Consider the following 111,344-nt stretch of genomic DNA (forward strand, 5'->3'; position numbering starts at 1 on the left):
GTTCCCAAGCCGGGGTCGGTGAGGTTACCCTTCACTCAGTCAGGCAAGCCTAACCAATGCCCGAGGAGTCGGCGTGATCGTCTGCCAGTGCCGGGTCGTCACCGACCGCGAGGTCGACGCCGCGCTGTCCGACGGCGCCCGCACCGTCGGCGCCGTCTGCCGGGCGACCGGGGCCGCGCAGGACTGCGGTTCGTGCATCTTCACGGTGAAGGCACTCGTGTGCCAGCATCAGGACCACGAACGCGCACTCCTGGAGGTAGACGGTGCAGCCAGCTAGCCCACGGATCGTCGAGCTGTTCAACGACGCGCTCACTTTCGAGCTGACCGTCACCAACACCTACTTCCTGCACGCCCGGATGCTCGACAACTGGGGCCTCTCCAAGCTCGGCAAGGTGTTCTACGAGCTCTCGATCGACGAGATGAAGGACGCCGACGACCTCATCAACCGGATCCTCATGTTCGACGGCCACCCGAACGTGCAGAAGCTCAACGCGATCACGGTGGGGGAGAGCGCCGAGGAGATGCTCCGGCTGGCGCTCGAGAGCGAGAAGGCCGCCGTCGAGCAGTTCAACGCCTCGGCCAAGGAGTGCCACGACCTCGGTGACCACGGCTCGGCCGCGGTCTTCGAGGAGATGGTGCGCGACGAGGAGAAGCACGCCGACTGGTTCGAGAGCCAGCTCGACGCGATCGAGCGGGTCGGCGTCCAGCAGTACCTCGCCCAGCAGATCGAGGCCGGCGAAGCGCCGTAAACGAATGGCCCGGTGTCGGTGCGCCCTGGGATGATCCCCTGGTGCCGTCGTCCAGCCAGTGGCTCGCCTTCCTCATCGCCTCGATCCTCTTCATCCAGGTGCCGGGCCCGAGCCTGCTCTTCACCATCGGCCGCGCGTTGACCGTGGGCCGCCGCGACGCCCTGCTCTCCGTGCTCGGCAACGGGCTCGGGCTGATGGTGCAGGTGCTGCTGGTGGCGGTCGGTCTGGGCGCGGTCGTCGCCGCGTCGGCGACCGCCTACACCGCGATCAAGCTGGCCGGAGCGGCCTACGTCATCTACCTCGGCGTGCAGGCGATCCGGCACCGCGGGGACGCCCGGCGCGCGCTGCAGGGGGTCGGTGACGGCCGTCCCGCGCGCACCGGTGCCCTTCGCTCGGTGCGCACCGGCCTCATCGTCGGCGCGACCAACCCGAAGACCATCGTCTTCTTCGTGGCGTTCCTCCCGCAGTTCACCAACGAGGCCGCCGGCAGCCCGGGCCTCGCGATCGCGGTCCTCGGTCTCGTCTTCGGGGCGATGGCGATCGCCTCCGACACGGTGTGGGCCCTGGCCGCGAGCAAGGCGCGTGAGTGGTTCGCCCGGCGTCCGCACCGGCTCGACCGGCTCGGCGCCACCGGCGGAGTGATGATGGTCGGCCTCGGCACGACCATGGCGGTCGCCGAGTGACCCACCCGGTGATGTTCGACGACGCCGACCCGATCCTGGGCCGGCTCCGCGACATCTGCCTGGGTCTGCCCGGCGCGGAGGAGCGGGTCTCGCACGGCCGGCCGACGTTCCGGGCGGGCAAGATCTTCGCCGTCTACGGCGCCTCCGAGAAGCTGCGGCCCGGCGACCACCGCCAGGTCCCCTCGGGGCTGATCTTCCAGCCCGACCCGGTCGACCTGCCGGCGATCGACGAGGACGACCGGTTCTTCGTGCCCGCCTACTACGGGCCCTACGGCGGCCGCGCGATCGACCTGGCCGACCCCGCGACCGACTGGGCCGAGGTCGCAGAGCTGGTCGACGCGTCGTACCGACAGGTCGCGCCGAAGCGGCTGGTCGCCGAGCTCGACGCCCGCGACCCCTGACCGAGGGACGGGAACACACCAGCGCGTGCGGGTTGTTGGTATCGTGGCCCGCGCCGCAGGACACCCGGCCCTCTGTTCCCGGATCCGCGTCCGCGCCATCACTCGCCGATCGGCACTAGCCGGTCATCGACCGTAGGGACATCAGTGGCTCGAGGAAGCCAGCAGCGCAGACCCGCGCAGCAGCGTCGGGGCGGCACGAAGACCGCCCGCCGTGACGAGACGGGGATCATCCCGGTGCTCGCCCGCGTGGTCCGGGAGGTGGAGTCCGCCGTCGCGCGCCGCTCCGCGATGCCGGACGTCCGCACCAAGTTCCAGGTGGTCGCCCTGCTCGCCCGCGAGGAGCGCACCCGGGTGAGGGCCGACGAGACCCTCTCGGAGTCCCGCCGCGGCGAGGAGCTCAAGCGGCTCGACGGGATCGCCACGATCCTGGCGCAGACCGCGGCCCGCGACCCGCGCCTCTTCGAGCTGCTCGCCGAGGACGCCGAGGTGTCGGACTCCGCGGAGGAGCTGAGGCGCGAGCTCCAGCGCAGGGCGGGGTACGACGTCCCCGACCCGGAGCCCCAGCCGGTGATGGACCCGGCGGAGGTGCTGGCGGAGCGCCGCGCGATCCCGCAGTCGGTGATCGCCCGCCAGCTGGCCAACCCGTTCCTGGTGCCGGACTTCGAGGCCGCGATGCCGCCGCGTCGTACCAGCGGACGCCTCGCGACCTGGGAGCTCCTCGGCCCGCTCTTCCGCTCCTTCGAGGACACGACTCCCGGTGCGCCGGTCTGCATGGACCTGCCCGAGCCCGAGGAGGCCGGCCTGATCATGCTGCCGCCGGGCCGGGAGCTGATGCTCCACCAGGCGCAGCTGGTCGAGGCCGCTGCCGAGGGCCACCGCACCTTCCTCCTCGCCGACGAGCCCGGCTTGGGCAAGACCGCGCAGGCGCTGCTCGCCGCGCAGGTCGCCGAGGCCTACCCGCTGCTGGTGGCGGTGCCCAACGTCGTCAAGACCAACTGGGCGCGCGAGGTCGACCTGTGGACGCCGAGCCGTCGCGCGACGGTGCTCCACGGCGACGCCATGGACGTCGACGGCTTCGCCGACGTGTTCGTCGTCAACTACGAGATCCTCGACCGGCACCTCGGCTGGCTCGGCCAGCACGGCTTCCGCGGGATGATCGTCGACGAGGCGCACTACATCAAGAACAAGTCCTCCCAGCGCTCGCAGAACGTGCTCGAGCTCGCCGAGCGGATCCGCAAGAGGGTCCCGCGGCCGCTGCTGATGGCGCTGACCGGCACCCCGCTGATCAACGACATCGAGGACTTCCGGGCGATCTGGCAGTTCCTCGGCTGGATCGACGACAAGAAGCCGCTCGGCGAGCTGATGGTCGAGCTCGACGACACCGGCCTCACGCCGGCCGACCGCCAGTTCTACCCCGTGGCGCGACAGATCGTGGTCGACATGGGCATCGTGCGGCGCCGCAAGGTCGACGTCGCGTCCGACATCCCGGCCCGCCGTATCGCCGACGTGCCCGTCGAGCTCGAGGGCGAGGCCGGCCGCTCGATCCGCAAGGCCGAGGAGGATCTCGCCCGGCGGCTCGTGGAGCGCTACGACCGGGCCCTCGAGACCCGCCGCAACCAGGCGTTCGTCGACGGCATCGACCACGCCCTGGTGCGCCAGGTCGCCACCTGGGAGCGCGAGGACATCTCCACGGAGTCGGGGGAGAACGTCTTCGGCATGCTCCGCCGGATCGGGCAGGCGAAGGCCGGGCTCGCGGCCGACTACGCCACACAGCTCGCACGCAACGCCGGCAAGGTGGTCTTCTTCGCCAAGCACATCGACGTCATGGACACCGCGGAGGAGACCTTCGCCGCGCGGGGGATCCCGTCGGTGTCGATCCGCGGCGACCAGACCAAGACGGCGCGCGAGAAGGCGATCGACGCGTTCACCAACGACCCCGAGGTGCAGATCATCGTCTGCTCGCTCACCGCCGCCGGCGTGGGCATCAACCTCCAGGTCGCCTCCAACCTCGTGCTCGCCGAGCTGTCGTGGACCGACGCGGAGCAGACGCAGGCGATCGACCGCGTGCACCGGATCGGCCAGACCGAGCCGGTCACGGCATGGCGGGTGATCGCGACCCAGACGATCGACACCCGGGTCGCCGAGCTGATCGGCAGCAAGGCGGGCCTGGCGGCGCGGGCGCTCGACGCGGAGGTCGAGGAGGGCGACGGCGGGTTCGACCTGCAGCTCGAGGCGCTGGTGGGCCTGCTCACCGCCGCGCTGGAGAAGCGCGAGGCGACGACTCTCTTCTGAGCGTGACGCGGCACGAGGTGCGGCTGTTGACTGGTCGTGGGTCACCCGCGGAGCGGCAGCCGCCGCATCTCGTCACAGCCGTCGCCGGCGTCGTTCGCCGACAGTGTGTCCGCGGGCGTCCGCGAGCTGCTGCACGACGCTGAGATCGCGGGTCTGCGCGGTGACACCGACCGAGCGCAGTCGCTGCTGGTCGAGGGTGCCGCCGGGCTGCCGGTCGGCCCGGCCCACGACGGTGACCGGGTCGCGATCGGCGAGCTGTCGATGGCGATCCGCAACTGGTCGTCGGAGGTCGCCGAGGGCAGCGCGTTCTTCGACCGGCTGATCACCGAGGTGACCACCCCGCGCGCTCGCGGGGCGCTGCTGTTCCACCGGGGCCGTGGGTCGATGCCCGGGGAGCGCGGGCAGTTCCTCACCCAGGCGCTCGACGAGTTCACGATCGCCGGAGACGACCGCGGCCGTGCCGTCGCGCTCGGTCAGATGAGCTGGCCGACGGAGTCCATGCTCGGTGCCGAGCACCGGCTCCGGGTCGGACAGGAGGGACTGGCGCTGGCCAGGGCGCTCGACGACCCGTGGGCGATCGCGTTCTGTGCCGGCCGGCTCGCCGGCGCCGAGGCCTACCTCGGCATGGTGGAGGCGCTGGACCACTGGCGGATGGCGACGATGGCGCTCCCGGCGAGCACGGACCCGTTCACCGCCGAGATCGGCGCGATCAACCAGTACAACTGGGGGCTGACCCTGTTCGCGCACGGCGAGTACGCCGACGCCGTACGCGTGCTCGGGGAGGGCCGCTCGCTGGCACACGGCGCCGGGTGGGGCGCCAGGTACGACGAGGCGCTCGCCCTGGTCGCCTGGCGCAGCGGCGATGCCGTGGTCGCCCGTCGCCGGGCCGAGTCCGCCCTCTCCCGTCCCGGCCGCGGGGCGTCGGCGGTCGCTGCGGTGGTCCTGTCCGCGCTCGACCTCGAGACCCAGCGGCAGCCGACCACCACCCGGGTGGACGGGGCGGTCCCGCGGCTGCAGTTCGACCACCAGATGCGCTGGCTGGCCCAGTCCGTGCAAGGCATGATCCGGCAGGCGCGTCGCGAGCCCACGCCGTTCCGCGACCTGACCGCCGCGCTCCAGCAGGCGGGTCGGCTCAACATCCGGATGGGATGGGAGGATCTGCTGCTCACGATCGCCCTCCACGACCCGCGGCTGGCCGAGGACTGGCTCGACCGGGTCGCCGAGCTGTGGCCGGACTATCCCCGGGGCGTCGCGATGCGGCAGGCGGTGGAGGGACTCGTCGCCGGGCCGCCGGGCGCTCCCGGGCTGGTCAGCGCAGCCGAGACCTTCGCCGCATTTCCCGAACCGCACACCGCCGGCCAGCTCCTGCACGCCGCCGCTCGGCTGGCATCGACCGTCGCCGAGGGCAACGCGCTGCGGCGTCGCGCGCTCGAGCTCTTCACCGCGGCCGGCTCCGAGCGGGCTCTCGCCCGCGTGCTCCGCGACCGGACCCTGCACCGCGGCTCGGCGACGCCGCGGATCCCGGCCAGCCAGCACGGCGCGCCGTCAGCGGGGCTCACACCGCGCGAGCGCGAGGTCGCACAGCTCGCGGCGTGGGGGCTGACGGCCCAGGAGATCGCCGACGAGCTCCACATCTCCGTCCAGACCGCGCGGCACCACGTGCTGCGGGTCCGGGAGAAGTTCGGGGGAGTGCCCAAGCGCAAGCTCGCGCTGCTGCTCGCCGCCCAGGGCCAGCCGGGGCCACTCGACGACTGACGTCGACCGACCCCGGCTGTTCTCCTGCTGTCCTCCCGGCCTCAGCCCCGGTCCTGGGGGCTGGCGTACACCTGCAGCTCGGACACGTGGACGATCTCGTCGCGATCGGACCCGGCCTTGCAGTCGGTCGTGGTCACCGGGTCGTTGTCCAGCTCGCCTGCGAACCCGGCGAACCCGGAGCACTGGTTCTCCAGCACCACCAGCCGGACCGCGGCGGCCGGGCTGTCCGGCACGTCGAAGAACCGCATCGTGAGGTCGGGCGCGACCGGGCGCGGGCGCGCGGCCGGGAAGGCCGCACGGGGTGAGGTGTAGAACCTCTTCCAGACGGCACCCGAGGTCCGGCATGCCGACGTGCACCTCTCGAGCCGGAACTGCCGGAGGGCGGTGAACCGCGACACCGCGTTCGGGTCCTCCTCGCTCTCGGGCCGCAGGAGCGCGCTGACGCCCACGGTCCGCACGGTCTGCACGCCGCCGACGAGGTCGACGGCGATCGAGGGGTGGCTCGCGTCCACCGGGCCGTCGGTGACCGCGCCCCAGTTGGTCCTCTCGGTGCCGTCGATGAGGTCCTCGGTGTTCACCGACCCGTCCGTCGCGGAGATGACCGACGCGCCGAGATCGCTGGAAGCGAGGTTCCTGCCGAGCTTGATCGTGACCGTCTTCCTCGTCGTCGTGCGCGCGAGGTTCAGCGGAATCCGGCGGAACCCGCGCGTCGGCGACACGAAGAGCACCTCGTAGCGGCCCGGCACCATCCTCACGACGTTGGCCCGCGCGGTGCGAGCGATGGTGTCGGCGATGGGGGTGACCCGCGCCTCGAACCGCCCGATGTAGACCTTGCCGCCCGCCGGCGCGTCGAAGGTGACCGTGACCTCCGGCTCCTTCGGCGACGCGAAGCCCGGTACCGGGTCGACGTCGTCGCCGTCGGTGGCGGACGCGTTGGCGCCCATGCCCCGCTGGGCGAACGCGCGCCACATCACGGCCTGGTTGGCGCCGTTGAACCGCAGGAGGTCGGCCGCCAGCATCGCGTCCCGCATCCCGAGCATGCTGGTCGCCCCGTCGGCCTGGAGCAGGAACGAGTCGAACACCAGCTGGATCCAGCGCCGGTTGCCGGGGCAGAACCGAGGCGCCCGCGGGCTGGCGCCCGCCGTGGCGTCAGCACACCGGCGCTGCAGAGCCGCATTGCTCGCCGGGAACCGCTCGTTGTACTTGTTGACCAGCGCCTTCCGGACCGACCACTGGGTCCCGTTCCAGATCTCGCCGTCGGAGTGCACCTCCGCGCCGAAGTGGTCGAATCCGTAGTCGGAGTAGTTCAGCGGGTTCCTGTTGATGGCGAAGTTCCGGATGGCAACATCGGTGTTGCCGGTGGCGTAGGCACCGACAGCCCAGGGGTTGCCGCCGTTGTTGTAGTTGTGTGCGAACAGGTACTCGCCGGCGTCGAGGTCGCTCCACGACTCGCCCATCGCGCCGGCCTGCTCGGAGGTGAGGTCCTGGTCCGGTCCGGCGACCATCCGGTTGCTGATCGCGTGGGTGTACTCGTGGCCGACGATGCCCATGTCCAGCGAGCCGTCGGTGCACGGCGCGTAGAACGCGCCGGCCAGGGGCTGGAAGAGGTACTGGTTGGTGATGCCGGGCACCCCGTCCTGGAGCGTGACCTGGTTGGCGTTGTTGCGGCCCGTCACCTCACCGGAGGGGTCGATGACGTGGCTGTCGATCGCGGCCGCCTGCACGTTGCCGATCTCAGGGTCGCCTGGGGCGCCGCCGCGACCCATGTTCTCGGTCTGCAGGTTGTAGTTCTCCTCGGTGAAGCCGAGGTAGTAGGACCAGTCGTGCATCCGGTTGTGGGAGGCGAAGAGGTTGCCGACCACGAAGTTGATGTCGTTGCCACCCGGCACCAGCTGGGTCGGGTCGCACGCCGAGTTGTTCCAGGCGTCGGTGAAGTCGACGCCCGGGTAGTCACGCGTCGCGGAGTACGGCGCCTGCGCCAGGCCGCCCGGCGTCAGCGGGCTCAGCCACGCCTCGTGGGTGATCGCGTTGTTGCCGAGCGTCGTGTGCGACGCTCCGCCGGAGGCGACGAGCTGGTCCCAGGGGCCCACTGCGGCGATGTTCTTGAGGGTGTCGTCGCAGCCGGCGTCGTCGGTCCAGCACAGGGTCGAGACGTTGGTGGGCACCGACTCGTCGAGCGTCGACGAGAACTTCGGGATGCCGGTGAAGAACGTCCACCGCGGGTTCACGTCGGTGCCGGGCGGGGTGACCGCGGTGTCGCTGGTGAACACCTGCGCGTTGTAGGACCCGACGACGACACTGTCTGGGGTGAAGGGACATACCTGGGTGGTGTAGGTGCCGGAGGGGATGCGCTCGGCTGTGTAGGTCAGGACCTCGGGGTTGGTCGCCAGGTCCTCGCTCGCGATCAGGGAGCCACCGGGGTTGAACAGCTTGACGACGAAGTCGTCGCTCGGCGCTCCGGAGACGAGCACGTTGATCGTCCTCGTGAGACCGTCGGGCAGCTCGAACGGGTGCTTGGGTCCGCACTTCGTGGGGGTGATCGCGCCGCTGAACGTGAACACGCCCTGGTGGTGCTTGACCTTGTTGTGCCGGGCCAGGACGTTGCCGTCCGCATCGACCAGTGAGGTGAACGCGGTGACCGCGCCACCGTGGACGTTGACGACGTTGGCCTCGAAGACCGGCACGACGCCGTCCGCCGTGGGCAGCGCACGCAGCCGGACCTGCTGCTGCTGGGCGAAGCCGGGGACGCTCAGCCGGGTCCAGCCGCCGCCGGTGTTGCTGACGATGCCCGCGAGGTCGGCTCCGGTGGGCGCGATGCCGAGATCCGCCGCGGCCGCGAGCCAGGCGTCGACGCCGTTCTCCTCGGTGTCCTCCGGTGCGACGCTGTCCAGCGAGGTGTCCCTGCTCAGCGACGAGGAGACGTAGCGCACCTTCCCGTCGTTGACTCCGACGGTGACCAGGCCGCGGAGAGCGGGAGCGAGGCCGTCGTACCTCTGCTGGAAGAGCACGGCGCGGGCGCTGCTCTGGGCGAGCTTCTGCACGCTCACCAGCTCCAGGTCGGTCACCTGGGCGGCGGAGAGGCCCAGCACCGCGGTGTTGTCGGCGAGCCAGGTGCGCGCGGCCGCCTCGGGGTCGCTCACGCCCGTGTCGGCGAGCAAGCCGTCGTCCGGGAGGAGCGAGGACGGTGTGCCGAGCGCGTTCCAGGAGATCGAGGAGACCCCGATCGCGGCGGCCGCGTCGCGCTGGGCCTGCGTCGGCGCGAGCGTGCCGTCGGGAACGAAGTCGGACGGCCCGTCCACCGGGTCACCGAGGAAGGGGAGGACGGGTGTGGGCTGAGCGGGAGCAGCCCCCGGGGTGGCGGCGCTCGGCCCGAGACTGGCGAACGCGGTGATGCTCATCAGGCCGGCGAGAGCGACCGCGACCGCGGCGCGGCGCGAACGGAGAGGCGTCATGCCCGTTGAACGTGCTACCTGCGCGGGGGATATCGACAGAAACTGGCTATTCATCGGGCACGCACTGCGGTCCCTCGACCCAGTTCCGCACGACCGTGGTGCACACTGTCCGCCATGCCGTGGACCCTCGCGGCGGCGCTCACCGACGAGCACCGCGTCCGACTGACCGGCGTGGGGGTCGACGCGGACGTCCTCGCGTCCACCTCGCTGCGCCTGGTGACCGACCCGCTTCCCGACTGGTGGCACGAGCAGGGCAACGCGCTCTACCTCGCCGACGACGTCGACCCCGCCGACCTGCCGCCCGAGCTCATCGACACCCTGGCCTACTACCCGTTCTCCGACGTGGTGGTGGTCGCGGCGAGCCCGTGCAACAACGTCGTGTCGCTCCTCGTCGGCGGTGACGGCGCGACGGTCTTCCTCGGCCCGCGCAGTGCGTTCACCGCGACCGAGATCTTCTGCGGCGCGTACTCCACCGTCGTGCTCAACGCCGACGTCGTGGCCACCCGGTGCGCCATCGTGGACGCCCGCAACGGCGGGTCGATCGTGGCCGAGCCGGACCAGCTGTGGGCGGCCAACGTCTACCTCGCCACCGACGACATGCACCGGCTGGAGGACGCCGAGACCGGCGCCCGCATCAACCCGTACGGCGCGCACATCCGTCTCGGGCGCCACGTCTGGCTCGGCCGCGAGGCGGTCGTCACCGGGCACTGCGACATCGGCGACGGCGCCGTCGTGGGGTCACGGGCGATGGTGCGGGGACAGAAGGTGCCGCCGCAGACCGCGGTCGGCGGCTGCCCGGCCCGGGTCATCCGTGAGGGCGTCACCTGGCGGGGCGACGACGTGCCCTAGGTCCTCCGTGCCAGCGTCACGGCGAAGCTCGCCGTCGGGTCGGTCCAGATCCGCTGGATCTCGAGCCCGACGGCCTCGAGCTCCTCGCGGAGCCTCTCCTCGGTGAACTTGGTGGAGATCTCGACGCGGATCTCCTCGCCGGAGAACAGGTCGAGGTCGAGGTCCGCGCCGGGGATGGTGACGTGCTGGGGCATCTCGGCCCGCAGCCGCAGGTCCATGCGCTGCATGCGGCGATCCCAGAACGGGACGTAGGAGAAGGCGTCGACGTCGAAGTCGGCGTCGAGCTCGCGGTTGAGGACGTGGAGGCTGTTCTTCACGAACGCCTCGGTGACGCCGCCGGGGTCGTCGTAGGCAGTGATGAGGCGGTCGGCGTCCTTGACCAGGTCGGTGCCGAGGAGCAGCTCGTCGCCGGCTTCCATGGAGTCGGCGAGCGCGCCGAGGAACGCGCCACGCTCCTCGACGTAGAGGTTGCCGATGGTGCCGCCGAGGAACGCGACCAGCTTGGGGGAGTAGCGGGCGAGGTGGCCGAGGTGGAGGGTGAAGTCGCCGACCACGGCCTCGACCGAGGTCGCGGGATAGCGCGCCGCGAGCATGTCGGCGGCCTCGCGCAGTGTCTCCTCGGAGACGTCGACGGGGACGAACCGGTCGAGGCGACCGGCGTCGGCGAAGGCGTCGAGGAGGAGCCGGGTCTTGTCACTGGTCCCGGAGCCGAGCTCGACCACCGTGGTGGCGCGGGACGTGGCGGCGATGTCGCCGGCGGCCTCGCGCAGGATCGTGCGCTCGCACTCGGTGGGGTAGTACTCCGGAAGCCGAGTGATCTCGTCGAAGAGACGGGAGCCGGCGTCGTCGTAGAGCCACTTGGGCGGCAGCGTGCGGGGCTGGGAGCCGAGCCCGCGGCGTACGTCCTCCACGAGCCCTGCGGCCGCCCAGTTGCTCTGGAGCAGGACGTCGATCCTGGGGGCGTTCACGCGGTGGCTCCGTCGTCGGCGAGGCGGACGCCCGAGAGCGCCCAGCGGGACTGGTGGGGGAAGAAGTTGCGGTACGACGCCCGCGCGTGGCCGGCCGGGGTCAGCGCGCACCCACCGCGCAGGACCATCTGGTTGCTCATGAACTTCCCGTTGTACTCACCGATGGCGCCTGCGGGTGGGCGGAAGCCGGGGTAGGGGTGGTAGGCCGAGGACGTCCACTCCCAGCAGTCGCCGAACATCTGCCGCAGGCCGCCGGTCGACTGCCCGGCGGCCTCGGGGTGCCAGCTGGTGGTGTTGGCGAGGTTGCCGGTGACCCTGTCGGTGGTCGAGCCGGTGACCCGCGCGGCGTGCTCCCACTCCGCCTCGCTGGGCAGTCGCTTGCCGGCCCACGTGGCGTAGGCCTCGGCTTCGTAGAAGGACACGTGGCTCACCGGCAGGCCCGGGTTGACCGGGAAGGTGCCGTGCAGGGTGTGCTCGAACCAGACGCCGTCGACCTCGGTCCAGTAGAACGGCGCCTGCCAGTGCTCGGTCTGGATCTTCGCCCAGCCGTCCGACAGCCACAGCTCGTGGCGCCGGTAGCCGCCGTCGGCGATGAACTCCAGCCACTCGCCGTTGGTCACCAGCCGGTCGGCGATCCGGAACGGCCGCAGCCACTGCTCGTGGCGGGGGAGCTCGTTGTCGAAGCAGAACCCGTCACCCTCGTGCCCCACCTCGACCAGGCCGCCGTCGACCTCGACCCAGCCGAGCTGGTCGGTCTCCGCTGTGGGCGAGGGGGTGCCGGCGTAGGCCGGCTGCAGCGGGTTGCGGGAGAGGACGTGCTTGATGTCCATCAGCAGCAGCTCCTGGTGCTGCTGCTCGTGGTGGAAGCCCAGCTCGATCGTGGCCGCGAGCTTGGTCAGCGTCCCCTCGTCGAGCGTGGTGAGCAGGTCGCGCATGCGGTCGTCGACGTTGCTGCGGTAGACGCCGACGTCGTGCGCGCCCGGCCGGCTGATCAGGCCCCGGTCGGGACGGCTGTAGCGCGGGCCGATGCCTTCGTAGTAGCTGTTGAAGAGGAACCAGTACTTGTCCTGGAACGGCGCGAACCCCGGCTCGTTGTCGGCCAGCACGAACGTCTCGAAGAACCAGGTCACGTGGGCCCGGTGCCACTTGGTGGGAGAGACGTCCGGCATCGACTGGACGGTCTGGTCCTCAGGAGACAGTGGCGCGGCCAGCGTCTCGGTGTAGGTCCGCACCACGTCGTACCTGCTCTGCAGGGTGGACGGGTCCCAGCCCGCTCTCCCCTCGGTCGTGCTGGTCATCTGCGCACCTCGCTCGTCGTCGGACTACGGGCCTCGCCGAGTTCTACCCAAGCAGGTCGGGCAATGAACGGTCGAGCCTCGAAGAACGGTAGGGAAAGCCACCGACAACCTCGCCGCTTAACCTGGACCGGTGACCACCATCGCCGTCGCCGGCGGAACCGGCGCCCTCGGAAGGCAGGTCGTCGACGCCGTACGACGCCGCGACCTCACGCCGCGCGTCATCGCCCGATCGCAGGGTGTCGACCTCACCACCGGCGAGGGTCTCGACGAGGCCCTCGCCGGTGTCGACGCCGTCATCGACGCCAGCAACGTGGTCGCGCTGCGCGCCAAGCCGGCGATCGCGTTCTTCGACGCCGCCACCGGCCACCTACTCGCCGCGGGGGAGCGGGCCGGCGTCCGCCACCACGTCGCGGTCTCGATCGTCGGCTGCGACCGTGTCGACCTGCCGTACTACCTCGGCAAGCGCCGCCAGGAGGAGCTCGTCCGCTCCGGCCCGGTGCCGTGGACGATCGTCCGCGCCACCCAGTTCCACGAGTTCGCCGGGCAGATGCTCGAGCGCTCCCGCGGCCCGGTCGCCCTCGTCCCGGACATGCTCAGCCAGCCGGTCGCCGCCCGCCAGATGGCGGACCACCTCGTCGCTGTGGCGGTCGGTGAGCCGCTCGGCCTGGCCCCCGACGTGGCCGGCCCCGAGCAGCACCAGATCCCCGACCTCGCCCGCCGCCTGCTGGGCCATCGCGGCAAGCGCACCAAGGTCGTCGCCGTACCCCTCCCCGGCAAGGCCGGCCGACAGGTGGCCGACGGCGGGCTGCTGCCCGGTGACGGTGCCACGATCCTCGCCCAGACGTACGACGAGTGGCTGGCGGCGCACTCGGTGGGATAATCGCATCGGCACAAGGGGTCGGTGTGACGCGAGAGCAGGCAGCGCGGGCGGCGGGACGCCGCGACTGGCAGGCTGCCTACGACCTGTACGCCGCTCTCGGCCGTCGGACTGCCGACGACACCGAGCGGCTCGCCGAGTCGGCGTGGTGGCTGGGCCGCATGGACGAAGCGATCCGGCTGTACGCCGACGCCTATCGGCAGCACCTCGCCGCCGGCAACGACCGAGGCGCAGCGCGTTCCTCGTTGCTGTTGGCCATCTCCAACCGGCTGGTAGGAGAGGCGGCGCAGAGCGAAGGGTGGCTGGGCCGTTGCTCCCGGCTGCTCGAGGCCGTCCCGGAGGGGGTCGAGCACGGCTACGCGCTGTACCTGCGGATCGCGGCGCTGATGGGCAGCGACCTCGACGCGGCAGTGGAGTCCGCGCGCCGGATGCAGGATCTCGGTCGGCGGTTCGCCGACCCCACGCTCGCCTGTCTCGGCGTCTACTACGAGGGGCGCGCGCGCATCAAGCAAGCCCGGGTCCGCGAGGGGCTCGCACTGCTCGACGAGGCGATGGTTGCCGCCCTGTCCGACCAGCTCGCGCCGCTGTGGGCCGGCGCGATCTACTGCGGGCTGATGGACGCTTGTCATGAGCTGCGCGACCTGCGCCGGGCGTTCGAGTGGACCGAGGCGACCCGCCGCTGGTGCGAGCCGTTGCCGCTGACCTCGCTCTACCCGGGCATCTGCCGGGTCCACCGCGCGCAGGTCCTGCAGACGCGCGGCGAGTGGAGGCAGGCGGAGGAGGAGGCACAGGGCGCGTGCCGGGACATGGTTGGTGTCGACGTCTGGGCAGTGGCGGACGCCCACTACGAGATCGGGGAGCTACGTCGGCTGCGGGGTGACCTCGCCGGCGCCGAGACGGCCTACAACGAGGCCCACGAGTTCGGGCGGGATCCGCAACCGGGACTCGCGCTGCTCCGGCTCGCGCAGGGCCGGATCGAGGCGGCGACCGCATCCATCGCGGCTGCCCTTGCCCCTGCGGGAGGCAGCCGGCTCGAGCGGGCGCCCCTGCACGCAGCGCAGACCGAGATCGCGCTGGCGGCCGGGGACGTCGCGCTCGCGGAGGCCTCGGCGCAGGAGGTAGCCGACGCGGCGGTCGCCTTCGACAGTGCCGGACTCGGTGCCGAGGGCAACCGCTGCCGTGGCGCGGTGCTTCTCGCCCAGGGGCGGGCGGTCGAGGCGATGGGGCCGCTGCGGATGGCGTTCAACACCTGGCAGGAGCTCGATGCGCCGTACGACGCGGCGCGCACGCGCCTGCTGCTGGCCGACGCCTACCGGGCACTCGGCGACGCGGACGCAGCGACGCGCGAGAGATCGGCAGCGAAGGCGTGCTTCGCGCGGCTCGGCGTCGTCGCGGCCCGCGGGGGACTGCCGAAGGGGCTGACCGCTCGCGAGGTCGAGGTCGTCCGGCTGATCGCAGCCGGGGACAGCAACCGCGCGATCGCCGAGAAGCTGGTGCTGAGCCAGAAGACCGTGGCCCGCCACGTGTCGAACATCTTCGGCAAGGTGGGCGTCACCTCGCGCTCCGGGGTGACCGCCTTCGCCTACGACAGCGGCCTGATGGGCACAAATGCCCACGGCTGACCCGCCAGGCAGATGGGCACAGCGCCCGATGCCGGGCACGCTGTGCCGTCCTTACGTTGGTGCTCCACCACCCACCGATGAAGGAGCCAGCAATGCCCAAGTACGTGATCGAACGAGAGCTCCCCGGAGCCGGTCAGCTGTCGGCCGACGAGCTGCACGCGATCTCCGGAAAGTCAAACGCCGTCCTCGCCCAGATGGGCCCCCGGGTCCAGTGGCTGCACAGCTACGTCACCACCGACAAGATCTACTGCGTCTACGTGGCGGACAACGAGGCGACCGTCCTGGAGCACGCCCAGAACGGCGGCTTCCCGGCCAACGTGATCAGCAAGGTGTCGACCGTCATCGACCCGGTCACCGCGGAGTGAGCGGGGTCGGAGTCATAGGGGCGGGGCGCGGGCGCGTGCTCCGCCTCTTCCACCGCCCGACCTCCTAGCATTGACTCCGGTCGGAACGCTTCGCCATGTTCGTCGGGCGGTGCACGGAAGGGCGGGGTCATGGTCATCGAGCAGGACCAGCCGTCCGTCGCCGAGACGAAGCAGAAGGTCATCCGGGCGACCGTCGACCTGATCGACCGGTCGTCGTACTCCTCGGTGACGATCGACGCGGTGGCTCGTGCGTCCGGGGTGAGCAGGTCGACGATCTACCGCCACTGGCCGTCGCGCCAGGCGCTCGTCCTCGAGGCCTTCACCGACAAGACCGACCGGCTGACCGCGGTCTCCGACTCCGGCGACGCCCTCGCCGATCTTCGTACCTATCTGTTGAAGCTGGCGTTCTGCCTCGACTTCGGCGGCGCTGCGTCGACGGTCGCGGGCTTGATCGCGGATGCGATCCACGACGAGGAGCTGGCGCACACCTTCCGGGCAACCTTGATCCGCGGGCGTCGGCGCGAGTTCTTCGCCATCCTGCTCCGCGGGCAGAAGCGGGGCCAGGTGCGGCAGGACATCGACATCGCCACCGTGGTCGACGCCCTGTACGGCGCGGTCCACCACCGCCTGCTCGTCACCAGGCAACCGATCGACGAGCCCTTCGTCTCGGCCTTGGTCCGGTTCGCCGCGGAAGGCCTGCTCGAGCCCTCGACGCGACGCTGATCGCCGTAGGACGATCGTCGCCATTTCGTCCCATCCGCTTGGGTGGCGGGGCGTGGCTCAGTCAGCGTTGCCGATGTCAGTCAGTCACCGCGCCTCATGCAGGCCGCATCGGAAGGAACCGAGAATGCCGTCATTCCGCACGAACATCACCACCCATGAGCCCGATCTGTACAAGGCCGCCATCGCGATGGCCGAGCAGGCCGAGGCCGCCGCTCTCGATGCAGGTCTCTCGGGGCGGCTCGTGGAGCTCGTCAGGATCCGCGTCTCGCAGCTGAACGGTTGCGCCTTCTGCCTGCGGGCTCACACCAACGACGCGCTGGCGAAGAACGAGACGCCGGAGCGCCTCGCGGTACTACCCGCCTGGCGGGAGACGTCGTACTTCTCCGAGATCGAGCGCGACGCGCTTGCCCTGGCCGAGCAGGTGACCCGCATCGCTGATGCGCCGGCCCCCGATGCGGTGGGCACCGCTTCGTCGCCGCTCACCGCCGCGCAGGCCGCTGCCGTGGCATGGGTCGCGATCACCATCAACACGTTCAACCGCATCGCGATCACGAGCCACTACGCCGTGAGGCCTGCTGCGTGACCGCGGGTGGTCTCTATTGATTCGGGTAATCGCCAGATGCGCGAGCAACTCACGCAGATGCCGCTCCACCCCCGCGCTCAGCAATTCGCGCGGGGGTTGGCATGCCCACGGTCCCCGGCGGCCGGTCCGCGACGCGCTGGCACGCGCGGGCGATCACAGGTTCTGGACCACGCGGGGATGGGCTCCCGGCCGTAGCCAGCCCAACAGCCAGCGCATGTCCCTCGGATCCTCCAGCCGGGTGCACCCCTCGCTCGGTTCCCACCGGTGGCCCGGCCGTGAGGTGTGGTAGAAGATCCCGCTGCCCGCGTCCGGCACCGGGGCCGGTCCCACACCGGGGCGCAGCCGGACGTGGTTGTAGTCGACGACGAACCCCCACCGCATGGACGGGCGGTCCCCGTCGGTGCGTCCGGGCTCCTCGATCCAGGTGTTGTAGAGCGGGCCGTCCTCGTCCGTGACGGTCGAGGTGGGAAGCCGGCGGCGCCACGGCATCCTGCCGGGGTTTCCGGGCGTGGTCGAGAAGGTGACCTTGATCCGGTACACCCCGACGGGGGTTCTGCCGTCGTCCTGGCGGCGCTTGCCCCAGCCGTTCGGACCGATCGTGGAGCCGAACTCCCGCACCATCACCCAGGTCCCGTGACGTCGTTCCCATGCCTGGGTGGTCGTGCAGTAGACCCGTGCGCACCAGCGGTCACTGGACACCGTCCGGATGACCTGGCGGGTCCGCGCGGTGACCTTCGACGCCCACGCGGGCGACCCCGGCTCATACGGCGGAGTGGACGCGCTCGAGACATCGCCGCTCGGCGCGGCGTCGCGTGTCGGTGGGGAGGACGGCGGGCTGCATGCCGTGGACAGGAGGGCAAGGCACACCACGAGCGCCGTCACCAGCGACCAGCAGGACCCCATGCTTCGATGATCGCACTCAGCTCAGTGCCGACACGAAGGCGTCGGTGACACGTCGAGGCGATGACAGGTGGCGGAGCACTCCCCGCCGGAGGCCGGGATCGTCGTCCTCGACTACGTCCTCCGTCGCGACGCCTGACCGGAACGACGGTGAAGTCCGCTCGGGCGGACGCGCCGTGCCGCAGCTCGTTGCCCGCCCTCAGATCCACCCGTTGGCGCGGGCGACCTCGAGTGCTTCTCGTCGGGAGTCAGCGCCCAGCTTCTGCGTGGCGCTCGACAGGGCATTGCGAACCGTTCCCACGCTCAGGAACAGCTCGCGCGCCACCGCACGGGCGGGACGGTCGACGTCGGCCCGGGCCAGGATCTCGGCTTCCCGGGGGGTCAGTGGTGACGGTGGAGCTGTCAGTGCGTCTGCCGCGAGTACCGGGTCCACGTAGCGGCTGCCCGCGTGGACTCGACGTACGACGTCGGCCAGCGCGGTGCCCGGTGCGCCCTTGGCCAGGAACCCGCGAGCACCGGAAGCCAACGCGCGGCGCAGGGTCACCGGACTGCCGTGCCCCGTGAGGATCACGGCCGCACAATCCGGGAGCACACGATCGAGCTCGGTGACGACGCCGATCCCGTCCAGACGTCCAGGCATCTGTAGGTCGATGACTGCGACGTCGGGGCGGTGGCGCATCGCCGCCTCGACCGCAGCTGCTCCGTCGGCGACGCTGGCGACGATGGTGACGTCCGGTTCCTGCGCGAGGAGGGATTCGAGGGCGGTGCGGATGAGCTCCTCGTCTTCGGCCAACAGGACGCGAATCACGCTCGCGACTCTAGTCACCAAGCGCGGGCGGGTGTGGCAGGTGGACGGTGAGACTGAACGTTCCGGGATCCGGGCTCACTTCGAGCCGTGCTCCCATCGCGACGCACCTGGCCGCCAGACCCTGCAGTCCAGTACCACCGCTGCGATCGTCGCCGCGTCCTGTGGCCCGGACATCGTTGCTGATGACCATGGCACGCCTGTCGCCCGACTGGGGGAATGCGATCTCGACCCGCCTGGCATCGGCATGCCGCAGGATGTTGGTGACCGCCTCGCGCACCACGGCCGCGAGAAGTTGCGACTCCGAGCCGGTGATCGCGTACGCCGGCATCGCGACGTCGACATCGATCCCGGCCGAGGTGAGCACCGCGGATGCCGTCTGCAGCTGGGTCTCGATGTCGGCGACCGTGTCACCGTGCACGGCGCGGCGCACCTCGAGGAGGGTGGTGCGGGTGAGCTCTCGGATCGCCTCGGTCTCGGCGCGGGTCCGGGCGACGTCGCTGTCTGCGAACCGGCCGGCGAGCTCGGCCTTCAACGCGATCACGGCCATCTGGTGACCGACCGCGTCATGGATCTCGCGCGCGACCCGCAATCGCTCCTCCAGGAGGACCGCCCTCGATTCCGTACGACGTGCGTGCTCCGCGGCAACGAGCAACCGCAGCAGCCACACCATCGCCAGCATGAAGATCAACACCAGAGCGGCCGCGGCGACGAGGGGAAACAGATGAGTCAGCAGGGGCTCGTCCGTCACCTCTGCGGCCAGCGCGGCGGCGCCGGCCAGCGACACCGCGAGCGCGGCACCGACGCGCCAGGGAACCGCCAAGGCGACCGAGCCGGCGACGATGCCCGCCAGCCAGGACCACGGGGCCTCTCCGGGCTCGGCCCGGGTGGTCAGCGGCCACCACAGCAGCACGACCGCAGCCATGCTCACGAGCACCAGCACACTGATCGTGCGCTGGGTCGTCCACGGCGTGACAGCGGCCCACATGACCGCGGCGAGTGCTAAGGCCGCCAGCAGCAGAGCCACTGCGAGCGCTGCGTCAACCGGGGGAGCCTGCCGGTCCGTTAGCTCCCACGGCAACCAGATCGCCCAGGGCAGGTTCGCCCAGAACACGGCCAGCACGACCTTGCGGGCAACGTCGGCACTCGCCCCCATCGACGGCTCTTCCGCTCTGCCGGCGGTCAGCAAGTTGTCGCGGCGAGGCTCGTCATCCATCCCGGCACCTGGACTCGATCGATCGGCACAATGTCGCCCCAGTATTCACACCGTCGGATCGCGCCGGACGTCGAGAGACCGCCCGCCCGTCGATGACCCCAAAGCTCAGCCGACGATCGCGAGCACGATCGCGGCGACCCCGAACGGGACGTCGAGGAGGATGCAGAACTCCGCCATGGACCGCGGGACCACGTCGTTGCGGCGCCAGTGGACGTAGTCCCACGCAGCGTGACCGGCCAGCGCGATCCCGGCGAGGGCCATGCCGAGGTTGGGTGAGATGAAGAGCGCGAGCACCGCGCAACCACCGAACCCGACCATCTGGATCCCCTGGGCGGTGATGGCCGGCGCTGGAGCGCGGCGCACCAGACCGATGACCACCAAGATGACCCCCAAGGCGGCAAGGCCTTGCCACCAGGTGAAGCCGGCCACCTCACTGGCGGTGACCACCAGTGACGCACCCAGGATGCTCGCCCAGGCGATCCACGGCTGCCCCAGGGCAGCTGCCGCCAGGTAGCAGCTGGCGGCAACTGTCACGGTGATGGCGACCGACTCGGTGGAGACGCCGGTCAAGAGCTGGAACGTCGCCGCTGCCAGGCCCAGCAGACCCGGCCAATGCCCCACCAGCGGCCTGTGTCCGGGTGCGACGTCGTCGGCCGCCAGGGTCAGGGACTCACTCATTCCCGCCACTCCTTCGCTGTCTCGGGTCCGGCACGTGGCCGGGTGATGGCTGTCTGCCTTGGAACGAGATTGACCCAGCCTGTCGGCATGAGCGAGGTGACGGGCGTCATGACTCGGACATGACAGGGCCGTGCAACGATCGGCGCTGAGTCCGACATGGGAGGGGCATGGGCCACCTGGATGCACAGGAGGAGAAGTTCCGACACCTGTACCGCGCACTTCGACGCGGTGCTGGGGTTCGCGCGAGCGGCTCCGGGTCCAGCTGGCGCGCGCCGTCGAGGACCTCGCCGACGAGGTCGTGCACCGCGCCGACGTGACCGCGGCGATGGCCCGGCTGAGCGCCCGCGACGAGGAGAACCTGCAGTTGCACCTGTGGGAAAGGCTGGAGCCACGGGAGATCGCGGAGGTGCTCGGCCTGCCCGGCACGGTCGTACGACCTCGGCTGTCGCGCGCCAAATGGCCACGCACTTCCGCTACCGCGATCACCGCAGCCGGGCTTCAAGCAGGCGCTTGGTCACGGTCGAGAGGAGTGCACCGACAGCTGCTTCATCCAGCGACGCGTCCTCACCGCGACGAAGTGCGACTGCCGCGTCGATCACGTCCGACTCGGACCAACGGTCACGTGCCCAGGAGGCGCCTTCCAGCTTCGACCCGAGGACGTCCTCCTCCACGAACCTCCATGCCCTGCAGGCGTTCAGCACCGAGTACAGAGTCGCGTTCTCGTGAGCGCGGTGCCACACCATCGACTCGTACATGGCTTCCAGCAGGCGCGCGCGGGGGACGTCGACGAAGATGGTCCTCGCCGGAGGCCCACTGATGGCGACGCCCGAGCGGTGCGCGATGGCACGGTCCAGCACGTACCAGAACCCCGGCTCCGCGCCGGCGTCCAGGTGGATATCTGTGGGCATGCGCGGGCCGCCGCTGACGTTCAGCTCGAAGTCGGCACCCGTGGGCGGTGAGGCAGCGGCATCGCGGCGATAGAGGGTGAACTCCACGCCGCGTGCCGGACAGGCTCCGCTGACGTCGACGATGGCTGACGCGACGCTCTGCTTCTGCGCGTCCCCCAGCGCTGAGCTCGATACAGCGGCTATGTCGACGTCGCTCTCGCCAGGGACGTACCCGCCGAGGGCAACGGACCCGACGAAGTACACGCCGACCAGGTCGGCCCCGAGGATGCGCGTCAGAACGCCGGCTACCTGCTCACCGAACACGTCGATCTCGGGCGTGGACACCCCGCCATCATGAGCCACGGAGCGAACCTGGCTGCCAGCGGATCGGCGGCAGCGAGCGCACGCCGGGCGGAACTAGCGTGCGCATGCAGGGCGGCGTTCGCGGGCGTTGAAGTGCCGAGCGAGTCGCCGGCCTCTGACGCCACGGGTAGTGGCCACAACCGCCGGACAGTGGCCCGACCGTGCAACTGCCACGGCGTTGTTGTCACTGCCAGGGTGGTCGACCACCCGGACAGCGACCACCACACCCGGCCAGCATTCCGGCCGCCCGCTTCACGGCAGTACCACGCAGTCCGTGCGGTAGTAGCCGGTCGGCGTCAGCGCGGGTTTCGTACGTGCTCCGGGCTAATCCACCCCGACTGCGACCAGGTAGTCGCGGCAGTCAACGACGGCATCCAGCGCATCGGGATGGCCGTTTGTCCAGCTTTCGATGGTCACCCTCAGCGATCCATTCGGTTCGGTCGACGCCAAGATCTGATCCTCGGTTGCCGGGCCACTACTTCCCTCATGCCGAGGCAGATGCTCCGCGACCTGTCTGATGATCTCGCAGCAGCCCGTGTCGTAATCGGCGTCAGGCCTCCACCCCTTGCTAGCGGCTACGTCGAAGATCATGTCCACTACCTCGTCGGGACACGGCGGTCCCGGGTCGGCCTCCGCATCGTTGCCTCCGCTTCCTGTCATTCCAGACATCGACATGCCGATGGCGATCGCGCTACCTGCCATTCCGATGAGGACAAGCGCGGCAGCCCCAATCACCATCACCCTGCTCTGGGTCCACCACGACTGGTCGAGGAACGGCCGCGAGTCCGATGCCCTTGGCTGCGCCGACTTCGATGGCCCTGACGGCGATCCGGGAACCTCTGGGGGACCGTACTCGTGGGTCCAGGAGGTGCCATCCCAGTATCGCGTGCCAGGACCGGACGGATTGGGGTACCAGCCAGGTGGCATCGGGCCCTGGGTCATCTTTGAAGGCTACTTTTCGACCGCCGCGGCGTCGACAAATCGGACGAGGCAGTTACGACGCCGGATGGTTGCAATCAGTCCATCCTCATCGTGAGGTTCGGCGTGGAACTCGAGGCCCAAGTCCTGCTGCGCGTCGATGATCAGGGCCTGATCGACGACCCCAAGATCTTCATCCGCCCACTACCCGCCCTCGGGACCCTGTTTGCGGCGCTCCCGCCGCGGGTCTCGGCCAGGCGTCGTGGGCGACTGACGGGCGGCGTCGCGGCGGTCCTCACCTGGCCCATCGGATTCGTCCTGCGTTCGGCCGACCGCCTCGCACCCCGGTTCCTTGTAGACCTGTTCAATCCTGCGACCTCGGCGCTCGCATGTCATGGCGCGCTTCTTCTTGGGCGCTGCGAGGCGCGATGCGGGCCCGGTATCCCCATGCGCGACCCAACGCTCCGGTGACCAGCCCCTGGTCGCCCGCCAAGGGGCGTCCGTCGAGCTCGAGAGCCGAGATGCGCAGGGGCCCTCCCTGCAGTAGCAGCTCGAGGTCCACCGGACTGTAACAGCGGACGGATTGTGTGGTCGGCTCACCATTCGGGCCGTCGAACCACCAGGAGTCCAGTAGACGATTGAGGATCCCGTCGAAGTCGACCCGCTGCCGCAGCCCGGTCTCCTCATCGACGACTTCCTGCCCGGCGTCGAGGATCCATCCTGCGGGGTTGAAGACGTCGAGCACGACCACGCCATCCGCCGCGAGCCACTCACCGGCAATCCGGTCCAACAAGGCGCGCTGATCCTCGTCCGAACCGACCCCGAAACCGTTCCAGATCACCACTGCCTCAAACCGATCCTGCAGCTCCACGGTCATGAAGTCGCCCTGAACAATCTCGAGGCGAGCTGCCGGATGCTCGGAAGCGAGTTGTCGGGCGTACCCAGTGCGGACTTCGCTGAGCTCCACACAGGTCACCTGGTATCCGGCGAGCGCGGTGGCCACGGCCGACCCGCCTGCCCCCGATCCGAGTTCGAGCACGCGGCCAGAGGTGACCCCGCCGAACCGCGCGATTGCCTGCGCCCGCTCGTGGTGATGAGCCAGGATCCCGGACGGCCCGGCAGCCGCAGATTTCCGGTCATAGAACTCAGCAACCCATGGCGGCGCGGCTCGCATGGGGCCATCCTGAGCGACTCGAGCCAGGGTTGCCACTGTTGGGAGAGACCTCGATGGGACTTCTGCGTCGCGGGAGGATCCTGGAGATGCCCGTGGCCACGTCCTAGGGAGAGATGCCCCGGCGTCCGTCCTCGTGGACCGACGACCTGCCGGCGACACTGCGGTCCCGCACCCCACGAGCCGCCGCGGCCGCCCGCTCCAGCGCACGCAGGACCCCGACGGCGTGCGCGTGGAAGATCTGACCGGACGGCGTCAGCGTCACTGGCCGGTGTGAGCGGTCCACCAGCTGGCATTCAAGTGCTCTCTCCAGACGAGCGATCCGCGCGGACAGTCCCGGTTGCGAGATGTGGGACGCCTGCGCTGCGGCTGTGAAGGATCCGCTCGCAATGAGTTGCACGAACGCTCGAATCTCTTCAGCGGTGCAGTCCACCCGCGTGGACGGCGAACAGATGGTGCCTGCCTGATCGGCGTCGTCGCCACCGGAACTGATTGCCATCGGGGACAAATGACCTGCGTCGACAGTTGGGCTGTGTCTCGAGCGCTGGTCTTCTCGGTGCATTCGCCCATTCTCACGACGGCGTCGTGAGGTGAGTGTGAGGTCGGAAGGACGTCTGTCGGGCCGCGGGAGGGCACGCGTAGAACTGGGCCCGGTCAGTGACTCGGACCCAGTTCTCGACATGCCGGCTCTGGTGGGCTCAGCCCGACGTCACCCATCTGGTCATGTGTCGAATGGTTCGCAGCCAGTCCGACTCCAGTTCTCCGTTGCGCCGGGTGCCTTGAGCCACGACAGCGAGTCGCACTTCGTCGGGGTCGCCGATCGATGACCGCGCGATCCGCACCCTGACCCGCTCGTTCTCGTAATCGATCGAGAGGGAGGTGTCGGCGTGCCGGACCGCGTCGCCGAGCCTCCATCCGTCTGTCTCCACCAGCCCGAAGTCGCTGCCCCGCGTCGTGCCGGCGACGAATGCGTACTCCGGGCCTCGCCGGTGCGGATCGACGTCAACGAATACGGCGATGGATCCTCCGGACCGGAGGGTGGGGCGCACGTCGTCGTGTGCCGTCTTCACGATCAAGGCGCGGTCGGTATGGGCGAGCCGGACGTCGTGGATGTCCATACCTGTCCGCGCCTCCCCGCGGACGTCCTTGAACTCTGCGGTGTCTGCCATGGCGGCAGGTGACGCCGCGGCCAGGAGAGCGCCGACACAAGCCGCCGTTCCCATTGATTTTCGCAACATTTCAATCTCCTCATTTCAGGTTTCGGTTGCGGTTCCTAGACGGGGTTGCCTGCGTCCGGGTTGCGCCGCTGGGGCTGGCATAGGAATGCGTTATGGCTGTACGGCGCCACGCGCGTCGGGCCTGGTCGACGCCTCCAGCTCTCTCCACCGAGTCAGGGCGAGCTGAGGGCGGCGGTGGGGCTGAGCCGGGCTGCGCGCGCCGAGGGATAGAGCCCTGCGACCGCGCCGATCACGACAGTTGCGACGATGCTGCCGGCCAGCACCCAAAGGGGTATGACGGTGGGCCAGCCGCGTGATTGCGCGTAGACCGTGGTGACCATTGCACCCAGCAGGGCTCCGGCTACGCCTCCGAGGACCGAAAGGAGGATCGACTCCGCGAGGAACTGGGTCCTGATCTGGCCCTTGGTCGCGCCTAGAGCGCGACGAAGCCCGATCTCACCGCGGCGCTCGAGCACCGAGATGACCATGGTGTTGGCGACGCCGATGCCGCCCACCAGCAGGGCGACTGCACCGAGCCCGACCAGCAGACCGGTGAAGGCCTGGTCGGCGGCCTCCCGCGCGGCCAAGGCGTCGGAGGGTCTGCTGACCTTGACCTCCTCGGGGTTCTCCGGGTTGGCCGTGGCGGCGAGGGCGTCACGAACCGCGTCGACGGTCTCGTCGGAAGATCGTTCGTAGATCTTGGTGGGATGGCCGTCGAAGCCCAGGTGCTGTTGGGCCACCGGAGAACCGACGAGGGCCGAGGAGTTGATCTCGGGAGCCAACGGCACGGGGTCCAGGATCCCGACGACGGTGAACCAGCGGTTCCCGAGCCAGACCTGTACGTCCGGGCCGGCGCGCGGGATGCCGAGCCGCTCGGCCGCCAGCGAGCCCAGCACGACGGCGGGGTAGCGGGCGGTCGCGTCGTTGAGCCAGGTGCCGCTTGCCAGGTCTGCTTCCAGCGTCTCCAGCAGATCGAGCTCGGCTGCCTGCACCGAGATTCCGCCTGTCTCGATGGCAGGAATCAGGTCGGTGCGGCGCACGGTGGTGTCGCTGACGGTGCCGGTCGCGCTGACGGTCTCGACGGAGTCGATGCGCGCGATCATTCCGACCGATTGCTTGGGAAGGGAGGCGTCCTCGCCGAACAGGGTCTGACCCGGGGTCACGGTCAGCATGTTGGTCCCTAGCCGGTCGAGCAGTGCGCTGAGCTGAGCCTGGCTCGAGCTAGAGATTCCTACCACCGAGGTCATGGCGGCGATCCCGATGGCAATTCCAAGGGCTGACAGGACTGCCCGGAGCGGTCGGGTACGGAGTCCGGTGCCGCCGACGCGGATCACGTCGGCTGGATGCAGCCGAGCCGGTCGCAGCTCGTGGGTCTTGACCTGCCTCATGCCGCCTCCGTGGCGTCGTCGCGGACTTGTCCGTCGTGCATGATGATCTGGCGGGGAAGGGTGGCGGCCAGCTCGCGGTCGTGCGTGATCACGACCACCGTCGTTCCGGTCTCGTTCAGCTCCTTCAGCAGCGACTCGATGCCCGCGCCGGCAATGCTGTCCAGGTTGCCGGTTGGTTCGTCGGCCAGCAGCAGGGGCGGGTTGCCGACTACCGCGCGGGCGATGGCGACGCGTTGCCGCTCTCCTCCGGAGAGCTCGTGCGGACGGTGGTCGAGGCGGTGGCCCAGTCCCACTCGGCCGAGGGCTGCCGTGGCCTGCGAGCGTCGCTCGGCCAGGGTCGCACCTGTGTAGAGCAGCCCGTCTGCGACGTTGTCCACGGCGGTCGTCCCGACTGCGAGGTGAAACTGTTGGAAGACGAACCCGATGCGGCGGGCCCTCAGCGCTGACAATGCTCGGTCGCTCAGCCGGGACACATCGTGCCCGTCGACCTTCACAGTCCCGGAGGTGGGACGGTCCAGGGTGCCGACCACGTGAAGCAGTGTCGACTTCCCGGACCCGGAGGGGCCGACGATGGCCAGCATCTCGCCGTACTCGACGGACAGGGAGACCGACTGCAGGGCTCTGACCGGTGGTTCGCCGGGGTAGTGGCGCGATACCTCGTGGAGCTCGAGAACGGCACTCATGACGCGGGCACCTCGACGTCCATACCCGCCTGCAACCCAGGGCCCGTGACCTCGACCCGCCCAGCGGCGAAGACCCCCAGCTCGACCTTCACCGTACGGGAGGCGCCGTTCTCGACGACCACCACGGCGTATCCGCCCTCCGGTAGCGCCATCAGTCCGTTGACGGGCACCGAGAGCACGTCCTTGCGTCGCTCACTCTGGAAGGTGACGTCCACTGGCGCGGCGTCGAGATTCCCGGCAGCACCGGGTTCGACCAGGTCGATGTTCACCTCGATGGTGGTCTCCTCCTCTTCCCCCTGTTCCCCTCCGCTGGTCTTCGCGACGTTGCCCACCGAGGTCACCCGTCCGGCGGCCGTCTGCCCGTCCGGCAGGGTGACCTGCACCTCGGCCGACTTCCGGGCGAGGGATCGCTGCTCCACCGGGAGGTCCACGTTGACCACCCGCCCCAGTCCGCTAGCGGTGATGACCGGCTGCCCGGGCCCGGTTCCTGAGCCCACGGTGGTCTCGTGATCGGCGACGCGCACCGGACCGGGCTCGAACACGACCGAGCCCCAGGTGATCTCGCCGGTTTCGCTCAGGCCCTCGTCCTCCTGCCAGTCGCGCACCGCGGAAGCTGTGTAGCTGGTGTACGTCTGGTCGACTTCGAGATCCTCGCCGTATCCCATGGCCCGCAGGTTGCGCTCCAGCTGCAGGACGTCGTCCCCTTCGCTGCCCACGGTGATGGTGCGATAGGCCGGCACCTTGCCGTACATCAGGAAGATCGACTGGCCGTCGACGGCGTACAAACCCTGACCGCGGCGCACCACGGCACCCTTGGCGGGGAGTCCGGTGATCGTCCCGGCCACCTTGCCGGTGATCGGCCGCTGATCGGCGTATCCCAAGGTGCCGTCGAGGGTCTCGGTCATCACCAGGTCGCCCCGCTCGACCGGAGCGGTTGCCGTGCCACCGGTGGGCGAAGCCTTCGCCTGACCGGAGCTGTCCTGTCCGACTGCATAGGCAATCCCGACGCCCGAGATGGCCGCCACAGAAAATGCGGTGCCCAGCCAGCGAGTGTGCCTCTTCACTGGGTTTCCTCGAACGAGAACTCCCGGCACGCCTCCTGCGCGGCCTCGAAGTCAGAGTCGTTCGGGTCGATCTCGACGCCCATCTCGCCGTCACCGCCGTCGAAGTCCGGATCAGGCATGTCAACCCCGTGTTCGCGCATGCAGCGGGCGAAGTCGACCATCCGCTGCTTGTCCTCCTCGGTGAATCCGCCACCATCCACGCCGCCCATGCCCTCCGCGTGCTCAGCGCACGCCTCCTTCGCCGCAGCGAACGCTTCCGCGTCGACACCGGGCATCGGGCCACCCAGTCCGGGAGCGAGGCCCACGTCGCCGCCCTTGCCGTCGTCGGCCGGCTTCGGATCGGGGATGTCCACCCCGTTCTCCCTCATGCACTTGGCCCAGGCCAGCGCCGCGGCGTCCGGGTCCTGCGCTGGGTCGCCGGCGCCGGGCTCTCCCTTGCCGCCATCACTCGCGCCACAGGCGCTGAACGACAGTGCAGTCACCACCACAAACAGGCTGCCCAAGAGCCTCAATCGCGTCACCATCAGTTGTTCCTCCTTCTCGGGGGAGCGCTGCTTGGCTCCCGGACGGCTCATCTCAACCGAGAGCGCGTAAAGCGGCTGTGAGGACTCCGAGCGGGCTGACTGACGTGGCGTGTGAGGTCGGCCTCGGAGGAGAATCGGCATTCGGGCCGCTGACCGACGCCCGGGGCCTCACGCGGATCACACATTTCCGGATCGACAATGTGCGCGTGGCCCTGTCGCCCCCAACTCCGAGGAGGTCTGATGCGAGTGCTGGTGGTCGAAGACGAGCGGGTGCTGGCCGAGGCCATCGCCAGAGGCCTTCGCCGTGAGGCCATGGCTGTCGACGTGGCCTTCGATGGACTGGAAGCGGTGGAACGCGTTGGGATCAACGACTACGACGTCGTGGTGCTCGATCGAGACCTGCCCGGACTCCATGGTGACGACGTCTGTTCCCGACTGGTCGAGGGTGAGGCCTCCGCTCGCGTGCTGATGCTCACCGCCGCCGGCGAGGTTCGGCACCGGGTCGCAGGACTCGCCCTCGGGGCCGACGACTATCTGCCAAAGCCCTTCGCCTTCGCGGAGCTCGTGGCGCGAGTTCGGGCGCTGGCCCGACGAAGCTCTCCTCCGGTCCCGCCGGTGCTCGAGCGGCGCGACGTCCGATGCGACCCGAACCGCCGAGAGGTCACTCGCGCTGGCTCACCGGTGGAGCTGTCGCGCAAGGAGTTCGGTGTGTTGGAGGAGCTCCTCAGGGCGGACGGCAACGTGGTCTCGGCCGAGCAACTTCTGGAGAAGGTCTGGGACGAGCACACGGATCCGTTCACGACCGTGGTTCGAGTCACGGTCATGACGCTGCGGCGCAAGCTCGGTAACCCGCCCTTGATCGAAACCGTCCACGGGGTTGGGTACCGGTTGCCATGAAGGTCCTCGGTCGTCTCGGCCGCATGCCCCTGCGTGCCCGTCTCACGGCGCTCTACGGCCTTGCGTTCTTCCTCGGCGGCGGGATCCTCGTCGCGGTCATGTACGGCATCGTGGCCCTGGAGCTGGATCGCCAGCCGAGCGTGGCTTTCGAGGCGACCGGGATGAGCCCGGGAACGGTGCTGCAGGATCCGCCGCAGGATCCGCAACGGGAATCCACAGAGTTGGAACCTCTGGACGAGGAGGTCATCCAACGAATCGAGGCGGCCGAGCAGCGTCGACGAGACGCCACCTTGGACTCTTTCCTCGTGCAGTCCCTGATCGCCCTCGGCGTGGTCGGACTGTCGGCAGGGGTACTGGGCTACGTGGTCGCCGGGCGGGCTTTGCGACCGCTCAGCCACATCACCGCAACAGCACGTCGCGTCGCTGAACGCAGCCTTCACGAGCGTATCGACCTCGACGGCCCGGCTGACGAGATCAAGGAGCTCGCCGACACTTTCGACGACATGCTGGCCCGGCTGGATCGTTCGTTCAGCGGTCAACACCACTTCGTCGGGAACGCCTCGCACGAGCTGCGCACTCCCTTGGCGGTGACCCGGACTCTGCTCGAGGTCGCGCTGTCGGACCCCGAAGCATCCGACGACCTCAAGCAGGTCGGCAAGACTCTGCTCGAGACGAACGCACGCAGCGAGATGCTTGTCGGCAAGCTGCTCACCCTGGCCCGTAGCGAGAACGCCGTGACGGAATGGCATTCCGCCGATCTCTCCGTTCTGATCGAGAACTCGATTTCGGCCTGCACGGACGAGATTCGTGAGCGGGACCTGAACGTTCACCAGGACCTCCACTCCGTCGAGGTCGTGGGCGACGTCGACCTCCTTGAGCAGATGGTCCTCAACCTGGTCCAGAACGCCGTGCGGCACAACCACCCGCTGGGCGGCCACCTGTGGGTCTCGACCTTCGATGATCGCGAGCACGTGGGGTTCGAGATCAGGAACACCGGCCAGACGGTGCGGGAGCACGACCTGGCTCGCATGTTCGAGCCCTTCGTGCGTCTGGCACGCGAACGGACGGGCTCCAGCCAGGGACTGGGCCTCTCCATCGTGAAGTCCGTCGTCCAATCCCACGGCGGGTCGGTGACCGCCTCCCCGCGCGAGGAGGGCGGCCTGCTCATCAGAGTCCAACTTCCGCACGGGGACGTCCATAGCGCCCGCCCTGAGGTGGCCGGCTGAGGTCTCGACTCGCTCGGGCTCAGGTGCGTGCGGTGGGAACTCGGTGCGATTGGTCAGCGTGCTGGGTCATGCGTGGGCAGGGGGTGGGTACGAGCCTGGTATGACTCAAGCCTTGCTGTTCGGTGTGGTCGCGTCGAGTGCGCTGGTGATGGGCGCCTTCGCGGGCGGACGAGTGAAGTTGCCCAAGAGATTGCTGGCAGCGATGCTCGCGTTCGCGTCGGGCGCTCTCATCACAGCATTGGCTTTCGAGCTCTTCGAGGATTCCTATGAGCAGGGCGGCCTGTGGCGAGCCGCTCTGGGACTCATCGGCGGCGCGACTGTGTTCACGTTCATCAGCCATCTACTCGACCGAGCGGCCGAAGGAGACGACGGGGAGGAGGATGACGGCAGCGAGAAGCTCGATCCTGATGCCGCCGCTGATGACCGTGCTCCGTCGGCCGCGTCGATCAGTGGGGGCGCAGGACTGGCCCTGCTGGCCGCAGTGACGCTCGACGGTGTCCCGGAGAACGTAGCTCTCGGGGTGTCACTCGGGGAAGGCACCGGGGGACTTGCGTTGCTCGCCGCGATCGTCGTCTCCAACTTCCCCGAGGCGCTCGTCGGTAGTGCATCCATGCGCACCCAAGGGCGCAGTCAGAGGTTCATCCTCGGCACATGGACCGTGTGCGCCGTCCTCCTCACGTTCGCGGTCCTTGTCGGCGCAGGTCCCCTATCGAGTGCCCAAGCGGAGACGTTGTCCCTCCCGCTTGCGTTCGCGGCCGGAGCAGTCCTCGCGTCCTTGGCCGACACGCTCATGCCTGAAGCCTACGAACAGGGGGGACCGACGGTCGCACTCAGCACGACGGCCGGGTTCGTCCTTTCGTTCTACCTAGCGACCCTCTGAGCCGCTCAAGGTCATCCGGGCACACGCGGCTGTGGGCCACGGTTTGGGATTGGAACACCGCTTCTCGCCGCGTGCTGGCCAAGGTCGGGTTCACCGAGACGGACCGCAAGGAAGCGCACGTGGTGCAAGGGACCAACCTGTTCACCATGCGAGGGCTTTGACCGCCGTCCGATCAGCGGCTCGGACGCGCGGGAGACTCGTGGGTCCGCGGACTACCGGACGACGATCCGCAAAGGATCGCTGTTGTCGGCCTCGAGTGTGGCGCGGCCAGGGTTGAGGTCATCGGGGATCGTGACTGTCCACGAGACGTGACCTAGCTGATTGTTGTCGGCAGTGCCGGCATCTTCACGTCCCAGTTCCCATCGCCGGGCGCCCTGCGTCACCCTCAGCCCGATGTCTTCGTGGGGAGTCTCGACTTCGTCATCCGGCGTCGAGCACCCCAGGGTGCTCGAGGAGCCGTCCGTGTCATCGCAACCGTCCACGAAGGCTCTGCCCACCACAGTGACGGTCGCACCTCGAGACACGATGGGCTGCGGCTCACTTGTTCCGTCGACCTGGAGATACGGTGCGACGCAGCCGGCGGAGGCATTCCATGCCGGCCAGGGTGCGGTGGCCGCGGCGAGCAACGAACCGGAGATGGCAACCCTGGTTCGGCACGAAGCCACGCGGCACCAGCTCCTCGTCTGCTTGCTCCGACGCTACGACATCCGCGACCCAGGCCACGTCGGTCACCTCAGCCCCGCATTCTTGCAAGAACGGTGTACTGGTCGTTGGCGTACACCGGTCGGTAGTGGCGATCGAGGACGCGGTCCGCTCGATCGGCGTCGACGCCCCAGGTCGCCAGGCTGTCGCCCACCCGAATGACCCACTGCGGGCGGTCCGGGCTACGCAGCACTCGGATCAGTCCGCGGAGCTCGGGATCGCGCACGCGCACCGGGAGACTCCACAGGTGCTCATAGGGACTGCGCATGTCCGCCGCCCAGAGCACGGCCGGATTGCCGAAGGCAACGACCGCGGTCCGCCCCTGCTCCCGATTCTCCTGGAGATAGTCGATGACGGCGCGGTCCTCGGCCGGCCGCTCTGACGGTTCGGCCAGCACGACGACCAGTCCGACCATCGTCGACGCCACGATCGGTGCGAAGACCCAACGAGGGAAGGTGCGGTCCTCAGCGGCGCCAGAGCGACGTGGCCGGTGCTGCCGCATGCTCACCGCCACGAGGAGAGTCAGCCCGGGAACGGGAAGAAGGAGGTAGTGCAACCAATAGCTGCCACCGGAGGCGACGGCGAAAGCCTCCCAACCGAGCAGCACCACGCTTGCCCACGCCAGCGCGGAGTCGATCGGACCCCCCGGCCCTTCGTTGTCAGGCGGCCGGCGCCACTGCAGTCGGGTGAGGAGGATCAGTAGTACAGGCATCCCCGTCGCCACCCAGGCCAACGCGAGCCTGCGCGCGCGTTCCAGGTTCGCCTCGGTCGCCTCCTCTGCGATGACGGCACCGGCGTCGATCCGGAAGATCACGTTCGCATCCCACAGGTCGGCGAGCGATGTCCCCCGCGCCCAGGCCAACGTGAGCAGGGCGGCTGCCACCACGAGGCCGCCGCACATGAACCACACCAGATACAGGGCCGCCCGCCGTACCTCGCCCTTCACCACAAGCGCAGCAGCCACGACGGCCACGGCCAGCCACACCTCGATCAGGTTCTGCTTGATGAAGACCGCAGCCGTTCCTGCGGCGCCCGCAGCGACGACAGGCCAAGTCGGGTTTCCTGATCCCGTCGCTGCGACCACCACGAGAGCCAGACCGGCGAGAAGCAGCGGCAATGCCAGGATCTCGGCGCCGATCTCGTCCACGTCGAGCAAGGGACTCGACACCAACGCCGCCACGACGAGTGCGCACGCGAAGGGCGCTTCACCGCGGCGCGGCGCGGTGCGGGCGCCCAGCCAGGCGCCGGCCACGACCGCGGTCGCTGCCGCGAGCGCCCCGATCACGCGCAACGCCACCGTCCCACCGAGCGCGTCGGCAACGACGAAGATGGCGATCAGTCCCGGTGGCCGGTCCACCCAGTAGTCGCCGTACAGGCTGGATCCCGGCTGCCATTGCGAAGCGACCATGAGCAAACCGGCCTCGTCGGCCATCACCGGGAATCCTAGAAAGAGCAGCCGAACGGTGAAGGTCGCGAGGGCGGCGACCGCCACGCACTTCCACATTCCATGATGGTTCCCGACAGATGTGCCGTCAGCCCCGCTGATGCTGATCGAGCGGCCATGGTGGGCATCTGGAGCTCACGCCCGGGACCTCCCGCGCAGGGGCGGCACGAAGGAACGACGTGGGGACGCTTCTGGACTTCGGGTCGACGGACGTTGGGGGCACGCGGTCGACCCTCTGTACGGCGATGACAGCGGGTAGTGCGCCAGACGGGTGGAGCGTCCGCTGCGGGAGGAGCGGACTCCGGACCGCCGCCGGCCCCGTGTCGTTGTGCCTGGCCCAGGTTGGAGCCAAACGCAAGCCGGCGCGGCTGCCCGTGCCCCCTCTACATCGGGGAAATACGAGTCGGCCCCAGCCCGACGGGCTGGGGCCGGCTGTGGAGGGGTCAGTTGCGGGCGTTGGTGAAGCTCACCACGGTGAATCCCTTTCCTACTCTCACAGTGGCGGTGCGCTTCGCCTTGTTGGTCGAGAGCTTGCGATCCACGGGACGGACCGTGAGTTGCGAGACGTGCGTACCGGCACGCGCCCTCTCCGTCACCTTGACCGTGCTGCCCCGGGCGAACCCGCGGACGATCTTGCAGTACCCACCCTGGTTAGCCGGGCCGGCCGGAACCGTTCGGTCCTTGTTCCCCACGGAGAAGCGGAACCTCGTGCCGACCTGGACACCGTTGCCGGCGACCTTGCACACCTTGATAGCGCCGGTGTTGTCGCCGAGGACGACCTGCCTGTTGGTGACGGTCAGCACCGTCTCCTTCCGGACGCCACCTTCAACGATCCGCACGACGGCTTCCCGCTGCGCCGGAGTGCAGCGCAGCAGTCGAGGGGTGGGCATGGTGGCGCAACCGCTCATCCGCACGCCGTCCTTCCGCACCTCCTTGACCAACAGGCGGCCGGCCGGGACCCTGATCGGCCCGGAGCACTGACCCACAGGGACCGTGACTCCACGCCCGGCGAAGCGGAACCGGAACTTGCCGGTCACCCTGCCGGCGCTGTTGTCGGCCTTCTTGCAGATCTCCAGGTAGCCGTTCCCGGTCGGAGGCGGCGCGTCGGCGGCGTGGATGGAGCACTGGGACTGCGAGATGATGATCTCCTGCTCCAGCTCGGTCCCCGGGAGGGCCACGATTCGGATCGCGTTGACAACGATCTGGTCGTCACCCTCGGCGAACGGATCGCCCGCGGCATTGACCTGCTCGTTGAGAATGATGAACAGGAGCGGGTTGTCGACCACGACGAAGTTGGGGTCAGGATCCGTCAGCTCGTTCTCCGTCGGTTCGACGCCGAGGATGTCGATGTCCGCGATGACGGTGTCACCGACTATTCCCTCCTCGGTGGCAGTGCACGAGCTCGTGACCAGGTTCGCCGTGAGCGCCGCCGGGTCCGCGCCGGCGCCCGGCAGCGCGACGACCTCAGCCACTGAGGCCGTGCTGTCCGCCTTCAGGGGCTGGTGGGTCCCCTCTGTGCGGAGCTTGAGGACCCCGGTCGACACGACGCCCGGAACCGCGACCGCAGCCACTTCTCTCTCGCACATCCCGAACGTCAGGGTCTCCTGGCACTCCGGCGTCGGCTCCAGTGTCACAAGACCATTCGCCGTCACCCCGGAAGCTGCCCGGTCGACGGTGCCATGCGCCGCGGTGGCTGGGGCCACCCCGACGCTGCTCAATCCAAAAGTCATTACGGCCGCTGTCATAACAGCGCCGCCGCGCCTTGCCGTTCCTCGTAGCTGGAGCACCGTCGTGCCTTCCGTTCAGTGATGAACGCCCGAGCGACTTTGCTTGGATCGCACCACGACAGCAATCACAACCGCATCGCACGCTTGGTCTAGACAATTAACTCGAAGTGACTATGGACAAGTCGCCGCGGAAAGCGACCATGTCCTGCCGCCAGGTGGCACGAGCTCCCGCGTCGTCTGCCTCTTCCTGAACCAGGGAGAGACCTACCTGCTTGCTCGAGGGAACATCCCTCGGGGCGCAGACGAGACGCTGATGAACAAGGCCGGAGCGGACGGTTCAGGTCGGCCCGGTTCATGAACCCTGACGAAGGGCATCAGCGCTCAGCCGCAGGTCTCGAAAGTCGGTGACGGCGAGGCGTGCCGCGGAGACGAACCTCGCAAGGTTGGCGTCGGCAACGACCCACACATCCTCGACGACCTGCTGAGGCGGTGTCGACTCCCCGTAGCAGTCGTGCCATGCGAGGTCGAGGAGTTCGAGTGCATCCAACGCAGCATCCGCCTCCTCGCCGAAGACCTGGGCGGCCTGCTCCGCACGCTCGTTGCGACGGCTCGCCGCGCTGCTCACCATGCCGTGAGTCTGCCAGCCGACGCATACAGGCGTCGGATCCTGCGCCGATGAGTGGGTCGGAAGCCCGGATGGTCACGGACTGGCCCGGACATGGCCGACATTCCCAGCGCGTCGATGGCGCAGCAGGCATGGACTGCCGGACCCTGGCTGGGCTGGACCAGGATCGCCGTGGGCCGTGCAGAGAACGGGTACGCCGCCCGTATCTCCCCGTGATCGTCCACCGCCACCAGATCGCGATCCACGAGCTCGGCGAACGCGGTCGAGAGGGCCTTCCTGTTCTCGACGGGGAAACGCTCGAGCTGGGCACGCGAAGGTGGCGCCCCTGAAGCGGCAAACGACTTCAGCACGGCGAGGTGGAGCTCCCGAGCGACGGGCGTCAGCGCCGCAGCAGCCTCCGCCTTGCTGTTGGGAGGAGGTGCTCGCGACATTTGCGTCTTCCTTCCAGTGCGTTGATGGGGCGTCGAGCTCAAGAGGTGGACCAGCTCACGGCAGGTGGCTCGCCCCGTCCGCAAAGCGGATGCCCGTGTGCGTCGCCCGGACAGAGGTCGAGCAGGTCTGTCGCACGGTTACGTCGCTGACGACGCCGCGGGGAGTACGCGCTCGGTCAGTCATTGCTCCGTCGCCTCTCCTCCGCCTCGTGGAGTGCTTGCCTGATCTGCTCCACTGTCACGAGGTCCACCCGACATCCCACGGCGGAGAGGCTCGCTCCCTGTGCCACGTCCACGCCGTCGACCAGGACTGTCGGCGACAACCTCCCCGCATCCCTGAACTCCTGCAACGTCCATCGCGCGCGAAGGGCAGGCAGACATTCCTCCAACCGTTCGCGCACGATCGCGGCGTTCGGGCAGTCGCTGTCGAACCACAGCTCGACGCGCACAGGTTCGGTCGAGGCCATACGTCGGACCGTAGGCCTTCAACCTCGCTAGAAGGTCAAGTGCTGGGGCCGGCGAAGACCCCCAGCTCAGTAGTCCGGCAGCTCTTCAGCCAAGAGGTCCATCAGGAGACCGTCGTGCCACCCGTCCTCATGGGCATTGCGTTCATAACGCCGCATCACACCGACGGGGCGAAATCCCACGGCGGTATAGCAACGAATGGCGGGCAAGTTGTCGGCCGCTGGGTCGATGACGATCCGGTGATGGTCCCGTACGCGGAACAGGTACCTGCTGAGCGTGCGTACGGCGTCACGCCCCAGGCCGTCACCGTGGAACTCAGGGTCGAGGAAGATGTCGATCGAGGCGTGGCGGTACATGGGGTCGTCTTCTTCGCCGTACTGGATCATCCCGGCCACAGCGCCGTCGACCAGGATCGCGAAGGGGGTGACGGAAGCATCGTCGTACGGCCAGTCCGGTGGTGGCTCGCGGACTCCCCAGCGAAGCGCGACCTCGGGCGTGCACACGATCCGACGTAGTGGGACGACGTGGGCCTGGGTGACCTCGACGAGGCGCACGTGCGTGCCAGCGAGCTCCACCTTCCCTCCTTACGCTCCGAACAGGGTGGCGATGTGTGCGACGTCCTCCGGCCGGGCGGAGTCAGCTGTCACCAGCAGGGTGACTGAGTCTGCTTGCGACGCGACGGTCCAGGTGAGGTACGAGCAGCAGCGTCGTTCGGCCGCGGCCAGCGCTTCCAGCTCCTCCTTCACGCCTGGCTCGGCGTGAAAGCGGACCGCCAGGAGCTCGCCCTGGAGTGCTGCCGTGGCACGTCCGAGCTGGACGAGTCGCTGCCATCGGCGCAGGCGCTCCTGACCATCGTCCGGTGTCAAGTCACATGCAACCGGCAGTGGATCCATCCTTCTGACTCCTCTCGTGGGCTAAGCCGATCCTTGTCCGGTCACCTGCATGCTGTTCGCTGCGATCAGGGACTCGGCCAGGGGGGTCTGGTGATAGAGGACGCTGCGCCCGGATCGCCAGCTGACCGCCATGCCGCTGTCACGAAGGATGGACAGATGCTGGCTCACGCTGCCTGGGCTCAGGCCCAGTTCGCGCGCCAGCTGGGTCGTGGACAGGGGCACCGTCAGCCGAGCCAGGATGGTCGCCCGGGTTCGGCCGAGCAAGGCGCTGAGCCCGTCCTCCTGCCGCGCGGGGCAGGAGATGCCCTCCCAGACCCGGCCCACGCCCCGGGCCGCGTAGGTGAGCGAGAAGGTTCCGTCGCGCTCGTGGTCGACAATGAGGTTGGGCCACACGAAAACCGACGGGATCAGCGTCAGCTCGGCGCCGACGTAGGTGGCGTCAACGTGGTGTGGCTTGTCGATGTTCAGCGTGCCCGCGTCCAGCGACACCTCGGGGTGCAGATCGGCGAGGAGCGCGAACAGGCCACCCGCCAGCGTCTGGGACGCTCGGTAGGCCACCTCGTCTTCCAGTACGGCGCACATCCTGGGCCAGTAGGGCTCGATCGCGATCTGCCAGTACTCCCAGATGAGGTCGACCAGCCGTCGGGTGCCTGACTGGCCGGCGGCCACGAGGTCCTGCACACAACGCGGTACGTCCCGGCCCGACCAGACGGTGGTGAGCTCGTCGCGTATGAGCTCTGGAGACAGCTCGCCGAGCCCCCGGAGCTGGTCCTCGATCGTGGTCTGCGGGCTGGACGACGGAGTGAACAGGAAGCTCGGTGCCCAGCGCCCCGGCGGAGCGACTCCGCACAGCAGGGCAAGATCGATGTCGGCAAGACTCGACCGGACCTCGCGAAGCCAGGGCTGGTGGATGTGGCCGATCTGCGGCGATCCGAGCAGCCGGACGCTGGACGCCACCTCGGCCAGCGGGGAGTACCCGAACCTGGTGTTGCCCAGCAGATCCACACTCAGCTTGAACCGCATCACTCCACCGAGCCTAGGGATCGTGCGACCCGGCGACATCATTCGTTCTCGACCGAATCACGTGGACTCAGCGCTCGGTCCACTGAAGAAGCTTCTCCGGGTTGCGGACGGTCCAGATGTGCTTGATGCGCTCCTCGGCGAAGTCGAACGCCAGCACCGCGACGGTGATGCCATCGTGCTGTGCGATGAGACCGGGTTGTCCGTTCACTGTCCGCTCGAGCACCACCAAGCCAGGTGCCTTGTCGGCGACCCCGACCAAGCTGCGGGCGACGAGGTCCGCACCCTCGACAACCTGGTAGGCGACGCTGGCCAGTCCTCCGCCGTCGGCTCGCGAGGTGGCATCAGGGTCGAGGAGACCGACGATGGCCTCGATGTCCCTGGCTTCCCACGCGTCCTTGAACCCCCGGACGAGCTCGGTGCGCAGGGCGGTGGGAGTGGGGCGGGCCTCCGACGACCGAAGGCGACGACGGGCGGAGGCGGCCAGCTGGCGAGAGGCAGCCGGGGTGCGTCCCACGACCTCAGCCACCTCTGCGAAGGAATAGCGAAAGACATCGTGAAGGATGAACGCCACGCGCTCTGCTGGGGTCATCGACTCGAGCACGACCAGGAACGCCATGCTGATGGATTCATCGAGGGTGACTCGATCAGCGGGGTCGGGTGGATCGACCGCGGCGTCCCCGGAACGTCCGTCCAGCCATTCCGTGCCGCCGGGCAGAGGTTCTGGTATCCACTCGCCCACATAGCTTTCGCGGCGTGCCCTAGCCGAACGGAGCTGGTCGAGGCAGATGCGGCTGGCGACCGTTGTCAGCCAAGCACCGGGCGACTTGATGGCCATCTGCTGTTGGTGCGACATCGCGAACCAGCGAGCGTAGGTCTCCTGCACGACATCCTCGGCGTCGGCCAAGGAGCCGAGTAGCCGGTAGGCCAGGTTGATCAGCTGGCGCCGCTCACTCGTGAGGGCGTTCAGGTTCGGGTCCCGGCCGCGGGCTTCGGACCTGGGTGGCTCAGCCATCGTCCCTCGCTCCTTCGGACGCATCCACTCTTCACAGTTCGACGAGATGACGGTGCGATTTGTGACGCCCGGGAGGCAGCGACGCCCTTGACCTTGAACCCCGCTCGAAGGTCTATGGTCCGTGAGGTCGCTCGTCGTACGCCGATCGGGCCGACCCTCCACCGAATCGGAAGGAGCACTTCGATGACCAACGGCCGCACCATCGGGCCCGTCGGCACCGTTGCCCGCGTGATCGGAGGCGTGGCATTCCTGGTGCTCGGTGTCGTCTACGCAGAACTGACCTGGTGGGACCTGCTCGTCGCGGTCTTCGTCCTGCCCGGAGTAGCAGTCGCGGCCGCCGTGATCGTGAACCGAATCATCGCCGACCCCTCCCTGAGAACCCGAGCCCGCTCGGCCTGGTCGGGGGTGCAGATCGTGGCCTCCGCGTTTGTCATCGCCGCCGTGCTGGGCCTCGGCACCGCGCTGACCTTCGTCAGCCCGGTCGACGGGGGCTCGCTGTACGTCTTCGTCGGGCTGTCGATGCTGCTCGCCGCGGCGCGCGGTTACGCGGGGTGCGAGATCCTGGCAGTGCCCAATCTGGTCCTGGGACGACAGGACGCGATCTGGTGTCCGATCTACTCTCCCCTCGACCGGACCGACCGGGACTCTGATCTCGCGTCGGGCACACCATCGCGATGAACGATCCCAGTGATTCGGTGGGGGTCGAATCGTTCACTCCACGAGTCGCGGTGCGGTGGAGTGGTGCGGCGGCGCGCCACCGGCAGGGCGCTCCAGGACGTCAGAGGAAGGAGGAGTCATGCGCCACATGGTTCTGGTGAAAATGGGCCCGGAGGTGGGGGCGCCGCCTGCGGAGCTCTCTGAGGCCATGGGTCGTGAGATGGGCGAAGCCTTCGCTTCTGGCCTCATGGTCGATGCCGGTGGCCTGTCTCCGGTCTCCGCGGCAACCGAGATCCGGCTCAGCGCGGGCCGCGTCACGGTGACGGACGGTCCCTTCGCCGAAGCGAAGGAGGTCGTGGGCGGCTACTCCATCCTCGAGACGTCGACGAAGGAGGAGGCGGTCGAGGCGGCTCGACGGGTGATCGAGCTGCACCAGGAGTTCTGGCCGGGATGGGAGGGGTCGGTTGAGGTCCGAGGCATCGCTGGATCCGACCAGGCACCTCCCGCGGCACCGTGATCACGAAGTGGAACGACAGGCGAGGGACCTACGCTGAGATCCATGGGGTCTGGGACCACCGCCGACGCGGTGGCCGAGGTGTGGCGAGCCGAGTCGGCCCGCCTCGTGGCGACGCTGATGCGGATGACTCACGACCTAGGGCTCGCAGAGGAGTTCGCCCAGGACGCACTGGTGGCAGCGCTGGAGCAGTGGCCGAAGGACGGGTTGCCCAGTCGGCCAGCGGCCTGGTTGTCCGCAGTGGCGAGACGCCGAGCCGTCGACTACTTCCGCCGCGTCGAGACATCCCGCCGCACTTCCGAGGCCGCTCGTCATCAGCTTGCGGAGGCCGACGCTCCTGACCTCGCCGATGCCGTGGACCAGATCGAGGACGACGTGCTTCGACTCATGTTCCTGACGTGCCATCCGACCCTCGCCCCCGATACCCGCGCCGTGCTGACCCTCCGGCTGGTGGGTGGCCTCACGGTGCCGGAGATCGCGCGCGCATTCCTGGCAAAGGAAGCGGCGGTGGGGCAGCGCATCTCTCGCGCCAAGCGCACGCTTCAAGAATCCGGCGCGACACTCGAGTCACCCCAGGGTCGGGAGCGACAGGACCGGATCGCCGACGTCATGGCGGTCGTCTCCCTGATCTTCAACGAGGGATACACGGCGACCGCGGGGGAGGGCTGGTTCCGTCCGGACCTGTGCCGGGAGGCCATCCGACTGGCCCGCATGCTCGCAGAGCAGGCCCCCCACGAGCCTGAGGCGCATGGGCTGCAGGCGCTGCTCGAGCTCCAGGCATCGCGGATGCCTGCGCGGAGGGACGAGCACGGCCGCGCCGTGCTCTTGGAGTCACAGGATCGAAGCAAGTGGGACCACGACTTGATTCAGCGCGGCTTGGCGGCGCTCGACCGCGCTGAGCGGCTGGGGCGACCGGTCGGGCCGTATGTGATCCAGGCCAGCATCGCGGCGTGCCACGCCCACCGACGCTCGTTCGCGGAGACGGACTGGACTCGGATCGCTCAGCTGTACGACGTGCTGACCACGATCCGGCCGAGCCCGGTCGTCGACGTCAACCGTGCCGTCGCCTATGGAAGGGCCTGGGGACCGGACGCCGGGCTGCGGATCCTGTCGGCGCTGGACCGGGAGGGGACGCTGGCCGCGCGTCTGTCTTGACGCGCAACGAGGCGGAGAGAGCGGTCCTCGGGCGGCGTTTCGAAAAGCTCGGACATGCCACGGGGAGACCCCCGATGACAGGGGCCTCCCCGGAGGAGTGACTGGTCAGTCCTGGCTGCCGCGGGCGTGGCCGTGACCGTGGACGTGGTCGGGGCTCCCCGCACGCCGGCTCACGTGGTCGAGCACGGCTGAGGTGAAGATGAACGCGGAGCTGACGACGACGTACAGCACGATGGTGCCGGCCGGCGTGGCAGCGACCGCGGGTACGAGCAGCAGTCCGGCCGCCAGGACGAAACAGGCCCGTGACCAGGGGCGCTGCTGGTTGCTGCGCAGCCACAGGCCCAGCGCGACCAGGAGCGCAACCCAGGCAGTCATCGAGACGACGAAGCCCACACCGTGGAGCATCCCACTGGCGCTGACCGTGTCGGGCCTCCCCGCCGGTGCTCCCTCGGGGAATCCGAAGGATGGGTCGACGGTGAATACCCCCGCGACGACCATCCCTGCCCCCATCAGCATCCCGAAGCTGGCGGCGAAGTGTCGCGTCCGTCCCGGAATCGATCGGCGCAGCCGGTGGGTGGCCAGGATGAACAACACCCCCGCGGTCACGAAGTTGAGCTGCTGGATCCACCCGTGCGCACCGAGAGCCAGGTAGCTGAAGGCGTGGCGGCTGAGATCGAACCCGTCCTTCAGGGGGAGCTGGAGCAGGCTCAGGAGCAGGAAGAGGGGTCCGGCGGCTACGCCGGTACGAAACCAGGCGAGCCTGGGCGCTGCCACACGGGGTCTGAGGTCGAGCTCTTGGAAGGTCATGTCCGCCTCCTTCGGGCGAGGTTGGTGGTCACCCTCACGTCGGCCCGGGCTGGCAGTTTTCGACATCGGCGACGCTGACTTTTTCTGCGCACGGTCTGGCGACTACGAGCGATGAGGCAGAACCTGACAGATCTCGTCGGGAGAGCACTCACGCGGGTCGAGCTGGCGTGCCCGAGCCGAGAGGCGCCTCAGCTCGGCTCCGAGGACCTCCAGCTCGGCGATCCGCTGCGCGACCTGCCGTTCCCGGTCCTCGATCAATCGGGTCACATGACGGCAGGGGGAGACGCCCCGCGCGCGGAAGTCGATGATCTCCCGGAGCTCGGCGAGGGTGAGGCCGACCGCCTGCCCGGACTGGATGAAGGCAATGCGCCCCAAGGCTTCCTCGCCGTACTGCCGATAGCCCGCACTGGTCCGGGCCGGTTCAGGTAGCAGACCTCTCCGCTCATAGAACCGGATCGTCGATGGAGACGTTCCCGCTCGTGCCGCGAGCTCCCCGATGCGCATCACGGCAGTCCCACCGGATGGCGGGCGTCGATAGTGACTGCCACGAGCCGCAAGGTCACCTCCGCACGCTAGCCCTGCCAAGAGCTCCCCGGCATCCGCTTTTCGGCAGCGCTACGCGTCTGCCGTCGGGGTGGTCGCGACGGAGACCTGGTCTCCGACGGAGATCGTGCCCGGGGTGGTGACGCGGGACCACACGCCGAAGTGTCCGCGGTGGTGGCGGGCCAGGGTGCGGAAGACACCGGGGTCGGCGTCGAGCCCGTCTTGCGGCCGCGTGACCATCGTGCAGCGGACGCAGGGCTCGACCGGTGCGAGTGTGGCATCCCCGGCCTGGAGCGGTCGCCCGACCCAGGCGTCCTCGACCCAGCCCTCGGCGTCGACCTCGATCAGCATGTTGGGGCGGAACCGGCGGGGGTCCCAGATCCCGTCGCGGTGGAGGCCGGCGCCGGCGTCCAACGACGCGGTCGTGAGCAGCAGGACCGGTGCCGCGTCGACGTACCGGCCGGACGGCATCGTCCACTCGATCGCCTCGCTCGAGTCGTCGATCGGGTCGGCGAAGAACTCAGCCCGTCCCGGCTCGCTGCTCGTCGACCCCACGAGCGTCACCGGCCTGCCCAGCCACTCCGACAACGCGCCGTCGGTCCCCGGCCCCGGTCCGACGGCGGTCCGCCCGTCCGGCAAGGTGATCACCGGCTGGTCGCCGTCGTACGACGCGGAGGCGAAGAGCAGCTCCGGACGACGTCGGGCGGTCAGGATCAGGCCGGTGCCTTCGTCACGGATTCCCCAGCGTCGGTCGCCGACGACGCCGTCGTCCTCGAGCGAGACCGCGTCCACCGCCTCGCCCTGCAGGGACTTCACCGGATAGCGCCACAACTCGAGAATCTTCACGGCCGCCTCCGGATCACTCGGAGCCGATCGAGTCCGACACCTCGATGGGTCGGCCGTGGCCGACGCGGGCCGACCCTGCGTACCCGTCGACGAAGCCGATGCGTACGTCGTACTGCTTACCCTCGTTGGTGCGCAGCCCGACCGTCCAGGAGCCGTCGCCGGGATGGTGCTCCTCGGTGGCGGGCCACAGCGCGTCCGGCTCCACTGCGAACGCCGTCGCCGCGCTGTGGCGTGCGCGGAGGAGCGCGTCGTCCCGGCCCAACGGCTCCGACTCCGGTCGTCCGGTCAGCTCCATCAGGTCGCGGAACGCACGGACCACGGCGTCGTCCGCTGCCGTCACGACGTCCGACGCCGAAGTTCCGGTGACGATCACGAGGCCGATCTCCAGCTCGCTCGGACTCAACCCCCAGCTGGTGTGCCGTCGGTGCTGGTCGAGGAGGTAGTCGCGCGGCACGTCGGCGCCGGCGTCCACGATCGGCTCCAGGATCGAGAGGACCCGGTCCTCCTCGAACGCATGCCCATCGGCGTCGAGGACCGGCAGGTCCAGCAAACACTGCTGGTACGCGGCGCTGCCCGGACTGAGCCGGTAGCCGACCCCCACCCGGAGAAGCCGCACACCGCCGAACGTGAGCCGCTGCGAGTGGTCGCGAGCCGGGTGCGCGGTCATCCCCCTAGCGTTGGACCACGGGAAGGGCAGGTCAAGGGGGAGGGGGCCGCAACGACCACCCGCTACGGTGAGGTTGTTGAAGGGAACTTCTATGGAGACCGTTGCGCTGGGCGCCCTGGGTGACAGGCTGTTGGCGGAGGCTCGCTCCGCCTCGAGCGGCCGGTGCGCCGTCACCATCCACGGGGGACACGTCCACTCACTGCGCCAGACGTTGATCGCCGTCGCAGCCGGCCACACGCTCGACGAGCACGAGAACACCGGCGAGGTGACACTCCAGCTGATGCGCGGCCGCGCACGGGTCGTCGCAGGCTCCGACAATGCCGACCTGGAGGTGGGCGACTACGTCGTGATCCCGCTCCAGTGGGACTCCTTCGCGGCAGTGGAGGACACGGTCGTGCTGCTGACGGCTGCCGTGCAGGGCACACCCGACTGACGTCCCGCTCGAGCCACATCGCTACCACGGGGTGTCGGTGCGTCGCGGACCGCGTCGTCGCCGCCGCCGGAGACCCCGGCGCACAGGCCTTCCCTGGATCTGCTTGTCCGGCGTGCCTTCCACCGGCCGGAAGGTCGTTCGTCCGAGCCATGCCGCTGCCGCAGCGAGCGATCCTCGGGGTCGTCCTCCGGCTGCTGGGGAACCAAGCCGTGAGAAAGACGAGGTGGGTCAGCGCTCACCCCGACGAACCCTTCGACCCGGTCCGGCGAACTGGGCGGCGATGTCGAGACGTTGCCGACGGCCCATCTCCCGATGCTCGAGAACCCCGCCGAGACTGCCAAGCGGATCCTCGGAGCCTTGGCCTGATTTCCGACCGGCATTCACCGCTGCTTGGACAGCAGCGAGTACGCGTACTCAGGCGCGACCACGCGGCGCCCTGGAGACTGGGGGCGTGACGATCGGGGAAACCGAGCCGGTGGAGAGACCAGTGCGGCGCGGTAGGGCCATCCTCGCCGGCGTGCTGGTGATGATCGTCTGCGTCGGCGCGGTGGTGCTCACGCGGCAGATCGCCGGCGACGGCGAGCCGCGGTCGGCTTCGGAGGACTACGGCGCTGTCGGGGTCCCTTGGTGGAGCGGCCGGGAGGTTCACTGGGCCGGACACTCGATGCCGGAGGACGAGGTGGCGTCCTTCACCGCGAGCCGGGACGCGGCGGTCTTCCTGCATGACCGTCTTCAGCGCAAGGACGACGTTCCCGTGGAGCGGGGTCCTGGGACGCTCACCGCTCTCTTCAGCGACGGCACCGTCGAGCGGCTTGCGCCGCGGGTCGTCGGCGTCCCGCTGGCCGACCCGACCTCGCACCTCGTCGCCTGGATGGTCCGGACCGACGCCGACACCGTGACGGTGACCGCGTTCGACACCGCCGAGCGGGTCGAGCGGGGATCTCGCCAGATCGAGGTGGACGACGAGGACGACCTTCTGCCGCTGACCGCTGTCGTCGGCGACACCGTCTACCTCTCGACGGGTGCCCGCGCGCTTGCCTGGCATCCACTCGACGGGGACGGGCCACCCGAGGTGGTGGCCGAGCAGATCGACGGCTTCCGGGCGGTGATCGGTGCCACCGCCGAGGGCCTCGTCGTGGTGGGTGAAGGCCTCGAGACGTTCTGGCTCGGTCACGACGGCACGGAGCGCAGGATCGGCGCCGCGCCCGGGAGCCTGAGCCCGGATGGCCAGTTCCTCACGGCTCCGGAGGAGGACGACCAGTACGGCTGGAGCGTCCGCGCGGTGCCCTCTGGCGAGCGTGTCGAGCTCGACCTCCCGGGCGACGAGCAGCCCTACCAGGCCCGGTGGGCCGGCGACGGCCTGCTGGTGGTCGGCGCCGTCTCGGGCTCAGAGCTGGAGGAGGGCTGGGATGACGCCCACGAGGTCACCAACTACGCCTGCCATGTTCCGGACGGTGAGTGTCGTGCGTTGAGTGGCGGTCCCCAGGTGATCTACCAGCTGCCGCTCTACCAGGACTCCTTCCTCGGAGAGTTCCTGATCGGCACCGAGGGCATGTTCAGCTGAGTCGCACGACGACTGCCGCGCGTGAAGAAGCGGATCAGGGTGCTCTGGGCGGAGGCGTACGCTCACTGGCAGTCGACGAGGGAGTGCCCGTGAGTACTGCGAACCACCTGCTGGAGTCGCTGGAACCGGTTGTCGCGGAGAATCTCGACCGCCACCTCGGGCTCGCGCAGGAGTGGCATCCCCACGACTACGTCCCGTGGAGCGAGGGGCGCGACTTCGCGCTGCTGGGCGGTGAGGACTGGTCTCCCGAGCAGTCACGGCTCTCCGAGACCGCCAAGGCAGCGATGATCACCAACTTGCTGACCGAGGACAACCTGCCGTCGTACCACCGCGAGATCGCCACCCGGTTCGGTCGCGACGGCGCCTGGGGCACCTGGGTCGGGCGCTGGACCGCCGAGGAGAACCGCCACGGCATCGCCATGCGCGACTACCTGGTCGTGACCCGCGGGGTGGACCCGGTCGAGCTCGAGCGGGCCCGGATGGACTACATGACGTCCGGCTACGACTCCGGCGACAAGACTCCCTTGGAGGCGGTGACGTACGTGTCCTTCCAGGAGCTCGCCACCCGGGTCTCGCACCGCAACACCGGCAAGGTCACCAACGACCCCGTCGCCGACCGGATGCTCGCGCGGATCTCCAAGGACGAGAACCTGCACATGGTCTTCTACCGCAACATCGTGGCGGCCGCGCTGGAGATCGCCCCCGACGAGACCATGCGCGCGATCGCCGACGAGGTCATCGGGTTCGAGATGCCCGGCGCCACCATGGCCGGCTTCCGTCGCAACTCGATGATGATCGCGAAGGCAGGCATCTACGACCTCAGGCTGCACCACGACGACGTGATCATGCCGATCCTGCGGCACTGGGACGTCTTCGACCGCACCAACTTCGGCGGCGTCGGCGAGCAGGCCCGCGACGAGCTCGCGACGTTCCTCGAGGGCCTGGACACCCAGGCGGCCCGCTTCGTGGAGCGCCGGGCAGAGCACCGCGCCCGAGCCGCGGCCCGGTCCGACAGCGGGGAGACGCCCGACATCGCGTCCTGAGCTCTGTCTCGACAGGGGCGGCGTCCGGACCGACCATGGAAGGACGAGGTCGGCGCGGGTCTGCTGCTCGTGCCTGGGCAAGGAGGTGCGTCATGGGTGAGATCGGAACGGAGCGACGGGAGATCGAGTTCGAGCCCCTGCCGGCGGAGACCAGGCCCGCGCCACGCCGCGAGACGGCTCCCGACCCCACGCCCCCGGCGACACCGGCTCCGGCCACACCCGAGCCCAGCCGCACCTGAGTCCGTCGTGGCCGACCGCGACGGCACTCGTGAAGACGGTCCGGGCCTCGTCGTCGGGGAGCTGCGCGGCTACCGGCAGTTCGACCTCCACCACGACGGGTTGTACCCCCGGGTCCACGCCCAGGCCGGCCCCTGGCACCAGGAGCTCGAGCCGGCGCGCTGCGTGGTCGTCCCCGAGCACGAGGCTCCGGTCTCGGGGTGCACCTGCGGCCTCTACGCCTGGTACCTCCCCGGCAGCGCCACGGTGGCGCTGGGCCCGGTGAGCGCCGTCGTGGCGGCATCGGGACGGTGCATCCTCGGCGACCGTGGCTTCCGTGCCGCGGCCGCGCGGATCGAGGCAGTCGCCCTGCCCGGGCACGTCCTGTGGAACCCCTGGGCGGCCGCGCGGGCGCGGCGGATGCTCGCGACGCGCTACCCGGCGACGAGGGTGTACGCCACGGCGAGGCGGATGATCCGGGACCATCCGCCCCAGGACCTCAGTGCGCTCGGGATCAGCCCGCCCGCCGATCGGAGCAGGGGCTACCGGACTGCCGCTCTCGCCCTCAGCGCGGCCGTGATCGTGCCGACGTACGCGCTGTTCCTGCTTCCCCGCGATGCGATCGCACCGGCGATGGCTGCCTGGTGGCCGGCCTTCGTCCTCGCGGTCGTGCTGTGGCAGGCGGGCATCGTCTGGTTGCTCTCGCGGCTGCTCGCACTGCAGACCGACCGCCCGCGGCCTTAGCGGACCCAGCGGCAGACCTGCCCGTCCCGCACCTCCACCTCCCGCGGCGGTCGTGGCCGCGGGTGGTGGCGAAGGTGGGAGAGGACGGAGCTGCGCCCGCGGAGTGACACGTCTCGGTCGTGCCACTGGACGGAGGGATGGAGAAGGGGGGCCGCTTCGGCGTACGCGTCCTCGTCGAGCAAGGACCACAGGTCCGCTGCCGGGGTGGGCAGGTCGGGCAGGTCGTGCAGCATCGCGGGTACGCACATCCGCCAGGCGTCGGTGACGAGCTCGCGCATCTCCTCGTCGCTGATCGGGGAGAGGTGGCCGCACACCCACTGGTAGCGCAGGTCGCGTGGCGGCGGCAGGAAGAAGACGTCCGGCGCGGACGCGATGAGGGCGTCGCGCTCCTCCCGCGGGAACCCGAAGCCGAACCGCGCTTCGTCCTCGGAGAAGGCCACGAACACCAGCTGCTTCACCTTGAGCTTCCAGCGGCCGCCGATGTGCGCCTCGTAGGCGCGGGGGAGCGCTAGCGCTACCCGGCGTACGGCGTCGGCGTCGGTCACCCGAGAAGGCTATGCCGCGACGGCGATCGGTCAGAGTCTGTGGAAGCGGCACCGCGGAGGCACTCGCCCTGGGACGCTCGGGACCATGTATGCAAACCCCCGCCCCACCCGGCGTGCCGTGCTCGTCGGAGCGCTGGGCCTCGGAGCATCCGCCGTCGTGCCGCCGCGGGCGGCTGCCGCGTCAGCGCTGTCGTCCGCGGCTGCGACGACGGGCCGCGTCTACGGACTGGCGGTCGAGGGTTGGCCGGGCAGCACGACGTACCTCAACCAGCTCAACCGCAAGGTCGGGCGAAAGCCGGACCAGCTCACCTACTACGCGTCGTGGGCCACGGTCCCCGACTTCCCCTTCGCCTGGCCCGGCAGCAGGGCCGCTGCCACCACCCCGGCGGTGGAGCTCGTGTGGGAGCCGTGGAACCCGGCTCACGGGACCAGCCAGCCGGCGTACTCCCTGGCCGCGATCGCGCGGGGCGCCCACGACGCCTACCTCCGCCGCTGGGCGGCGCAGATCAAGGCGTACCGGCTGCCGGTGGTGATCAGGTTCGCCCACGAGATGAACGGCGACTGGTATCCCTGGGCGGAGGCCGTGAACGGCAACGCGCCGGGCGACTACGCCGCCGCGTGGCGCCACGTGGTCGAGGTCTTCGACGCTGCCGGCGTCCCCAACGTCACGTGGAGCTGGGCCCCGAACGTCTCCTACTACGGGTCCTGGCCGCTCGCGGGGCTCTACCCCGGTGACGGGTACGTCGACCGGGTCGGTGTCGACGGCTACAACTGGGGCACGTCGCGGCCGCAGTCGCAGTGGCGGACCGTGGACGAGGTCTTCGGCCCCACCGTGGCCGAGCTCGGGTCGCTCGCTCCGACGAAGCCGATCCACATCACCGAAACCGGTTGCACCGAGCTGGGCGGCAACAAAGCGGCGTGGATCACCGGGATGTGGACGTGGCTCGACGCCCACCCGCAGGTGCGCGGACTGACCTGGTTCTCCTTCAACAAGGAGACCGACTGGCGGATCGACTCCTCGTCGGCCTCACTCGTCGCGTTCCGCAACGGGTTGTGGCCGGTGGGCGCGTAGTCGCAGGACCGACCTCTGGTCACATCTCCTCGTGGACGTCCGGGTTCCCGCCGAACAGGCGAGCGTCCGGCCGGCCCAGCGCCGTGATCGCGGCGACCTCTTCGGCGGTGAGGGAGAAGCCGAAGACGTCGAGGTTCTCCGCCTGACGGGCGGCGGACGAGGACTTCGGGATCGGCAGCGACCCGAGCTCGACGTGCCAGCGCAGGATCACCTGCGCGGGCGTGACGCCGAGGCGTGATGCAGCGGCGGCGACCGGAGGCTCGCCGTACGGCGCCGCCCGCTTCCCCAGCGGGCTCCACGCCTCGGTCCGGATCCCCAGCTCCTGGTGGGCGGCGCGCATCTCGGGCTGCGGGAACGCAGGGTGCAGCTCGATCTGGTTGACCGCGGGGACGACGCCGGTGTCGTCGATGATCCGCGCGAGGTGGGCGCGGGTGAAGTTCGAGACGCCGATGGAGCGCACCAGTCCCCGCGAGCGCAGCTCGACGAGCGCCCGCCACGCCTCCACGAACAGGCCGACGGACGGGTTGGGCCAGTGGATGAGGTGCAGGTCGAGGTAGTCGAGGCCGAGCCGGTCCAGCGACCCCTCGACGGAGGCGATCGCCTCGTCGTACGCGTGGTGCCGGCCGGGCAGCTTGCTCGTCACGAACAGCTCCTCGCGCGGCAGGCCGCACTGGCGCACGGCCTCGCCGACCGACGCCTCGTTCTCGTAGTTCACGGCCGTGTCGAGCAACCGGTAGCCGACCTCGATCGCGCTGACCACGGCCTCCACGCACCCCGACCCGCGCAGCGGGTACGTGCCGAAGCCGATCGCCGGGATGGTGCGGCCGTCGTTCAGCTCGTATGTCGGAGTGGTCACCGCCCCACGGTAGCGATCAGGTCTAGTGTCCTGCTGTGGTCACAGACCTTGTGAGGCAGCAGCTGGCGGCGGCGTGCCACCGGCTCGCGGCCGAGGGACTGCTCATCGGCACGGCCGGCAACGTCAGCGTCCGCGACGGCGACCGGGTGGCGGTCACCGCGACCGGTGCGGTGCTCGGCGAGCTGACGGTCGACCAGGTGGTCGAGGTGGACCTCGACGGCAACCTGGTGGGCGGGTCCCTGCAGCCGACGTCGGAGGTCTACCTCCACCTCTCCATCTACGGGACGTACGACGTCGCCGCTGTCGTGCACACCCATGCCCCGGTCAGCACGGCGGCGTCCATCTCCCTCGGTGAGATCCCGGTCGTCCACTACCAGCAGCTGCTGCTGGGCGGTGCGGTCAGGGTGGCGCCGTACGCCACCTTCGGCACGCCTCAGCTCGCCACCCGGGTGGTCGCAGCGCTCGAGGGCCGGGCGGCGGCGCTGATGGCCAACCACGGGTCGGTCGCGATCGGGGCCACGCTCGACAAGGCGGTCGAGAACGCGCTGCTGCTCGAGTGGCTCTGCACCGTCTACCGCGACGCGCTGGCGATGGGCAAGCCGGCCACGCTCAGTCGCAAGCAGCAGGAGGACGTGATCGCAGCCGCGATCGCGCGGAACTACGGCACCGTCCAACAGGCACCGCAGGAAGGACAGGCATGACCCAGCAGACCAAGCGGCCGACCACCAGGGTCGTCTGCATCGGCGTGCACGTGCTCGACATCCACGTCGCGACCGTCGACAGCATCCCGGACGGCTCCAGCGGCGCGCTCGTCGACACGATCCGGATGTCGCCCGCCGGCACGGCCGGGGGGACCGCCGTCGTGCTCAGCAAGCTCGGCGCCGACGTGACCAGCGTGGCGGCGGTCGGCGACGACCCGCTCGGGGCGGTCCTGCTGAGCCTGCTCCAGGCGAACGGTGTCGACACCGCGCGGGTCGTCACCAAGGAAGGCGTGCAGACCTCGGCCAGCGTGCTGCCGATCAACGGCAACGGTGACCGACCTGCGTGGCACTGCATCGGCGCCAACGGCAGCCTCGCCCTCGACGACATCGACCTCGACCTGGTCCGCGGCGCCGACCACGTGCACGTCGGCGGGCCGGAGTTCCTCGGTGACGCCGCGGTCGCCGTGCTCGAGGCCGCGCGGGCTGCCGGCGTCTCCACGTCGGTCGACATGCTGGCGCCGGGCGAGCCGATGTGGCTGGACGCGATCGCCGGCTGCCTGCCGCTGGTCGACCTGTTCCTCCCCAACGACGAGCAGCTGCTCGGCCTCACCGCGACGAGCACGCTCGAGGACGGCGCGCAGGCACTCCTCGACCGGGGCGTCGGCTGTGTCGCCGTGACCGCCGGCGCCCGCGGCGCCTACGTGGCGAGCGCCGACGAGGCCGCCTGGGTGCCGGCATTCGCGATCGAGGTGGTCGACACGACCGGCTGCGGTGACTCCTTCTCGGCCGGCTTCCTGCTCGGCCGTGCCGAGGGCCGCGACCTGGTGGCCGCCGCGACGCTGGGCAACGCGACCGCGGCCCAGGTCGCCCAGGGCATGTCGACCGACGCCGGGTCCTACGACCTGGCGTCGGTCGACAGCTTCGCGGCGGCTACGCCGACGCGCTGATCGTCAGGAGCGGAACGCCTTCGCGACGAACTCCGAGCGGAGGCCGTCGTCCAGCGGGATGCCGCCGAAGCAGGAGTACGGCGTCGCGTTCTGCCAGCAGTCGAACCGGGCGCTGGTGTTGACGAACACGACGTCGACGCCCTTGATGCTGCGGCTGCTGAAGGGCAGCGTCTTGGTGCCCGCGCCGGTGCGGCTCAGGCGGACGACCGACGTATCGACCCGACCGCTGGTCTTGTGGACGAGGGCCACGAAGGCGCCGCCGCGAGCCGTCGCCGGGGCGTTGAAGCGGATCCGCACCTTCCAGTCACGCTGGCTGAGGTCCACGGGCTTGAGCCGCGCGGTGCCCGAGGACAGGTGCCACGGCGAGAAGTGCACGCCCTTCCGCGCCGCCGAGCCGAACCTGACCGTCAGGCCGGTCGGTGAGGCGCGGTAGGAGCCGCCCTCGTCGTAGACGTCCTTCGGGTGGCGGTTCGCAGCGGAGAACAGCTGGAACTCCTTCTGGAGCGACGTGCCCCGGGTGCCGAGCACCCGCGACAGCCCCTGCATCGAGTAGTCGTCCGGTCCGCTCGGTCGGCCGTCGAGCCGGTTCCACACGTCGAGCACCAGCTTGGGCAGCCGGCCCTCCCTGGCGGGGAACTTCTCGGTCAGGTAGCGCCACCAGATCCAGGTGCCGTAGTGGAACCCGTCGCCGAAGTGGTCGAGGGGCGTGCCGGGGTGGCTGATCGGGCTGCCGCGGAGGTACTGCCGGTTGTCGTTGACGGCGTCGAACATCTCGTCCTCGACCCACGCCGCGGTCGACTCGAGGATCCACCCGTCCTCGTAGGCGTCGTAGGCGTACTGCACGGCGTGGAAGTACTCGTGCGCCGCGGTGACCTGCATGTTCTCGGTCGGCGTGTTGCGCGGGAACTGGCCGGTCCGGTAGTCGTCGTCCAGCGTGCAGTAGGCCCAGAGGCTGTAGTCGCCGGACGTGTTCGGGTCGTTCGGGTCGTCGGACGTGCAGTAGCCGTAGATGCCGGAGTCACCGATGTCGCCGAGGTAGATGTCGACCACGTTGGTGCCGCCGCCGATCGAGCCGTCGGGCTTCGGACGGCGGTAGCCAGCGGCGAGGTAGTCGGCGTGGATCTGCCGGGTCGTGTCGAGGACCTGGGTGACGTACGCCGGGACGGTGTTCGGGTCGCCGTCGGAGCCGGTCGGCGCGTGGCCGTTCCCGGCGGCGCCGCCGTTCGTGTCGGTCTCGGTGTAGTGGACGCAGATGACCCCCTGGCACGCCTCGAGCGGAAGCGGGACGTTGATGAGGTCGTCGAGGTCGTCGTCCGGGTCGTACGGGTCGCTGGTGTCGTCCGGCCGCTGGAGCATCCGCTCGACCTTCTTCTGGTCGTCGGCGGGCAGCGCGTCCTTCAGCACCCGGAGGTCGCGCAGCGCGACGGTGAGGGACCGGCCGTCCGTCGTACGCCCGCGCTGGCCGGTGCGGTCTCCGCGCAGGATCGCCTCCACCTCGGCGAGCGCCTGCTGGGCCTGCTCGGAGCGGTTGGCCTGCCCGGTGGGCGAGGCCTGGCTGCCCGGCAGGGTCGGCGGGTGGACCTCGTCGGCGACGGCCGCGGGAGCGCCGAGGGTGAGGCCGAGGGTCAGGGCTACGGGGAGCGCAATCAGGGCACGTGGAAATCGCACCAGAGGAGGATGTCATCCCTTTGCCGAACGGGCATGATCTTCGCGAATTGCGTCCCGGTCGGGTCCGGCGTCAGCGGGCGAGGCGAACGACCTGCGCGGCGACCCGGAACCGGGCGTCGTCGTCGCGCGGCTCTCCGCCGCAGGCGAACAGCGTGTCCTGGTGGCAGCGGTAGCGGGTCGAGGCGTTGACGAGCGTGACCACCACCCGCGCCACCTCCCCGGCGGCGAACCGCACCGTGCGGGCGCCGTCACCCCGGCGGTCGAGGCGTACGGCGCGACGCGCCCGCGAGCCGTCGGTCCGCACGACCACGACCCGGGCCGCTGATCGGCGCCGCGGCGCGTCGACGGTGACCCGCAGGCGCCAGCGCCGGCCGTGGAGGCCGCGCTCGGGGGCGAGCACCACGTGCCGGGCGGCCAGGTGGTCGATCCGCACGGGCTCGGACGCGCTCCGGTCGGACCGCCCGAGGCGGTGCGTCCGGCCCAGCCGCGCCGACGGCCAGGTGGCGCCCTCGGCGTAGGTGTCGGCGGGGGAGAGGTTCGCGACGGCGTAGGACGCCAGGGCGCGGGGGAGGCCGGCGTGCCGGTCCAGCACCGTCCTCAGCGCGGCGACCGAGGAGAGGTTCGGCGCGTCACCGACGGCGTCGGCGCGCGCCCAGACGGCGCGGACCAGGCCGGCGCCGTACCGGGCGGTGAGGAACTCCCACCACGCCCAGGTCCCGTAGTGGGCGTACCGGTCGTTGGAGAAGTGGTCGAGCGGGATGCCGGGCCGGTGGACGGTGCCGTACCGCAGGTAGCGGCGGTTGTCGTCGATGCGGTCGGCGAACGACTCCTCGATCCAGGTGGCGGTCGACTCCAGCAGCCACGGGTCCTCGCGGAAGTCGTAGCCGAACTGGATCGCGTGGAAGAACTCGTGGGCCGCGGTCACCCGGAGGCTGGCGGCCGGCCGCGCGTCGTACTGGCTGCGCGCGAAGTCGTCGTCGAGCACGCAGTAGCTGGACGCGGCGAGCCGCTCGCCCCGCACCCGGCGCTCCGGCGAGCAGTAGCCGAACAGACCGCGGTCGCCGAGCTCGGCCAGGTAGACGTCGAACCGCCTGTCGCCACCGCGGCGGCCGTCCCGCGGCGGCCGGCGGAAGCCGAGGGTGCCGACCTCGTGGTCCCAGACGTTGCCGAGCACGCGCAGCGTGCGACGGACCCACCGTCGCGAGGGGGGCGCGTCCTCGCCGCGCACGGCGTAGTGCACGCAGATCCGCTTGCCGCACACCTTCTTCGACCGGCCGCGGTAGCCGTCGCCGCCGGGGTCCTGGTCGCCGTCCGTCGGCCGCGCCAGCAGCGCGCTCGCGATGAGCGACTCGAGGGTGTCGAGCGTCGGCCGGGCGACGAAGAGGTCACGCATCGCCAGGGTGGAGTACGGCGTGCCGTCCGCATGCCGCTCGCGCGGATCGCCCGCGTCGTGCGCCGCAGCCGGGCCGCCGAGGACGGTCACCGCACCTGCGAGAAGGCAGGCGAGGGCAATGCGTGCGGGGAAGAACACGCCCACCAGCGTCGCGGACGGACGTGCCGGATCCCGGGATGACGCGCCGCGTGCGCAAGGATGAGGCAGTGACCGGACCGATGCTGCCCACGGACTCCGCTGCCGACGCCGTACGACGGAGCGCGCTGCGGCGGATGCGCACGGTGGCGGTCTCGCTGCTGCTCTTCGCCGCCGCCGTCTATGTCGTCACCCTCGGCCGGGACGGCTTCTGGGGCTTCGTCAACGCCGGCGCCGAGGCGTCGATGGTCGGCGCGATGGCCGACTGGTTCGCGGTGACGGCGCTGTTCAAGCACCCGCTGGGACTGCCGATCCCGCACACCGCCCTGATCCCGAAGCGCAAGGACGACCTCGGCAAGGGGCTGGAGCAGTTCGTCGGCGAGAACTTCCTCCAGGAGGACATCATCCGCGAGCGGATCCTGTCGGTCGGGATCTCGCAGCGGGTGGCGACCTGGCTCGCCGTGCCGGCCAACGCGACGCGTGTGGTCGAGGAGGTCTCGGACCTCGCGGCGATCGGCCTGTCGAAGGTGCGTCCCGACCACATCGAGTCGCTCGTGAACGACGCGCTGGTGCCGCGGTTCCGCGAGGAGCCGGTCGCGCCGCTGCTCGGCGGGCTGCTCGACGAGGCGCTCGCCGACGACCTGCACCACGGGCTGGTCGACCTCGCGCTCACCGAGCTCCATGACTGGCTGATCGCCAACCCCGAGACCGTGCACGAGGTGATCGGCGAGCGGGCACCGTGGTGGGCGCCGGACAGCGTCAACACCTACGTCATCAACCGGCTGCACCTGGAGATGGTGCGCTGGATGTCGGAGATCCGGTCGCAGCCCGAGCACCGGGCGCGACGCGCGCTGGACTCGATGCTGCGCCAGCTCGCCACCGACCTGCAGACCAACCCGGCCACCCAGGACCGCGCCGAGCGGCTGAAGGAGCGGGTCCTCTCCCATCCCGCCGTGATCAGGACCGCGATCGCGGTCTGGAGCGCGCTGCGGGAGGCCCTGGTCAAGTCGCTGGACGACCCGACCGGGGTGGTCCACCAGCGGCTGCTGCTCGAGGTCGACGTGTTAGCGAAGCGACTCGGCAGCGACGCCGCCCTGCGCGACCGGCTCGACCAGGCGGCCGCGGACCTGGCCGTCTTCGCCGTCGACCGCTACGGCAGCGAGGTCACCACGATCATCACCCACACCATCGAGCGGTGGGACGGCAAGGAGGCCTCCGACCGGATCGAGCTGCACGTCGGTCGCGACCTGCAGTTCATCCGGATCAACGGCACGATCGTCGGTGGCCTGGTCGGCGTGATCATCCACGCGGTGTCGCTGGGCGTGCACTGACCGAGCACTGACCGAGCACAGGCCCGTCGGCGTGGCTTGAGCGCCGGCTCAAGTCCGGCACAAGCACGGCGCAAGGTCTCTCCCCGACGGTGGATCCCACGATCCACCGATCAAGGAGAATCTGATGAGTTCCCTGCACCGAGTAGGGCTCGCGACCGCGCGACACCCCTGGCGCACGCTCGCGGTCTGGCTGGTCGCCCTCGTGTCGCTCGGCGGCCTGGCCGCAGCGATCGGCGGCGAGCTTCGTGACAACTGGAACGTCCCCGACACCCGCGCCCAGGCCGGGGTCGACCAGCTGAGGGAGCACTTCCCCGACAGCGGCGGTTCCAGTGCCCAGGTCGTGCTGCACGACGACCAGCGCCTCGACGCCACGGTCGTGGAGCAGGTCGTCGCCGAGCTCCACGCCACCGAGCACGTCACGACCGTGACCCCGCGGCTGTCCGAGGACGGCGACACCGCCCTCCTCTACGTCCGCTACGACGTCCCCACCACCGACTCCGACATCTACGGGGACATCGACCCGCTCGAGGTCGCCGCCGCGCCTGCGGAGGCCGCGGGCTACCAGGTCGAGCTGGGGGGAGAGCTGCCCGGAACCGCGACCGAGATCGAGGGCCGCGGCGAGCTGATCGGGATCCTGGTCGCGCTCGCGCTGCTCGTGATCGCGTTCGGGTCCGTGGTGGCCGCCGGCCTGCCGGTCGCGACCGCCGTCGGTGGGCTTGTTGCCGGCTCGTCGGGCGTGATGCTGCTCGCGGGCCTGACCGACGTGTCCACCTCCGCCCCCACGATCGCGACCATGGTCGGACTCGGGGTCGGCATCGACTACGCGCTGCTCATCGTCACCCGCCACGTGGAGCGGCTGCGGGCCGGGGACACCCCGGTCGAGGCAGCCGCCCGGGCCACGGCGACCGCGGGCCGGTCGGTGGTCGGGGCAGGGCTGACCGTGCTGGTCTCCCTGATGGGGCTGCGCCTGGCCGGCCTGCCGACGTACGACGCCTTCGGGTTCGCCACCGCGATCGCGGTCGTCTGCGTGATGGCCGCTGCGCTCACCCTGGTGCCGGCGCTGTGCGCGCTGGCGGGCCGCCGGCTGATGCCGCGGAAGGAGCGCAAGCGGGCGCCGGGGCTCGGCGCCGGCGCGCCGCGCACCTCCACCACCGACCAGGAGCCGCTGACCGCCCGGTGGGCGCGGACCGTGGCGAAGCGGCCCGTCGCGTGGGCGCTCGTCGCGCTGACCGTGCTGCTCGCGCTCGGTGCGCCGGCGCTCGGCATGCGCACCTGGCCGCAGGACGGGGGGACCGACCCGCAGGGCAGCACCACGCGGGCGGCGTACGACCTGGTCACCGAGGAGTTCGGCCCCGGCGCCAACGGCCCGATCACGCTGGTCGCGGACCTCGAGGAGGTCAGCCGGCCCGAGGTGAAGGCACTGCACGCCGAGATCGCCGGTCTCGACGACGTCGCGTCCTCCGGCCCGGTCGCCACCTCGCCCGACGGCCGGCTGGCGGTCTGGGACATCGAGCCCACCACGGCGCCGATCGACGAGCAGACGACCACCTTCCTCGAGGACCTCCGCGCCGAAGTGCTGCCCGACGGGGTCGAGGCGACCGGCTACACGCCGATCCTCGGCGACATCTCGGAGCTGCTCGGCGAGCGGCTGTGGTTGGTCGTCGGCTTCGTCGTGCTCGTGTCGGTGGTGCTGCTGGCGTTCATGTTCCGGTCGGTCGTGGTGCCGCTCAAGGCGGCTGCGATGAACCTGCTGTCGATCGCGGCGGCGTACGGCGTCGTCACGCTGGTCTTCCAGCACGGATGGGGCTCGTCCCTGCTCGGCGTCGACCACGACATCCCGGTCTCCAGCTGGGTGCCGATCCTGATGTTCGCCGTGCTGTTCGGCCTCTCGATGGACTACGAGGTCTTCCTGCTGTCGGCGATCCGCGACGACTGGCTCGACACCGGCGACGCCCACGGCTCTGTCGTGCGCGGCCTGGCCTCGACCGGCCGGGTGATCTCGATGGCCGCGGCGATCATGGTCGCCGTCTTCGTCGGCTTCGCCACCGAGCCCGCGGTCGTCGTGAAGATGCTCGGCGTCGGCCTCGCAGCCGCCGTCGCGCTCGACGCCACCGTCGTCCGGATGGTGCTCGTCCCCGCCACCATGACCCTGCTCGGGAAGTGGAACTGGTGGCTGCCCGGCCGGGGCCGCGTCGAGGAGCTCGACGACGCGCCGGTCCAGGTCTGAACCCACCACCTCAGAGAGAAGAAGCGAGATGACAACCATCTATCCCGAGCAGCTGATGCTCCCCGGCCAGGCCGCCGCACCGGGCGGTCCGGTGGACATGACGATCATGTACCTGATGCACCACGCGTTCCGGCGTGACCTCGACCGGTTCGCCGCGACGGTCCCGGCGACCCCGGCTGACGACCTGACCACGTGGTCGGCGCTGGCCCGCCGCTGGGACCGCTTCAGCGAGATCCTGCACCACCACCACAGCGGCGAGGACGCGGGGATCTGGCCGTTCCTGCTGGAGCGGGCCCACCCTGCCGAGCGGCAGGCGCTGCACGCCATGGAGGCGGAGCACTCCAAGATCGACCCGCTGCTCGCGTCGTGCGGCGAGCTCTTCGGTGCGCTCGCCGGACCGGTCGGCGACCGGAGCCGCGAGGAGCTGCGGGCCGGCCTCGCGGTCCGCCTCGCCGAGACGAGAGAGCTGCTCGGCGCGCATCTGCGGCACGAGGAGACCGAGGCGCTGGTCGTCCTGCAGCGGCACATGACCCAGGAGGACTGGGAGCGCATCGAGCAGGAGCACTTCAAGAGCAACGAGACCCTGGGCTACCTGCTCTACGTCGTGCCGTGGGTCGCCGAGGGCCTCTCGAAGCAGGTCCTCGACGGCGTCTTCGCCGAGGCCGGGCAGGGCTTCCGCGTGGTCCTGTGGATCGGCAGGATCCTGAAGTTCCGGAGGCTCGAGCGACGGGCCTTCCGCTACGCGCCGGCCTGATCAGAAGCCGTGGCGGTCCCGCAGGCCGAGGAGCCACTTCTCGACCCGCGGGATCCGCCATGCGCCGGTCAGCTCGAGCGCGTGGTCGGCGTGCTCGGCCGCGAGCCTGGTCTCGCCGGTCGCGGCAGCCGCCAGCGCCAGGTAGGCGTCGACCGGGCCGTGGGCGGGCGAGGTGCCCGAGATGACGCAGGTGCCCCGGTACGGCGCCAGCCTCGCGTACGCCGCCGCGGCCAGGTCCGGCTCGCCGAGGCCGAGCCCGATCTCGGCGCCGAGCGCCCAGATGAACGGTGAGAACCAGTTGTCGGTGTCGAGGTCGACGCCGTAGGTGTCGAACGCGAGCCGCGCGAACTCCGGCTGGCCGTGCCGCAGGGCCAGCACGGTGGCGGCCGGGCCGACCGGGATCCGGGACTCCGCCATGAACGACCCCACCTCGTCGTCGGCCGGAGGAGGCGCCGACGGGTTCCACAGCGGCTCGTAGAAGGCCGCCCCGCGGACGGTGTCGACCTTGTGGGACGTGGAGACGAGCTCGAACACCTGGGTGAGCCGCGCGAACGAGTCCGCGATCGCTGCCTCGTCGCCCCGCATCGTCGCCCAGCAGTGGACGAGGTTGAGGGTCACCATCTCGACGAAGTACAGCTTCTGCTCATGGGCCTCGCGGATGACGTCCGCCATCTCGTCGTCCAGGCCCGCGATGTCCCCGAGCTCGCAGCGCACCGGCGCCAGCAGCGCCCGTAGGTTGGTGCGGGTCCGCTGGTCACCGGCCCGGGTCGCGTGCACGAGGGCCTCCTCGCACCACAGCCTCCGGCGCTCGGCATTGCTGCGGCGGAAGGTCGCGACAGCCGACCCCATCAGCGCGTCCGTCAGGAGAGTCCCGTCACCGACGCTGCGCGCGATGGCGATCGCCTCCTCGCACAGCTCATCGAGCTCGTCGGGGGACGTCGCGTAGTAGGCCTCGGCGGCCAGCGCGAGCAGGAGCCGGCAGCGCACCTCGCTGTCCCGCGGCAGGACGGTCAGCGCGCTCCGCATCACCGAGATCACGGCATCGTTGCTCTCGCCGTACGCACGGGCGGGCCACAGCGCGTCGGTGGTCGCCGTCCGCGCTGCCCGCACGACGAGCTCGGGGTCGCCGAGCCGGCCGGCGAGGACCACCGCCTCGTCGACCGCGCCGTGCATCTCCAGCCGGCGCGTGCTCCAGCGGCACGCCTCGGCGTAGCGGACCAGCAGGTCGTAGCGCTGGCGCTCGGTCGCCGCCGGGTCGTCGGCGAGGAGCGCCAGCGCCGCCCCGTAGTGCTGGGCGGCCTCCTCGGCGGCGTGGGCGGCCAGCGCGACCGCACCCGCGTGGGCCGCCGCGAGGTGCGCCTGCCGCACGTGACGACGGCCTGCGGCCGCCCAGTGGCGGGCGATCTCCGGCGCCCGGTCCGCAGCGTCGGGGACCTCCGCGACGAGACCGGCGAGCGCGGCGTGCAGGCGCTCCCGGCGCGACGGGGTGAGCCCGCCGTACGCCGTGTCCCGGACCAACGCGTGGACGAACCGGAACCGGTCCCCGCCGAGGTCCTGCACCAGGTCCACCTGGAGCGCCGGCTCGAGCAGGTCGAGCGCGTCGAGGTCGGTGGTGTCGAGCGCCCGGGCGAGGAGAGGGAGGTCGAACTCGCGGCCGATCGCCGCCCCCGCCGTGAGCGCCCGTCGCGAGCCCTCGGGAAGCTGCGCGATCCGTCGCTCGACCACGGCGGCGACCGTGGGAGGCATCCCGTCGAGCACGTCGTGCAGGTCCCGGTCCTCGTCGCGGGCCAGCCGGCCGTACTCGATCAGGAAGAACGGGTTGCCCTCGGTGCGCTGGTGCACGCTGGTCGCCAGCTCGGGATCCCGCTGCCCGGTGATCGCCTCGAGCAGGTGGGCGGTCTCGTCGGCCGACAGCCCGCTCAGCTCGAGGTTGGTGGCGTGCCGCCGGGCGAGGGCCTCCGCGACCTCGGCGAGCGCGCCGACCTGGCTCCCGCGGCGCCAGGTGCAGACCACGAGGAGCCGTCCGGTCTCGGTGTGCGCCGCGAGGTGACGCAGCACGCGGAGGGACGACGGGTCCGCCCAGTGCAGGTCCTCGAGGCCGAGCACGACGGTCCGGTCCCGGCTCAGCTCGGCGAGGGTGCGGCGGACGCTCTCGGCGATCGTGAACCGCGCGGCGTCGTGGTCGTCGCGGTCGGCGTCGCCGGCTCGCGGCATCCGGGCGCCGAGCGCGGTCGTCCAGGGCCAGAGCGGCGGCGCGTCCTCCTCCTGCGAGCACCGGCCGACCAGGACCGTCGCGCCCCGTGCCCGTGCCTCGAGCGCCAGCTCCGCGCCGAGCCGGGTCTTGCCGGCGCCCGGCTCGCCGACGACGGTCACGAACCGCGGGTGCCCCTGCTCGGCGATCGCCAGGAGCGAGGTGAGCACGGTCAGGTGCGCGTCGCGGCCGACCAACGGCCAGTCGGGCACGGTGATCTCGGCGTGGGGGAGCTCCGGCTCCTCCTGGCTCGTCGGCCCGGGTGCCGTGCCGGCGGTCGGCGCAGGTGCGACCTCGTGTCGGAGGATCGCGGTCTGCAGCTCACGGGTCTGGGGGGAGGGGTCGAGGCCCAGCTCCTCGTCGAGCACGGTGCGCATCCGATCGAGCGCGGCGAGTGCGTCGGCCTGGCGGCCGGTGCGGGCGAGGGCGACCGCGAGCAGCGTCCAGAGACGCTCGCGCAGCGGATGCGCCGTGGTGAGGCCGTCGAGCTCGGAGACCGCCTCGGCGTCTCGGCCGGTGGCGATGAGCAGGGTCGCGCGGTCCTCCAGCGCCAGCAGGCGCAGCTCGGACAGGCGGCCGCGTTCGGGGAGAACGACGTCGGAGTCGGGGAGGTCGGCGTACGGCGTGCCACGCCAGAGGGCGAGCGCCGCGTCGAGGGTGCCGAGGTGGCGGGTGGCGAGCTCGACGTCGACGGCGGTGGGGACCGCGCTCCGGGTGAGGTCGGCGATGGCGGCGTGGACCTCCGCGACCGAGCGGGCGAAAGCCTCCGCGTCCACCTCCGCGTCCAGCTGGTAACCGAGGTCGCTGCTGGTCAGGTGGGTGCTCGGGCTGCGGGCCGGAAGGTCCGGCTCGAGCGCCCGCCGCACCAGCGAGACGTAGGTCTGCAGCGTGGCGTGGGCGCTCGGCGGCGCCTCTGGTCCCCAGACGGTGTCGACCAGGACGTCCGCCGGCACGGCCCGGCCCGGGTGAAGTGCGAGCGCGGCGACCAGGGCGCGGTGCTTGGCGGCTTGCAGCGGGAGCGGGTCGTCCGACGGCGTCGTCGCGACGACCGTCGGGCCCAGCACGCCCACCCACATGCGCGGGAGCATAGGCGCGGATCGGGCACTGCGCGGGGGAATGCGCCGAGCCGAGCCTCTAGGGTGGGGCCATGCCCGAACCTGTGGACGTCCCGATCTCAGACGGCGTCATCAAGCTCGGCCAGTTCCTGAAGCTGGCGAACCTGATCGAGTCGGGATCGGAGGCCAAGCCGCTGCTGACCGCCGGCATGGTGCGCGTCAACGGCGAGGTCGAGACGCGACGCGGCCGCCAGCTCCAGTCCGGCGACGTGGTGACCGTCGCCGCCCAGTCGGCACGGGTGGCGACCGGTCCGGTCACCGACAACCTGCCCTGGTGACCAGCCGGTGATCAGCCGGTGATCAGCTGACGCCGAGCAGGTCGACGACGAAGATCAGCGTCTCGCCGGGCTTGATCGCGCCACCGGCCCCGCGGTCGCCGTAGCCGAGGTGCGGCGGGATGACGAGCTGCCGCCGGCCGCCGACCTTCATGCCCTGAACGCCGGTGTCCCAGCCCTCGATGACCTGGCCGATGCCCAGCCGGAACTGCAGCGGAGCGCCCCGGTTGTAGGACGCGTCGAACTCCTCGCCCGTCGAGTGGGCGACGCCCACGTAGTGCACCGACACGGTGCTGCCGGCGGTCGCCTCGGCGCCGTCGCCGACGGTGACGTCGGTGACCACCAGGTCCGCGGGCGGCTCGGGGTCGAAGAACTCGATCTCAGGCTTCTCCATGAGGAGAGCCTGTCACACCCGGTGGACGTAGTTGTCGAGCTGGTCGCGCTCGAACTGCAGCTCGTCGATCTTGTGCTTGACCAGGTCGCCGATGCTGACGATGCCGACCAGCCGGTCTCCGTCGCAGACGGGGATGTGGCGGAACCTGCCCTCGGTCATCGCCTTCATCACGTCGTCGAGCTGGTCGTCCGGCGCACACGTCTTCACGACCTCGGTCATGATCGCGCCGACCGTGTTGTCGATGACGGTGCCGTCGCTGTGGAGGCGGCGTACGACGTCGCGCTCGCTGACGATGCCGTCGAGCGAGGTGCCGTCGGCGCTGACGATCAGGGCACCGATGTTGTGCTGGGCCAGGGTCGCGATGAGCTCGCGCACGCCGGCGTCCGGGGAGATCGTGACAACGTCCCGGAGCTGCTTGGCCTTGAGGACCTCAGTGATGCGCATGTGAAGCAGGTTACTCGCGGCGAGGACTGCGGGACCAGATGTCCGAAACAGTCCCGGGCCCGTTGTCGGGCCAGTCCGGGTCGCCGTCGCCGTCCGGAACCGACCCGAGGAACGACAGGGCCGCGTCGTGGAGGTGGCCGTTGGACGCCAGGGCGTTGCCACCCCACGGGCCGTCCGCCCCGGCGAGCGACGTGAACCGGCCGCCGGCCTCGCGGACGATGACGTCGAGGGCCGCCATGTCGTAGACCTCGAGCTCCGGCTCGGCTGCCACGTCGACGGCGCCCTCGGCGACGAGCATGTAGGACCAGAAGTCGCCGTACGCCCGCGACCGCCAGACCCGCCGCATCAGGGCGAGCACGTCCTCGCCGAGGCCGCGATCCTCCCAGCCGCGCAGGGAGGCGTAGGAGAACGACGCGTCCTCGAGGCGGCGTACGTCGGACACCTGGCACCTGGTCGCCTTCATCAGCGACTTGCCGGTCCACGCGCCCTGTCCGGCCGAGGCCCACCAGCGGCGCTGCAGCTGGGGCGCGGACACGACGCCGAGGACGACCTCCTCGTCGACGGCGAGCGCGATGAGGGTCGCCCACACCGGGACGCCGCGGACGAAGTTCTTCGTGCCGTCGATCGGGTCGATGATCCACCGGCGCTGGGAGTGACCGGACGTGCCGTGCTCCTCGCCGGTCACCGCGTCGCGGCTCCGCGCCCGGGAGAGGGTACGGCGGATCGACTCCTCGACGGCGCGGTCGGCGTCGGTCACCGGGGTCAGGTCCGGCTTGCTCATCACGTGGAGGTCGAGGGCGCCGAACCGGGACTGGGTGAGCGAGTCCGCGTCGTCCGCCAGCAGGTGCGCCAGGCGGAGGTCGTCGGTGTAGTCGGTGCCCACGGGGGTCACCCTAGCCAGCGGCCAGCCGCGGACTGAACCAGGTGCGCCTCGCATCCGTGGGGAAACATGTGATGCATTCTTTGGTGATGGAGATCAACGGACTTCCCCTGCACGTGCTCGTCGTGCACGCCGCAGTGGTCCTCACGCCGATCGCCGGGCTCGCAGCGATCGCCTACGCGCTGGTCCCGCGCTGGCGCGACTGGTTGCGCTGGCCCGTGGCCGTCGCGGTGGTGGCGGCCGTGGGCGCGGTGTGGGTGGCCTTCCTGTCGGGCGGCGACTTCCGTGACACCGACCGGTTCGCGGGCGCCACGGGCGAGTTCGCCACGAAGCTCCAGGACCACGAGGACCTGGGCGGCATCCTGCGCTGGGTCGCCAGCGGGTTCGGGGTGCTGACCCTGGCGGCGGTCGCGCTCCACGACCGGACGGGCGTGGTGCGGATCCTGCTCTCGGCCGTCGTGGTGGCCACGGCCGTCGCCACCGTCGTCCTCACCGTGATGACCGGCGACTCCGGTGCGCAGGCGGTCTGGGGGACCTAGTAGTCCGTCACCGACCTGGCGGCGAGGACCCGGCGGAACGACGCGACCCGCTCGGAGTCGGCGGCTCCCTCCGCCACGGCCTCGTCGAGACCGCACTCGGGCTCGTCCCCGCCGTGGGTGCAGCCGCGCGGGCAGTCCTCGGTCATCTCGTCGAGGTCGGGGAACGCCTCGATCAGGTGCTCGGGCTGGACGTGCGCGAGCCCGAAGGACCGGATGCCGGGGGTGTCGACGATCCAGCCCGCCCCGCCGTCAAGGCCGGGGAGCTCGAGCATGATCGCCGACGTCGAGGTGTGCCGGCCCTGCCCGGTGACGGCGTTGACGTCGCCGGTCTCGCGCCGGGCCTCGGGGACGAGGGCGTTGACCAGGGTCGACTTGCCCACGCCGCTGGTGCCGATGAGCACGCTCGTGTGGCCGGTCAGCCGGGCAAGCAGGTCCTCCAGGCCGACGATCCGGCGATCGGCGTCACGGTGGGTCACCACCCAGGGCACGCCCAGGGAGCGGTAGGTCGACAGCAGGGTCTCGGGGTCCTCGAGGTCGGCCTTGGTGAGGCAGAGCAGGGGAGCGAGCCCGGCGTCGTACGCAGCGACGAGGGCGCGGTCGATCCACCGCGACCGCGGCGCGGGATCGGCGAGCGCGGTCACCACGACGAGCTGGGTGGCGTTGGCGACGATCACCCGCTCGACCGGGTCGTCGTCGTCCGCGGTACGACGCAGCACGGTGCTGCGCTCGCCGACCTCGACGATCCGGGCGAGGCTGCCGTCGGCGCCCGAGACGTCGCCGACGACGCGGACCCGGTCGCCGACGACGACTCCCTTGCGACCGAGCGGGCGGGCCTTCATCGCCATCACCCGGCGGCCGTCGACCAGCAGCGTGAACCGCCCGCGGTCGACGGTGACGACCGCGCCGTCGACGGCGTCGTCGTAGGACGGCCGCTCCTTCGTGCGGGGGCGGGTACGGCGGCGCGGCCGGTCGTAGTGCTCGACGTCGTGCTCGCCGTACCGTCCGGTCATCGCACGCCTCAGAGCAGCGCGGCCCAGAAGCCGGCGAAGTCGGGAAAGGTCTTGCTCGTCGTGGCGACGTCCTCGACGAGCACTCCGGACACTGCCGCGCCGACGATCACGCCGGCGTGGGCCATCCGGTGGTCGGCGTAGGTGTGGAACACGCCTCCTGACAGGCGGGCCGGGCGCAGCTCCAGCCCGTCGGGATGCTCGGTGACGTCGGCACCGAGAGCGCCGAGCTCCGTTGCGAGGGCCGCCAACCGATCCGTCTCGTGGCCGCGGATGTGGGCGATCCCGCGCAGGTGGGAAGGCGTCGAGGCCAGTGCGCAGAGCGCGGCCACCGCCGGGGCCAGCTCGCCGACGTCGTGGAGGTCGGCGTCGAGGCCGACCAGGCCGCGGTGCCCGTCGGCGGGACCGGTGACCCGGAGGCCCGCCTCGACGCGCTCGACGGTGCAGCCCATCTGGGCCAGCAGGTCGCGCAGCGCGTCGCCGGCCTGGGTCGTGCTCTCGGGCCAGTCGCGCACGGTGACCGCGCCACCCGACACCGCGGCCAGCGCCAGGAACGGCGCCGCGTTGGAGAGATCGGGCTCGACCGCCTCGTCGCGCGCGGCGATCGGACCAGGCGTCACCGCCCACCGGTTGGCGTCCGCGTCGTCGACCTCGACGCCGCGGTCGCGGAGCATGGCGATGGTCATCTCGATGTGGGGGAGGGACGGGATCGGCTTGCCGTCGTGCCGGACGTCGACGCCGCGCTCGTAGCGGGCGCCGGCCAGCAGCAGCGCCGACACGAACTGCGAGGACGCCGACGCGTCGATCACGACCGTGCCGCCGGGCACGCGGCCCTCGCCCGCGACGGTGAACGGCAGTGAGCCGCGGCCGCCGTCGTCGATGGTCATGCCGAGCGCCGTCAGTGCGCCCAGCACCTCGCCGACCGGCCGGTTGCGCATGTGGGGGTCGCCGTCGAACGCGACCGTGCCGCGCACCAGCCCGGCGACGGGCGGCACGAACCGCATCACCGTGCCGGCGAGCCCGCAGTCGACCTCCGCTTCGACCGCGGCTGCCGCCGGGTCGAGCGGCGTCACGGCCCAGTCCGGGCCGCTCGTGTCGACCTGCGCGCCCAGCGCCGTCAGCGCTCGCGCCATCAGCTCGGTGTCACGGGACCGCAGCGCACGTCGTACGACGGACGGCCCGTCGGCCAGGGCCGCCAGCACCAGCGCGCGGTTGGTGAGCGACTTGCTGCCCGGCAGCGAGACCACTGCGTCGACGGGCGCGGTCGCGACGGGGGCGAGCCAGAGGTCGGCGTGGGTGGCTGTCATGACCCGTCGGAGTCTAGGAGACCGTGGAACGTTCCGTCCTACGGCGTGGCGACTCCGGGCGGGATCAGGTCAGCTCGGCCTTGACGAGCTTGGCCTCCCGCTTCGCCGAGTGCGCCAGGTGCCGCGCCTCGCGGCGGGCGTCCCTGGCCGCGCGGCGCGCGCGCCAGGCCAGGCCGGGCCGGCCCTCGGTGTCGCCGGCGGCGATCATCAGCCCGCCGGCGAGGGACGCGTTCTTCGCGAAGTGGGTCAGCTGCTCGCGGCGCTCGTGGGGGTCGGAGGTCTCCCAGAACCGGTAGCGGGCCGCGGTCGACGGGACGAGCGACGCGGCGAGCACGCCCGAGGCGATGCGCGGGAAGTGCCCGGTCGCCAGCGCGGCGGCGGCGGCGATCTGGACCGCGCCGTTGATCCGGATCCAGGTCACCGGGTTCGTGGGCACCGGCGCCTGCGGCACCGCCTTCTCCACGAGGGGGACGAACCGGTCGGTGACCGGCTTGGCGCCGGGTGCGATCGTCTCGGCGTTGCGTAGGGAGTCGATGCCGCTGGCGACGAAGAACGAAGCCAGCAAGGGACGGGCGAGAATTCTGCTCACGGCCATGTCTGGCCGGTACCCCGTGCTCCGGCACCCAACCCTGTCCGCCGGAGCCACTAGATTGAGCGGCATGTGTGGGCGCTACGCCTCCAGCCGGAGCCCGGACGACCTCGCCGAGGAGTTCGAGGTGGTCGACGCGAGGCTCGACAAGGTCCTTCCGCCGGACTACAACGTCGCGCCGACCAAGGAGGTCTACGCCGTCCTCGACCGGACGCCGCGTCCTCCGGACGAGGAGGAGGGGACCGCGCCCGACGCCGAGCCGGTGCGGCAGCTGCGCGTGGTCAAGTGGGGGCTGGTCCCGTTCTGGGCCAAGGACCCCTCGATCGGCAGCCGGATGATCAACGCCCGGATGGAGACGGTCGCGGAGAAGCCGGCGTTCCGGCGCGCGTTCTCCAGCCGCCGCTGCCTGCTCCCGGCCGACGGCTACTTCGAGTGGTACGAGACCCAGCAGAAGGGGAAGTCGGGCAAGCGGCTCAAGCAGCCGTTCTTCATCAAGCCGAAGGACGGCTCGGTGATGGCGATGGCCGGGCTCTACGAGATCTGGAAGGACCCGACCCGCGACTCAGACAGCCCGGAGGACCCGGGCCGATTTCTCTGGACCTGCACGGTGCTGACCACCGAGGCCACCGACGAGGTCGGCCGGATCCACGACCGGATGCCGCTCCTGGTCACGCCGGAGCGGCGTACGGCGTGGCTCGACCCCGGCACGCCGAAGGACCAGCTGCTCGACCTGCTCGTCCCGGCCCAGCAGAGCGGGCTCGAGGCGTTCCCGGTGTCGACCGCGGTGGGGAACGTCCGCAACAACGGGCCTGAGCTGGTGGAGCCGGTGCCGTTCGAGGAGACCCTCCTGTGAGGAGCGAGGAGCGGATCATCGCGACGCCGGTCGGCGAAGGCCGGCTGGTGACCCGTCGTGCGCCGCGGCCGATCGCGACCGTCCTGCTCAGCCACGGTGCCGGCGGTGGCATCGACGCGCGTGACCTGACCGCGCTCGCGACGCACCTCCCGCGCCAGGGCGTCAACGTGATGCTCTTCGAGCAGCCCTGGCGAACGGCCGGACGCAAGGTGGCGACGCCGCCGGCCACGCTGGACGTCGGGCTGCGGGCGGCCGTCGACGCCGTGCGGGTGCGCACCCCGATCATCCTCGGCGGCCGGTCGGCCGGTGCCCGGTCGGCGTGCCGGTCCGCACGCGAGCTCGGCGCCTCCGGCTGCCTCGCGCTGTCCTTCCCGCTGCACCCGCCCGGGAAGCCCGAGAAGTCCCGGCTCGACGAGCTGGCGGGCGCCGACGTCCCGACCCTGGTGATCCAGGGCGGCAACGACCCGTTCGGGCGGCCCGAGGAGTTCCCGGACCCGCTGCCGAACCGCACCGACCTCGCCGTCGTACCCGATGGCGACCACAGCCTCGCCGTCCCGAAGCGGGCTTCGATCACCCAGGACGACGCCATGGAGATCGTGGTGGAGGCCGCCCTGGAGTGGATCGTGCGCGAGATCGTCGGGAATGGAGCAACCCGCTGACCTGTTGCACCAGCCATGACCGCGGTCCTCGAGCGCCCTCGCAGCATCGGTGAGGCGACGTTCCCCGTAGGCTGGGGGACGATGACCGAGACCTCTGACGTCGACAGCGTCGACAGTGTTGACATCGCGACCGAGACCCAGGCCGAGCGGGCCGAGCGGTTCGAGCGCGATGCCCTGCCCTTCCTCGACCAGCTCTACTCCGCGGCCATGCGCATGACCCGCAACCCCGCGGACGCCGAGGACCTCGTCCAGGAGACGTTCGCCAAGGCGTACTCCGCGTTCCACCAGTTCAAGCCCGGCACCAACCTCAAGGCCTGGCTGTACCGGATCCTGACCAACACCTTCATCAACTCCTACCGAAAGAAGCAGCGAGAACCGCAGCAGTCCATGTCGGAGGACGTCGAGGACTGGCAGCTCGCGCGCGCGGAGTCGCACACGTCGAGCGGCCTGAAGTCCGCGGAGATGGAGGCGCTCGAGCACCTTCCCGACAGCCAGGTCAAGGACGCGCTGCAGCGGCTCCCCGAGGAGTTCCGGCTGGCCGTCTACCTCGCCGACGTGGAGGGCTTCGCCTACAAGGAGATCGCCGAGATCATGGACACGCCGATCGGGACGGTCATGTCCCGTCTCCACCGGGGGCGCCGTCAGCTGCGCGACATGCTCTCCGACTACGTCCGGACGGGCGGCGACGCCCCGGTCCAGGGAGGCCGATGATGGCCAGCACCCACGACCACGGTCCGACCAACGAGGAGTGTGCCGACTTCCTCGAGCGGATCATGCGGCTGATCGACAACGAGCTCGAAGAGGGTGACTGCGCGGTCGTCCGCGCACACATCGACACGTGCAACCCCTGCCTCGAGCGCTACGACCTCCAGCGCACGGTGAAGGCGCTCGTCGCCCGCTCGTGCTCGGAGAAGGCGCCGGTCGAGCTGCGTGACCGCGTGCGGGTCCGCATCCAGGAGATCCAGGTCCGGATCACCGAGACCTGAGCCGTCCCGGGTCTGCCATGATCCGGAGCATGACCACGCCCACGAACCGGACCGTCCTGATCACCGGCTGCTCCTCCGGCATCGGCGAGGCGACGGCCGCGCGGCTCGTCCGCGCAGGCTGGGACGTCTACGCGACCGCGCGGCGGCCCGAGACGCTGACCGCGCTCGCCGACGCAGGGTGCACCACGCTCGCCCTCGACGTGACCGACGAGGCCTCGATGTCCACCGCCGTCGACGCCGTCCTCGCCGGCGCCGGACAGATCGACGCGCTCGTCAACAACGCCGGCTACTCGCAGTCCGGAGCGCTCGAGTCGGTCGACGTCGACGACGTGCGCCGGCAGTTCGAGACCAACGTCTTCGGCCTGCTCCGACTGACCCAGCTGGTGCTCCCGCACATGCGCGAGCGGCGGTCGGGGCGGATCGTCAACATCGGCTCGATGGGCGGCAAGCTGACCTTCCCCGGCGGGGGTGTCTACCACGCGAGCAAGTACGCCGTCGAGGCGCTCTCCGACGCCCTCCGGTTCGAGGTCGCCGGCTTCGGCATCCAGGTCGTGCTGATCGAGCCGGGCCTCATCACCACCAACTTCGAGGCCGCCGTCGCGGCCGGGATGCCGGCCGGCGAGGGTCCCTACGCCGCGTTCAACGAGGCCGTCATGAAGTCCACCAGCGAGGCGTACGACGGCCCGATGGCCAGGCTCGGCGGCCCGCCCGAGGCGGTGGCGAAGGTGATCGAGAAGGCGCTGACCAAGGCGCACCCGAAGCCGCGCTACCTGGTCACGCCGTCGGCCTACGGCGCGATCGTGACCCGCCGGATCATGCCCGACCGGGCGTGGGACCTGGCGATGAAGGCGCAGTTCCCCCAGCCGAGATAGTCGTCTCAGACGACGAAGCCCCGGTGACCGCGTCGGTCCGAGGGCTCAGTCTTCACGCACCCAAAAAGCCGGAAGTCGCCAGCGGCGAACGACCACTGACGACCTCGACTGCGTGCCCGGCAGCGTGGCGCACGATCTGCGACACGCTCGGGCCGGTTCAGCTGTTCGGGCGCTTGCCGTGGTTGGCGGCCTTCTTGCGGCGCGCGCGGCGCTTGCGTCCGGTCTTGCCCATGGTTCCTCCTGAAGTCGGTAACACCCCAGTGTCTCAGGTCTGCACGTACGTGACGAAATCGGCCTCGTCCGACCGATCGCCCCCGAGCGTCAGGCGCGTGGAGAGCCGACCCGGGACATGAACCGCTCGCCGTCGACCACCACCCGGGTGATCTCGCCGCTTCCCACCAGGGTGCCCGGCCCGTCCGGGCCGATGTTGCGGGCGGCGACGGAGAAGCGCCGCAGCCGGCCGTCGGCGTACGCCAGTCGCGCGGTGACCTCGACCTCCTGCCCGACGGCGCTCGGCGCCAGGTGCTCGATCTCGAGGCGGGTGCCGACGCTGGTCTCCCCGGCGGTCAGGGTCGGGTCGATGGCGGCGCAGGTGGCCGCCTCGAACCACGCCAGCAGGCGCGGTGTGCCGAGCACGGGCAGGCTGCCCGACCCCACGGCGGCAGCCGTGTCGGCGTCGCCGACGGTGAACCGGAGCGCGGCCTCGGCCGCCGGCACCTGGGTCATGGCCTAGATGCCGAACGTCGCGCGCGGGTAGGCGGCGGTGACGTCGGTGATCACGTTGACGAGGTACGGCACGCCGGCGGCGAACGCCCGGTCCAGCGCCGGGCCGATCTGGCGGGGGTCGGTCACGGTCTCGCCCGCGCCGCCGAGCGCCTTGACGACGCCGTCGTAGGACGTCTGCGGCGCCAGGTCGGCGGCGACGTCGTAGCCGTAGAGCATCTGCATCGGGCCCTTCTCCAGGCCCCAGGCCGAGTTGTTGCCCATCACCATCACGACCGGCAGGTTGTGCCGGACCAGGGTGTCGACGTCCATGAGCGAGAACCCCGCCGCGCCGTCGCCGAGCAGCAGGACGACCTGCGAGGACGGGCGCGCGATCCGGGCCGCGATGGCCGCGCCGAGGCCGGCGCCGAGGCAGCCGTAGGGGCCGGGGTCGAGCCAGCAGCCCGGCCGCCGGGGCTCCACGAACTTGCCGGCGAACGAGACGAAGTCGCCGCCGTCGCCGATCACGACCGCGTCGTCGGCGAGCCGGGGGACCAGCTCGCCGTAGATCCGGGCGGGGTGCACGGGGTCGGCCTCGGCCGTCAGCAGCTCCGCGTCGCGGGCGACCGTCGCCGCGACGGTCTCCTGGAGGCTCGCCACCCACCCCGACCAGTCCGGTCGCCTGCCGCGCTCGAGGGCGGCCTGGAGCCCGTCGAAGATCGAGGTCAGGTCGCCGCTGGCCGACTCCGCCAGCGCGGCGCGCGCCGAGACCTGGTCGGAGGAGTCGGCGATGTGCACGACCTGCGCCGGCACCGCGCCATCCTTGCCGCCGAAGATCCCGTAGCCCAGACGGAAGTCCAGGGGAGTGCCCACGACGACCACCAGGTCCGCTCCACCGATGGCCGCACCACGGGCCTTCGTCACGAGCAGCGGGTGACCGCCGGGGATCACGCCGCGCCCCATGCCGTTGGTGATGGCCGGCACGCCGACCGCCTCGACGAAGCGCCGCGCCGCCTGCTCGGCGCCGTCGGCCCAGACGTCGGTGCCGAGGATGACCAGCGGTCGCGCCGCCCCCGCGAGCAGCCCCGCGATCCGGTCGATCGCGTCGGTGTCGGGCTCCGTGCCGCGGCCGGCGTCGGCGCCGATCACGGGCACCGGCCCGCTGCCGGCGTTGAAGAACTCGTCCATGGGCACGTCGACGTACGTCGGCCCGCGGTGGGACGACCGCGCCGCGGAGAACGCCTCGTGGAAGCCCGCGGCGACCTCGTCGGCGGTCATCAGCGTGGCTGCGTGCTTGGTCACCGGGCTGACGATCGGCAGGTGGTCGATCTCCTGGAGCGCACCCGAGCCCCAGCGGTTGTTGGGCGCCCGGCCGCCCACCACGACCATCGGCGAGCCGGCGAACCGGGCCTGCGCCATCGCGCTGATGCCGTTGGTGACGCCGGGGCCCGCGGTCAGCACTGCGAGGCCGGGGACCCGGGTCAGCTTGCCGGTGGCCTCGGCCGCGAAGGCGGCCGTCTGCTCGTGGCGTACGTCGAGCAGCCGCATCGGCCGCCCCTCCTCGCCGGCCTTCACCGCGCCGTCGTACATGGGGAAGACGTGGGCGCCCGAGAGCGTGAACATCGTCTCCACGCCGTGGGCCTGGGCGACGGCGACAGCCAGCTGTCCGGCGTGGCCGGCGAGTTCGGTCGAGGTCATGACCGCACCCTACTAGCGGGTCACTTGACCTGAAGTCGCCTGTGGAGGCCGATCACGCCCGGTGGTGGGACGGGCCGAGGTAGGCCGGGTGCGCGCGCCGCAGGTGCTCCACGAGCAGCAGCACCAGGTCGGACCGGCGCGCCGGCGCCGCAGGCCCGAGGGCGAGCTGGAGGTAGAGCGCACGGAGGAACGCCGCCGCGTTGCCCGTCTGCCGGTAGATGTCCGGGGCGTCCGAGCCGTCGCGGCGCGGACGAGCCGCGACCGCGATCCGCTCGAGCCAGGAGTCGACCAGCTCGTCGGGCACCAGGCCACGGCGCAGCACCTGGATGGTGGCCATCGCGAGGCGATCGGGCTCGCCCGAGAACCAGACCGGACCGGGTCCCCGGGCGACCCGGTCACCGATCACGTCGAGGACGACCAGCAGCTCACCCGGGCCGCAGTGGGGCGACCGGGCCAGCGTGCCCAGCGCGTCCGCGCCATGGGCAATCGCGTGGGCCCAGCCCTGGTTGGGGACGTAGCCGCGCTCGTCGCGCTCGTTGAGGAACCACGTGGCGAGACGATCACCCCACTCGTGGACCTTCGCGCGGGTCACGCGCGGCCGGCGCGTGTCCCGATCGATCACCTCAGCGACGACGAGTGCGGAGAAGCTGCGCCGGAAGACGGTGTCGGTGCCTCGCTCGCCGATGCCGGTGAGCAACCCGGTCGCGATCCCGTCGCCCAGCCCAGGCAACAGGTCGTCGTAGACACCACGCTCGATCCAGGTGCACAGCACGGCGAGCGCCAGCTCGCGAGGCTCGGACTCGGGGGCGCCGAGGAGCTCGGTCAGCTCGGCGGTGAGGTCAGACAGCCTGCGGTCCGCGGGCACTCTGAAGTCGGCTGCAGACACGTGTCGCCAGTCGACAATGGGGGGCATAACGGACATCCTGCCAAACGCCTCCGACCGGTCTGGACGGGGCTGTGGCCTGAGCCACTACGGTGTGCCCGTGCCGTCTCTCTCCGCCATCGTGCGGCGCCACACCGACCTCGACGACGAGGACGTCGCGTGGCTCCAGCGGATCCTCGCGGACTGGCAGATCATCGCGGATCTCTCGTTCGCCGACCTGGTGATGTGGCTGCCGGACCGTGAGGGGCAGGGCTTCTGGGCAGGCGGTCAGATGCGTCCCACGACCGGCCCGACGGCGTACGTCGACGACATCGTCGGATCCTTCGTCGCGACCGGTCGCCGTCCGCTCGTCGACGCCGCGTTCGCGCAGGGCCGCATCGCCCGCGAGGGCGACCCGGAGTGGCGCGACGAGATCCCGGTGCGGGTCGAGGCGATCCCGGTGCGGCGGGAGGGCCGCGTGATCGCCGTGATCGCGCGCAACACCAACCTGCTCGGCGTCCGGACGCCCAGCCGGCTCGAGATCAACTACCTCCAGACCGCCGGCGACCTCACCAAGATGATCGCCTCCGGTCACTTCCCGGCGCCCGGCCAGCGCAGCGACCACGCGGACTCGCCGCGGGTCGGTGACGGCTTCCTGCGCGTCGACGCGGCCGGCCGGGTGGTCTACGCGAGCCCCAACGCGCTGTCGGTCTACCGCAAGCTCGGCCTCGCCGGCGACCTCGCCGGCCACCTGCTCACCGACCTGACCCGGGACCTGGTGCCGCCGCGGAAGCGCCCCGACGAGGAGACGCTCAGCGCCGTGCTCGGTGGCCGCGCGCACCGCGACACCGAGATCGGGTCGGGAGACGTCGCCCTGATCGTCCGGGCGATCCCGCTGAAGCCGGACGGCGAGCACATCGGTGGCCTGATCCTGCTTCGCGACGTGACCGACCTGCGCCGCCGCGACCGGGAGCTCATCACCAAGGACGCCACCATCCGGGAGATCCACCACCGGGTGAAGAACAACCTCCAGACCGTGGCCGCGCTGCTGCGGCTGCAGGCGCGCCGGATCGACTCGGCCGAGGCGACGGCCGCGCTCGAGGAGGCCGTACGCCGGGTCGGGTCGATCGCGATCGTCCACGAGACCCTCAGCCAGGCGCTCGAGGAGACGGTCGACTTCGACGAGATCGCCGACCGGCTCTCCCGGCTGGTCACCGACGTCGGGCTGGCGCCGGTCCGGGTGCGGCGCGAGGGCCGCTTCGGCATGCTCGTCTCCGAGCAGGCGACGCCGCTCGCGATGGTGGTGACCGAGCTGCTCCAGAACGCGGTCGAGCACGGCTACCGCGACCGCGAGGGCGCGGAGGGCGAGGGCGAGATCGTGCTGTGGGCCGAGCGGCGCGGGTCGCACCTCGAGGTGCGGGTGGACGACGACGGCACCGGCCTGCCCGACGGCTTCGACCTCGACAGCTCACCGAGCCTGGGGCTGTCCATCGTCAAGACGCTGGTGGAGTCCGAGCTCGGCGGACACCTCACGCTCGGCACGTCCCCGGAGGGCGGGGCACGGGCCGAGCTCTCGATCCCGCTGGACTGAGCGGCTCCGGCTGATCTGCGGGCGACCTCAGGCGGTCGTGCGCACCCGGGCGCGAGCGTTGCGGCGCTTCAGCGCGCGACGCTCGTCCTCGCTCAGGCCTCCCCACACGCCGTGGTCCTGCCCCGCTTCGAGCGCCCACGCGAGACACTGCTCGCGCACGTCGCAGCGTCGGCACACCTGCTTGGCCTCCTCGATCTGGAGGATGGCCGGACCGGTGTTGCCGATCGGGAAGAACAGCTCCGGATCCTCGTCGAGGCATGCGGAACGGTGACGCCAATCCATGGGTGGGGAATCCCTCTTTCTAGGTGCGTGCAGGCCGTGACCAGGCTGTGGGTCGCCCCCGGCCTGCGGGCGCGGCAATGACCGCAAAAGTGAACGCTTTCACGATCGCCCTGCAAGGTTTCCAAGGAAACGCTCACTTATCAAGGGGTGCGGACGGTTTGTTGGGTCACAACGCGGCGACCGGCGCCGTTCGCCGTCGGTTAGGCTCCGCGCCGTGTCCGACACACCGAGCCCGTCCGTCACGCCGCCCCCGCTGACGGTGGCGGCCTCGCTGGTCGCCCTGCAGGGGCTGGGGCTGGTCGGCGTCGCGATCGTCCAGGTGGCCGAGCTGGACGACGACCGGCGCGCGCTCGGGCTCTCCAACGCCGGGTTCTACGGGGCGTACGGCGTGCTCCTGCTGGTCGCCGCCTGGGGGCTCTGGCGCTGCTCGGGCTGGTCGCGCGGCCCGGCCCTGCTCACCCAGCTGATCTGGCTCGGCCTCGCCTGGACCGTGCGCGAGCACGTCGTCGCGGCGGTGGCGCTGGCGGTGCTGGCCCTGGTCGTCCTCGCGGGCATCCTGCACCCGGACTCGATCGAGTCGCTGAACAGCGAGGACCAGGCCTCTCCGTAGTTCTCGTCCTCGTCCCAGTCCTAGTCGTCGGCCTCGAGGGACGCGCGGAGCTGCTCGAGCGTGCGGGTGAGCAGCCGGGAGACATGCATCTGGGAGACGCCGATCTCGGCGGCGATCTGCGACTGGGTCATGTTCTTGAAGAATCGCAGCAGCAGGATCCGCTTCTCCCGGGGCGGCAGGCTCTCGAGCAGGGGCTTCACCGACTCACGGATCTCGACCTGCTCGAGCCCCTCGTCGTCGATGCCGATCGCGTCGAGCATGCTCTGGCCGCCCCCGTCAGCACCGTCGGAGTCGTCGCCCGCGTCGAGGGAGAGCGTGGCGTAGGCGTTGCTCGACTCCAGGCCCTCGACGATCTCCTCCACCGAGCAGCCGATCGCCTCGGCGATCTCACGGGGCGTGGGGGAGCGGCCGAGCGACTGGGTGAGCTCGGCAGTGGACGCGCTGATCTGCATCCGCAGCTCCTGGAGCCGGCGGGGAACCCGGATGGCCCAGCCCTTGTCGCGGAAGTAGCGCTTGATCTCGCCGATGATCGTCGGCGTCGCGTAGGTGGAGAACTCCACCCCGCGGTCGGTGTCGAACCGGTCGACGGACTTGATCAGCCCGATCGTGCCGACCTGCACCAGGTCCTCGAACGGCTCGCCCCGGTTGCGGAACCGGCGCGCGCAGTGCTCCACCAACGGCAGGTGGAGGTGGACCAGCGCCTCCCGGGCGCTGTCGCGCTCGGCGTCGGATGCGCCGTCGTCGCGGAAGACTGCGAACAGCCGGGCGTTCTCGCGCCGGGTCGCGTCGAGGGCAGCGGAACGTCCGCTGTCCCGAGAGTCGACCTCCGTCATCTCACAACCCGGCGCCGTCGATCACCGCAGGGTCGAGGGACGACCGCAGGGCGATGCGGACGGCATAGGTGCCGGGCGCGGCTTCGACGCTGGCGTCGGTGGTGAGGGTCGTCAGCACCTGCCAGCCGAAGCTGTCGTAGTCGGGGCGGGCCGGGTCCGCCGCCGTGGTGCTGCAGTCGAGCCGGAGCTCGCCGGGCTCGAGGCGGAACCGGCAGACCAGGTCGGCGCCGGCGTCGGCCTCGTCGAGGACCATCGCGGCGACCTCGCTCACGGCGATCCGCAGGTCCTCGATGTCGTCCATCGTGAAGTCCAGGCGCGCCGCGAGGCCGGCGGTCAGCGTGCGGAGCACAGCGGCGTAGGCGCCGTCCGCCGGCAGCCGCAGCTCGACGTCGGAACGGGCGCCCACGCCACTGGTGATCATGCCTGCTTCGTCTCCCAGAAGATCTTGGCGATCTCGTCGATCTTGGCCAGCAGCTCGTCGGCCTTGCCGATGTCGAGGGTGCCCTTGGTGCCGGTGGCGCCGGCGAGCTTGGTCGCCTCGTTCACGAGCGTGTGCAGCTCGGGGTACTTCTCGAAGTGCGGCGGCTTGAAGTAGTCGGTCCACAGCACCCACAGGTGGTGCTTGACCAGCTCCGAGCGCTGCTCCTTGATCAGGATCGCGCGGGTCCGGAAGTCCGGGTCGTCGCTGTCGAGCGCCTTCTGGACGATCGCCTTGACCGACTCAGCCTCGATCCGGGCCTGGGCCGGGTCGTAGACGCCGCAGGGCAGGTCGCAGTGGGCGGACACCTCGATGGTGGGGGCAAAGAGACGCGAGAGCATGCGGGTCCTTCCTCGTGATCAGGTATGTAGGAGGGCGTTACCCTCGGGCTGCGACACTACTCGCCGTGGCGAGGAGCCGAAACGAGGGGCGTACGCCGAGCGAGGGCGGATCCGGCTTCGCCGTACCCCTCGGGCTCGCGGTCGTGCGCGGCGACTCGATGCTGCCGACGCTGGCGCCGGGGGACCGGCTGGTCCTCCGCCACCGCGCGAAGCCCCGCCCCGGGCGGGTGGTCGTGGCGCGGTTCGCCGACGGCACGGTCGCGGTCAAGCGGGCGGTCGAGGTGCGCGCCGACGGCTGGTGGCTGCTCTCCGACAACCCGGACGAGGGAGTGGACTCGCGGCACCGGGGCGTGGTGCCGGCGACGGACGTCGTCGGCGTCGTCCTGGCCCGGTTGTGGCCCCGACCGCGGAGGCTGTGAGGCCGGTCACGGGTGCGCGCCGTCTGCGGGACGTCGGCCCGCGACCGGTGCGCGCTGTGGAAGAATCGTGGTTTGTGTCCGCCGACGTCCCTTCCTCGCACCCGCGCGCGGGTGAGCCGGTCTTCGACCTGCACCAGGGCGGCAAGATGGAGACGGTCTCGACCGTCGGCCTCACCGACAAGGCGGATCTCTCGCTGGCCTACACGCCCGGCGTCGCCGAGGTGTGCGAGGCGATCGCGGCCGACCCGGGGCTGACCCGCCACTACACGTGGGTGCCCAACACGGTCGCCATCGTCACCGACGGCACTGCGGTCCTGGGCCTGGGCGACATCGGTCCGGCGGCGGCGATGCCCGTGATGGAGGGCAAGGCCGTGCTGTTCAAGCAGTTCGGCGGCGTCGACGGCGTCCCGATCTGTCTGGCCACGACCGACGTCGACGAGATCATCGAGACCGTGGTGCGCCTGGCGCCGAGCTTCGGCGGCATCAACCTCGAGGACATCTCGGCGCCGAGGTGCTTCGAGATCGAGGACCGCCTCAAGGAGCGCCTCGACATCCCGGTCTTCCACGACGACCAGCACGGCACCGCCGTGGTCACGCTCGCCGCGCTCACCAACGCGCTGAAGATCACCGGTCGCAACGCCGAGTCGACGCGGGTCGTCATCTCCGGCGCGGGGGCCGCCGGCGTCGCGATCGCGAAGATCCTGCTCGAGGCCGGCATCAAGGACCTGGTCGTGACCGACCGCAAGGGCGTGGTCAGCTCCGACCGTCACGACCTGACCCCTTCGAAGAAGGCCCTCGCCGAGCTCACCGCCGACCGTACCGGTCGCAGCGGCACGCTGGCCGACGCGTTCGCCGGCGCAGACGTCTACGTGGGCGTGTCCGGCGGCACGGTGCCCGAGGAGGTCGTCGCGACGATGGCCGACGACGCGATCATCTTCGCGATGGCCAACCCCAACCCCGAGGTGCACCCCGACGTCGCGCACCGCCACGCCCGCGTCGTGGCCACCGGGCGATCGGACTTCCCCAACCAGATCAACAACGTGCTCGCGTTCCCCGGCATCTTCCGCGGCGCGTTCGACGTGCACGCCTCCGCGATCACCGAGGGCATGAAGGTCGCTGCCGCGCAGGCCCTCGCCGATCTCGTGGGCGACGACGTCACCGAGGACCTGGTCATCCCGTCGCCGTTCGACCCGCGGGTGGGCCCCGCCGTCGCCGCGGCGGTCGCTGCCGCTGCCCGGCGTGACGGGGTCGCGCGGATCTGACCCATCGGCGGTCGGGCCTCGAACCACCGATAGCGTTCGACGCATGTTCGCCGTCTACGCAGAGTCCTTCAGCACCGACGACCCGCTCTCCGGCCTCGTGCTCGGCGAGCGTCCCGAGCCGGAGGCGCCCGACGGCTGGACGACGATCACGGTGAAGGCCGCGTCGCTGAACCACCACGACCTGTGGTCGCTGCGCGGCGTGGGTCTCAAGGAGGACGCGCTGCCGATGATCCTCGGCTGCGACGCCGCGGGCTTCGACGAGGACGGCAACGAGGTCGTCGTCCACGCGGTCGTGAGCAGCCCCGACTGGGCAGGCGACGAGACGCTCGACCCGCGGCGGTCGCTGCTCTCGGAGCGGCACCAGGGCACGTTCGCGGAGCGGGTCGTCGTACCCCGCCGCAATGTCGTGCCGAAGCCCGCGTCGCTGTCGTTCGAGGAGGCTGCCTGCCTCCCCACGGCATGGCTGACGGCGTACCGGATGCTCTTCACCCAGGGCGGCCTCAAGGCCGGCGACACGGTGCTGGTCCAGGGCGCCGGCGGCGGCGTCGCGACTGCGCTGATCGCGCTGGCCCGCGCCGGCGGCCTCCGCGTCCTGACGACCAGCCGTGACGAGTCCAAGCGCGCCAAGGCGCTCGAGCTCGGCGCGCACGAGGTCTTCGAGTCCGGCGAGCGGCTGCCCCTCAAGGTCGACGCGGTGATGGAGACGGTGGGTCGCGCGACGTGGCAGCACTCGATCCGATCGCTGCGGCCGGGCGGCAAGCTGGTCATCTCGGGCACCACGTCGGGCCCGAAGCTCGACGACGCGATGCTGAGCCACATCTTCTTCCTCCAGCTCAGCGTGATCGGCTCGACGATGGGCACACGCGACGAGCTGGCGTCGCTCGTCACGATGCTCGACGCGACCGGCGTGCGGCCGGTGATCGACCGCACGGTGGCGATGGAGGACGCCCGCGACGGGTTCGCCGCGATGGCCTCCGGGGACATCTTCGGCAAGGTCGTCCTGACGCGCTGACGCCCGTGGCGCTCGTGCGGCGCGACTGAGCAAGAAATGCTTGGCGCGCTGTCGGTGCTGTCGGGAAGCATGGAGCCTGCCGACGCGTTGCGACCCGAGCGATGAGAAATGTCGCTCCGAAGTGTCGAAGTAGGCATCGCCCGTTCGTGGACTCCATGAACGGCGAGCCCGGCGAGCAGGCCGGCTCCCGCACCCCCGACGAAGACAGGACCCAGAGATGACTGTGCCCACCGAGGCTGGAGGCCTCACCCCGGAGGAGTGCCCCGCAGCCGACGTCGCCGAGTTCGAGCAGGAGTTCGCCGGCACCCCCGGCAAGACGCCGCTCGTGATCAAGCTGCTGGTGGCCGCCACGTTCGTCGTGATCCTCAACGAGACCATCATGATCAACGCGATCCCGCGGCTGATGGCTGACTTCTCGATCGACGAGCGGAGCGCGCAGTGGCTGTCCACCGCGTTCATGCTGACGATGGCCGCGGTCATCCCGCTGACCGGCTGGTTCCTCCAGCGGGTGAGCACGCGGTCGGCGTACGCCGTCGCTATGGCGACCTTCTGCGCCGGCACGGCGCTCGCCGCGGTCGCGCCGGCCTACGAGGTGCTCCTCGCCGGCCGCGTCATCCAGGCCGGTGGCACCGCGGTCATGATGCCGCTGCTCATGACGACGCTGATGACCGTCGTCCCCGAGACCGACCGCGGCCGGGTGATGGGCCAGGTCACCCTGGCGATCTCCTGCGCGCCGGCTCTCGGCCCGGCCGTCTCCGGCGTCATCCTCGACCTCGGCTCGTGGCGGCTGATCTTCGTGTTCGTGCTGCCGGTGGCCGCTCTGGTTGCCATCGCCGGGATGCGCCAACTGGAGAACGTCGGTGAGGCGCAGGTCAGCTCGGTGAGCTGGCTCAGCGTCGTGCTGGCCGCGGGCGGCTTCGCCACGCTGGTCTACGGGCTCAGCGAGATCGGCAACGGGTCCGCGTCGAGCGTCACCATGCTCGTGCTCGCCGGTGTGCTGCTGGTGGGGGCCTTCGTCGCCTACCAGCTCAAGCTGCAGCGGACCGACGTGCCGCTGCTCGACCTGCGCACGCTGAAGCACCGCACCTACGCCGTCTCCCTGCTGCTCATGTCCGCCGGCTTCATGGCGTTCCTCGGATCGATGATCCTGCTGCCGCTCTACCTGCAGAACCTGCGGGGGCTGTCCGAGCTGCAGACCGGCCTGCTGGTGATGCCGGGTGGCCTCGCGATGGGCCTGCTCGGCCCCCAGGTCGGGAAGCTCTACGACAGGTTCGGCTCGCGACCGCTGGTGATCCCCGGCTCGATCGGGATGGTCGCCGCGCTGGGCGCCCTGAGCCGGATCGGCGTGGACACTCCGTACTGGCAGATCCTCGGCGTCCACGTCGTGTTGATGGCGTGCCTGGCGGCGATCTTCACGCCGGTCTTCACACTCGGCCTGGGCGACCTGCCGCCGCAGCTCTACTCCCACGGCAGCTCGCTGCTCGGGACCCTGCAGCAGGTGGCCGGCGCGGTCGGCACGGCGGTGCTGGTGGTCGTGATGCAGAACCGCAAGGAGCACCTGCTGGGCACCGGTGCGGGCGACGCCGAGGCAGTGGTCGGAGGCCTGCAGTGGGCGTTCGCCGTCGGCGCCGTCATCGGTGTCGCCGTGGTGGTGCTGTCGCTCATGCTGCCGTCGCGGGTCGAGGCCCCGGAGGGCGCTCCCGTCGGGCACTGAGGCCCACCCGCCACGTCGCTACGTCGACCCGGCTCGTGCGAACGAGCCGGGTCGGCGTCATGTCAGCGGGACGAGTCCCAGCTCAGTGCGCCGATCAGCACGATGTGGAGCTGGCGGCGGGCGACGCCCTCGATGCGGCGCACAACGTCCTCGCGACCTCCCGCGAGGGCGATCTCCTCGGCGTGGGACAGCATCGCGTTGACGAGCAGGTTGGCGAGGATCAAGAGGTCCTCCCCGGACCAGCCGCCCGCACCGGGGACCCGGGCGATGTCGGTGGCCAGCTCGCGCTCGATGAGCTCGAGCTGGTGGCGCACGGCCGCACGGACCGGCGCCGGGCCGGCGAGCCGCTCGCGGGCGATGAACCGGAAGTGCCGGTCGGCCTTGGGCACGTGGGTCACCAGGGCCTTGACGGAGTTGTCGACGACGGCGAGGAACAGCGCCCGGTCGGACGCGGGGGGTGAGTCGAAGGTGCGAGCGGACCGCAGCAGGTCCCGGAGCGAGGTGAACGACTCGTCCACGAGGGCGAGCCCGAGCTCGTCGATCGACTCGAAGTGGCGGTAGAACGCGGTCGGGACGATGCCGACCTGCTTGGCGACCTGACGCAGCGAGAGGGCTGCCAACGGCTGCCTCTCGCACAGCTCGAGCGCCGCGTCGAGGATCGCACGACGAGTGCGTTCCTTGCGCTCGATGCGGGTCTCGGTCACTACCCCAGCCTACCGTGAGTGAACATGTGTGCACCCTCACGTCCCGCGGTGCTTGCGTAGCCACCGGCCAACCCGGCAGTGTTCTTGGTGTACACACGTACACCCAAACTTCCGGAGAGGTTCCCGATGAGCATCGTCGCTGACGCGACCACCCGGGTCTTGCGCTCCCGCTTCGCCGCCGCCCTGGCCACCCCGCACGGGGTCGACCGCTACCTCGAGCTGGTCAACCCGATGTGGGCCGCGAACGAGGTCCGCGCCCGGATCGTCGACATCACCCGTGAGGTCGACGTCCCGGGCCACCCGCCGGTCGCCACGATCACCCTGCAGCCGACCTCGACCTGGCGGGGCCACCGGGCCGGGCAGCACGTCCAGCTGGGCGTCGAGGTCGATGGCGCTCGTCGTACGACGCGCGTCTTCACCGTGTCCAGCCCCGACTCGAAGGCCGGCGACCGGTTCACGATCACGATGCGGGCCAACCCCGACGGGGTCGTCTCGCGCTACCTCGTCGAGCGGGCGACCGTCGGCACGATGGTCCACCTGTCGCAGGCGCGGGGGGAGTTCGTCCTCCCCGACCACGTCCCGGACCACGTCGTGTTCATCTCCGGCGGCTCCGGCATCACGCCGGTGATGTCGATGCTGCGGTCCCTGCAGCGTCGTACCCACCGCGGGCGGGTCACCTTCCTGCACTACGCGCAGAGCCCCGACCACCAGATCTTCGCGGCCGAGCTGGAGGAGATCCGGCGTTCGGGCTACGGCATCGACGTGCACCTGCTCCACCCCGAGCTCGGCGACCCGGCGCTGTCGCCCGCCTACCTCGAGCGGCTCGTGCCCGGCTACCGCGACGTGCCCACCTGGGCCTGCGGTCCGGCGCCGCTGATCAACGCGGTGCACGGGGCGTACGACGGCTCGGACGCCTTGCGCGTGGAGTACTTCAAGCCGCCGGCGGTCGGCAACGGGAACGCCGAGGGCGACATCTCGTTCACCCGCTCCGGCGCCACTGCCGCCAACTCCGGCGCGACCCTGCTCGAGCAGGCCGAGGCCGCTGGCCTGAACCCGACGTTCGGCTGCCGGATGGGCATCTGCTTCTCCTGCACGGCCACCAAGCTGGAGGGCACCGTCCGCAACGTGCTGACCGGTGAGACCTCCTCCCTGCCCGACGAAGACATCCGCATCTGCGTCAGCTCGCCCGAGGGCGACTGCGCAGTGGAGCTCTGAAAGGACTGACATGAGCATCACCATCGACAAGCCCCCGGTGAAGACGCGCACCGACAAGGAGCTCAGCCCGAAGTACACCCTCACTGCCGAGCAGCTCGACGCGTTCGGCGAGGAGATGGACGCGATCCGCCAGCGCATCGTCGCCGACCTCGGCGAGGCGGACGCGAGCTACATCCGCAAGGTCGTGAAGTATCAGCGCGGCTTCGAGGTCGCCGGCCGCGTGATGTTCTACGTCCCGCCGCTGTGGCCGGCCGCTGTGGCGGCGCTCTCCGTGTCGAAGATCCTCGACAACATGGAGATCGGCCACAACGTCATGCACGGCCAGTACGACTGGATGGGCGACCCCGGCCTCAACTCGCGGATGTTCGAGTGGGACACGATGGCCCCCAGTGAGAACTGGAAGTACGGCCACAACTACATGCACCACACCTACACCAACATCGTGGGCAAGGACCGCGACGTGGGCTACGGCATCCTCCGCATGGACGAGGAGCAGGAGTGGCGGCCCTACTACCTGGGCAACCCGCTCTACGCGTTCCTGCTGATGACGTTCTTCGAGTGGGGCGTGGCTCTGCACGACCTCGAGGTCGAGGAGGTCGTCGCCGGCCGTCGTACCTGGGCGGAGAACCGCCAGATCGCGGCGCGCATCTGGCGCAAGGTCCGCAAGCAGGTCGCCAAGGACTACCTCGTCTACCCGCTGCTCACCGGACCGTTCTTCGTCTCGACGCTGGCGGGCAACGCGGTCGCGAACCTGATCCGCAACGTCTGGACGTTCAACATCATCTTCTGCGGCCACTTCCCGGCCGGCGTGGCGACCTTCACAGTCGAGGAGACCGAGGACGAGTCGCGCGGCGGGTGGTACTACCGCCAGCTGCTGGGCTCGGCCAACATCACCGGCAGCAAGCTGATGCACGTGATGAGCGGCAACCTGAGCCACCAGATCGAGCACCACCTGTTCCCGGACATCCCGGCACGGCGCTACCCCGAGATCGCCGTCGAGGTGCGGGAGATCTGCGAGCGGTACGGCCTGCAGTACAACGCGGGCCCGCTGCACCAGCAGCTCTTCAGCGTCGCGAAGAAGATCTTCCGGCTCTCGCTGCCGACCCGGTCGCCCCGGCCGGCGCCGGAGGCGACCGCGGCCGAGACGCCGTTGGCCGCGTGAGCGACAGGCGTCAGACTGTCCCCATGAAGTCCGAGGGTCAGGACCACCTGAGCAAGGCCGAGATCTCCAAGGACGCCATGCAGGCCGGCGCGGAGGCGGCGATCGGCACGGTCGGTGAGGTCGCGACGATCATCACCAGCGCCGTCAAGGACGTCGCCGGCGCGCTCGGCGGGCTGGCGACGGAGCTGTTCGAGATCCGCGACGCCTCCAAGCGGGCGATGGACCGACACGTCGACCTCCCGGACGACGAGATCTAGACCGGGATCAACGCAGCACGGCCAGGGCGGCCTCGCGGGCGGTGGCAGGATCCACCGCCGCGAGTGCCGCCTCTGCCATCTCCTCGCACCGGCCCAGGGTCACGTCGGCGACCCGGGCGCCGACCGGGCGCACCGCCGCGGCCGCCATCGACAGCGACGTGATGCCGAGGCCGACCAGCACGCACGCCAGCAGCGGGTCGGCAGCCGCCTCGCCGCAGACGCCGACCGGCTTGCCGGCCTGGCGCCCGGCCTCGGCCGCGATCGCGACCAGCTGGAGGACCGCCGGCTGCCACGGGTCGGTGAGGTGGGCGAGGTCGGTCGCCATCCGGTCCGCCGCCATCGTGTACTGCGTGAGGTCGTTGGTGCCGATCGAGAGGAAGTCGACCTCCTCGAGGATCTTGTGGGCGAGCAGCGCCGCACTCGGCACCTCGACCATGACCCCCGGCTTGAGGCCGCGCTCCCGCGCGGCCTCGCCGAACCCACGGGCCTCCGCGACGGTCGCCACCATCGGCGCCATCACCCAGCACTCGGTGCCGCTGCGCTCGGCCGCGATCGCGATCGCGTCGAGCTGCCGGTGCAGGAGGCCGGGGTCGGCGAAGGACAGCCGCAGGCCGCGGACCCCGAGCGCGGGATTCTCCTCGTCGGGATGGGTCGCGAACGCGATCGGCTTGTCGGAGCCGGCGTCGAGCGTCCGTACGACGACGTGCTTCCCCTCGCTCGCGAACGGCTCCAGCACGCTGGTGTAGATCGCCGCCTGCTCGTCCACGTCCGGCTCGGTGTCGCGGTCGAGGAAGCACAGCTCGGTGCGGAACAGGCCGATCCCGCTGACCGGCTCGGAGGTCGCGGCGCTCGCGGACGCCGCGTCGGCGACGTTCGCGAGCAGCTTGACCGGGCGGCCGTCGGCGGTCTGTCCGGGGCCGGACCACGTCGCGAGGACCGCGCGCTCGGCGAGGTCCTCCTTGACCCGCTTCCCCGCCTGATCCTCGTCGGGGTCGACCTCGATGGCACCCGTCCGGCCGTCCACGAGGGCGGTGTGCCCGTCGAGCGCTGCGATCGCGCCGGCGGCTCCCACCACGCACGGGATGCCGAGCTGGCGGGCGATGATCGCGGTGTGGCTGGTCGGCCCGCCGCGCTCGGTCACGATCGCCACCACGAACGACGGGTCGAGGCCGGCGGTGTCGGCAGGGGCGAGGTCGGCGGCCACCAGGACCGACGGTGAGGTCGGCACCGGCACGCCCGGCTCGGGCTCCCCGACCAGGCGGGCGAGCACCCGGGTGTGGATGTCGCGCAGGTCGGTGACCCGTTCCGCCATCAGGCCGCCCATCCCCGCGAAGATCGTGACGAACTGGTCGACCGCCGCCTCGAGGGCGGGGAGGAGGGGCTGGCCGGCGTTGAGGTTCTTCCGGACGGCGCCGCGCAGTCCGCGGTCGGTGGCCAGCCCCGCGCTCGCCGTGAGGACCTCGGCAGTCGCGCCACTGCTCGCCGCCGCCTTCGCGCGGAAGCCGTCGGCCACCTGGGCGACCGCTTCGTCGTAGGCCGCCAGGGCCGCGGCGGCGTCCGCGTGACCGCCGTCGCCGTAGGCCGCGACGGCTCCCGCGGAGACGTCGGCGGCGGCGACGAGGACCGGTCCGTGCGCGAGCCCCGGGACGACCGGAGTGCCGTGGATCGTGGTGACCATGCTCACAACTTAACCATGCGACACCCTTGACAAGCAACAGATTCGGGCATAAAACAACATAAACACAGATTCGATTCGGGAGGTCCCAGGTGTACGCAGAGGAGCGGCAGCAGGCCATGGCTCGCGCCGTCGCCGCGCGCGGCCGGCTGTCCGTCGCCGAGCTCGCGAGCGAGTACGACGTGACGACCGAGACCGTGCGCCGGGACCTGTCGGCGCTCGAGGCCCTGGGCCTGGTCCGGAGGGTGCACGGGGGAGCGGTGCCGGCGTCGGCGCTCACCTCGCTCGAGTACGGCCTCGCCGAGCGTGACGCCGCCCGCCCTGCAGAGAAGGAGGCGATCGCCCGCACCGCCCTCGAGCTGCTGCCGCCGGCGGGCGGGTCGATCCTCCTCGACGCCGGCAGCACGACCGCCCGGCTCGCCGAGGCCCTGCCGCGGGACCGGCGGCTGGTCGTCTTCACGCACTCGGTGCCCGTCGCCGCGCGGCTCGTCGTGAACCCGGCGGTGGAGCTGCACCTGCTGCCGGGCACGGTCCGGCCCGCGACCCAGGCGGCCGTCGGCCCCGAGACCGTGGCCGCGCTGGGCCAGCTGCGGGTCGACCTCGCGTTCGTCGGCACGAACGGAGTCACCGTCGGCCACGGCTTCTCGACCCCGGACGCGACGGAAGCGGCCACCAAGCGGGCGATCGTGGGGGCTGCGCGCCACGTGGTCGTCCTCGCGGACGCCACCAAGGTGGGCGTCGAGACGACGGTGCGGTTCGCCGCCACCGACGAGGTCGACGTGCTCGTCACCGACAGCGAGATCGATGGCAGCCAGCGCAAGGAGCTGGTCTCCGCCGGCGTCGAGGTCGTGGTCGCGTGATCCTCACCGTGACGCCCAACCCCAGCATCGACCGCACAGTCATGCTGCCCGGCTCGCTCCGCCCGGGCGCCGTGCACCGGGCGGACGCCGTCCTGTTCCAGCCCGGCGGCAAGGGCGTCAACATCTCCCGGGCGTGCGTCGCAGCGGGAGTGCCGACGCTCGCCGTGCTCCCGGTCGCGGCGGACGACGGCTTCGTCACCGAGCTCGAGCACGCCGGCGTCGCCGTACGCCCTGCGCCGCCGGCGGGGCCCATGCGCATCAACCTCACCATCAGCGAGCCCGACGGCACCACCACGAAGATCAACACGGCCGGCGCGACGGTCGGGCCCACCGACCTCGCCGAGCTCGCCGAGATCGTGCTCGACGCCGCGGCGTCGGCGCGCCCCCGCTGGGTCGTGCTCGCCGGGTCGCTGCCGCCCGGTGCGGACGCCGACTGGTACGCCCGGCTCGGCTCCGCGCTGCGGGCCCAGGGCCACCGGTTCGCCGTGGACACCAGCGAGGAGCCGCTCGGCGCGCTGCTCGCGGCCGGTGGCGCCGCGGCGCCCGACCTGATCAAGCCCAACGCGGAGGAGCTCGCGTCCGTGACCGGCGGGGACGCAGACGCGCTCGAGGCAGACCCCGCTGCGGCAGCCGCGGCGGCGGCCACCCTGGTCGGCACGGCCGCCGGTGCGGTCCTGGCCACGCTGGGGGCGGCCGGGGCGGTGCTGGTCGACGCCACCGGCGCGTGGCACGCCAGCCCGCCCCCGATCACCGTCGTCAGCACCGTCGGTGCGGGCGACGCGAGCCTGTTCGGCTACCTGCTGGCCGAGCTCCGCGGCGCGAGTGCGCCGGAGCGGCTCGCCAGCGCCGTGGCGTACGGCGCCGCCGCGGCCGGCCTTCCCGGCACCACCGCGCCGACCCCCACCGATGTCCGGACCGCCGAGGTCCGGGTCCGACCGCTCGACGCACTGCCGAGCCCCACCCCCGGAGGAACACCGTCATGGCAGAACTGATCACGCCCGACCTGGTCCGGCTCGATGCCGACCTCGGTGCGGACAAGGAGACGGTGATCGCCGCGCTGGCCGCGGTCGTCACCGACGCCGGCCGTGCGGAGGACGTCTCCGTGCTCCAGCGCGACCTGCTCGCCCGCGAGGCGAAGGCCGCGACCGGCATGAAGGACGGCATCGCCATCCCGCACTGCCGGACCGAGACGGTCTCGGTCCCGACGGTCGCGTTCGCGCGGCTCGCCCCGAGCGTCGACTTCGGGGCCAAGGACGGCCCGGCGGAGCTGGTGTTCCTGATCGCGGCTCCCGAGGGAGGCGGCAACACCCACCTCCAGATCCTCACCAAGCTCGCCCGGGCGCTGGTCAAGCCTGCGTTCACCGACGCGCTGCGGACCGCGGCCACCCCCGCCGAGGTCGTGTCGATCGTCGGCGGTGTCGTCGAGGACTCCCCGGCACCAGAGTCCGCCGAGGAGAAGGCTGCCGCGCCGGCGGGACGGCGGCTCGTGGCCGTCACGTCGTGCCCCACGGGCATCGCCCACACCTACATGGCGGCGGAGGCCCTCGAGGCGGCCGCCGGCCGGGCCGGCGTGCAGATCGCCGTCGAGACCCAGGGGTCGGCGGGCTCGAAGCCGCTGCCCCGGGCCACGATCGACGCTGCGGACGCCGTGATCTTCGCGGCCGACGTCGGGGTGCGGGACCGCGTCCGGTTCGCCGGCAAGCCGGTGGTCACCTCCGGCGTGAAGCGGCCGATCGACGACGGCGACGCGATGATCGCCGAGGCGCTCCGCTACGCCGACGACCCGGGCGCGCCGCGCGTCGAGGGCGGCGGTCACGACGAGACCGGTGGTGCGACCACCGCAGGGGAGTCGTGGGGCGGCCGGGTGCGCCGCGTGCTGATGACCGGCGTCTCCTACATGATCCCGTTCGTGGCGGCCGGCGGCCTGCTGATCGCACTCGGGTTCCTGCTCGGCGGCTACGAGATCACCGGGCCGGCCGACCAGATCCTGGCCGAGAACACCATCTTCAACCTGCCCGACCTCGGAGACGTCGGCCTCGAGCACGCGCTGTTCGACAGCGCGCTGGCGGCGTACCTCGGAGCGCTCCTCTTCAAGCTCGGCGCCCTGTCCTTCGGGTTCCTGGTGCCGGCGCTCGCCGGTTACATCGCCTACGCGATCGCCGATCGCCCGGGCATCGCGCCCGGCTTCGTGATGGGCGCCGTCGCCGGCTTCATCGGCGCCGGGTTCCTCGGCGGCATCGTCGGCGGTGTCATCGCCGGCCTCGTCGCCCACTGGGTCGCCTCCTTCCAGGTGCCGAGCTGGGCCCGCGGGCTCATGCCGGTCCTCGTGATCCCGCTCGTCGCGACCCTCGTGTCGGGCGTGATCATGGTGGTCGTCCTGGCCCGGCCCCTCGGCAAGCTGATGGAGGCGCTCAACGACGGTCTCGGCTCCCTCAGCGGCGGCTCGGCGATCGTGCTCGGCGTCATCCTCGGCCTGATGATGGCGTTCGACATGGGCGGTCCGCTCAACAAGGTCGCCTACGCTTTCGCGACCACCGGTCTGGGTGCGGCGGCCACGTCGTCGGACGCGCCCGAGCTCAAGATCATGGCCGCGGTCATGCTCGCCGGCATGGTCCCGCCGCTCGCGCTGGCGCTCGCCACCGTCGTCCGGCCCGGGCTGTTCACCATCCCGGAGCGCGAGAACGGCAAGGCCGCCTGGCTGATGGGCGCGTCGTTCATCACCGAGGGCGCGATCCCGTTCGCCGCCGCCGACCCGCTGCGGGTGATCCCGTCGATCATGCTCGGCAGCGCCGTCACCGGCGGCCTCGCCCAGGCGTTCGACGTCAGCCTGCGCGCTCCCCACGGCGGCGTCTTCGTGCTGTTCGCCGTCGACGGGGTGCTCGGGTTCGCGATCGCCCTCGTGGCGGGAGTGCTCGTCGCCGCCGCCAGCGTCATCGCCCTCAAGTCCGTCGGCAGCGCCCGGGCCGCCGAGCCCGAGCTCGTCACCGTCTGACCGTCCGTCCAACCGAGAGGAAACACCATGCCCAGCAGGTCCGTCGTCGTCGGCTCCGCCATCGGCCTCCACGCCCGCCCCGCCGCGATCATCTCCGAGGCCGCGATGGAGCTCGACTCCGAGGTGCTGATCGGCATCCCCGGTGACGAGCCTGTCGACGCCAGCTCGGCGCTGCTCATCATGACCCTCGGTGCGGCCAACGGCGACACCGTCGAGGTGTCGGGCGACGTCGAGGCGGACGTCGAGGCGATCGCCGCGCTCGTCGTGCAGGACCTCGACGCCGAGGACGCCCCCAACCCGGCCTAGTCGAACGACAGCCGGAACGACGCCATCCGGAACGACGCCAGCTGGCGGGCCCCGCGCAGGAACGCCAGCGGCCCGTCCGGGGCGAACCTCCAGCGGCCCCGGCAGGGGAGCGCCTTCGCCGAGCCGGTCATCGTCACGGTGATCGGCTCGGTGTGGTCGTCGATGGGCGGCTGCACCACCACGCCCTTCGACGGTGCCCGGGGCGCGATCCGGGAGACGTCGGTGAAGGACGCGTCGACGACCGCTCTCCGATCGATCGTGGCGCTCCAGTCCGTGCGGGAGACCGGCCCGCGGAACGAGCTCTCCAGGTCGAAGTCGCAGAGCTCCTTCGGGATGGCCCAGAGCGCCCGTCCGCCGGCCATCGACGCGGGGGAGTCCACCCAGATGTCGGTGATGGTCACGGCGCGGGTGCCGTCCTCGGTGCGGGTCGTGCGCGCGATCAGCAGCTCGCCGTACGTCAACGGACTGGGCTCGACGTAGTCGACCAGCGCGACGCCGTAGGTGCCGGCGGGGTGTCGTTCGTCCACGTCGGTGGGCAGCCGGAACGCGGTCAGCCACAGCGAACCGTGCATCCGCCACGGGGCCGGCGGGTAGGTGGGCTCGTCGTTCATGCCGGCGGCTCCTCGGGGACGAAGAGGTCGGCGTGCTCGCGGATCTCGTCCTCGAGCGCCGGCTCGAAGTCCTGGGTCACCTCATCGCCGACGCTCCTGTCGTCCTTCGGGCCCATCCCGCGTGAGGCGCGCTCGATCGCGGCGCTGACGTCAATGAGGGTCGCGTCCTTCACGTAGGGCTTCGTGAGCTCCTTCGCGACGTACTTGGCCACGAAGCGACGGAGCTCGCCCTCGACCCCGGCGGCGACCTTGAGGACCTGCGCGCGGAGCCCCTCGCCCTCGAGCTGCACCTTGACCTGCGATGCCGTGGGCGGGGTGATGTCGAGGACGATGGCGAGGTCCTCGCGAGCGTGGACGGTGATCAGCAGCGGCACGTCGATGTCCGCCCGGAAGCGCTGCTTGTCCATGCCGAGGTCGATCGTGAACTCCAGCGGGACGGGCAGGGTGACCTGGAGGGCCACCGGCTCGTCGCTGATCCGGTGGCCCGTCGCGGTGCCGATCTGCCCGGTGGCGGTGACCTTGACCAGGCGCCCCGGGCCGACGCCCATCGGCCCGACGTCGATCCGCCTCCCCGAGAGGACGTTCACCCCCCGGAGCACCCGCTCCTCGGTCACGGCGCGATGGAAGAACTCCACGCCCCAGGCGCCGTAGTCGATGACGTCGTCGTCGGTCACCCGCGCAGGCTACTGCTCAGCGGCGCGCGCAGTCGGCCCGTCCGCCGGTGAGCCCGCGGACCACCATGCCGAGCGTGATGTCCACGACGGCGTCGCGCGCGGCGGCGTCGGCGTCGCGGTAGGGCCCGTCGATCAGCAGCAGGGACAGTCCGTGGACGGCAGCCCAGGCGCCGGCCTCGGCGCCGGGACGCTGCGCGGGGTCCATCAGCCCCGCGTCGACGAGGCCGTCGAGGGCAGCCGAGAGGAACGCGTACGGCGGCGACGCGGCGAGCCGTTCGTCGAGCGGCGCGACCTCGTCGTCGGTCTCCCGCACCGGGCAGAAGGCGGTGCGGAACAGCCCCGGCTGCTCGACGGCGAAGCGGACGTAGCCGCGGCCCGCGGCGGTGATCCGGTCGACGGCCACCGTCGCCGGGTCGGCGTCCGGCGCGGGGGGCGGGACGAGGTCGATGATCACCGCGGCCATCCGCTCCATCGCGTCGTCCCTCGCAGCGCAGAGCAGGTCGACCTGGTTGGCGAAGTGCCGGTAGGTCGCTGTCGGTGTGACGCCGGCGATCCGGGCCGCCGCGCGGATCGTGATCGCCTCCGGCCCGCCCTCCTCGGCCAGGTCGGCCGCAGCGCGGACGAGTGCGTTGCGCAGGTCGCCGTGGTGGTAGCTGCGGCGGTCCGTCGTCTCGGTCACGGGTCCATGTTGACACCTGACCACATTTATGCCAAGTTAACGCCAGCAAAGTTTACAAGCGCACACATTTCTTCGTTCCAGGGGCCCTCATGTTCCATCGCATCGGAATCCTCGTCACCACCCGCGCCCGGCTCGTCCTCGCGGTCGGTCTGCTCGCCGTCCTCGCCGCGGGCTACCTCGGCGTCTCCGCCTTCGGGAAGCTCCAGACCGAGGGCTTCGACGACCCGGCCTCGGAGAGCAGCCGGGCGGCGGCTGTCCTCGCCGACGAGTTCGGCGGGTCCGCCGACTACCTCTTCGTCGTGACGGCCGAGGACGGCACCGTCGACGGCGACGACGCCTCCGCGGCCGGCCGCGAGCTCACCGAGCGGCTCCGCCAGGACCCGGGGCTGGCCGACGTCGCCTCCTACTTCGACACGGGCGCGCCGTCGATGCGGTCGGAGGACGGGCAGCACGCGCTCATCACCGCCTCGGTGGCGGCGGGTGAGGAGTCCGACCCGGCGGCGGTCCTCGATGAGTACGGCGAGGGCTCCGAGGGCATGGACGGCCTCACCGTCGACATCGGCGGGCCGGAAGCCGTCGGCGAGCAGGTGGGGGATCAGATCGGCTCCGACCTCGGGCTCGCCGAGAGCATCGCGATCCCGCTCATCCTCGTGCTGCTGGTGCTCGCTTTCGGCAACGGCGTCGGCGCCCTGGTGACCCTCGCGATCGGCATGACCGCGATCCTGGGGACCTTCGCGGAGCTCTCGATCCTGGGCTCGCTGACCGACGTGTCGATCTACTCGGTCAACCTCACCACCGGCCTGGGCCTCGGTCTTGCCGTCGACTACGGGTTGCTGATGGTCGCGCGGGTGCGTGAGGAACGCGCCGCCGGGCTCGCAGCAGACGCTGCCGTCGTACGCGCCGTCGAGACCGCCGGGCGGACGATCTTCTTCAGCGCGACCACGGTCGCGGTCGCCCTGGCCTCGCTGCTCGTCTTCCCGCTCTACTTCCTCCGCTCGTTCGCGTACGCCGGCATCGCGGTCATGGCGATCACGGCGATCAGCGCGATCGTGCTGCTGCCGGCCGGGCTGGCGCTTCTCGGCGACCGCGTCGACGCCTGGCGGGTGCCCGGCGTGCGCGGGATCCGCGGAGGAGAGGCCCGGTCGTGGGCCCGGCTGGCCTCGCTCGTCACCCGCCGGCCCGTGCTGAGCTCGCTGCCGGTGCTGGCCGTGCTCGCACTGATGGCGGTCCCGCTGCTCGGGATCACCTTCGGCACGCCCGACGACCGGGTGCTGCCGACGAGTGCGACCGGCCGGCAGGCCGGCGACCTGCTCCGCGAGGAGTTCTCCGCGGACGGGAGCAGCCCGATCGAGGTGGTGGCCACGTCCCGGCTCGACGACGACGCCCTGTCGTCGTACGCCACGGAACTCTCGGAGGTCCCCGGTGTGGTGCGGGTGGACACCCGCGTCGGCAGCTTCGCCGCAGGCAGTGCCTCGGACGCCGGCCCGCCGCCGATGCCGGAGCCGCCCGGCGTCGACGCCGAGCGCGTCGCCGTCGTCACCGACCACGACGTCCGGTCGGCCGCGGCACGCGACCTGGTGGAGGACGTGCGGGCCCTGCCTGGACCGGATGGCACCGAGGTCCTGGTCGGTGGCAACACCGCCGAGCTGCGCGACAGCATGGCGGCGATCGGCAGCCGGCTGCCGATCGTTCTCGGCTGGCTCGCCGCGGCCACGCTGGTGATCCTGTTCCTCTTCACGGGCAGCATCGTCCAGCCGCTACGGGCGCTGGTCCTCAACGCGATCGGCCTCGCCGCGACGCTGGGTGCGATGGTCTGGGTGTTCCAGGAGGGCCACCTCAGCGGGCTGCTCGGCTTCACGCCGCTGCCGATGGACACCAGCATGCTGATGCTGCTGTTCTGCGTCGCCTTCGGGCTGTCGATGGACTACGAGGTGTTCGTGCTCGGCCGGATCAAGGAGATGCGCGACCTCGGGCTCGACAACGACGAGGCCGTCATCCGCGGGCTCGCCCACACCGGCCGGATCGTCAGCACTGCCGCCGTCCTGATCGCGATCAGCTTCTTCGCGTTCCTGGTGAGCGACATCAGCTTCATCCAGTTCTTCGGCCTCGGCACGGGACTGGCGATCCTGATCGACGCCACGGTGGTGCGGGGCGTGCTGCTCCCGGCCGGCATCCGGCTGCTGGGGGAGTGGGCATGGTGGGCGCCGGCGCCGCTCCGGGTGCTGCACCGCCGGGTCGGGCTGTCGGAGGAGCCGGTGAAGGAGCTCGCGACCGCGTCCCGCTAGTCGTCCGGGTCGTCGAGCCGGGCGAGCCAGGTCGCGAACCGCTCGACGGCGGTCTCGAACTCGGGATGCACGTCGGTGAACTCCTGGAGCCGCTCGGCGAGCCACGCCAGGGTGACCTCCTCGTCACCCCGGCGTTGCTCGAGCTCCTCGATGCCGCGATCGGTGAAGTACATCTCGACAGGCGGTCGGCTACTCGAAGGCCTTGCCGATGAGGACCTTGGCCTCCTCGAGGTGCCGCTTCGCCGTACCGACCGCCGTCGTCGACGACGCCGGACGGGTCACCGGCTCGACGGGGCGCTCGAGCTGCGGCACCACATTGAGGGAGTACGACGGCCAGGGACCCTGGTTGAACGGCTCGTCCTGCACCCACTTGACCTTGGCGTCGGGGTACTTCGCGAGCTCGGCCTTGAGCTCCTCGACCGGCCACGGGTAGAGGCGCTCGACGCGGACGATGGCGACGTCCTCGCGGTTGCTCTTCGTGCGCTCCACGACCAGGTCCCAGGTGAGCCGACCGGACACGAGCATGACCGTCGACACCTTCGCCGGGTCGGCCGTGTCGTCGCCGATCACCGGGCGGAAGGAACCGGAGGTGAAGTCGCTCGGCTGGGAGGCCGCCTCCTTGCGCTTGAGCATCGACTTCGGCGTGAAGATGATGAGCGGCTTGTGCTCACCGCCGAGCGAGTGCGAGCGCAGCAGGTGGAAGTGCGACGCGGGCGTCGACGGCTGGGCGACCACCATCGCCTCGTCGGCGCACAGCGTGAGGAACCGCTCGATGCGCGCCGAGGAGTGGTCGGCGCCCTGGCCCTCGTAGCCGTGCGGCAGCAGCAGGACCACACCGGAGTCCTGGCCCCACTTGGTCTTCCCGGCGGAGATGTACTCGTCGATGATCGTCTGGGCGCCGTTGACGAAGTCGCCGAACTGCGCCTCCCAGAGCACGAGCGCCTCGGGGCGGGCGACGGAGTAGCCGTACTCGAACCCGAGCGCGGCGTACTCCGAGAGCAGCGAGTCGTAGGCGTGGAACTTCGCCTGGTCCTCGGTCAGGTTGGACAGCGGCGTCCACTCGTCGGCGTTGATCCGGTCGATGATCGTCGCGAACCGCTGGACGAAGGTGCCACGCCGCGAGTCCTGGCCGGCGAGCCGCACCGGCCGGCCGTCCATGAGCAGCGCGCCGAAGGCGAGCATCTCGCCGGTGCCCCAGTCGATCGGGCCGTCCGTGATCGCAGCGGCCCGGCGCTGGAGCTGCGGCATCACCTTCGGATGCACGGTGAACCCGTCCGGCGGGCTGACGTAGGCGTCGGCGATCGCCTTGAGGGTCTCGAACGGCACCGCGGTCTGGGTCTCCCCGGCCGGCTTGTCCGGGTAGTCCGGCACGGTCGTCCACGACGTCGGCGTCGCGTCTGCCTCGCGGACCTCGGTGAACACCCGCTCCAGCTGGGCCTGGTAGTCGCGGATGACCTGTTCGGCCTCCTCGATCGTGATGTCGCCACGACCGATGAGGGACTCGGTGTAGAGCTTGCGCACCGAGCGCTTCTGCTCGATCAGGTCGTACATCAGCGGCTGCGTGTACGACGGGTCGTCGCCCTCGTTGTGACCGCGGCGGCGGTAGCAGACCAGGTCGATGACGACGTCGCTGTGGAACGCCTGGCGGTACTCGAACGCCAGCCGAGCCACCCGGATGCAGGCCTCCGGGTCGTCGCCGTTGACGTGGAAGATCGGCGCCTGGACCATCCGCGCGACGTCGGTGCAGTAGAGCGAGGAGCGGGACGAGCCGGGGGACGTCGTGAACCCGACCTGGTTGTTGATGACCAGGTGGATGGTGCCGCCGGTGCGGTAGCCGCGCAGCTGGGAGAGGTTCAGCGTCTCCGCGACCACGCCCTGGCCGGCGAACGCGGCATCGCCGTGGAGGAGCAGCGGGAGGACCGGGAACGCCTCGCCCTGGTCGAGGACGTCCTGCTTCGCGCGGGCGATGCCCTCCAGGACCGGGTCGACGGTCTCGAGGTGGCTCGGGTTCGCGGCGACCGACACCTTGATCTTCTCGCCGGTGCCGGCGGAGAACTCGCCCTCGGCGCCGAGGTGGTACTTCACGTCGCCGGAGCCCTGGACCGTACGCGGGTCGATGTTGCCCTCGAACTCGCGGAAGATCTGGTTGTAGGACTTGCCGACGATGTTGGCCAGCACGTTGAGCCGGCCGCGGTGGGCCATGCCGATGGTCACCTCGTCGAGGCCGGCCTGGGCGGCCGCCTCGCAGATCTCGTCGACGACGGGGACCGTGGTCTCGCCGCCCTCGAGGGAGAACCGCTTCTGGCCGACGAACTTCGTCTGCAGGAACGTCTCGAAGGCCTCGGCCGCGTTGAGCTTCTGCAGGATCCGGAGCTGCTCCTCGCGGGGCTCCTTGGTGTGCGGGCGTTCGACCCGCTCCTGGATCCAGCGGCGCTGCTCGGGATCCATGATGTGCATGTACTCGATGCCGGTGGTGCGGCAGTACGAGTCGCGCAGGATGCCGAGGATGTGGCGCAGCTTCATGAACCGGCGCCCGGAACCGCCGAACTCGCCGGTGGGGAACTCCCGGTCGAGGTCCCACAGGGTGAGGCCGTGCGACTCGATCCGCAGGTCGGGGTGGCTGCGCTGCTTGTACTCCAGCGGGTCGGTGTCGGCCATCAGGTGGCCGCGCACGCGGTAGGCGTGGATCAGCTCGAGGATCCGCGCCTGCTTGTCGATCTCGTCGTCGTGCGAGGTCGCGATGTCGGAGTTCCAGCGGATCGGCTCGTAGGGGATCCGCAGGGCACGGAAGATGCCGTCGTAGAAGCCGTCCTCGCCGAGCAGCAGCTGGTGGACGCGCTTGAGGAACTCGCCGGACTGAGCGCCCTGGATGACCCGGTGGTCGTAGGTCGACGTGAGCGACATGACCTTGCTGATGCCGTTGCGGGCGAGCGCCACCTCGGACGCGCCCTGCCAGGCGGCGGGGTACTCCATCGCGCCGACGCCGATGATCGCGGCCTGGCCGGCCATCAGCCGCGGGACCGAGTGCACGGTGCCGAGCCCGCCGACGTTCGTCAGGCTCACCGTCGTGCCGGAGTAGTCCTCCATGGTGAGCTTGTTGTCCCGCGCCTTGCGGATCATCTCCTCGTAGGCGGTCCAGAAGCCCGCGAAGTCCATCGCCTCGCAGGCCTTGATCGACGGCGCCACGAGCTGGCGGGTGCCGTCGGGCTTCTGCTGGTCGATCGCGATGCCGAGGTTGATGTGAGCCGGGCTCACCATCGTCGGCTTGCCGTCCTTCTCCATGTAGGAGTTGTTCATCTCCGGCATCGCCTTGAGCGCCTGGACGATGGCGTAGCCGATGATGTGGGTGAACGACACCTTGCCGCCGCGGGCACGGGCGAGGTGGCTGTTGATGACGATGCGGTTGTCCCACAGCAGCTTGACGGGGACCTGGCGGACCGAGGTCGCGGTCGGCACCGTCAGCGAGATGTCCATGTTCTTCGCGGTCGCCGCGCCGATGCCGCGGAGCACGGTGTAGGTCGGCTCGTCGCTGGCCGCGGCCGGCGCCGGCCTGGGGGCGTCCTTCGGCGTCGGCTTCGTGTCGGTGGACGGGGTCGGCGTGGTCTGCGAGGCCGGGCTGACCTGCGGCGCCGGCTTCGCCTTCGGGGCGGGGCGGGCGGCGGTCTGGGCGGAGGACGGGGCAGCGGTCTGGGCCGGCTGCGCGGGCGCCTCGGCGGGCTTCGCGGCAGGGGTCGGCGGCGCAGTGGACGGAGCAGCGGAACTGGCAGCGGGACTGGCAGCGGGACTAGCAGCGGAGGAGGTCTCGGCGGGGGCCTGCTGGCCGTTGCCGCCGGGCTTGGGGGCGCCGCCGAAGTACGCCGCCCACTCGGGATCGACGCTGGTCGGATCGGCGTCGAACCGCTCCTTCATCTCCTCCACGAGCCACTCGTTGGCTCCGAAGTCAGGGGTGCTGGACTGCTGGCCTGTCGATTGCGACACGACGTGCTTCGCCTCTTCCGGTGAGCTGCTGGCGTAGGGTCTGTCCGACCTGGACGAAGACCGGTGCCAAGGCTAGTCCCACGGGGAAGTTTTGTGGCCGCCTGTCCGAGCAGAGGAGTCGCGAGTCGTGCGCACATTCCCAGGATTGCCGACCAGTGTTGCCGCCGTCGTGCTGGCCCTGGTTCTCGGCGTGACCGGTTGCAGTGGTGGGGACGACGACGAGCCCGACGGTGACGGCAAGGGGGACGGCTCCTCGACGTCGACCGGGATCCCGTCGCGGGTGGAGGTCGGCGAGGTCGCCGGGAAGCTCGGCCGGAAGCCGGCGCGCGGCGTCGCGCGGGACGTCGCCGCGGTCGTCGACCGCTGGATCGACGCGGCGTACGTCGGTGGCGACTACCCGCGCTCCGACTTCTCGGGGGCGTTCAGCGGGTTCACCGGCGACGCGGCGAGGCTCGCAACCCGCCAGGCCGGCCTGATGAGCAACAAGGCGGTGGGCGGGAAGGTCGACGGCGTCACCGCGACCCGGCGGGTGGTGAGCGTCGACGTCCTGGCCCCCCAGGGCAGGCCAGCAGGCGCCACCGCGCACGTGAACCTGGTGATGGAGATCACGGGTGACGTCGAGCGCACCGAGCAGGTCCAAGGACGGCTGATGCTGGTCCGCGCCAAGAAGGGGTGGCGGATCTTCGGCTTCGACATCGCGCGCGGCGAGGTGAGGAAGTGATGGTGGCCAGACGTTCCCTCCGCACCGGCCTGCTGGCCGTGGTGCTGGCGGTCGCGGCGTTCGTGGTGCCGAACAGCGGCGTGGCGCCGACGTACGTCACCCTGGTGAAGTTCGAGCACGCCGAGGGAGTGGACACCGACCCGGACGTCCTCTGGATCCTCGCGGTCGGCTCCGACGCCCGGCGCGGGCAGGACCCGCTGCGCAGCCGGGGCGACGCGCTGCAGCTGATCGGCATGGACACCCGGACCGGCGCCGCGACGTCGATCGGCATCCCCCGGGACAGTTGGGTGTCGATCCCGGGGCACGGCTCCAACCGCGTCAACGCGGCGCTGTACTTCGGCGGCCCGCAGCTGCTGGGCGAGACCGTCGCCGGCCTGATCGGGGTCGAGCCCGACTACGTCTTCGTCACCAGCTTCTGGGGGCTCGAGGCGATCGCCGAGGACGTCGGGCCGATCACCGTGAAGAACCCGCGGTTCTTCTCCGACTCCGACCTGAAGCCGAAGGGGTTCCAGGAGGGCAAGGTCGTGCTGCGCGGCTACAGCGTTGTGTCGTTCGGGCGGATCCGCAAGTCGCTCGCCGGCGGCGACTTCGACCGGTCCCGCAACCAGCAGCGGGTGCTGGAGGGGTTCCAGGCAAAGCTGGCCGCGAACGCCGACAAGCCGGGATGGATCGAGAACGGCGTGCTGTCGGTGATCGACAACGTCGACACCAACCTGCCCCCGGCCGAGCTCTTCCGGATCGCCCAGGCCATCGCGCAGGTCGACCCCAAGAAGATCAGCGGCTGCGTCGTGCCGGGCGGCATCGGCAACATCGGGGGAGCGAGCGTGGTCATCCCCAACACCAGCACTGCTCGGCGCTACGGCGACGACGCGCGCAAGGACGCGACGATCAAGAGCTGCTGATCGCAACCCCGTGGTGGCGCCTCCGGCAGGATTCGAACCTGCGGCACCTGGTACCGGAAACCAGTGCTCTATCCCCTGAGCTACGGAGGCATCGCGTCGCCCGTCGGCCGGGCTGCGCGAAGTGGAACCTTACCGGGCCATATCCGTGCAAGAGAAACCGGAGGCCGCCGATAGGCTTGCCGGGTGAATCCCGAGCAGCTCTCCACCACCATCGTCGGCGTCCTGTCGACGCTCGTCGACCAGGGTGCGTTGACCCTGGCCGACGGCGTCCCTGCTGAGGTGACGGTGGAGCGGCCGCGTCAGAAGGGTCACGGCGACTACGCGACCAACGTCGCGCTGCAGCTGGCCAAGAAGGCGGGCATGAACCCGCGGGCGCTCGGCGAGCTGCTGGCGGCGAAGCTCCAGGAGGCCGACGGCATCGGCGGCGTCGAGGTCGCCGGGCCGGGGTTCCTCAACATCACCGTCGAGGCGGGGGCACAGGGACAGCTGGCTGCCGACATCGTGGCGGCCGGCGCGGCGTACGGCTCCTCCAACGCGTTCGCCGGCGAGAAGATCAACCTCGAGTTCGTCTCCGCCAACCCCACCGGCCCGCTCCACCTCGGCGGCGTGCGCTGGGCGGCCGTCGGCGACGCGCTCGGCCGGATCTTCGAGATGACCGGCGCCGAGGTGACGCGGGAGTACTACTTCAACGACCACGGCGCCCAGATCGACCGGTTCGCCCGGTCGCTGCTGGCGAGCGCGAAGGGCGAGCCGGCGCCGGAGGACGGCTACGGCGGCCTGTACATCCACGAGATCGCGGCCGCGGTCGTCGCCGAGCGGCCCGACGTGATGTCGCTGCCCGAGGAGGACGCCCAGGAGGTCTTCCGCGCCGGCGGCGTCGACATGATGTTCGCCGAGATCAAGAGCTCGCTCCACGAGTTCGGGGTCGACTTCGACGTCTACTTCCACGAGGACGAGCTCCACAAGAGCGGTGCGGTGGAGCGTGCGGTCGCGCGGCTGCGCGAGCTCGGCAACATCTACGAGAAGGAAGGCGCGCTCTGGCTCGCCACCGAGAAGTACGGCGACGACAAGGACCGCGTCGTCATCAAGTCCGACGGCAGGGGCGCCTACCTGTCGGGGGACCTCGCGTACTACCTCGACAAGCGGGAGCGCGGCTTCGACCGCTGCTTCATCATGCTCGGCGCCGACCACCACGGCTACGTCGGCCGGATGATGGCGATGTGCGCTGCGTTCGGCGACGAGCCGCATGTCAACCTCGAGATCCTCATCGGCCAGATGGTCAACCTGCTCAAGAACGGCGAGCCGCTGCGGATGTCGAAGCGTGCCGGCACCGTCGTGACGATCGACGACCTCGTCGGCGCCATCGGGGTGGACGCCGCGCGCTATGCCTTGGCGCGCTACAGCACGGACAGCCCGATCGACATCGACCTCGACCTCTGGGCGCGGGCGACCAACGACAACCCCGTCTTCACCGTGCAGTACGCCCATGCCCGCGTCTCGAGCCTGCTCCGCAACGCCGCCGAGATGGGCGTCGTGGCGGAGTCGCACCCCGAGCTCCTCACCCACGAGAAGGAGGGCGAGCTGCTGCGGGCGCTCGGCGAGCTGCCGCGCGTCGTCAAGGCCGCCGCCGAGCTGCGGGAGCCGCACCGGATCGCCCGCTACCTCGAGGAGCTGGCGGGGACCTACCACCGCTTCTACGACAACTGCCGGGTGCTGCCGAGGGGCGACGAGGAGGTCTCCGACCTCCATCGCGCTCGGCTGATGCTGGTCGAGGCGACCCGCACCGTCCTCGCCAACGGTCTCGGCCTGCTCGGCGTCAGCGCCCCGGAGCGGATGTAATGACCCACGAAGCCGGCTGGGCGCACGCGCCCGGCGCCCTCCGCGGGCCGTCCTGGCTGCGGGAGCCGCGCGACGTCAACGCGCTGGTCCCGCTGCTGTGGTCGAGCACCGCCCACAAGACCGACGCGGGCGACCTGGTCATCGGGGGAGTGCCGGTGCCCGACCTCGTCGCCGAGCACAACACCCCGGCGTACGTCCTCGACGAGGTGGACTTCCGGGCCCGGGCGCGGGCGTTCCGCGACGCGTTCGCCGGGTGGGACGTCTACTACGCCGGCAAGGCGTTCCTCTGCACGGCGGTCGCCCGCTGGATCGCGGAGGAGGGCCTCTGCCTCGACGTCTGCTCGGCGGGCGAGCTGACCGTGGCGTTGCGCGCCGGCTTCGACCCTGCGCGGATCGGCTACCACGGCAACAACAAGTCTGTCGCCGAGCTTCGGCGCGCGGTCGCCGAGGGGGTCGGGCGGATCATCGTCGACTCCTTCCAGGAGGTCGACCGGATCGCGATGGTCACGGCCGACACGGGTATGACGGCGCGGGTGATGGTGCGCGTCACCGCCGGCGTCGAGGCGCACACCCACGAGTACATCGCCACCGCCCACGAGGACCAGAAGTTCGGGTTCTCGATCACCAGCGGCGACGCCTTCGAGGCCGTACGCCGCCTGCAGGACGCTCCCGGCGTCGAGCTGCTCGGGCTCCACTCCCACATCGGCAGCCAGATCTTCGACTCCTCCGGGTTCGAGGTGGCGGCCCGCCGGGTGCTCGCCCTCCACCACCGGGTGTCCGACGAGCTCGGCGTGACGATGCCGGAGATGGACCTCGGCGGTGGCTTCGGCATCGCCTACACGACCCAGGATGATCCAGCCGACCCGTCCCAATTGGCGACCGAGATGGGCAAGATCGTCGAGCACGAGTGCCGCGCCCTCGGCGTCGAGGAGCCCCGGCTCTCGATCGAGCCCGGCCGTGCGATCGTCGGCCCGGCGATGGCGACCGTCTACACCGTCGGCACGGTGAAGCCGGTGGCGCTCGACGCGGGCGCCGTCCGGACCTACGTGAGCGTCGACGGCGGCATGAGCGACAACATCCGCACGGCCCTCTACGACGCCGACTACTCCTGCACTCTCGCCGGCCGCCGCTCCGAGGCCACGCCGGTGCTCGCCCGCGTGGTCGGCAAGCACTGCGAGGCCGGCGACATCGTGGTGCGCGACGAGTTCCTACCGGGCGACGTCGCCCCAGGCGACCTGGTGGCGGTGCCCGGTACGGGTGCCTACTGCCGGTCGATGTCCTCCAACTACAACCACGCGCTGAGGCCCCCGGTGATCGCGGTACGGGACGGCGTCGCGCGCGTCGTCGTACGGCGGGAGACTGATGACGACCTGTTGGCGACGGATGTCGGGTGAGTGCTGTGAATACCGTGCAACGGGAGGGTGACAAGCCCCTCAAGGTGGCGGTGCTCGGCTGTGGCGTCGTCGGCTCGCAGGTGGTGCGGCTGCTCCACGAGCAGTCCGGCGACCTCGCGGCCCGGGTCGGTGCGCCGGTCGAGCTCGCCGGCGTCGCCGTACGCCGGCTCGACGCGCCGCGCGACGTCGACGTCCCCACCGGCCTGCTGACCACGGACGCGCTCGGGCTGGTGACGCGCGACGACGTGGACGTCGTGGTCGAGGTCATCGGCGGCGTCGAGCCCGCGCGGTCGCTGATCCTCGCCGCGCTCGAGAACGGCGCCTCGGTCGTCACCGCCAACAAGGCCCTCCTCGCCGAGGACGGCCCGACGCTCTACGAGGCCGCCGAGAAGGCCGGCCGCGACCTCTACTACGAGGCCGCCGTCGCCGGGGCGATCCCGATCCTGCGGCCGCTGCGCGAGTCGCTCGCCGGCGACAAGGTGACCCGGGTGCTCGGCATCGTCAACGGCACCACGAACTTCATCCTCGACAAGATGGACACCCAGGGGTCCGGCTTCGAGGAGGCCCTCGAGGAGGCCCAGGCCCTCGGCTACGCCGAGGCCGACCCGACCGCCGACGTCGAGGGCTTCGACGCGGCCGCGAAGGCCGCGATCCTGGCCAGCCTGGCGTTCCACTCCCGCGTCACCGCCGCCGACGTCCACCGCGAGGGCATCAGCGACGTCACGTCCGGCGACGTCCGCTCGGCCGCCGACATGGGCTGCGTCGTGAAGCTCCTCGCGATCGCCGAGCTCAACACGTCCGACTCGGGCGAGGAAGCGGTGAGCGTGCGCGTCCACCCCGCGATGATCCCGAGGGAGCATCCGCTGGCGAGCGTGCGCGAGGCCTACAACGCGGTGTTCGTCGAGTCCGAGGCCGCCGGCCAGCTGATGTTCTACGGTCCCGGCGCTGGCGGCGCACCGACGGCGAGCGCCGTCCTCGGCGACCTCGTCACGGTCGCGCGCAACCACCGGCAGGGCACGCGCGGCGTGGGCGAGTCGGCCTACGCCGACCGGGCGGTGCTGCCGATGGGGGAGACCCGCACCCGCTACCACGTCGCCATCGACGTTGACGACCGCGCCGGTGTCCTCGCTGCCGTCGCGACCGCGTTCGCGACCCACGAGGTCTCGATCCAGACGGTCCGGCAGGAGGGTCGGGGCGACGACGCCCAGCTCGTCGTCGTGTCGCACGAGGCGACCGACGCCCAGCTGTCGGCGACCGTGGCCGAGCTGCGCGAGATGGACATCGTGCGCGACGTGACCTCGGTGATGAGGGTGGAAGGGACCGACGAGTGACCGGCCTGACGAGCACCAGCGGCGCCGCCGACCTGGCAGTGCGGACGCGCCAGTGGCGGGGCGTGATCGAGGAGTACCGCGACCTTCTCGACATCCCGGCCGACACACCCGCCGTCACCCTCCGCGAGGGCGGAACGCCCCTCGTGCACTCGGAGTGGCTATCGGGGCTCACGGGTGCGCAGGTGCACCTCAAGGTCGAGGGCGACAACCCGACCGGGTCGTTCAAGGATCGCGGGATGACTGCTGCGATCTCCGTCGCGAAGCACGAGGGCGCCGAGGCGGTGGTCTGCGCATCGACCGGCAACACGTCGGCCTCGATGGCCGCGTACGCCGCGAAGGCCGGCCTCAACCCGCTCGTGCTCGTGCCCGAGGGCAAGATCGCGGCCGGCAAGATGGCGCAGGCCATCCTGCACGGCGCGCAGGTGATCATGGTCAAGGGTAACTTCGACGACTGCCTGCGGCTCGCGAAAGAGCTCGCGGCGTCGTACCCCGTCGCCCTGGTCAACTCGGTCAACCCGGTCCGGCTCGAGGGCCAGAAGACGGCGGCGTTCGAGATCGCCGACTTCATCGGCGACGCCCCCGACTACCACCTGCTGCCGGTCGGCAACGCCGGCAACATCTCGGCCTACTGGCTCGGCTACCGGCAGTACGCCGACCTCGGCCGGACCACCCGCAAGCCGGTGATGCGCGGCTTCCAGGCGGCGGGCGCCAGCCCGCTGGTGACCGGCGAGCCGTTCCCGCACCCGGAGACCCGGGCGACCGCGATCCGGATCGGCAACCCCGCCTCGTGGAAGCTCGCCGAGACGGCCGCGGCCGAGTCCGGCGGACGGTTCGCGTCGGTGTCCGACGACCGGATCCTCTCCGCCCAGCGTGAGCTCGCCCGCCAGGACGGCGTGTTCGTCGAGCCCGCCAGCGCGGCCGGCGTCGCGGGCCTGCTGCAGGAGCTCGAGCAGGGAGAGACGTACGACGGCGCGACCGTCGTGGTCACGGTCACCGGGCACGGGCTGAAGGACACGGCGACCGCGCTGGAGGGCTTCACCGAGGCCGGCGGAGCGATCGTGGACGACGTCGTCGTGCCGGAGGTCGCCGCGGTCGCCGAGGCTGCCGGACTGTGACGACGTTCGCCACCGGCGCGGTGCGGGTCTCCGTGCCGGCCACCTCGGCCAACCTCGGTCCCGGCTTCGACGCGCTCGGGCTCGCGCTCGACCTGCGGGACCGGCTCGAGGCGGAGGTGATCGGGAGCGGTCTCGTCGTCGAGGTCGACGGGGTCGGCAGCGACGACGTACCCCTGGACGAGCGGCACCTCGTCGTCCGGGCGATGCGGGCCGCGTTCGACGAGCTCGGCGTGCAGCCGCCCGGCCTCCGGCTCAGCTGCGTCAACGTCATCCCGCACGCCCGCGGCCTCGGCTCGTCGTCGGCCGCGATCGTCGCCGGCGTCTGGCTGGCGCGAGAGCTCGTCGCCGGCGGTCGGCTGCTGCTCGGCGACGAGGGACTGCTCGACCTCGCGGCCCGGATCGAGGGCCACCCCGACAACGTCGCGCCTGCCCTGCTCGGCGGGTTCGTGATCGCCGGCCAGGACCCCGACGGCACCTTCTACGCCGTGCCGTCCGAGGTCGACCCGCGCATCGACGCCGTCGTCTTCGTCCCGCCCGAGGCGGTCTCCACCGAGATGGCGCGCGGCCTGCTCCCGAAGGAGGTGCCACACGCCGACGCGGCGGCCAACGCCGGCCGGGCGGCCCTGCTGGTCGCCGCCCTCGGCGGCCGGCCGGAGGAGCTGTGGCGCGCCACCGCCGACCGGCTCCACCAGGAGTACCGCCGACCGGCGATGCCGGCCAGCCTCGACCTCGTCGACGCGCTGCGCGCGGACCGGGTGCCCGCCATCGTCTCCGGCGCGGGACCGACGGTCCTCGCGTTCACCGACACCACCGACGGGCTGCTCGCGCGTTGCCCCGAGGGATGGACCGCGCTGCAGCTCGGGATCGACTCGCGCGGTGCCGTCGCCTGGTGATGTCCGCCACACGACGATGCGGTGGTACATTGACCGTGCGTCGTAGGTACTCGACCACTCGGTTCTCGGCGCCGCGCGTTCATCGCGCGAATCTCCTTCCTCGCCCCGGCCGGCTTCTGCCCGCCTGAGGAAGAACTGACCAATGCCCTCCCTCCTCCGCGGAGCGGAGCGGCCGTATTACGTGGGAAGGACCTCACGTGACAGAGACCCTCGAATCCACCGCCCCCGGCACCGACGGTGCCGCCGGTGCGAAGCAGGCACCGAAGAAGCGCGGTGGTGGGCTCAACACCATGCTCATCGCCGACCTCAAGGCGATGGCGAGCGCCATGGGCATCGCCGGTGCCGGCAGCATGAAGAAGGCGCAGCTGGTCGACGCCATCAAGGCGGCCCAGGGGACGCCGAGGCGCGACGACAGGCCCCAGGCGGATAGCAAGCCCAAGACCGACGACAGGCCCCAGGTTGACGACAGGCCCCAGGCGGACGACAAGGCCAGGGACGACCAGAAGCCGCAGGGCGACCAGCGGCCGAAGGCCGACGACCGGCCCAAGGACGACCAGAAGCCCCGGAGCGACCAGCGGTCGAAGGGTGACCAGCGGACCCGGGGTGAGGACAAGGCCAAGCCCGACAACAGGGCAGACAACCAGGGCAAGGGCAGCCAGCAGAAGGACCAGCCGAAGCAGGACAGCCAGCGGCAGCAGGACGGCCAGCGGCAGCAGGACGGCCAGGACCAGCAGGACAAGCAGGGCGGCCAGCCCGGTCAGCAGGGCGAGGACGCCGAGGGCGGCAGCCGCCGCAACCGCCGGCGGCGCGGCCGCGACCGGAACCGCACCGGCGCGACCACCGGCCGCAACGAGCCCGACACCACGATCCTCGAGGACGACGTGCTGGTGCCCGCTGCGGGCATCCTCGACGTGCTCGACAACTACGCGTTCGTGCGGACCAGCGGCTACCTCGCCGGCCCGGACGACGTCTACCTCTCCCTGTCGATGGTGCGGAAGTACGGCTTGCGCCGTGGTGACGCCATCGTCGGACAGGTGCGCCAGCCCCGTGAGGGCGAGCGCCGGGAGAAGTTCAACCCGATGGTGCGCATCGACAGCGTCAACGGTGTCGACCCCGAGCAGGCGCGCCACCGCCTCGACTTCGCGAAGCTGACCCCGCTCTACCCGAGCGAGCGGCTCCGGCTCGAGACCGAGCCGACCAAC

Annotated in this window: 113 protein-coding genes and 1 tRNA gene (1 of these 114 running past the window's edge); 58 read left to right on the forward strand and 56 right to left on the reverse strand. The window is 70.8% G+C overall.

Annotated features, from left to right (window positions below; genetic code table 11):
- Positions 1-73: 73 nt before the first annotated feature.
- The 6 genes from F0U47_RS00525 (at position 74) to F0U47_RS21760 (ending at position 5,880) form a co-directional block, all read left to right on the forward strand.
- Positions 74-277 carry a (2Fe-2S)-binding protein gene (locus tag F0U47_RS00525; protein ID WP_149748365.1) on the forward strand — a complete coding sequence of 68 codons (204 nt, stop codon included), beginning with the start codon at positions 74-76 and terminating at the stop codon, positions 275-277.
- Entirely contained in the window at positions 264-749 is a 486-nt protein-coding gene (gene bfr, locus F0U47_RS00530; protein ID WP_149748366.1) for a bacterioferritin, read from the forward strand. The genes F0U47_RS00525 and bfr overlap by 14 nt, the downstream gene beginning before the upstream one ends.
- Positions 750-790: 41 nt before the next feature.
- Positions 791-1,432: a LysE family translocator gene (locus F0U47_RS00535; protein ID WP_149748367.1), complete on the forward strand. Its 642-nt coding sequence runs from the start codon at positions 791-793 to the stop codon at positions 1,430-1,432.
- Positions 1,429-1,833 (forward strand): MmcQ/YjbR family DNA-binding protein, encoded by a 405-nt coding sequence (locus tag F0U47_RS00540; RefSeq protein ID WP_149748368.1) that lies wholly within the window; start codon positions 1,429-1,431, stop codon positions 1,831-1,833. Before F0U47_RS00535 ends, F0U47_RS00540 begins: the two co-directional genes overlap by 4 nt.
- Positions 1,834-2,121: 288 nt before the next feature.
- Positions 2,122-4,125: a DEAD/DEAH box helicase gene (locus F0U47_RS00545; RefSeq protein WP_438362046.1), complete on the forward strand. Its 2,004-nt coding sequence runs from the start codon at positions 2,122-2,124 to the stop codon at positions 4,123-4,125.
- Positions 4,126-4,161: 36 nt separating this feature from the next.
- The gene (locus tag F0U47_RS21760) at positions 4,162-5,880 is read left to right on the forward strand and encodes a helix-turn-helix transcriptional regulator (RefSeq protein ID WP_149748370.1); all 1,719 of its coding nucleotides are present in this window, start codon (positions 4,162-4,164) and stop codon (positions 5,878-5,880) included.
- A 41-nt stretch (positions 5,881-5,921) separates the two neighbouring features.
- Here the strand turns inward: F0U47_RS21760 and F0U47_RS00555 are convergent, their stop codons facing one another.
- Positions 5,922-9,332 (reverse strand): M36 family metallopeptidase, encoded by a 3,411-nt coding sequence (locus F0U47_RS00555; RefSeq protein WP_149748371.1) that lies wholly within the window; start codon positions 9,330-9,332, stop codon positions 5,922-5,924.
- A 114-nt stretch (positions 9,333-9,446) separates the two neighbouring features.
- Between F0U47_RS00555 and F0U47_RS00560 the strand changes: the two genes are divergently transcribed.
- The gene (locus F0U47_RS00560) at positions 9,447-10,181 is read left to right on the forward strand and encodes an acyltransferase (protein ID WP_149748372.1); all 735 of its coding nucleotides are present in this window, start codon (positions 9,447-9,449) and stop codon (positions 10,179-10,181) included.
- Here F0U47_RS00560 and egtD read toward each other — a convergent pair.
- Both egtD and egtB read right to left on the reverse strand, forming a co-directional pair.
- Positions 10,178-11,149 carry an L-histidine N(alpha)-methyltransferase gene (egtD, locus tag F0U47_RS00565; RefSeq protein WP_246159347.1) on the reverse strand — a complete coding sequence of 324 codons (972 nt, stop codon included), beginning with the start codon at positions 11,147-11,149 and terminating at the stop codon, positions 10,178-10,180. The two genes, F0U47_RS00560 and egtD, sit on opposite strands and share 4 nt — an antisense overlap.
- Entirely contained in the window at positions 11,146-12,447 is a 1,302-nt protein-coding gene (gene egtB / locus F0U47_RS00570; protein ID WP_149748373.1) for an ergothioneine biosynthesis protein EgtB, read from the reverse strand. Before egtB ends, egtD begins: the two co-directional genes overlap by 4 nt.
- A gap of 130 nt (positions 12,448-12,577) precedes the next feature.
- Between egtB and F0U47_RS00575 the strand changes: the two genes are divergently transcribed.
- From F0U47_RS00575 to F0U47_RS00595, 5 genes are all read left to right on the forward strand, one after another.
- Complete coding sequence (locus F0U47_RS00575; protein WP_188111110.1) at positions 12,578-13,327, forward strand: SDR family oxidoreductase; 750 nt, start codon at positions 12,578-12,580, stop codon at positions 13,325-13,327.
- A gap of 23 nt (positions 13,328-13,350) precedes the next feature.
- The gene (locus F0U47_RS00580) at positions 13,351-14,946 is read left to right on the forward strand and encodes a LuxR family transcriptional regulator (protein WP_149748374.1); all 1,596 of its coding nucleotides are present in this window, start codon (positions 13,351-13,353) and stop codon (positions 14,944-14,946) included.
- Positions 14,947-15,038: 92 nt separating this feature from the next.
- A complete protein-coding gene (locus F0U47_RS00585; protein ID WP_149748375.1) occupies positions 15,039-15,311 on the forward strand; it encodes a DUF4242 domain-containing protein in 273 nt (90 codons plus the stop codon).
- Between the two features lie 129 nt (positions 15,312-15,440).
- The gene (locus F0U47_RS00590; protein WP_149748376.1) at positions 15,441-16,034 is read left to right on the forward strand and encodes a TetR/AcrR family transcriptional regulator; all 594 of its coding nucleotides are present in this window, start codon (positions 15,441-15,443) and stop codon (positions 16,032-16,034) included.
- Positions 16,035-16,158: 124 nt separating this feature from the next.
- Complete coding sequence (locus F0U47_RS00595) at positions 16,159-16,617, forward strand: carboxymuconolactone decarboxylase family protein (protein ID WP_149748377.1); 459 nt, start codon at positions 16,159-16,161, stop codon at positions 16,615-16,617.
- A 153-nt stretch (positions 16,618-16,770) separates the two neighbouring features.
- On the opposite strand, the gene F0U47_RS00600 is transcribed toward F0U47_RS00595, so the two are convergent.
- The 13 genes from F0U47_RS00600 to F0U47_RS00660 all read right to left on the reverse strand — a co-directional run bounded on the left by F0U47_RS00600 (position 16,771) and on the right by F0U47_RS00660 (position 28,431).
- Positions 16,771-17,520: a L,D-transpeptidase family protein gene (locus F0U47_RS00600; protein ID WP_149748378.1), complete on the reverse strand. Its 750-nt coding sequence runs from the start codon at positions 17,518-17,520 to the stop codon at positions 16,771-16,773.
- Between the two features lie 196 nt (positions 17,521-17,716).
- A complete protein-coding gene (locus F0U47_RS00605; protein WP_149748379.1) occupies positions 17,717-18,325 on the reverse strand; it encodes a response regulator transcription factor in 609 nt (202 codons plus the stop codon).
- Between the two features lie 10 nt (positions 18,326-18,335).
- Positions 18,336-19,538, reverse strand: coding sequence for a sensor histidine kinase (locus tag F0U47_RS00610; protein WP_149748380.1), 1,203 nt, complete (start codon positions 19,536-19,538; stop codon positions 18,336-18,338).
- Positions 19,539-19,643: 105 nt separating this feature from the next.
- A complete protein-coding gene (locus tag F0U47_RS00615; protein ID WP_149748381.1) occupies positions 19,644-20,216 on the reverse strand; it encodes a hypothetical protein in 573 nt (190 codons plus the stop codon).
- Between the two features lie 482 nt (positions 20,217-20,698).
- Positions 20,699-21,448 carry an aminoglycoside adenylyltransferase domain-containing protein gene (locus F0U47_RS00620; protein ID WP_149748382.1) on the reverse strand — a complete coding sequence of 250 codons (750 nt, stop codon included), beginning with the start codon at positions 21,446-21,448 and terminating at the stop codon, positions 20,699-20,701.
- A 342-nt stretch (positions 21,449-21,790) separates the two neighbouring features.
- Entirely contained in the window at positions 21,791-22,408 is a 618-nt protein-coding gene (locus tag F0U47_RS00625; RefSeq protein ID WP_149748383.1) for a DUF2510 domain-containing protein, read from the reverse strand.
- A gap of 340 nt (positions 22,409-22,748) precedes the next feature.
- Positions 22,749-23,558, reverse strand: a complete 810-nt coding sequence (locus F0U47_RS00630) for an SAM-dependent methyltransferase (RefSeq protein WP_149748384.1) — start codon at positions 23,556-23,558, stop codon at positions 22,749-22,751.
- 103 nt (positions 23,559-23,661) lie between these two features.
- A complete protein-coding gene (locus F0U47_RS21965) occupies positions 23,662-24,237 on the reverse strand; it encodes a LysR family transcriptional regulator (protein ID WP_149748385.1) in 576 nt (191 codons plus the stop codon).
- A 16-nt stretch (positions 24,238-24,253) separates the two neighbouring features.
- Positions 24,254-24,724: a hypothetical protein gene (locus F0U47_RS00640; RefSeq protein WP_149748386.1), complete on the reverse strand. Its 471-nt coding sequence runs from the start codon at positions 24,722-24,724 to the stop codon at positions 24,254-24,256.
- A gap of 221 nt (positions 24,725-24,945) precedes the next feature.
- The gene (locus tag F0U47_RS00645; protein ID WP_281290952.1) at positions 24,946-26,106 is read right to left on the reverse strand and encodes an ABC transporter permease; all 1,161 of its coding nucleotides are present in this window, start codon (positions 26,104-26,106) and stop codon (positions 24,946-24,948) included.
- A gap of 50 nt (positions 26,107-26,156) precedes the next feature.
- The gene (locus F0U47_RS00650; protein WP_149748388.1) at positions 26,157-26,843 is read right to left on the reverse strand and encodes an ABC transporter ATP-binding protein; all 687 of its coding nucleotides are present in this window, start codon (positions 26,841-26,843) and stop codon (positions 26,157-26,159) included.
- A complete protein-coding gene (locus tag F0U47_RS00655) occupies positions 26,840-27,868 on the reverse strand; it encodes a peptidoglycan-binding protein (protein WP_149748389.1) in 1,029 nt (342 codons plus the stop codon). Before F0U47_RS00655 ends, F0U47_RS00650 begins: the two co-directional genes overlap by 4 nt.
- Positions 27,869-27,903: 35 nt before the next feature.
- On the reverse strand, positions 27,904-28,431 hold the full coding sequence (locus tag F0U47_RS00660) for a hypothetical protein (protein ID WP_149748390.1): 528 nt from the start codon (positions 28,429-28,431) through the stop codon (positions 27,904-27,906).
- A gap of 240 nt (positions 28,432-28,671) precedes the next feature.
- On the opposite strand from F0U47_RS00660, the gene F0U47_RS00665 reads away from it, so the two are divergent.
- The 3 genes from F0U47_RS00665 (at position 28,672) to F0U47_RS00675 (ending at position 31,434) form a co-directional block, all read left to right on the forward strand.
- Positions 28,672-29,328, forward strand: coding sequence for a response regulator transcription factor (locus F0U47_RS00665; protein ID WP_149748391.1), 657 nt, complete (start codon positions 28,672-28,674; stop codon positions 29,326-29,328).
- Entirely contained in the window at positions 29,325-30,554 is a 1,230-nt protein-coding gene (locus tag F0U47_RS00670; RefSeq protein WP_149748392.1) for a sensor histidine kinase, read from the forward strand. Before F0U47_RS00665 ends, F0U47_RS00670 begins: the two co-directional genes overlap by 4 nt.
- A gap of 100 nt (positions 30,555-30,654) precedes the next feature.
- Complete coding sequence (locus F0U47_RS00675) at positions 30,655-31,434, forward strand: ZIP family metal transporter (RefSeq protein ID WP_149748393.1); 780 nt, start codon at positions 30,655-30,657, stop codon at positions 31,432-31,434.
- A gap of 212 nt (positions 31,435-31,646) precedes the next feature.
- Here F0U47_RS00675 and F0U47_RS00685 read toward each other — a convergent pair whose 3' ends face one another.
- The 9 genes from F0U47_RS00685 to sigJ all read right to left on the reverse strand — a co-directional run bounded on the left by F0U47_RS00685 (position 31,647) and on the right by sigJ (position 39,756).
- On the reverse strand, positions 31,647-31,931 hold the full coding sequence (locus tag F0U47_RS00685) for a hypothetical protein (protein WP_149748394.1): 285 nt from the start codon (positions 31,929-31,931) through the stop codon (positions 31,647-31,649).
- Positions 31,932-32,167: 236 nt separating this feature from the next.
- A complete protein-coding gene (locus F0U47_RS00690) occupies positions 32,168-33,628 on the reverse strand; it encodes a hypothetical protein (protein WP_149748395.1) in 1,461 nt (486 codons plus the stop codon).
- Positions 33,629-34,023: 395 nt separating this feature from the next.
- Entirely contained in the window at positions 34,024-35,367 is a 1,344-nt protein-coding gene (locus F0U47_RS00695) for a hypothetical protein (protein WP_149748396.1), read from the reverse strand.
- 292 nt (positions 35,368-35,659) lie between these two features.
- The gene (locus tag F0U47_RS00700; protein WP_149748397.1) at positions 35,660-35,935 is read right to left on the reverse strand and encodes a hypothetical protein; all 276 of its coding nucleotides are present in this window, start codon (positions 35,933-35,935) and stop codon (positions 35,660-35,662) included.
- A gap of 604 nt (positions 35,936-36,539) precedes the next feature.
- The gene (locus tag F0U47_RS00710; protein ID WP_149748399.1) at positions 36,540-36,830 is read right to left on the reverse strand and encodes an alkylmercury lyase; all 291 of its coding nucleotides are present in this window, start codon (positions 36,828-36,830) and stop codon (positions 36,540-36,542) included.
- Between the two features lie 66 nt (positions 36,831-36,896).
- Entirely contained in the window at positions 36,897-37,403 is a 507-nt protein-coding gene (locus F0U47_RS00715; protein WP_246159349.1) for a GNAT family N-acetyltransferase, read from the reverse strand.
- Positions 37,404-37,412: 9 nt separating this feature from the next.
- Complete coding sequence (locus F0U47_RS00720) at positions 37,413-37,721, reverse strand: hypothetical protein (RefSeq protein WP_149748400.1); 309 nt, start codon at positions 37,719-37,721, stop codon at positions 37,413-37,415.
- 21 nt (positions 37,722-37,742) lie between these two features.
- On the reverse strand, positions 37,743-38,744 hold the full coding sequence (locus F0U47_RS00725) for an ArsR/SmtB family transcription factor (protein WP_188111112.1): 1,002 nt from the start codon (positions 38,742-38,744) through the stop codon (positions 37,743-37,745).
- Between the two features lie 67 nt (positions 38,745-38,811).
- Entirely contained in the window at positions 38,812-39,756 is a 945-nt protein-coding gene (gene sigJ / locus F0U47_RS00730; protein ID WP_149748402.1) for an RNA polymerase sigma factor SigJ, read from the reverse strand.
- A 183-nt stretch (positions 39,757-39,939) separates the two neighbouring features.
- On the opposite strand from sigJ, the gene F0U47_RS00735 reads away from it, so the two are divergent.
- The 3 genes from F0U47_RS00735 (at position 39,940) to F0U47_RS00745 (ending at position 42,082) form a co-directional block, all read left to right on the forward strand.
- A complete protein-coding gene (locus F0U47_RS00735) occupies positions 39,940-40,434 on the forward strand; it encodes a DUF6410 domain-containing protein (protein ID WP_149748403.1) in 495 nt (164 codons plus the stop codon).
- A 127-nt stretch (positions 40,435-40,561) separates the two neighbouring features.
- On the forward strand, positions 40,562-40,930 hold the full coding sequence (locus tag F0U47_RS00740; protein ID WP_188111113.1) for a YciI family protein: 369 nt from the start codon (positions 40,562-40,564) through the stop codon (positions 40,928-40,930).
- 69 nt (positions 40,931-40,999) lie between these two features.
- Complete coding sequence (locus tag F0U47_RS00745) at positions 41,000-42,082, forward strand: RNA polymerase sigma factor (protein ID WP_246159350.1); 1,083 nt, start codon at positions 41,000-41,002, stop codon at positions 42,080-42,082.
- Between the two features lie 105 nt (positions 42,083-42,187).
- Here F0U47_RS00745 and F0U47_RS00750 read toward each other — a convergent pair whose 3' ends face one another.
- From F0U47_RS00750 to F0U47_RS00765, 4 genes are all read right to left on the reverse strand, one after another.
- Positions 42,188-42,889, reverse strand: a complete 702-nt coding sequence (locus F0U47_RS00750; RefSeq protein WP_188111114.1) for a DUF998 domain-containing protein — start codon at positions 42,887-42,889, stop codon at positions 42,188-42,190.
- 102 nt (positions 42,890-42,991) lie between these two features.
- Positions 42,992-43,393 (reverse strand): heavy metal-responsive transcriptional regulator, encoded by a 402-nt coding sequence (locus tag F0U47_RS00755; protein ID WP_149748407.1) that lies wholly within the window; start codon positions 43,391-43,393, stop codon positions 42,992-42,994.
- Positions 43,394-43,504: 111 nt separating this feature from the next.
- Complete coding sequence (locus tag F0U47_RS00760; RefSeq protein ID WP_149748408.1) at positions 43,505-44,278, reverse strand: MOSC domain-containing protein; 774 nt, start codon at positions 44,276-44,278, stop codon at positions 43,505-43,507.
- A 13-nt stretch (positions 44,279-44,291) separates the two neighbouring features.
- Complete coding sequence (locus tag F0U47_RS00765; protein ID WP_149748409.1) at positions 44,292-44,945, reverse strand: hypothetical protein; 654 nt, start codon at positions 44,943-44,945, stop codon at positions 44,292-44,294.
- A gap of 91 nt (positions 44,946-45,036) precedes the next feature.
- On the opposite strand from F0U47_RS00765, the gene F0U47_RS00770 reads away from it, so the two are divergent.
- The 5 genes from F0U47_RS00770 to F0U47_RS00785 all read left to right on the forward strand — a co-directional run bounded on the left by F0U47_RS00770 (position 45,037) and on the right by F0U47_RS00785 (position 48,945).
- Positions 45,037-45,378, forward strand: coding sequence for a cupin domain-containing protein (locus F0U47_RS00770; RefSeq protein ID WP_149748410.1), 342 nt, complete (start codon positions 45,037-45,039; stop codon positions 45,376-45,378).
- Positions 45,379-45,829: 451 nt separating this feature from the next.
- Positions 45,830-46,942, forward strand: coding sequence for a hypothetical protein (locus F0U47_RS00775; RefSeq protein ID WP_149748411.1), 1,113 nt, complete (start codon positions 45,830-45,832; stop codon positions 46,940-46,942).
- A gap of 89 nt (positions 46,943-47,031) precedes the next feature.
- Entirely contained in the window at positions 47,032-47,985 is a 954-nt protein-coding gene (locus F0U47_RS00780) for an acyl-ACP desaturase (protein WP_246159351.1), read from the forward strand.
- A gap of 92 nt (positions 47,986-48,077) precedes the next feature.
- A complete protein-coding gene (locus F0U47_RS20945) occupies positions 48,078-48,224 on the forward strand; it encodes a hypothetical protein (protein ID WP_188111115.1) in 147 nt (48 codons plus the stop codon).
- A 7-nt stretch (positions 48,225-48,231) separates the two neighbouring features.
- Positions 48,232-48,945, forward strand: a complete 714-nt coding sequence (locus tag F0U47_RS00785; RefSeq protein WP_149748413.1) for a hypothetical protein — start codon at positions 48,232-48,234, stop codon at positions 48,943-48,945.
- Here the strand turns inward: F0U47_RS00785 and F0U47_RS21575 are convergent.
- The gene (locus F0U47_RS21575; protein WP_223162611.1) at positions 48,942-49,490 is read right to left on the reverse strand and encodes an MmcQ/YjbR family DNA-binding protein; all 549 of its coding nucleotides are present in this window, start codon (positions 49,488-49,490) and stop codon (positions 48,942-48,944) included. The two genes, F0U47_RS00785 and F0U47_RS21575, sit on opposite strands and share 4 nt — an antisense overlap.
- 85 nt (positions 49,491-49,575) lie before the next feature.
- Here F0U47_RS21575 and F0U47_RS00795 point away from each other — a divergent pair, with 85 nt between their 5' ends.
- Entirely contained in the window at positions 49,576-50,562 is a 987-nt protein-coding gene (locus tag F0U47_RS00795) for a glycoside hydrolase family 26 protein (protein ID WP_149748414.1), read from the forward strand.
- Positions 50,563-50,581: 19 nt separating this feature from the next.
- Here F0U47_RS00795 and F0U47_RS00800 read toward each other — a convergent pair whose 3' ends face one another.
- Positions 50,582-51,418, reverse strand: a complete 837-nt coding sequence (locus tag F0U47_RS00800; RefSeq protein ID WP_149748415.1) for an aldo/keto reductase — start codon at positions 51,416-51,418, stop codon at positions 50,582-50,584.
- 35 nt (positions 51,419-51,453) lie between these two features.
- Between F0U47_RS00800 and F0U47_RS00805 the strand changes: the two genes are divergently transcribed.
- Together F0U47_RS00805 and F0U47_RS00810 are read left to right on the forward strand one after the other, a co-directional pair.
- On the forward strand, positions 51,454-52,119 hold the full coding sequence (locus F0U47_RS00805) for a class II aldolase/adducin family protein (RefSeq protein ID WP_223162612.1): 666 nt from the start codon (positions 51,454-51,456) through the stop codon (positions 52,117-52,119).
- Positions 52,116-53,066: a carbohydrate kinase family protein gene (locus tag F0U47_RS00810; protein ID WP_149748416.1), complete on the forward strand. Its 951-nt coding sequence runs from the start codon at positions 52,116-52,118 to the stop codon at positions 53,064-53,066. The genes F0U47_RS00805 and F0U47_RS00810 overlap by 4 nt, the downstream gene beginning before the upstream one ends.
- Before the next feature lie 3 nt (positions 53,067-53,069).
- Here F0U47_RS00810 and F0U47_RS00815 read toward each other — a convergent pair whose 3' ends face one another.
- Positions 53,070-54,734, reverse strand: coding sequence for an MXAN_6640 family putative metalloprotease (locus tag F0U47_RS00815; protein WP_149748417.1), 1,665 nt, complete (start codon positions 54,732-54,734; stop codon positions 53,070-53,072).
- Between the two features lie 70 nt (positions 54,735-54,804).
- A complete protein-coding gene (locus tag F0U47_RS00820) occupies positions 54,805-56,265 on the reverse strand; it encodes an MXAN_6640 family putative metalloprotease (RefSeq protein ID WP_149748418.1) in 1,461 nt (486 codons plus the stop codon).
- A 68-nt stretch (positions 56,266-56,333) separates the two neighbouring features.
- Between F0U47_RS00820 and F0U47_RS00825 the strand changes: the two genes are divergently transcribed.
- The 3 genes from F0U47_RS00825 (at position 56,334) to F0U47_RS00835 (ending at position 60,574) form a co-directional block, all read left to right on the forward strand.
- Positions 56,334-57,593, forward strand: a complete 1,260-nt coding sequence (locus F0U47_RS00825) for a DUF445 domain-containing protein (RefSeq protein WP_246159352.1) — start codon at positions 56,334-56,336, stop codon at positions 57,591-57,593.
- A 124-nt stretch (positions 57,594-57,717) separates the two neighbouring features.
- Positions 57,718-59,820 (forward strand): MMPL family transporter, encoded by a 2,103-nt coding sequence (locus F0U47_RS00830; protein WP_246159353.1) that lies wholly within the window; start codon positions 57,718-57,720, stop codon positions 59,818-59,820.
- A gap of 28 nt (positions 59,821-59,848) precedes the next feature.
- Positions 59,849-60,574 (forward strand): hemerythrin domain-containing protein, encoded by a 726-nt coding sequence (locus F0U47_RS00835; protein WP_149748421.1) that lies wholly within the window; start codon positions 59,849-59,851, stop codon positions 60,572-60,574.
- Here F0U47_RS00835 and F0U47_RS00840 read toward each other — a convergent pair whose 3' ends face one another.
- A complete protein-coding gene (locus tag F0U47_RS00840) occupies positions 60,575-63,901 on the reverse strand; it encodes an ATP-binding protein (RefSeq protein WP_188111116.1) in 3,327 nt (1,108 codons plus the stop codon). It lies immediately after the preceding gene.
- Positions 63,902-63,972: 71 nt separating this feature from the next.
- On the opposite strand from F0U47_RS00840, the gene F0U47_RS00845 reads away from it, so the two are divergent.
- Complete coding sequence (locus tag F0U47_RS00845; protein ID WP_149748423.1) at positions 63,973-64,218, forward strand: RNA-binding S4 domain-containing protein; 246 nt, start codon at positions 63,973-63,975, stop codon at positions 64,216-64,218.
- Positions 64,219-64,240: 22 nt separating this feature from the next.
- On the opposite strand, the gene F0U47_RS00850 is transcribed toward F0U47_RS00845, so the two are convergent.
- From F0U47_RS00850 to F0U47_RS00860, 3 genes are read right to left on the reverse strand one after another with little or no spacing between them, the layout of a single operon-like run.
- Complete coding sequence (locus tag F0U47_RS00850; RefSeq protein ID WP_149748424.1) at positions 64,241-64,609, reverse strand: FKBP-type peptidyl-prolyl cis-trans isomerase; 369 nt, start codon at positions 64,607-64,609, stop codon at positions 64,241-64,243.
- A gap of 12 nt (positions 64,610-64,621) precedes the next feature.
- Entirely contained in the window at positions 64,622-65,053 is a 432-nt protein-coding gene (locus tag F0U47_RS00855) for a CBS domain-containing protein (protein WP_149748425.1), read from the reverse strand.
- A gap of 10 nt (positions 65,054-65,063) precedes the next feature.
- Positions 65,064-65,936: an inositol monophosphatase family protein gene (locus F0U47_RS00860; protein WP_246159354.1), complete on the reverse strand. Its 873-nt coding sequence runs from the start codon at positions 65,934-65,936 to the stop codon at positions 65,064-65,066.
- 86 nt (positions 65,937-66,022) lie between these two features.
- On the opposite strand from F0U47_RS00860, the gene F0U47_RS00865 reads away from it, so the two are divergent.
- Positions 66,023-66,472: a DUF2231 domain-containing protein gene (locus tag F0U47_RS00865; protein WP_149748427.1), complete on the forward strand. Its 450-nt coding sequence runs from the start codon at positions 66,023-66,025 to the stop codon at positions 66,470-66,472.
- Here F0U47_RS00865 and rsgA read toward each other — a convergent pair.
- The 3 genes from rsgA to F0U47_RS00880 all read right to left on the reverse strand — a co-directional run bounded on the left by rsgA (position 66,469) and on the right by F0U47_RS00880 (position 69,381).
- Entirely contained in the window at positions 66,469-67,482 is a 1,014-nt protein-coding gene (gene rsgA / locus F0U47_RS00870) for a ribosome small subunit-dependent GTPase A (RefSeq protein WP_149748428.1), read from the reverse strand. The two genes, F0U47_RS00865 and rsgA, sit on opposite strands and share 4 nt — an antisense overlap.
- Positions 67,483-67,490: 8 nt before the next feature.
- Positions 67,491-68,786: a 3-phosphoshikimate 1-carboxyvinyltransferase gene (aroA, locus tag F0U47_RS00875; RefSeq protein ID WP_149748429.1), complete on the reverse strand. Its 1,296-nt coding sequence runs from the start codon at positions 68,784-68,786 to the stop codon at positions 67,491-67,493.
- A gap of 64 nt (positions 68,787-68,850) precedes the next feature.
- Positions 68,851-69,381 carry a DoxX family membrane protein gene (locus F0U47_RS00880; RefSeq protein WP_149748430.1) on the reverse strand — a complete coding sequence of 177 codons (531 nt, stop codon included), beginning with the start codon at positions 69,379-69,381 and terminating at the stop codon, positions 68,851-68,853.
- Positions 69,382-69,445: 64 nt separating this feature from the next.
- On the opposite strand from F0U47_RS00880, the gene F0U47_RS00885 reads away from it, so the two are divergent.
- From F0U47_RS00885 to F0U47_RS00905, 5 genes are read left to right on the forward strand one after another with little or no spacing between them, the layout of a single operon-like run.
- Positions 69,446-70,228, forward strand: a complete 783-nt coding sequence (locus F0U47_RS00885; protein WP_149748431.1) for an SOS response-associated peptidase — start codon at positions 69,446-69,448, stop codon at positions 70,226-70,228.
- Positions 70,225-70,887: an alpha/beta hydrolase family protein gene (locus F0U47_RS00890; RefSeq protein ID WP_149748432.1), complete on the forward strand. Its 663-nt coding sequence runs from the start codon at positions 70,225-70,227 to the stop codon at positions 70,885-70,887. Before F0U47_RS00885 ends, F0U47_RS00890 begins: the two co-directional genes overlap by 4 nt.
- Positions 70,888-70,902: 15 nt before the next feature.
- Entirely contained in the window at positions 70,903-71,598 is a 696-nt protein-coding gene (locus tag F0U47_RS00895) for a sigma-70 family RNA polymerase sigma factor (protein ID WP_149748433.1), read from the forward strand.
- Positions 71,598-71,873, forward strand: a complete 276-nt coding sequence (gene rsrA / locus F0U47_RS00900) for a mycothiol system anti-sigma-R factor (protein ID WP_149748434.1) — start codon at positions 71,598-71,600, stop codon at positions 71,871-71,873. The genes F0U47_RS00895 and rsrA overlap by 1 nt, the downstream gene beginning before the upstream one ends.
- A gap of 29 nt (positions 71,874-71,902) precedes the next feature.
- Positions 71,903-72,745, forward strand: a complete 843-nt coding sequence (locus tag F0U47_RS00905) for an oxidoreductase (protein ID WP_149748435.1) — start codon at positions 71,903-71,905, stop codon at positions 72,743-72,745.
- A gap of 157 nt (positions 72,746-72,902) precedes the next feature.
- Here the strand turns inward: F0U47_RS00905 and F0U47_RS22580 are convergent, their stop codons facing one another.
- The 4 genes from F0U47_RS22580 to F0U47_RS00920 form a co-directional block, all read right to left on the reverse strand.
- Positions 72,903-72,977, reverse strand: a complete 75-nt coding sequence (locus F0U47_RS22580; protein ID WP_370692322.1) for a 50S ribosomal protein bL37 — start codon at positions 72,975-72,977, stop codon at positions 72,903-72,905.
- Between the two features lie 89 nt (positions 72,978-73,066).
- Entirely contained in the window at positions 73,067-73,471 is a 405-nt protein-coding gene (locus tag F0U47_RS00910) for a thioesterase family protein (protein ID WP_149748436.1), read from the reverse strand.
- A 3-nt stretch (positions 73,472-73,474) separates the two neighbouring features.
- A complete protein-coding gene (locus tag F0U47_RS00915; protein WP_149748437.1) occupies positions 73,475-75,145 on the reverse strand; it encodes an acetolactate synthase in 1,671 nt (556 codons plus the stop codon).
- A gap of 52 nt (positions 75,146-75,197) precedes the next feature.
- The gene (locus F0U47_RS00920; RefSeq protein WP_246159355.1) at positions 75,198-76,031 is read right to left on the reverse strand and encodes a DUF2785 domain-containing protein; all 834 of its coding nucleotides are present in this window, start codon (positions 76,029-76,031) and stop codon (positions 75,198-75,200) included.
- Positions 76,032-76,128: 97 nt separating this feature from the next.
- Here F0U47_RS00920 and F0U47_RS00925 point away from each other — a divergent pair, with 97 nt between their 5' ends.
- On the forward strand, positions 76,129-77,598 hold the full coding sequence (locus tag F0U47_RS00925; protein WP_149748439.1) for a PAS domain-containing sensor histidine kinase: 1,470 nt from the start codon (positions 76,129-76,131) through the stop codon (positions 77,596-77,598).
- A 27-nt stretch (positions 77,599-77,625) separates the two neighbouring features.
- Here F0U47_RS00925 and F0U47_RS00930 read toward each other — a convergent pair whose 3' ends face one another.
- Complete coding sequence (locus F0U47_RS00930; RefSeq protein ID WP_149748440.1) at positions 77,626-77,880, reverse strand: WhiB family transcriptional regulator; 255 nt, start codon at positions 77,878-77,880, stop codon at positions 77,626-77,628.
- Positions 77,881-78,094: 214 nt separating this feature from the next.
- On the opposite strand from F0U47_RS00930, the gene F0U47_RS00935 reads away from it, so the two are divergent.
- Positions 78,095-78,490 carry a hypothetical protein gene (locus F0U47_RS00935; protein WP_149748441.1) on the forward strand — a complete coding sequence of 132 codons (396 nt, stop codon included), beginning with the start codon at positions 78,095-78,097 and terminating at the stop codon, positions 78,488-78,490.
- Positions 78,491-78,510: 20 nt separating this feature from the next.
- Here F0U47_RS00935 and F0U47_RS00940 read toward each other — a convergent pair whose 3' ends face one another.
- Genes F0U47_RS00940 through sodN form a run of 3 tightly spaced genes read right to left on the reverse strand, consistent with a single transcriptional unit; the run spans position 78,511 to position 80,142 of the window.
- Entirely contained in the window at positions 78,511-79,323 is an 813-nt protein-coding gene (locus F0U47_RS00940; protein WP_149748442.1) for an RNA polymerase sigma factor SigF, read from the reverse strand.
- Between the two features lies 1 nt (position 79,324).
- The gene (locus F0U47_RS00945; RefSeq protein WP_149748443.1) at positions 79,325-79,744 is read right to left on the reverse strand and encodes an ATP-binding protein; all 420 of its coding nucleotides are present in this window, start codon (positions 79,742-79,744) and stop codon (positions 79,325-79,327) included.
- Positions 79,741-80,142, reverse strand: coding sequence for a superoxide dismutase, Ni (sodN, locus tag F0U47_RS00950; protein ID WP_149748444.1), 402 nt, complete (start codon positions 80,140-80,142; stop codon positions 79,741-79,743). Before sodN ends, F0U47_RS00945 begins: the two co-directional genes overlap by 4 nt.
- 65 nt (positions 80,143-80,207) lie before the next feature.
- On the opposite strand from sodN, the gene F0U47_RS00955 reads away from it, so the two are divergent.
- From F0U47_RS00955 to F0U47_RS00970, 4 genes are all read left to right on the forward strand, one after another.
- A complete protein-coding gene (locus F0U47_RS00955) occupies positions 80,208-80,561 on the forward strand; it encodes a S24 family peptidase (protein WP_246159356.1) in 354 nt (117 codons plus the stop codon).
- 146 nt (positions 80,562-80,707) lie between these two features.
- On the forward strand, positions 80,708-81,823 hold the full coding sequence (locus F0U47_RS00960; protein WP_149749065.1) for an NAD(P)-dependent malic enzyme: 1,116 nt from the start codon (positions 80,708-80,710) through the stop codon (positions 81,821-81,823).
- A 43-nt stretch (positions 81,824-81,866) separates the two neighbouring features.
- Entirely contained in the window at positions 81,867-82,835 is a 969-nt protein-coding gene (locus F0U47_RS00965; RefSeq protein WP_149748445.1) for a zinc-binding dehydrogenase, read from the forward strand.
- Between the two features lie 217 nt (positions 82,836-83,052).
- Complete coding sequence (locus F0U47_RS00970; protein WP_149748446.1) at positions 83,053-84,549, forward strand: MDR family MFS transporter; 1,497 nt, start codon at positions 83,053-83,055, stop codon at positions 84,547-84,549.
- Between the two features lie 62 nt (positions 84,550-84,611).
- On the opposite strand, the gene F0U47_RS00975 is transcribed toward F0U47_RS00970, so the two are convergent.
- On the reverse strand, positions 84,612-85,253 hold the full coding sequence (locus F0U47_RS00975) for a TetR family transcriptional regulator (protein WP_246159357.1): 642 nt from the start codon (positions 85,251-85,253) through the stop codon (positions 84,612-84,614).
- Positions 85,254-85,379: 126 nt separating this feature from the next.
- Here F0U47_RS00975 and F0U47_RS00980 point away from each other — a divergent pair, with 126 nt between their 5' ends.
- The 3 genes from F0U47_RS00980 to F0U47_RS00990 are packed head-to-tail and all read left to right on the forward strand — an operon-like array spanning position 85,380 to position 87,887.
- Positions 85,380-86,468: a ferredoxin reductase gene (locus F0U47_RS00980; protein ID WP_149748447.1), complete on the forward strand. Its 1,089-nt coding sequence runs from the start codon at positions 85,380-85,382 to the stop codon at positions 86,466-86,468.
- Positions 86,469-86,478: 10 nt separating this feature from the next.
- On the forward strand, positions 86,479-87,630 hold the full coding sequence (locus tag F0U47_RS00985) for a fatty acid desaturase family protein (protein ID WP_149748448.1): 1,152 nt from the start codon (positions 86,479-86,481) through the stop codon (positions 87,628-87,630).
- Between the two features lie 23 nt (positions 87,631-87,653).
- Positions 87,654-87,887, forward strand: coding sequence for a hypothetical protein (locus F0U47_RS00990; RefSeq protein WP_149748449.1), 234 nt, complete (start codon positions 87,654-87,656; stop codon positions 87,885-87,887).
- Between the two features lie 7 nt (positions 87,888-87,894).
- Here F0U47_RS00990 and ptsP read toward each other — a convergent pair whose 3' ends face one another.
- Positions 87,895-89,565, reverse strand: a complete 1,671-nt coding sequence (ptsP, locus tag F0U47_RS00995; protein ID WP_149748450.1) for a phosphoenolpyruvate--protein phosphotransferase — start codon at positions 89,563-89,565, stop codon at positions 87,895-87,897.
- 89 nt (positions 89,566-89,654) lie between these two features.
- On the opposite strand from ptsP, the gene F0U47_RS01000 reads away from it, so the two are divergent.
- From F0U47_RS01000 to F0U47_RS01015, 4 genes are read left to right on the forward strand one after another with little or no spacing between them, the layout of a single operon-like run.
- Entirely contained in the window at positions 89,655-90,422 is a 768-nt protein-coding gene (locus F0U47_RS01000) for a DeoR/GlpR family DNA-binding transcription regulator (RefSeq protein WP_149748451.1), read from the forward strand.
- On the forward strand, positions 90,419-91,414 hold the full coding sequence (locus F0U47_RS01005) for a 1-phosphofructokinase family hexose kinase (protein WP_149748452.1): 996 nt from the start codon (positions 90,419-90,421) through the stop codon (positions 91,412-91,414). Before F0U47_RS01000 ends, F0U47_RS01005 begins: the two co-directional genes overlap by 4 nt.
- Complete coding sequence (locus F0U47_RS01010) at positions 91,402-93,414, forward strand: PTS fructose transporter subunit IIABC (RefSeq protein WP_149748453.1); 2,013 nt, start codon at positions 91,402-91,404, stop codon at positions 93,412-93,414. The genes F0U47_RS01005 and F0U47_RS01010 overlap by 13 nt, the downstream gene beginning before the upstream one ends.
- 27 nt (positions 93,415-93,441) lie before the next feature.
- The gene (locus F0U47_RS01015; protein ID WP_149748454.1) at positions 93,442-93,720 is read left to right on the forward strand and encodes an HPr family phosphocarrier protein; all 279 of its coding nucleotides are present in this window, start codon (positions 93,442-93,444) and stop codon (positions 93,718-93,720) included.
- Here the strand turns inward: F0U47_RS01015 and F0U47_RS01020 are convergent.
- The 3 genes from F0U47_RS01020 to F0U47_RS01030 are packed head-to-tail and all read right to left on the reverse strand — an operon-like array spanning position 93,717 to position 95,684.
- Complete coding sequence (locus F0U47_RS01020; protein ID WP_149748455.1) at positions 93,717-94,331, reverse strand: acetoacetate decarboxylase family protein; 615 nt, start codon at positions 94,329-94,331, stop codon at positions 93,717-93,719. The two genes, F0U47_RS01015 and F0U47_RS01020, sit on opposite strands and share 4 nt — an antisense overlap.
- Positions 94,328-95,005 carry a hypothetical protein gene (locus F0U47_RS01025; protein WP_149748456.1) on the reverse strand — a complete coding sequence of 226 codons (678 nt, stop codon included), beginning with the start codon at positions 95,003-95,005 and terminating at the stop codon, positions 94,328-94,330. Before F0U47_RS01025 ends, F0U47_RS01020 begins: the two co-directional genes overlap by 4 nt.
- Before the next feature lie 16 nt (positions 95,006-95,021).
- Entirely contained in the window at positions 95,022-95,684 is a 663-nt protein-coding gene (locus F0U47_RS01030; protein ID WP_149748457.1) for a TetR/AcrR family transcriptional regulator, read from the reverse strand.
- Positions 95,685-95,773: 89 nt separating this feature from the next.
- Between F0U47_RS01030 and F0U47_RS01035 the strand changes: the two genes are divergently transcribed.
- Complete coding sequence (locus F0U47_RS01035) at positions 95,774-97,969, forward strand: MMPL family transporter (RefSeq protein ID WP_149748458.1); 2,196 nt, start codon at positions 95,774-95,776, stop codon at positions 97,967-97,969.
- Here the strand turns inward: F0U47_RS01035 and F0U47_RS20950 are convergent.
- Both F0U47_RS20950 and F0U47_RS01040 read right to left on the reverse strand, forming a co-directional pair.
- On the reverse strand, positions 97,966-98,142 hold the full coding sequence (locus F0U47_RS20950; protein WP_182481276.1) for a DUF6104 family protein: 177 nt from the start codon (positions 98,140-98,142) through the stop codon (positions 97,966-97,968). The genes F0U47_RS01035 and F0U47_RS20950 overlap by 4 nt on opposite strands.
- Positions 98,143-98,158: 16 nt before the next feature.
- The gene (locus F0U47_RS01040) at positions 98,159-101,947 is read right to left on the reverse strand and encodes a multifunctional oxoglutarate decarboxylase/oxoglutarate dehydrogenase thiamine pyrophosphate-binding subunit/dihydrolipoyllysine-residue succinyltransferase subunit (RefSeq protein ID WP_149748459.1); all 3,789 of its coding nucleotides are present in this window, start codon (positions 101,945-101,947) and stop codon (positions 98,159-98,161) included.
- Positions 101,948-102,092: 145 nt separating this feature from the next.
- Here F0U47_RS01040 and F0U47_RS01045 point away from each other — a divergent pair, with 145 nt between their 5' ends.
- The gene (locus F0U47_RS01045; protein ID WP_149748460.1) at positions 102,093-102,668 is read left to right on the forward strand and encodes a hypothetical protein; all 576 of its coding nucleotides are present in this window, start codon (positions 102,093-102,095) and stop codon (positions 102,666-102,668) included.
- Positions 102,669-102,670: 2 nt separating this feature from the next.
- Positions 102,671-103,570: an LCP family protein gene (locus tag F0U47_RS01050; protein ID WP_438362044.1), complete on the forward strand. Its 900-nt coding sequence runs from the start codon at positions 102,671-102,673 to the stop codon at positions 103,568-103,570.
- A gap of 14 nt (positions 103,571-103,584) precedes the next feature.
- Here the strand turns inward: F0U47_RS01050 and F0U47_RS01055 are convergent.
- A tRNA-Arg gene (locus F0U47_RS01055) sits at positions 103,585-103,660 on the reverse strand.
- Between the two features lie 93 nt (positions 103,661-103,753).
- Between F0U47_RS01055 and argS the strand changes: the two genes are divergently transcribed.
- The 6 genes from argS to rho all read left to right on the forward strand — a co-directional run.
- Positions 103,754-105,409, forward strand: a complete 1,656-nt coding sequence (gene argS, locus F0U47_RS01060) for an arginine--tRNA ligase (RefSeq protein WP_149748462.1) — start codon at positions 103,754-103,756, stop codon at positions 105,407-105,409.
- Positions 105,409-106,803 carry a diaminopimelate decarboxylase gene (gene lysA / locus F0U47_RS01065; protein ID WP_149748463.1) on the forward strand — a complete coding sequence of 465 codons (1,395 nt, stop codon included), beginning with the start codon at positions 105,409-105,411 and terminating at the stop codon, positions 106,801-106,803. Before argS ends, lysA begins: the two co-directional genes overlap by 1 nt.
- A 5-nt stretch (positions 106,804-106,808) precedes the next feature.
- Complete coding sequence (locus F0U47_RS01070; protein ID WP_223162641.1) at positions 106,809-108,134, forward strand: homoserine dehydrogenase; 1,326 nt, start codon at positions 106,809-106,811, stop codon at positions 108,132-108,134.
- Between the two features lie 5 nt (positions 108,135-108,139).
- Entirely contained in the window at positions 108,140-109,249 is a 1,110-nt protein-coding gene (gene thrC, locus F0U47_RS01075) for a threonine synthase (protein ID WP_438362047.1), read from the forward strand.
- Positions 109,246-110,142, forward strand: coding sequence for a homoserine kinase (thrB, locus tag F0U47_RS01080; protein ID WP_149748464.1), 897 nt, complete (start codon positions 109,246-109,248; stop codon positions 110,140-110,142). Before thrC ends, thrB begins: the two co-directional genes overlap by 4 nt.
- A 197-nt stretch (positions 110,143-110,339) precedes the next feature.
- Positions 110,340-111,344 carry the 5' portion of a transcription termination factor Rho gene (rho, locus tag F0U47_RS01085; RefSeq protein ID WP_149748465.1) on the forward strand. 816 nt of this gene lie beyond the right edge of the window, so only the first 1,005 of its 1,821 coding nucleotides appear in the window; the start codon lies at positions 110,340-110,342; its stop codon lies beyond the right edge, outside the window.

The organism is Nocardioides antri, from assembly GCF_008373765.1.
GTDB lineage: Bacteria > Actinomycetota > Actinomycetes > Propionibacteriales > Nocardioidaceae > Nocardioides > Nocardioides antri.

What these genes read in the sequence shown, in the direction of transcription:
- F0U47_RS00970 (WP_149748446.1), top strand. Translation starts at nt 83,053, where the DNA reads ATGACTGTGCCCACCGAGGCTGGAGGCCTCACCCCGGAGGAGTGCCCC.
- F0U47_RS00965 (WP_149748445.1), top strand. Translation starts at nt 81,867, where the DNA reads ATGTTCGCCGTCTACGCAGAGTCCTTCAGCACCGACGACCCGCTCTCC.
- F0U47_RS00885 (WP_149748431.1), top strand. Translation starts at nt 69,446, where the DNA reads ATGTGTGGGCGCTACGCCTCCAGCCGGAGCCCGGACGACCTCGCCGAG.
- F0U47_RS00990 (WP_149748449.1), top strand. Translation starts at nt 87,654, where the DNA reads ATGAAGTCCGAGGGTCAGGACCACCTGAGCAAGGCCGAGATCTCCAAG.
- F0U47_RS00590 (WP_149748376.1), top strand. Translation starts at nt 15,441, where the DNA reads ATGGTCATCGAGCAGGACCAGCCGTCCGTCGCCGAGACGAAGCAGAAG.
- F0U47_RS00665 (WP_149748391.1), top strand. Translation starts at nt 28,672, where the DNA reads ATGCGAGTGCTGGTGGTCGAAGACGAGCGGGTGCTGGCCGAGGCCATC.
- F0U47_RS00840 (WP_188111116.1), bottom strand. Translation starts at nt 63,901, where the DNA reads ATGTGGGTGGGCGTGCTGGGCCCGACGGTCGTCGCGACGACGCCGTCG.
- F0U47_RS00940 (WP_149748442.1), bottom strand. Translation starts at nt 79,323, where the DNA reads ATGACGGAGGTCGACTCTCGGGACAGCGGACGTTCCGCTGCCCTCGAC.
- F0U47_RS00615 (WP_149748381.1), bottom strand. Translation starts at nt 20,216, where the DNA reads ATGAGTGAGTCCCTGACCCTGGCGGCCGACGACGTCGCACCCGGACAC.
- F0U47_RS20945 (WP_188111115.1), top strand. Translation starts at nt 48,078, where the DNA reads ATGGGTGAGATCGGAACGGAGCGACGGGAGATCGAGTTCGAGCCCCTG.
- F0U47_RS01015 (WP_149748454.1), top strand. Translation starts at nt 93,442, where the DNA reads ATGCCCAGCAGGTCCGTCGTCGTCGGCTCCGCCATCGGCCTCCACGCC.
- F0U47_RS00600 (WP_149748378.1), bottom strand. Translation starts at nt 17,520, where the DNA reads ATGGGGTCCTGCTGGTCGCTGGTGACGGCGCTCGTGGTGTGCCTTGCC.
- rsrA (WP_149748434.1), top strand. Translation starts at nt 71,598, where the DNA reads ATGGCCAGCACCCACGACCACGGTCCGACCAACGAGGAGTGTGCCGAC.
- F0U47_RS00895 (WP_149748433.1), top strand. Translation starts at nt 70,903, where the DNA reads ATGACCGCGGTCCTCGAGCGCCCTCGCAGCATCGGTGAGGCGACGTTC.
- F0U47_RS00630 (WP_149748384.1), bottom strand. Translation starts at nt 23,558, where the DNA reads ATGCGAGCCGCGCCGCCATGGGTTGCTGAGTTCTATGACCGGAAATCT.
- F0U47_RS00675 (WP_149748393.1), top strand. Translation starts at nt 30,655, where the DNA reads ATGACTCAAGCCTTGCTGTTCGGTGTGGTCGCGTCGAGTGCGCTGGTG.
- F0U47_RS00700 (WP_149748397.1), bottom strand. Translation starts at nt 35,935, where the DNA reads ATGGTGAGCAGCGCGGCGAGCCGTCGCAACGAGCGTGCGGAGCAGGCC.
- F0U47_RS00585 (WP_149748375.1), top strand. Translation starts at nt 15,039, where the DNA reads ATGCCCAAGTACGTGATCGAACGAGAGCTCCCCGGAGCCGGTCAGCTG.
- F0U47_RS00835 (WP_149748421.1), top strand. Translation starts at nt 59,849, where the DNA reads ATGACAACCATCTATCCCGAGCAGCTGATGCTCCCCGGCCAGGCCGCC.
- F0U47_RS00755 (WP_149748407.1), bottom strand. Translation starts at nt 43,393, where the DNA reads ATGCGCATCGGGGAGCTCGCGGCACGAGCGGGAACGTCTCCATCGACG.
- F0U47_RS00765 (WP_149748409.1), bottom strand. Translation starts at nt 44,945, where the DNA reads ATGACCGCGCACCCGGCTCGCGACCACTCGCAGCGGCTCACGTTCGGC.
- F0U47_RS20950 (WP_182481276.1), bottom strand. Translation starts at nt 98,142, where the DNA reads ATGTACTTCACCGATCGCGGCATCGAGGAGCTCGAGCAACGCCGGGGT.
- aroA (WP_149748429.1), bottom strand. Translation starts at nt 68,786, where the DNA reads ATGACAGCCACCCACGCCGACCTCTGGCTCGCCCCCGTCGCGACCGCG.
- F0U47_RS00915 (WP_149748437.1), bottom strand. Translation starts at nt 75,145, where the DNA reads ATGACCTCGACCGAACTCGCCGGCCACGCCGGACAGCTGGCTGTCGCC.
- F0U47_RS00850 (WP_149748424.1), bottom strand. Translation starts at nt 64,609, where the DNA reads ATGGAGAAGCCTGAGATCGAGTTCTTCGACCCCGAGCCGCCCGCGGAC.
- F0U47_RS00750 (WP_188111114.1), bottom strand. Translation starts at nt 42,889, where the DNA reads ATGACCTTCCAAGAGCTCGACCTCAGACCCCGTGTGGCAGCGCCCAGG.
- rsgA (WP_149748428.1), bottom strand. Translation starts at nt 67,482, where the DNA reads ATGACCGGACGGTACGGCGAGCACGACGTCGAGCACTACGACCGGCCG.
- F0U47_RS00595 (WP_149748377.1), top strand. Translation starts at nt 16,159, where the DNA reads ATGCCGTCATTCCGCACGAACATCACCACCCATGAGCCCGATCTGTAC.
- F0U47_RS00625 (WP_149748383.1), bottom strand. Translation starts at nt 22,408, where the DNA reads ATGACCCAGGGCCCGATGCCACCTGGCTGGTACCCCAATCCGTCCGGT.
- F0U47_RS00945 (WP_149748443.1), bottom strand. Translation starts at nt 79,744, where the DNA reads ATGATCACCAGTGGCGTGGGCGCCCGTTCCGACGTCGAGCTGCGGCTG.
- F0U47_RS00560 (WP_149748372.1), top strand. Translation starts at nt 9,447, where the DNA reads ATGCCGTGGACCCTCGCGGCGGCGCTCACCGACGAGCACCGCGTCCGA.
- F0U47_RS00670 (WP_149748392.1), top strand. Translation starts at nt 29,325, where the DNA reads ATGAAGGTCCTCGGTCGTCTCGGCCGCATGCCCCTGCGTGCCCGTCTC.
- F0U47_RS00985 (WP_149748448.1), top strand. Translation starts at nt 86,479, where the DNA reads ATGAGCATCACCATCGACAAGCCCCCGGTGAAGACGCGCACCGACAAG.
- F0U47_RS00960 (WP_149749065.1), top strand. Translation starts at nt 80,708, where the DNA reads ATGGAGACGGTCTCGACCGTCGGCCTCACCGACAAGGCGGATCTCTCG.
- lysA (WP_149748463.1), top strand. Translation starts at nt 105,409, where the DNA reads ATGACCCACGAAGCCGGCTGGGCGCACGCGCCCGGCGCCCTCCGCGGG.
- F0U47_RS00905 (WP_149748435.1), top strand. Translation starts at nt 71,903, where the DNA reads ATGACCACGCCCACGAACCGGACCGTCCTGATCACCGGCTGCTCCTCC.
- sodN (WP_149748444.1), bottom strand. Translation starts at nt 80,142, where the DNA reads ATGCTCTCGCGTCTCTTTGCCCCCACCATCGAGGTGTCCGCCCACTGC.
- F0U47_RS00830 (WP_246159353.1), top strand. Translation starts at nt 57,718, where the DNA reads ATGAGTTCCCTGCACCGAGTAGGGCTCGCGACCGCGCGACACCCCTGG.
- F0U47_RS01020 (WP_149748455.1), bottom strand. Translation starts at nt 94,331, where the DNA reads ATGAACGACGAGCCCACCTACCCGCCGGCCCCGTGGCGGATGCACGGT.
- F0U47_RS00725 (WP_188111112.1), bottom strand. Translation starts at nt 38,744, where the DNA reads ATGCGGTTCAAGCTGAGTGTGGATCTGCTGGGCAACACCAGGTTCGGG.
- sigJ (WP_149748402.1), bottom strand. Translation starts at nt 39,756, where the DNA reads ATGGCTGAGCCACCCAGGTCCGAAGCCCGCGGCCGGGACCCGAACCTG.
- F0U47_RS00720 (WP_149748400.1), bottom strand. Translation starts at nt 37,721, where the DNA reads ATGGATCCACTGCCGGTTGCATGTGACTTGACACCGGACGATGGTCAG.
- F0U47_RS00610 (WP_149748380.1), bottom strand. Translation starts at nt 19,538, where the DNA reads ATGGATGACGAGCCTCGCCGCGACAACTTGCTGACCGCCGGCAGAGCG.
- F0U47_RS00980 (WP_149748447.1), top strand. Translation starts at nt 85,380, where the DNA reads ATGAGCATCGTCGCTGACGCGACCACCCGGGTCTTGCGCTCCCGCTTC.
- F0U47_RS00660 (WP_149748390.1), bottom strand. Translation starts at nt 28,431, where the DNA reads ATGGTGACGCGATTGAGGCTCTTGGGCAGCCTGTTTGTGGTGGTGACT.
- F0U47_RS00910 (WP_149748436.1), bottom strand. Translation starts at nt 73,471, where the DNA reads ATGACCCAGGTGCCGGCGGCCGAGGCCGCGCTCCGGTTCACCGTCGGC.
- F0U47_RS00710 (WP_149748399.1), bottom strand. Translation starts at nt 36,830, where the DNA reads ATGGCCTCGACCGAACCTGTGCGCGTCGAGCTGTGGTTCGACAGCGAC.
- F0U47_RS00650 (WP_149748388.1), bottom strand. Translation starts at nt 26,843, where the DNA reads ATGAGTGCCGTTCTCGAGCTCCACGAGGTATCGCGCCACTACCCCGGC.
- F0U47_RS00795 (WP_149748414.1), top strand. Translation starts at nt 49,576, where the DNA reads ATGTATGCAAACCCCCGCCCCACCCGGCGTGCCGTGCTCGTCGGAGCG.
- F0U47_RS00930 (WP_149748440.1), bottom strand. Translation starts at nt 77,880, where the DNA reads ATGGATTGGCGTCACCGTTCCGCATGCCTCGACGAGGATCCGGAGCTG.
- F0U47_RS00735 (WP_149748403.1), top strand. Translation starts at nt 39,940, where the DNA reads ATGACCAACGGCCGCACCATCGGGCCCGTCGGCACCGTTGCCCGCGTG.
- F0U47_RS01035 (WP_149748458.1), top strand. Translation starts at nt 95,774, where the DNA reads ATGTTCCATCGCATCGGAATCCTCGTCACCACCCGCGCCCGGCTCGTC.
- egtB (WP_149748373.1), bottom strand. Translation starts at nt 12,447, where the DNA reads ATGACCAGCACGACCGAGGGGAGAGCGGGCTGGGACCCGTCCACCCTG.
- F0U47_RS00845 (WP_149748423.1), top strand. Translation starts at nt 63,973, where the DNA reads ATGCCCGAACCTGTGGACGTCCCGATCTCAGACGGCGTCATCAAGCTC.
- F0U47_RS00855 (WP_149748425.1), bottom strand. Translation starts at nt 65,053, where the DNA reads ATGCGCATCACTGAGGTCCTCAAGGCCAAGCAGCTCCGGGACGTTGTC.
- F0U47_RS00880 (WP_149748430.1), bottom strand. Translation starts at nt 69,381, where the DNA reads ATGGCCGTGAGCAGAATTCTCGCCCGTCCCTTGCTGGCTTCGTTCTTC.
- F0U47_RS00810 (WP_149748416.1), top strand. Translation starts at nt 52,116, where the DNA reads ATGACCCAGCAGACCAAGCGGCCGACCACCAGGGTCGTCTGCATCGGC.
- F0U47_RS00770 (WP_149748410.1), top strand. Translation starts at nt 45,037, where the DNA reads ATGGAGACCGTTGCGCTGGGCGCCCTGGGTGACAGGCTGTTGGCGGAG.
- F0U47_RS01010 (WP_149748453.1), top strand. Translation starts at nt 91,402, where the DNA reads ATGGCAGAACTGATCACGCCCGACCTGGTCCGGCTCGATGCCGACCTC.
- F0U47_RS00740 (WP_188111113.1), top strand. Translation starts at nt 40,562, where the DNA reads ATGGTTCTGGTGAAAATGGGCCCGGAGGTGGGGGCGCCGCCTGCGGAG.
- F0U47_RS00640 (WP_149748386.1), bottom strand. Translation starts at nt 24,724, where the DNA reads ATGGCAGACACCGCAGAGTTCAAGGACGTCCGCGGGGAGGCGCGGACA.
- F0U47_RS00865 (WP_149748427.1), top strand. Translation starts at nt 66,023, where the DNA reads ATGGAGATCAACGGACTTCCCCTGCACGTGCTCGTCGTGCACGCCGCA.
- F0U47_RS21965 (WP_149748385.1), bottom strand. Translation starts at nt 24,237, where the DNA reads ATGTCGAGAACTGGGTCCGAGTCACTGACCGGGCCCAGTTCTACGCGT.
- F0U47_RS00545 (WP_438362046.1), top strand. Translation starts at nt 2,122, where the DNA reads ATGCCGGACGTCCGCACCAAGTTCCAGGTGGTCGCCCTGCTCGCCCGC.
- F0U47_RS00555 (WP_149748371.1), bottom strand. Translation starts at nt 9,332, where the DNA reads ATGACGCCTCTCCGTTCGCGCCGCGCCGCGGTCGCGGTCGCTCTCGCC.
- ptsP (WP_149748450.1), bottom strand. Translation starts at nt 89,565, where the DNA reads ATGGTCACCACGATCCACGGCACTCCGGTCGTCCCGGGGCTCGCGCAC.